Genomic DNA, 115,343 nt, shown 5'->3' with positions numbered 1-115,343 from the left:
CTATGGCTGACCGACGCGATGGACTCCTGCGGCACCGAGCTGACCCGGGCCTGCGTCGGGCGGTTCATGAACCGCCGCGAGCCGTACGACGCCCACGGCCTGCTGATCCCCGCCGACTTCACGCCGCAGCCCCGGCCCAGCGGACCCACCCTCGCCTGCCTGAACGCCGCCCGCTGGCAGGACACCGCGTTCGACGGACGGGGCGGCTGGGTGGGCCAGGTCGACTTCCCGGCCACCGCCTGTTACGACGTACCGCAGCTCCCCTACCGACCGTGACCGTCCGATCACGTTTCTTCAACGGCTTGGCGACATATGGGAGTTACGTGCTCGAAAGGTGAACAGCGCGGCCGCGCTCTGGTTGACTCACCGGCCTGCCCACCCCCGCCGGAACGGAGCCTTCCACCGCCATGCCCTCGTCCACCCGCAGCCGCCACCGGCAGCTCGCCGGCCTCGCCGCCCTGGCCCTGGCCGCCGCCTTCGCCCTGACCGGCTGCGACCCCTCGGACACCGGCGGCGCCCCCGCGCCCGCCGTCTCCACCAGCGCCGCCGCCCCGGCCGCGGCCGTCACCAGCGCCACCCCGGACCCGACGCCGACGCCGAGCCCGACTCCGAGCCCCACGCCGAGCCCGACACCGACCGTCACCGAGGCCGCCGCGGCGAACGTCCCGGCGCCCGCGCCCCCGGCCGCCGTCACCACCACCAAGCCCGCGGCACCGAAGACCACCGCCCCCGCGCCGAAGACCACCACCAGGACCGCCGAACCGCCCCGCACCAGTGAACCCGCCCCGGCCGGCTGCGAGATCGTCTCCAACGCGGGCAACTGCTACCAGGCCGGCCAGTTCTGCCGCGACGCCGACCTCGGCCGCTCCACCCACGACGCCGGCGGCCGGATGATCTACTGCCGGATGGTCAGCGGCAAGCCGCACTGGCAGGCCTGAGCGGCGGACGGCCACCGGGTCGGTCCACCGGCGGGCAGGGCTCTAGCATGTCGCCGGAGATGATCGGCGGCGGGCCGGACCCGGCCGCGCGGGGAACGGGGGACACGGGATGCGGTTCGGCCTGCTCGGGGCGCTCACGGTGCACGACCCGGCCGGGCGCGAACTCCCGCTCGGCGCACCGAAGAACCGCGCCCTGCTGGCCGTACTGCTGCTGCGGGCCAACCACGCGGTGTCGCTGGACACCGTGAAGTCCGCGCTCTGGGGCGATCACCCGCCCGCGAGCGCGACCGCCTCGGTCCACAACCACGTGACCCGGCTGCGCCGCGCCCTCGGCGACGAGGGCGCGGCCCGGCTGCGCGCCGACCAGCGGGGCTACCGGATCGAGGCCGACGAGCAGGAGGTCGACGCGCTGGTCTTCACCGGCCTGGTCCGGGCGGCGGACGCCGCCCGCCGCCGGGGCGACTGGGCCGCCGTCGGCAGACGCTCCCGCGCCGCCCTCGCACTGTGGCGCGGCGATCCGCTGACCGGCGTCCAGCTCGCCGAGCACGCGGCGGCGCAGGTGGAACCGGAGCTGGAACAGTGGCGGCAGTCACGGCTCCAGGTGCTGGAGTGGCGGCTGGAGGCCGAACTGCGCGACGGCGAGCACGGCGCCCTGGTCGCGGAGCTGACCGCGCTGGCCGCCGAGCACCCGCTGCGGGAGGGCTTCCACCGGCAGCTGATGCTCGCACTGCACCGCTCCGGACGGCAGGCCGAGGCGCTCGCGGTGTTCCAGCAGCTGCGCAAGCGGCTGGTGACGGAGCTCGGCGTCGAGCCCGGCGTGGACGCCCGGGCCGCCCACCGGGAGATCCTCGCCCCGCCCGAGGACGATCCGGCGCCCGCCCCAGGACCCGGCGCACCTGCCCAACTCCCGAGGGACATCCTCGACTTCACCGGCCGCAGCGACCAGCTGGACCGGCTGTCCGCGCTGCTCGCCCCCACCGAGCCACCGGGCCCCGGCGTGCTGCGGGTGGCGGCCGTCAGCGGACCTGGAGGTGTCGGAAAGACCACGCTCGCCGTCCGCGCCGCGCACCGGATCGCCGACGGCTTCCCGGACGGGCAGCTGTACGTCGACCTCCGCGGCGTCCACCACTCCCCCGCCGACCCCGGCGAGGTGCTGGCCGGCTTCCTGCGGGAGCTGGGCACACCCGAGCACGACATCCCGGCGACCGAGGAGGCCCGCGCCGCCCGCTACCGCAGCCTGCTGGCCGACCTCCGGGTCCTGGTCGTGCTGGACAACGCCCGCGACACCGCCCAGGTCGCCCCGCTGCTGCCGGGCTCCGCGGGCTGTGCGGCCCTGGTGACCGCCCGGCGCAGACTGCCCGGCCTCGCGGGCGCCGTCCACCTGGACCTGTCCACGCTCGGCGACCGGGACGCCCACGAGCTCTTCGCCGCCATCGCCGGTCCCGAGCGGGCAGCAGCCGAACCGGAGGCCACCGCCGAGGTGGTGCGCCACTGTGCGGGCCTCCCGCTCGCCCTGCGGATCGCCGCCGCCCGCCTGGCCGGACGCCCCTCCTGGCAGGTGGCGACGCTCGCCGACCGGCTCGCCGACCACAGCCGCCGGCTGGACGAACTGCGGGTCGAGGACCTCGCCGTCCGGGCCAGCTTCCTGATGAGCTACGCGCAACTGCGGGCCCCCGACGGCCCGGACGGTCCCGGGCCCGCCCGGGCGTTCCGGCTGCTCGGGCTGGCGCCGGGCGTGGACATCGGCCTGCGCGCCGCCGCGGCCCTGCTGGGCCAACCGCTCGACCGCACCGAGCAGGTGCTGGAGCACCTGGTCGACGTCAGCCTGCTCGACAGCACCGGCCCGGACCGCTACCGCCTGCACGACCTGCTCCGGGACTTCGCCGCCGAGCGGGCCGAGGCCGAGGAGGGCGCGGACGCCGGCCGGGACGCCGTCGGCCGGATCGTGCGCTGGTACCTCGACAGCCTCGTCGAGGCCGACGCCGTCATCTTCCCCACCCTCAGACGGCCGGAGCGCCTGCCCGAGGACCCCGGGTACCGGCCGCACGGCTTCGCCGGGGTACCGGACGCGCTGCACTGGTGCGACGCCGAAAGGGTCAACCTGGTCGGCGCCACCGAGGCCGCCGCACGGCACGGGTTCCACCACATCGCCTGGCGGATCCCCGGCCACGGCTGGTCCTACCTCACCCACCGCAGCCATCTGCAGGACTGGCTGACCACCAGCACGGCCGGCCTGGCCGCCGCCCGCAGCGCGGGCGACAGCGCCGCCGAGTCGCTGATGCTCACCATCAGGGGCGCGGCCTACGTCCAGGTCGGGGAGTGGCCCCCGGCGCAGGAGAACTTCAGGGCGGCGCTGGCGATCCGGCGGGCCGACGGCGACGTGGCCGGCCAGATGGCCACCACCAACAACCTCGGCATCCTGATGCGGATCCAGAAACGGAACGCGGAGGCCAGGGAGTACTTCCTGCAGGCGCTGGAACTCGCCGGCTCCCCGGACACCCGGAACCACGAGAAGATGGTGCTCACCAACCTCGGCGGCGCCGAACTGGAACTCGGCCACTACCCCGAGGCGCTGCGCTGCCTCGGCGAATCGGTGCGGCTCAGCGAGGAACTCGGCGAGCCCGCGGCCAACTCCGAGACCTACACCTCCCTCGGCGTAACCCACCTGCGGATGGGCAACCCCGGGCTGGCGGTGCCCGCGCTCAGGTCCGCCATCGACAGCGGCGCCACCATCGGCGTCCCGTTCACCGAGGCCGTCGGCCACGCCTACCTGACCATCGCCCTGCTCGGGCTCGGGCAGCCGGACGAGGCCTCGGCCGCCTTCGACGTGGCCCGCGCCGCGGCCGCCCGGCTCACCGGATCCCAGGTCGCCACGGCGGGCGACGTCCTGGCCGAGGCCGAAGCGGCCCTGCAGTCGGCACGGCCCCCTGCCACCGGCCGGCCCTGACCACCGGCCGGGCCTGACCGCCTGACCACCGACCGGGCCTGGCCGCCGGCCGGGCCCGGGTCGCGGCTACCATGGCCCGGATCGGGAGCCGGGGTGCGGGAGGGACGTGGGATGCGGTTCGGTCTGCTCGGCCCGGTGACCGCGCACGACGACACCGGCCGAGCGCTGGCGCTCGGCGCACCGAAGAACCTCGCCCTGCTGACGGTCCTGCTGCTCGACGCCAACCGCACCGTGTCGCTGGACCGGATCAAGGCCGCCCTGTGGGGCGAACGGCCCCCCGCCAGCGCCACCTCCTCGGTGCACAACCACGTGACCCGGCTGCGCCGCGCCCTCGGACCCGCAGGAGGCCTCCGGCTGCGCGCCGCCCCACCGGGCTACCTGATCGAGGTCGGCGCCGAGGAACTGGACGGCACCCGCTTCACCGACCTGCTGCGGGCGGCCGACGCGGCCCGGCGCGGCGACGACTGGCCCGCCGTCGGCGAACGGGCCAGGGCGGCGCTCGCGCTGTGGCGCGGCGAGCCGCTGACCGGGGTGGTGCTGGCCGAGCAGGCCGACACCGCCGCCCGCCCCACGGTGGAACGCTGGCGGCAGGGCCGGCTGCAGGCACTGGAGTGGCGGTTCGAGGCCGAGCTGCGGGCCGGCGGGCACGCCGCCCTGCTCCCCGAACTGGCCGGGCCGGCCGCCGAGCACCCCCTGCTGGAGAGCTTCCAGCGGCAGCTGATGCTCGCCCTGCACCGCTGCGGGCGGCAGAGCGAGGCACTGGCCGTCTACCACCGGCTGCGCCGCCGGCTGGTGGAGGAGCTGGGCGTCGAGCCCGGCGCCGAGGCGCAGGCCGCGTACCACGAGATCCTGACCCACCCCGCCGCGGCCCCGACCCCTGCGCCGGGCCCCACACCCTACCGGCCACCTTCCCAACTCCCCCGCGACATAGCCGACTTCACCGGCCGACAGGGCCAGGTACGGCAACTCCTCGACCTGCTGACCCCGGCACCTGGCGGCGGCCCGCTCGGGGTGGTCGCCGTCAGCGGCGCCGGCGGGCTCGGCAAGACCACCCTGGCCGTGCACAGCGCCCACCGGGCCGCCGCCTGCTTCCCCGACGGCCAGCTGTACATGGACCTGCGCGGGGTGCAGGCCACCCCCGCCACGCCGAGCGACATCCTCGCCTGCCTGCTGCGCGACCTCGGCGAACCCGAGGACCGGATCCCCGCCTCCGAGGACTCCAGGGCCGCCCGCTACCGCAGCCTGCTCGCCGACCGCCGGGTGCTGGTCGTCCTCGACAACGCCCGCGACGCCGCCCAGGTCAGACCACTGCTGCCGGGCTCCGCGGGCTGCGCGGTGCTGGTCACCTCGCGGCGCCGGCTCGGCGGGCTGGCCGGTGCCGTCCACCTCGGGCTGTCCACCTTGGCCGACACGGAGGCGCACGAACTGTTCGCCGCCCTCGCGGGCCACGACCGGACCGCCGCCGAACCCGCCGCCACCGCCCGGGTGGTGGCCCACTGCGCCGGGCTGCCGCTGGCCCTGCGGATCGCCGCCGCCCGCCTCGCCGGCCGGACCTCGTGGAACGTGTCCACCCTCGCCGACCGGCTCGCCGACCACACCCGCCGGCTGGACGAGCTGCGGGTCGAGGACCTCGCCGTCCGCGCCACCTTCCAGATGAGCTACGCCCAACTCGCCTCCCCGCAAGGCCCGGAGGAGATCCACCCGGCGCTGGCCTTCCGGCTGCTCGGACTGGCGCCCGGCCCGGAGATCAGCCTGCGCGCGGCCGCCGCCCTGCTGGACCACCCCGCGGAGCGGGTCGAGGACGCGCTGGAGCAACTCGTCGACGCCTGCCTGCTGGAGAGCGTCGCACCGGAGCGCTACCGGCTGCACGACCTGCTCCGGGACTTCGCCGCGGAGCGCGCCGCCGCCGAGGAGCCCACCGGGCGCCGCCGGGCCGCCGTCGGCCGGGTCACCGGCTGGTACCTGGACAGCCTGGTCGAGGCGGACGCCGTCCTGTTCCCCGGCGCCGCCCGGCCCGAGCTACCGGTCCCGCAACCCGGCCACCGCCCGCACGGCTTCCGGCACTTCCAGGACGCCGTGCACTGGTGCGAGACCGAACGCACCAACCTGGTCCGCGCCACCGCCGCCGCCACCGAGCACGGCTTCCACCGGACCTGCTGGCTGCTGCCCGGCTTCGCCTGGGCGTACCTCAACCTGATGGGCCGCTGGCAGGACTGGCTGGACATCACCGAGGCAGGACTGGCCGGCGCCCGCGCCGCCGGGGATCCGGCCGGCGAGTCCACCGTACTGACCGCCCGGGGCGCGGCGTTCATGCAACTGGAACGCTGGTCGGAGGCGCTGCACCTGCTCCGGGCCGCCCTGCGGATCCGCCAGGAGACCGGTGACGTCCCGGGCCAGATGTCCAGCACCTGCACCATCGGCCTGGTGTACCGCCGCACCGGACAGCGCGAGGAGGCCCGTGCGGCCTTCCTCCAGGCACTGGCCTTCGTCGGGCCGCCGGAGCTGCGCAAGCGCGAGGTCACGGTGCTGGCCAACCTGGCCCTGATCGAGTTGGAACTGGGCCGCTACGCCGACGCGCTGGCCTACAGCGAGCGGGCCCTGCGGGCCGGCCGGGAGTTCAACGAACTCCCCGGCGACGCCAACACCCTGGTCACCAAGGGCGCCGCGCTGAGCGGACTCGGCCGCGACGCCGAAGCCGTCGCCCCGTTCCAGGAGTCCGTGATGCTCGCCCGCTACATCGGTGACCGGTTCTGCGAAGGCATGGCCCTCGCGCGGCTCGCCCTGGCACTCACCCGGCTGGCCCGCACGGCGGAGGCCGAGGCGGCGGTCCTGGAGGCCCGCGCCGTGGTCGAGGTGCTCGCCGAGCGGGCCGCCGCCTGGCAGGCGGACGCCGTCCGGGCGCAGCTCGACGGGGTGGCCGCCGCCGCGCTCACCGCCCGCGGACACGCCGCCGTCGGGCAGACCGCCGTCGGGCAGACCGCTCCGGCCGCCCGTTCCGGGCTGCCGGCCTGACCATCGGACGGCGCGACCGTCGGCCGGCCCCACCGTCGGGCAGACCCCGCCGGGCGCCGCGCCGAGACCCCCGTCCCCTGCGCGGCGCCGAGGCACGGTCAGGTCCAGATCGAGTCCCTCGACACCCCGCCGCCTGCCCGCGCCACCCGCCCGGACATCCCCGTCGGCTTCGTCATCGTCCGCTCCTCTCACGATCCGCACCGACCGGACGACAGCCCGCCGGCGATCCGGCCGCCCTGTTCGGCGGCCTGGTCGAAGCTTCCTGCGGGCCACCAACGGATCACCAACGGAACACCGTTCGCCGCGACGGCGAGGCCGCCGCGGGGCCGGCCCACCGGCCCGCCCGGCCCCGGCGGCCGCCCGCCCCGTCCACCGCGAGAGCAGCGTCACGCCGTACCCGGGCCCGCCGGTCCGCGGGCCCCGGTAGGCTGCCTGCCAGCCCGTCCGACCTGCGAGGAGTCCCCCTTGGCCAGCGCTTCGACCAGCGCTTCCGTTCCGGTCCCGGCGATCACCGTGGTCGGGATCGGGGCCGACGGCTGGCCGGGCCTGGCCGAAGGGTCACGGCGGGCGCTCGAGGACGCCGAGGTGGTGATCGGCGGCCCGCGCCAACTCGACCTGCTGCCCGCCGGGATCACCGCCGAACGGCTCCCCTGGCCGTCGCCGCTGCGCCCCGCCGTCCCCGGGCTGCTGGCCGCCCACCGCGGCCGCCGCCTGGCCGTCCTCGCCAGCGGCGACCCGATGTTCTACGGCATCGGCCGCACCCTGGCCGAACTCGCCGGACCGGACGCGCTGCGGGTGCTGCCGCACCCCTCCTCCGTCAGCCACGCCTGCGCCCGCCTCGGCCTGCCCGTCGAGGACACCGACGTGGTCACCCTGGTCGGCCGCCCACTGGACTCGCTCACCGCCGCCCTCTACCCCGGCCGCACCGTCCTGGTGCTCAGCGCCGGGGCCCGGACCCCCGCCCAGGTCGCCGCGCTGCTCACCGAACGCGGCTACGGGCCGAGCCGGCTGCGCGTCCTGGAGCAGCTGGGCTCCCCCGCCGAACGGCAGCTGGAGGGCACCGCCGCGCACTGGCCGCACCCGCCCGGCGACCCCCTCAACGTCATCGCCGTCGACTGCACGGCCGAACCCGGCACGCTCCGCGCCCAGCTGGTGCCCGGGCGGCCGGACGCCGCGTACGAGAGCGACGGCCAGCTGACCAAGCGGCACGTCCGCGCGGCCACCCTCGCCTCGCTCGCCCCCGCGCCCGGCGAACTGCTCTGGGACATCGGCGGCGGCTCCGGCTCGATCGGCATCGAGTGGCTGCGCGCCCACCGCAGCTGCCGCGCCGTCAGCGTGGAACGCGACCCGGCACGGGCGGAACGGATCACCCGTAACGCCGCCGCCCTCGGCGTGCCCCGCCTCCAGGTGGTGACCGGGCCCGCGCCCGCCGCGCTGGCCGGCCTGCCCGCCCCGGACGCCGTGTTCATCGGCGGCGGCCTGACCGCACCCGGGCTGCTGGAGGCCTGCTGGGCCGCGCTCCCGGCGGGCGGACGGCTGGTCGCCAACACCGTGACTCTGGAGTCGGAGGCACTGCTCACCCAGTGGTACCGGCGGCACGGCGGTGAGCTGCTGCGGCTCGCGGTGGCACACGCGGTGCCGGTGGGCGGCTTCACCGGCTGGCGGCAGGCGATGCCGGTCACCCAGTGGTCGGTGGTCAAGCCGCCGGCCGGGGACGAGAACGCTTCGGAGCAGGGAGAGCAGCAGTGACCGTCTACTTCATCGGGGCCGGCCCCGGCGCCGCCGACCTGATCACCGTGCGCGGCCAGCGCACCCTGGCGGCCTGCGGGGTGTGCCTGTACGCGGGCAGCCTGGTGCCGCGCGAGCTGCTGGCCGAGTGCCCGCCGGACGCCCGGCTGGTAGACACCGCGCAGCTCAACCTGGACCAGATCGTCGCCGAGATGACCGCGGCCCACGGACGCGGCCAGGACGTGGCCCGGCTGCACTCCGGCGACCCCTCGGTGTTCAGCGCGGTGGCCGAGCAGATGCGCCGCCTGGACGCGGCCGGCATCCCGTACGAGGTGGTGCCCGGGGTACCCGCCTTCGCGGCCGCGGCGGCTGCGCTGAAGCGGGAGTTGACGGTCCCGACGGTCGGCCAGACCGTGATCCTCACCAGGGTCGCCCGGCAGGCCACCCCGATGCCCGAGGGCGAGGACCTGGCCACCCTCGGCCGCAGCGGCGCCCTGCTGGTGCTGCACCTGGCGACCCGGTACGTGGAGAGCGTGGTCGAGGAGCTGCTGCCGCACTACGGCGCCGACTGCCCGGCCGCCGTGGTGGCGATGGCCAGCCGCCCCGACGAGCTGGTGCTGCGCGGCACCCTCGGCGACATCGCCGGCCAGGTGAAGGAGGCCGGGGTGCTGCGGACCGCCGTCATCCTGGTCGGGCGCACGCTGGGCGCCGAGCAGTTCCGGGACAGCCACCTCTACTCGGCCGAGCGGGAACGTCAGCACGAGCCCTGCGCCTGATGCCCCGCCACCTCCTGATCCTCGGCGGGACCACCGAGGCCCGGCAGCTCGCGGCCGAGCTGGTGGCCGGGTCGGCGACCGAGTCGGCGGCCGGGTCAGCGGCCCGAGGGACAGCCGACCCGGGTCTGCGGGTGACGAGTTCGCTGGCGGGCCGGGTGGCGCAGCCGCGGCTGCCCGCCGGGGAGGTACGGATCGGCGGCTTCGGCGGCCCGGCCGGGCTGGCCGCCTGGCTGCGGGAGCACCGGGTGGACGCGGTGGTCGACGCCACCCACCCGTTCGCCGAAGGGATCAGCCGCAACGCGGCCGAGGCCGCCGCCCGGACCGGGGTGCCACTGCTGGCGCTGCGCCGGCCGGGCTTCGAACCGGTGGCCGGGGACCACTGGCACCCGGTCGGGTCACCGGCCGAGGCCGCCGACGCGCTGCCCGGGCTCGGGCGCCGGATCATGCTGACCACCGGCCGGCAGAGCCTGGCGGCCTTCGCCCATCTGACCGGTCTCTTCTTCCTGGCCCGCTCGGTGGACGCCCCCGAGCCGCCGCTGCCGCCGCACACCGAGATCCTGCTCGACCGCGGCCCGTTCACCCTGGACGGCGAACGGGCCGTCCTGCGCGCCCACCGGATCGACGTCCTGGTCACCAAGGACAGCGGTGGCGCCGCCACCGCGCCCAAGCTGACCGCAGCCCGTGAACTGGGCCTGCCCGTGGTGGTGGTCCGCCGCCCCGAGCCGCCGGCCGGCGTCCCGACGGTCGCGGACGTCCCGTCCGCCGTCGCCTGGCTCGCCGCCGACCGCTGAGCCCGGCCGGGCCGCTGGGCCGGGCCGGACCGCGAGCCGCCGCGGCGGCCACGCTGGTCCGCCGGGATCGGCCGCACAGGCCATAGCCTCTGGACCATGTCAGTCGGGGTGATCTGGGCGCTGGTCGCCGCACTCCTCGCCGGTCTGGCGACGGTGCTGGAGGCACTCGGCACCCGCCGGGCCGCCCGTGGGCGGGATGCGGCCGCCTCCGGCGCCGGGGCCGCGGCGCTGGTGGGCGCGGTCCGGCAGTGGCCGTTCCTCGCGGGTGTGGTGCTTGACGTGCTCAGCTTCGTCGCGGAACTGGTCGCCTTGGAGCGGCTCCCGCTGTACGTCGTCGAGGCGATGCTCTCCTCCGCGCTGGCCGTGACGGCCGTCGGCGCGGCAGCTCTCCTCCAGGTCCGGCTGCGGCGGATCGAGTGGACGGCGGTGCTCGCGGTCTGCGCCGGACTGGCCGTGCTCGCCGTCACCGCCGGGCGCGAGGGCAGCGGGAAGGGCGACCTGACGCTGCGGGTCGTCACGCTGGTGGCGACGGTCGGCCTGCTGGGCGCGGCCTGGGCGGCGAGCCGCCTCCCGGCGGGCTCCCGGGCCACCGTGCTCGGGCTGGTGGCCGGGCTGGAGTTCGGACTGGTGGGGGTCGCGGTGCGGGTGCTGCCCTCGCTCGACGTCGGGAGCCTGTTCACCGAGCCGTCGGCGTACGCGGTCGCGATCGGCGGGATCGGCGGGTTCGTGGCCCTGACGGCGGCCGTCGAGAAGGGCTCGGTGACCGCGGCGACGGCGGCCATGGTGATCACCGAGACCGTCGGGCCGGCCGCCGTCGGGGTGCTGGTGCTCGGGGACCGCACCCGGACGGGAGCCGTCCCGGCGGCGGTGGCGGGATTCGTGGTCGCCGTGGCGGGCGTGCTGATGCTGGCCCGCTTCGGCGACGCCGAACGGGTGTCCGCCGGGCCGGCATCAGACGTCGGACACCAAGAGCCGGATGTCGGATGACAGATAGCAGATTACAGATGACAGATGACAGATTTCAATGTCTGTCATCCACTGAACGTCAGGCCAACTCCCCCGCCAGCCCCTCCAGCGCCGTCTCCAGTGCCAGCTCCGCCGGGACGGCCACGTCCGGAACGACACCGACGCCCTCCCAGTTGGTGCCGGTGACCGGGTTGATCGAACGGGAGGTCGGCACGGTCACGGTGACGTGCGGGGTGAGCGGGTACCACTCGGTGGGGTGTGCGCCGCCCCTGGTGGTCTCGCCGATCAGGGTGGCCCGCTGCTGCACCTTCAGGTTGTAGGCGAGCTCCTCGCCGCCGGAGAAGGTGCTCGCACTGGTCAGCACCCGCACCGGCCGGTCCAGGTAGCGCGGCGCCGGAAGGTGGCCGGAGGTCCAGAACTGCCGGGTGCGCCCGGAGGTCCGCTCGTAGACGTCGTTCAGGTGCACCTCGCCGTCGGCGAAGAAGTAGCTGCACCACAGGGCGACGCCCTCCGGCGAGCCGCCGCGGTTGTGGCGCAGGTCGATGACGAGCGCCTCGGTGCCGGCCACCAGCCGCATCGCGGCCGCGAACATCTCGGCGCCGTCGGCCGGGGTGGCGATCAGCCGCAGGTCCAGGTAGCCGATGTTGCCGTCCAGCCGCTCGACCCGGCGCACGCCCTGGTTCTCGGAGCGGCAGAGTGCCGAGAAGGCGGCGTCCGCGTCCTCGTCCTCCTCCAGCGGCTGCGGCTCCTCGCGCCACACCAGCCGGAGGTGTTTGTCGGGGCAGACCTGCTGCAGGTGGCCGGTGACGGCGGTGCACAGGTCGGGGACGGCGAGTCCCTCGTACTCGCCGGCGGCGAGGCGGCGGCGGATCTCGGCGTCGGCCTCGGCGGCGCGGTCGGGGAACACGTAGCCCGCGGTGATCCGGGTGAGCGCGTCCTCGAGTATGGCGTGATGGGTGGTCATGGAACCGGATGGTAGTGCGAGGACCCGGCCCCGGCGGTAGCCGTTTTCGGGGCCGGGTCCAGCAGGACGACCGGTCAGCCGGCCGCGACGGCCGCCGTCAGGCCGTTCACCCAGAGCGAGTTGACCCGGTTCTTCTCCGCGGAGTTCGGGTACGCGTTGGTGCACGAGGTGCCCGGGCCGCCACCGGACATCAGCTCGCTGCACGGGCCGGAGTAGTGGTCCGGCAGGCCGAGCACGTGGCCGGTCTCGTGCGCGACCACGCGGACCGAGTAGTACTGCCGGTTCTGCGCGTAGTCGAGGAAGACGTACCCGCGGCCGTGGCCGTCGGTGCTGGCGTACGAGCCGCGCGAGTCGTTGCCCTCGTAGTAGCGGAAGTCGGCGTTGGAGCCGCTGCGCAGCTGCACGTTGCGCACCGAGCCGTTCCAGATCGAGGCGCTGCTGGCTATCTGGCTGCGGAAGGTCGGCGCGCTGCTGGCGTCGTAGGTCACGGTGACGGTCTGGAGGAAGGGGTTGGCGGCCTTCTTGGCCAGCGCCGACTTCATCACCGCCTGGTAGAACGCCTGGTTGTTGGCCGCCTCCTCGGCCGAGCCGGTGTACGAGGATGCGACGTAGCCCTGCTGGGGAGCCGTGTCGGAGGTCGCGGCGGTGGCGGGCGTGGCGGCCAGGCCGGCGGCGAGCGCGAGGCCGACGGCAGCGGTCAGCGACAGGACGGAACGCTTCATGTGGGGGAACTCCGTTCGCGAGTTCCACGGCGGTTGGGGGCGCCGCGGAGCACCGGTGAAGTGGTGATAGCAGAGAGCTTCGTTCAGCCCTGCGAGCCGACGCACGATGTCAGTCCGGTGATAACGCGCGGGAATATCCCCGCATGTCACGAGCTGTCACCGGGCATCACCCGGGATTCCACTCCATGACATGGCCCTGGCAAAGAGTTGGCCATCTGGTTATGCTCCGGCTGTGGAGCTCGACGTGAGACACCTGCGCGTGCTGTGCGCCATCGCGGACACCGGCAGCGTGCGCAAGGCGGCACTGCAGCTCGGCATGACCCAACCCGCCCTCTCCACCCAGCTGCACCGCATCGAACGCACCATCGGCGGCGCCCTGTTCACCCGTCAGCAGACCGGCAGTCACCCCACGGCGCTCGGTCACTCGGTGCTCTCCCGGGCCCGGCCCATCATCGGCGAGATGGCCACCCTGGTCGCCGCCGCCCGCCAGGAGGCGGTCGGCGCCGAGCAGCTCAAGCTGCGGATCGGCAGCGTCGGCAGCCGCGCCGTACCGGCCTGGCTGCGCAAGGTCCACGACCGGTTACCCGACACCGACACCACCATCCACGTCGACATCTCCGCCATCGCCCTGCTGCGCATGATCGCCACCGAGCAGCTGGACACCGCCTTCGTGCACGAGAGCGAGGGCTTCCCGCTCAGGATCCCGGCCGGTACCGAACACCGCGTCCTGCTCGACCGCGAGCCGCAGTTCCTCGCGATGTCGGTCCGTCACCCGGCCGCCACCCAGCCTGTGGTACGGCTGGCCGACCTGGCCGAGGACACCTGGATGGTCGATCCGACGGCCGACCACGAGTACGCCGCCATGCGGCGGGCCTTCTCCGCCGCCGGGCTCGACCCCCGCGTCCTCCAGGTCCGCGACAACGCCACCGCCGCCGAACTGGTCGCCTCCGGCGAGGCCGTCCGCCCCTGCCAGCCCACCTCCGTCCCCGTCCCCGGCACCGTGGTCCGCCCCCTGCACGGCGACCCGCTCGGCGTCCGCCTCCTGCTCACCTGGCGTACCGACACCCTCACCACCCCCACCCTGGACGCCCTCTACACCGACCTGCGCACCGCCTACCTCGACCTCGCCCGGGCCAACCCCACCTACCTGGCCTGGCTGCTACGGCACAACCGCTCCCTCCCGCACCTGCTCGGCGCGGCGGGGAGCCCGCCCGACCGGGGCCACCTGCCTGCACGGACGGGTGGCGCCGAACGGCTACGCACAAACAGCGATTGACGCTCCGTCAGATCTCGGCGAGCCTCGTTACCGGGGGTGCCGACGCGTGGTGCGCCCGTACCCGTCGACCGCAGAGATGAGCTGGTGCAGATGACGACTGCCGTCCCGCAGTGGCCCGGTGAGTGGCAGGCCGAGATCCCGTCCATCCGCAAGGACAACGGCGCCCTCGGGCCGTCGAACTCCCTGTTCAAGAAGGCCCTGACGATCCACCCGCCGCTGGCCGGCCTGGCCGACACCTTCGTGACCTGCCTGCTGGACCCGCACGACACGCCGCGCGACGCCAAGACCCTGCTGATCGGGATGAACGACGCGCTGGTCGACCCGGCGAAGATCGCCAATGTGCCGCCCGCGACGGCGCAGAACGGCGGCTTCCGGCTGCCGAGCGCCTTCCCGCTGCCGAGCTACACCGCCGCGCTGGAGTACATCGCCGCCAAGGCGCTCTGGGAGCACGGCCACACCGAGTTCCTGCCCTGGCCGTTCGACGACATCGCGCTCAAGCCCGACTTCGCGGTCCGCGGCAAGTGTCCGGCCAACCCGGGCGTGGACGCCGCGGAGTTCTACGACCTGTGCACCGAGGTCGCCGACACCCTCAAGGTCGGTGGCACCAAGACCACCACGGACCTGGTGAACAGCCTCTACGCCGGCGTCACCGGCAAGCTGGCCGCCTACCCCACCAAGCAGGTCGCGGTCTTCCTGGACGCCTGCGACAACCCGTGCCTCTACAACGGCGCGGCGCTCAACTTCAACCGTGCCGCGCTCTGCAGCAGCCTCACCGCCAAGATCGTGCAGGACCTCAACCCCGAGCTCAAGCCGCGCCTGGTCTCGGTGTTCGTACTCTTCCCGGACTGGCACCTGGAGCAGCTGCACGCCGCCGACTGGCACTGAGCCCCCGGCCGCGCCCGCGACCCGGGCCCGCAACCCAGACCCGCAACCCGACCCGCGCCCGCCCGCCCGCGCGCCCCGGGTTGCGGGCGCGGCCCGGTAGCCCCTAGACCGGTGGCATGACTCTGGACTGGAAACTGGTCATCGACACCGCCGACGCCCCCGCGCTCGCGGACTTCTGGGCCGCCGCCCTCGGGTACCGGGTCGAGGACCCGAGCGCGCTGATCGAACGCCTGCTGGCCGCCGGGCAGCTGCCCGAGGACGCGGTCACCGAGCACAACGGCCACCGGATCTTCCGCGGCTACGCCGCGATCCGCCACCCCGACGACCCGTACGACGAGGTGAGCGGCATCGGCAGGGGCCGCCGGCTGCTGTTCCAGGACGTGCCCGAGCCCAAGACCGTCAAGAACCGGCTGCACATCGACATCCACGGCGAGCGCGGCCGGCTCGACGAGCTGGTGACCCGGCTGGAGGCGCTGGGCGCGACCCGGGTCCGCGAGCACGACCAGGGGCCGGCCGGACACTGGTGGATCATGCAGGACCCCGAGGGCAACGAGTTCTGCGCCGCCTGAGACGGACCGCACCGGACCGCGCGGAGCCCCGGGTCACCGATCGCAGGATCGGCGGCCCGGGGCTCCGGCACGGCTGCGCCCGGCCGGTCGGGCCGGTCAGGCCGGTCGGGCCGGTCAGGCCGGTCGGGCCGGTCAGGCCGGTCAGGCCGGTCAGGCCGGCGGGTAGCGGCGCGGGGTCCAGACCACCTCGGTGCCGTTGTCGCGCGCGACGGCCCGGGTCTGCGAGGAGCCGATCAGCAGGAGGGTCCGCATGTCGACCTCCGCCGGGTCGAGGTCCGCCAGCCGCACCGTCCGCACCCGCTCGGTCGGACCGCCCACGTCACGGGCCAGCACCACCGGGGTGTCCGGCGCGCGGTGCTCCAGCAGCAGGTCACGGGCCAGGCCGACCTGCGTCGTACGGCTCTTCGAACCCGGGTTGTACAGGGCGAGCACCAGGTCGGCGGCGGCTGCCGCGGCCAGCCGCCGGGCGACCACTTCCCAGGGCTTGAGCCGGTCGGAGAGCGACACCACCGCGTAGTCGTGGCCGAGCGGCGCGCCCGCCCGGGAGGCGGCGGCGTGCGCTGCCGTCATCCCGGGGACGATCCGCACCGGCACCGAGCGGTACGGCTCGGCGCACGCGGCCTCCAGGACGGCGGTGGCCATCGCGAACACCCCCGGATCGCCGGAGGAGACCACGGCCACCGTCCGGCCGCGCCGCGCCAGGTCGAGCGCGAACTCGGCCCGCTCGGCCTCCACCTTGTTGTCGGAGCCGTGCCGCTGCTGGCCGGGCCGCACCGGCACCCGGTCCAGGTACGTGGTGTAGCCGACCAGGTCGGTGGCGCCCGCCAGCACACCGCGCGCCTCGGGGGTGAGCCAGAGCGGCCCGGCCGGTCCGGTGCCGACCACCACCACCTCGCCCTGGCCGGCGGGCCGTTCGGCCGCCGCCCGGTCGATCCGGCTGGGCAGCACGGCGACCGAGAAGTACGGCACCGACTCCGGGTCCACCTCGGCCAGCGGCCCGGTGCGCTCACCGGGCATGGTGGCCCGCTCGACGTACTGCGCGTCGTCGAGCCGCCCGGCCCGCTCCAGGGCCCGGCGCACCGCCGGGAAGGTGCGGCCGAGCTTCATCACCACGGCGGAGTCGGCGGCGGCCAGCCGGGCCGTCAGCTCCTCCTCGGGCAGGGTGCCCGGGATGATCGTCAGTGTCTCCTCGGCCTCCACCAGCGGCCGGCCCAGCCGGGCCGCGGCGGCGCTCACCGAGGTCACGCCGGGCACCACCTCGGTCGGGTAGCGGTCGGCGAGGCGCTTGTGCATGTGCTGGTACGAGCCGTAGAACAGCGGATCGCCCTCGGCGAGCACCACCACGTCGCGGCCGGCGTCCAGGTGGGCGGCCAGCCGGGCGGCGGCCTGCTCGTAGAACTCGTCCAGCGCACCGCGGTAGCCGCCGGGGTGGTCGGTGCTCTCCACGGTCAGCGGGTAGACCAGCTTCTCCTCGATCTGCCCGGCCGTCAGGTAGGGCTCGGCGATCGAGCGGGCGATCGAGCGGCCGTGCCGGGCGCTGTGGTACGCCACCACGTCGGCCTTCCCGATCAGCGCGGCGGCCTTGACGGTGACCAGCTCCGGGTCGCCGGGGCCGAGCCCGACACCGTACAGGCGGCCTGTCTGACGCTCCGTCATTCCACTTCGCTCGCAATCGCGTTGATGGCGGCGGCGGCCATCGCGCTGCCGCCGCGACGGCCGCGCACCACCAGGTGCTCCAGGCCCACCGGGTGCTCGGCCAGGGCCTGCTTGGACTCGGCGGCGCCGATGAAACCGACCGGGACACCGATCACCGCGGCCGGCCGCGGGGCACCGGCGGCCACCATCTCCAGCAGCCGGAACAGCGACGTCGGCGCGTTGCCGACGGCGACCACCGCGCCCTCCAGGTGCGGCAGCCACAGCTCCATCGCGGCGGCGCTGCGGGTGTTGCCCAGCTTCGCGGCCAGCTCCGGCACCGCGGGGTCGGCCAGTGTGCAGATCACCTCGTTGCCGGCCGGCAGCCGCTTGCGGGTGACCCCGCTGGCCACCATGTTCACGTCGCACAGGATCGGCGCCCCGGCGCGCAGCGCCTCGCGGGCGCGGGCCACCACGCCCGGCGAGTACGCCAGGTCCTCGACCAGGTCGGTCATGCCGCAGGCGTGGATCATCCGCACCGCGACCTGGGCCACGTCGGCGGGCAGGCCGGCCAGGTCGGCCTCGGCCCGGATGGTGGCAAAGGACTGCCGGTAGATCTCGGCGCCGTCCTTCTCGTACTCGATCACGTCATCCTCCGGGCCTCGGCGACCGCCTCGGCCATCTCTTGCGTCGTCACTTCCACCGAGGCCTCGCCCCGGGTCACCCGGTAGCCCTGCCCCGTGGCGAGCACGTCCACCCAGGTTCCGCCCGGGTGTCCGCAGCGCCGCCCGCAGCCGGACCAGTGCACCGGCACCCCCGGCTGCTCCGCCGCGTCCAGGGCCGCCGCCGCGTCGGCGCGCACGTCGGCCAGCGACTTCGCGCAGCCGGGCGTTCCGGTGCACGCGCTGGCCCGCTCCCAGGGCGAGCCCGGTTCGGTGCGCAGTCCGGCCGCGGCCAGCCGGGGCAGCCAGCCGGCCGCCGCCCCGGGCAGCACCACGCCGCGCCAGGGCGTCACCCGCAGGCCGTCCGCGGCCGCCTCGGCCAGCAGCCGCCACTGCCCGGCGTCGGCCCGGCCGAACCGCAGGCCGACCGACAGACCGCCGGGCAGCACGCCGGCCGGCGGGTGCGGCCCGGCCGGCGCGGGCAGCTCCAGCGGGCCGGGGTCGAGCAGACCGGGTACCTCGCGCAGGTGCCAGGCGGTACGGCCGGCGGCCTCCAGCGCGGCCAGGAAGTCGCGGGCGGCGCCGAGGGCCGCGTCCACCGCGCCGCCGGCGGGTACCGGCCGGGCGGTGGCGGCCCGGCCCAGGCGCAGCAGGGCCGCGCCGCCGGGCCTTGCGATCAATGTCACATCGGCGTCCAGGGCGGCCACGTCGCCGCGTCCGTCGTCCAGCGCGAACAGGAACTTGCCGCTCAGCGCGGCCGCCCAGTCGCTCGCGCACAGCCGGCGGTCGAGCTCGCGCACCCAGGCCTGGACGTCGGCGTGGCCGCGGCCGTCGAGGCCGGCCAGCGGGGAGGCGACGATGTTGCGGACCCGCTCGTGCGTGTCGGAGGGCAGCAGGCCGGCCGCGCGCAGCCGCCCGCCCAGCTCGGCGCCGGCGTCCGAACCGAGGCCGCGCAGTTGGACGTTGCCGCGCGAGGTGGTCTCCAGCTGCCCGTCACCGAGCTGCTCGGCGGCCTCGGCCAGGACCAGTGCCTGAGCGGCCGTCAGCAGTCCGCCGGGTACCCGGACCCGGGCGAGCGCGCCGTCGTCGGCCCGGTGCAGGCGCAGCGCGCCGGGGCAGGCGTCGGCCCGGCCCCGGTCGGGCAGGGCGGGGCCCGGCGCGGAGGCGTCGGGTGTGGGTGGCATGGCGGCGAGCATACAGATGGTCCGATCGGATGCCCCGGTCTCGTAGATCACAGCCGCGGACCAGCTCCGCAGCCGGTCGGCACCCCGTACGATGCTGCCCGGGTGGCCCGCGGGCCACCCGTGCCAGCGACGGCGCAAGGGGAGGAAACCGGTGCAAACCCGGTGCGGTCCCGCCACTGTGACCACGGTTCACCGCCGTGGGAGCCAGGAACTCCTGCCGTCCCTCAGACCAGCCCTCCGGCGCGTGGCCGGGGGGAACCGCCACGGGGCGCGGACCCCGAGGAAGGCTTGACCTGTGCGCTGCCGCATGTCCTGCGCCGCCCGCCCGTTCGCCGACGAGGCCGGGAGGCCCCTCGCATGATCCTGCTGCTGTCGACCTCCGACACCGACCTGCTCAGCGCCCGCGCCTCGAACGGCCCGGTGCCGTACCGCCTGGGCAACCCGGCCCGGCTGGCCGTCGAGGACCTGCCCGCGCTGACCGAGGGCACCGACCTGGTGATCGTCCGGCTGCTCGGCGGCCGCCGGGCCTGGCAGGAGGGCCTGGACGCGCTGCTGGCCGGCCCCCGCCCGGTCGTGGTGCTGACCGGCGAGCAGGCCCCGGACGCCCAGCTGATGGAGCTGTCCACCGTCCCGGCCGGGCTCGCCGCCGAGGCGCACGCCTACCTCGCGCACGGCGGCCCGGCCAACCTGGCCGAACTGGGCGCCTTCCTGTCCGACACCGTGCTGCTGACCGGCCACGGCTTCGCGCCGCCCGTGTCCGCGCCGGAGTGGGGCCCGCTGGAGCGCACCGCCCGCACCACGGAGGGCCCGGTGATCGCGGTGCTGTACTACCGCGCCCACCACATGAGCGGCAACACCGGCTTCGTCGAGACGCTCTGCCGGGCGATCGAGGACCGGGGGGCGCGGGCGCTGCCGCTGTACTGCTCCTCGCTGCGCGGCGCCGAGCCGGAGCTGCTGGCGCGCCTGGGCACCGCCGACGCGATCGTCACCACCGTGCTGGCGGCCGGCGGCACCCGCCCGGCCGACGCGCAGGCCGGCGGCGACGAGGAGGCCTGGGACGCGGGCGCGCTGGCCGCGCTGGACCGCCCGATCCTGCAGGCGCTCTGCCTGACCTGGTCGCGGGCGGCCTGGGAGGCCAGCGACGACGGCCTGTCCCCGCTGGACACCGCCACCCAGATCGCCGTCCCGGAGTTCGACGGCCGTCTGATCACCGTGCCGTTCTCGTTCAAGGAGCTGGACGAGGACGGGCTGACCGTCTACGCGGCCGACCCCGAGCGGGCCGCCCGGGTGGCGGGGATCGCGGTCCGGCACGCCCGGCTGCGGCACATCCCGGCCGCCGAGCGGCGGCTCGCGCTGGTGCTCTCGGCGTACCCGACCAAGCACGCCCGGGTCGGCAACGCGGTCGGCCTGGACACCCCGGCCTCCGCGATGCGGCTGCTGGAGCGGCTCCGTGCGGAGGGCATGGACCTGGGCACCGGTCTGCCCGGTCTGGACGACGACGCGTCCGAGGACCGCCCCAACCCGCCCCGAGCGGGCGACCAGGCGAGCGGGCGAGGACACGAGGGTGACGCGCTGATCCATGCGCTGATCGCGGCGGGCGGGTACGACCAGGACTGGCTGACCGAGGACCAGCTGGCCCGCAACCCGGTCCGGATCCCGGCCGCGGACTACCGCCGCTGGTACGCCACCCTCCCGGAGGGCCTGCGCGGCCGGGTCGAGGAGCACTGGGGCCCGCCGCCCGGCGAGCTGTACGTGGACCGCTCGCAGAACCCGGACGGCGACATCGTGCTGGCCGCGATCCGCTCGGGGAACCTGCTGGTGCTGATCCAGCCGCCGCGCGGTTTCGGCGCCAACCCGGTGGCGATCTACCACGACCCGGACCTGCCGCCCAGCCACCACTACCTGGCCGCCTACCGCTGGATCGCGGCCGAGCGGTCGGACGGCGGCTTCGGCGCCGACGCCGTGATCCACCTCGGCAAGCACGGGAACCTCGAGTGGCTGCCCGGCAAGACGGCCGCGCTGTCCGCCGACTGCGGCCCGGACGCGGTGATCGGCGACCTGCCGCTGATCTACCCGTTCCTGGTCAACGACCCGGGCGAGGGCACCCAGGCCAAGCGCCGCGCCCACGCCACCCTGGTCGACCACCTGGTGCCGCCGATGGCCCGCGCCGACTCGTACGGGGACATCGCCCGGCTGGAGCAGCTGCTGGACGAGCACTCCAACATCGCGGCGATGGACCCGGCCAAGCTGCCGGCGGTCCGGGCCCAGATCTGGACCCTGATCCAGGCCGCCCGCCTCGACCACGACCTGGGCCTGGACGAGCGGCCCGAGGACGACGGCTTCGACGACTTCCTGCTGCACGTCGACGGCTGGCTGTGCGAGGTCAAGGACGCCCAGATCCGGGACGGGCTGCACGTGCTGGGCCAGGCGCCGGCCGGTACCGACCGGGTCAACATCGTGCTGGCGATCCTGCGGGCGCGGCAGATCTGGGGCGGGGTGGCCGCGCTGCCCGGCCTGCGCGAGGCGCTCGGCCTGGACGAGGCCGCGCTGACCCTGGGCGCCACCGACGCGGCCGAGGCGCAGGCCCGCGCCCTGGTCGAGGCGATGGAGGCCGAGGACTGGGCGCCGGAGGCGGTGGAGAAGGTCGCCGCCGGGCACCCGGAGGCGGTCCGTGACGTGCTGGACTTCGCCGCCCGCCAGGTGGTGCCCCGGCTCGCCGCCACCACCGACGAGCTGGACGCGGTGCTGCACGCGCTGAACGGCGGCTTCGTGCCGGCCGGCCCGTCCGGCTCGCCGCTGCGCGGCCTGGTCAACGTGCTGCCGACCGGCCGCAACTTCTACTCGGTCGACCCGAAGGCCGTCCCGAGCCGGCTGGCCTGGGAGACCGGGCAGGCGCTGGCCGCCTCGCTGGTCGAGCGCTACCTAGCGGACAACGACGGCGCCTACCCGCCGTCGGTCGGCCTGTCGCTGTGGGGCACCAGCGCGATGCGCACGGCCGGCGACGACATCGCGGAGGCCTTCGCCCTGCTGGGTGTGCGCCCGGTCTGGGACGACGCCTCGCGCCGGGTCACCGGCCTGGAGGTGATCCCGCTCGACGAACTGGGCCGTCCCCGGATCGACGTGACGCTGCGGATCTCCGGCTTCTTCCGGGACGCCTTCCCGCACGTGGTGGCACTGCTGGACGACGCGGTGCGGCTCGCCGCCCGTCAGGAGGAGGACGGGGCGGACAACTTCGTGCGCGCCCACGTCCAGGCCGACCTGGCGGTGCACGGCGACGAGCGCAAGGCCACCGTCCGGGTGTTCGGCTCCCGTCCGGGCACCTACGGCGCCGGTCTGCTGCAGCTGATCGACAGCCGGGACTGGCGCACCGACGCCGACCTGGCCGAGGTCTACACGGTCTGGGGCGGCTACGCCTACGGCCGCGAGCTGAACGGCCGCCCGGCCCGCGAGGAGATGGAGACCGCGTACAAGCGGATCACCGTCGCGGCCAAGAACACCGACACCCGTGAGCACGACATCGCGGACTCCGACGACTACTTCCAGTACCACGGCGGCATGGTCGCCACCGTGCGCGCGCTGACCGGGATGAACCCGGCCGCGTACATCGGTGACTCCACCCGGCCCGAGACGGTCCGCACCCGCACCCTGACCGAGGAGGCGGCCCGGGTGTTCCGCGCCCGGGTGGTCAACCCGCGCTGGCTGGAGGCGATGCGCCGGCACGGCTACAAGGGCGCCTTCGAGATGGCCGCGACGGTGGACTACCTGTTCGGGTACGACGCCACCACCGGCGTGGTCGCGGACTGGATGTACGAGAAGCTGACCGAGGAGTACGTGCTCGACCCGGTGAACCGGGAGTTCCTCACCGGCGCCAACCCGTGGGCGCTGCACGGGATCAGCGAGCGCCTGCTGGAGGCCGCCGAGCGCGGTCTGTGGGCCGAGCCGGACCCGGCGCTGATCGACGCCCTGCGGACCGCCTTCCTGGAGACCGAGGGCGATCTGGAGGGCGAGGGCTGAGCCTTCCGCCGCGCGGACCGGGGGTACACCAGATCTTCACCTCCGGTCCGCCACGCGGGTGACCCGGGAATGAGGTGACCGGGGCTCGAGAAGCGGACAATCACGGCATGACCCTTCGTGCCGGCCTCACCCAGCCCGCCCGTTACGCCGCCCTCGGTTCGGGGGCCCTGCCCGTGCTGGCCTTCCCGGGGCTGGGGCTGGCGATGCTGGCGTGGGTCGCCCTGGTCCCAGGCATGCTGGCGATGCAGCGGGCGCCCAGCGGCCGGGAGGCGGCGGTCCGCGGCTGGTGGTTCGGCGCGGGCTTCATCCTGGTCGCGATGTACTGGCTGGTCCCGTCGATCGGTCCGGGGCTGGTCCTGCTGGCGCTGCTGTTCGGCGCGCTCCAGGCGGCGCTGGGCCTCGCGGTCTGGCGGACCCTGAACCCGCCGCTGACCCCGCGGCGTGCGCTGACCGCCCTGGTGGTGGTCCCGGCGGTCTGGGTGACCTGCGAGTTCGCCCGTTCCTGGGCCGCGCTCGGCGGTCCGTGGGCACTGCTGGGCGCCAGCCAGTGGGAGCACCCGGCGATCCTGGGGCTGGCCTCGGTCGGCGGGGTGTGGCTGGTCAGCTCGGCGGTGGCGGCGGCCAACACGGCGGTGCTGATCGTGCTCACCGCGCACCGGCTGCCGGTGCGCGCGCTGGCGGCGGCGGTGCTGGTGGCGGCGCTGGTGTCGGGGCCGCTGCTGTTCGCGGTGCAGCGGCAGAGCGCCCCGCAGGGGCTGGCCACGGTGGCGCTGGTGCAGCCCGGCCAGACCGCGGACGCGGACGCCAGGCTGGCCGCGAACGTCCGGATCAGCCAGAAGCTGGTGGGGCAGCCGGTCGACCTGGTGGTGTGGGGCGAGAGCAGCACCACCGCCGACCTGGACCGTGATCCGGCGGCTCTGGGCGACGTCCGGGCGCTGGCCGCGCTCAGCGGCGCCCAGCTGCTGGTCGGCGAGGACGCCAGGAAGGCCGACGGGCGGATCTCCAAGGACGCCGTGCTGGTCACCCCGGACGGGGTGGCGGCCCGCTACCGCAAGATCCGGCTGGTGCCGTTCGGCGAGTACATCCCGCTGCGTCCGTTGCTGGGCTGGATCGCCGGGGTGAGCGAGGCGGCGGGCGAGAACCGCGCCCCCGGCACCTCGTTCCACCTGCTGCCCACCACCGACCGCGCGGGCGAGGCGATGCCGGTCGGCGCGCTGATCTGCTTCGAGTCGGCGTTCCCCGACATGTCCAGGGCGGCGGCCCGGGACGGTGCCAGGATGATCGTCTACCAGTCGGCGACCTCGACCTTCCAGAACACCTGGGCCCCGGCGCAGCACGCCTCGCTGGGGGCGATCCGGGCCGCCGAGACCGGCCGTCCGGTGGTCCAGGCGGCGCTCACCGGCGAGTCCGTCGCGTACGACCGGCAGGGCCGGCGGCTGGCCCGGATGGACACCGGCGCCACCGGGTCCGTCACGGTGCGGCTGCCGCTGGCCGCCCCCACCGCGCTGACCTGGTACGACCGGTTGGGTGACTGGGTGCCGGTGACGTGCGTGCTGATCACGCTGGCCGCCGCCGGCACCGCGCTGCGTCCCGCGGTCGGCCGGCCGGGCCGCCCGCAGGCGGCGCCGGCACCGGCCGAGGACGAGGAGCAGCCCGCCGACGCGTGAGGCCGCCGCTACCCGGCGGCGCCCGCGACGTGCACCCCGAACACCGCGCCCTGCTGGTCCTTGAGCACCGCCAGCCGGGGCCCGTCCGGGACGTCGGTGGGCGGCAGCAGCACGGACGCGCCGAGCGCCGCGGCCCGCTCGGCGGTGCGGTCCACGTCGGCGACCGCGAAGTACGGCATCCAGTAGGGCGGGGTGTCGGCGGGGAACTGGTCGCTCATGTCGGCCATCCCGCCGAAGTCGTGCCCGCGCAGGCCCCACTGGGTGTACATCTCGCCGACCGTGACGCTCCAGGCGAACACCCTCGGGTAGAACTCCTTGGCCTGCTGGACGGCGCGGGTGGTCAGCTCGACCCAGCCCAGCGAGCCCGGTTCGTCGATCACGGCGACGCCGTTGAAGGCCCGGGCCTGCCAGAGCGAGAAGGCGGCGCCGGCCGGGTCGGCGGCGACCGCGAACCGTCCCAGGTCGAAGACCTCGGACGGTTCCAGCAGGATCCGGCCGCCGGCCGCGGTGACCGCGGCGGCGCTCGCGTCCGCGTCGGCGACCGCGAAGGAGACCGTCCAGGCGGTCGGCTGCTCGGGCTGGTGCAGCGGTGTCAGCCCGGCCACCGGGGCGTCGCCCAGCAGGAGGCTGGTGTACCCGCCGGCCTCGGCCCGGGGGTCCTCCTCGACCCGCCAGCCGAACAGCTCCGCGTAGAAGGACTTGGCGGCCCCCGGGTCGACGGTGCCCAGCTCGACCCAGCAGGGCGCGCCGGGGGTCGTGGTGGTGATCTTCACGGGTCAGCTCACTTCCAGGATCAGCTTGCCGCGGGCGTGGCCGGACTCGACCTCGGCCAGTGCGTCGGCGGCCTGCTCGAGCGGGTAGGTGGCGGTGATCTGCGGGTCGAGGCGGCCGGCCGCGACCAGTTCGGCGAGCGCGGTCAGGGTGGGGGCGGCCGGGCTGCGGCGGATGAAGGAGCCGCCCAGTTCGGCGGCGGTGCCGGGGTCGGAGGTGGCGATCAGCCGGCTGCGGTCGGCGAGCGTCTCGGCCGCCGCCCTGGCGTCCGCGCCGCCGACCAGGTCGAGGATGCCGTCGACGCCCTGCGGTGCCTCGGCCAGGATGCGCTGCTGCACGCCGTCGCCGTAGCGGACCTGGGTGGCGCCGAGCGATTCGACGAAGGCGCGGCGGGCGTCGCTGGCGGTGCCCAGCACCCGCAGGCCGCGGGCCCGGGCGAGCTGGGCGGCCACGCTCCCGACGCCGCCGGCGATGCCGAGGATCAGCAGGGTCTGCCCGGCCGTGAGCCCGACGTTGTCCACCCCGTCGTACGCGGTGGCGGCGGCCACCGGCAGCGCGGCGGCCTGGGCGAAGGTGACGCCGGCCGGCTTGCGGGCGGTGGCGTCGGCCGCCAGCAGGGTCTGCCGGGCGTAGCCGCCGACCGCGGCCACCCCGAACACCTCGTCCCCCACGGCGAAACCGGTCACCCCTTCGCCGACCGCCTCGACCACGCCCGCCGCCTCCACCCCCAGCACGCCCGGCAGCGCCACGTGCTTGCCGGTCAGGCCCCGGCGGATCTTCCAGTCGATCGGGTTGACCCCGGCGGCCCGGACGGCGATCCGCAGCTGGCCCGGGCCCGGCGCGGGGGCCGGCCGGTCGAGGAACGCCTGGTGCTGCGGGCCGCCGTAGTCGGTGAATCCGAATGCCTTGGACATGGAGCTTCCCTCGTCGTGTCGGCTGCTCCCCCTGCCCACTGTGCGTGGTGCCCGCCGGTGGCGGCTGGGGATGGTGGGCCGAAAGTGGCTCCCGAAAACTCGTGTTGTTCAAATTGGAACTAAGGTGTACGGTCTCAGCCCGAGACACCGTTCAAATCTGAACCACGCCGGAGGCCGGGCATGACGCAGACCGAGACCGACCAGCACCAGCCCGCAGCCGCGCCCTCCCCCGCCACCGTGCGCTCGCGGGTCCGCATCCCGCTGACCTTCCCGGACGGCTACCACGTCGAGGCGGAGGTCTTCACCTTCCACGGCCTCGCCGACGGCGCCGAGCACCTCGCGCTCGCCCTCGGCGACCCCACCGCCGGCGCCGCTCCCCTGGTCCGGCTGCACTCCGAGTGCCTCACCGGCGACGTCTTCGGCTCCGACCGCTGCGACTGCGGCCCCCAGCTGCGCGAGTCCGCCGAGCGGATCGCCGAGACCGGCGGCTACCTGCTCTACCTGCGCCAGGAGGGCCGCGGCATCGGCCTCTACAACAAGCTGGACGCCTACGCGCTGCAGGACACCGGGCTCGACACCTACCAGGCCAACACCGCGCTCGGCCTGCCCGAGGACGGCCGCGACTACACCGCCGCCGCCCAGATGCTCACCACCCTCGGCGCCACCGCGGTCCGCCTGCTCAGCAACAACCCCGACAAGGCGCGCCAGCTCGCCGCCCTCGGCATCGAGGTCACCGAGCACGTCCCGACCGGCGTGCACGTCTCCGCCAGCAACATCCGCTACCTGCGGGCCAAGGTGGAGCACACCGGGCACGCCATCCCGCTGGCCCGCCTGGTCGGCTGAGCCCCCGGGCCGCCGCGGGCCGCGCCGCCGGACGTGCCGGGCCCGTGGCCACGGTGCACCCTGGGAAGCGGGGACTCCCCCGCCCCGAGGAGGTGGCTCGATGACGCCGCACCGCCCGTCCCGCCCCGCCGACCGGCGCCCGTCGCCGCGGAGGCGACCGTGAAAGCCGACACCGCCGTCCCCGTGACGGTCATCGGAGCCGGACCCTACGGCCTCGCCGTCGCCGCCCACCTCAAGGGCCGCGGGATCCCGATGCGGATCCTCGGCGAGCCGATGGACAGCTGGCGCTCCCGGATGCCGGTCGGGATGTACCTGAAGTCCACCCCCCGCGCCTCCTCCATCTCCGACCCCTGGGGCCGGTTCCGGCTGGAGGACTACCGGATCCAGGCCGGCCGCCCGCTCGGCGGCGACCAGCACCCCATCCCGATCGAGGAGTTCATCAGCTACGGCGAGTGGTTCGAACGCACCTGCGTGCCCGAGGTCGAACGCACCAAGGTGCTCCGCCTGCGGTACGAGGACGGACGGTTCACCCTGCTGCTCGACACCGGCGAGACCTTCACCAGCGCCGCCGTGGTGCTCGCCACCGGGCTCCAGCCGTACGCCTGGGTCCCCCCGGTGCTGCAGCCGCTGGTCGACGCGGGCCTGGCCTCCCACCCCAACGCCCACGTGGACCTCGCGAAGTTCGCCGGGCAGCGGGTCGCGATCGTCGGCGCCGGGCAGTCGGCGCTGGAGAGCGCCGCCCTGCTGCACGAGGCGGACGCCCGGCCGACCGTGGTGGCCCGCACCCACGAGCTGCTGTTCGGCGTCCCGCCCGAGACCGACCAGGACCACGACCGGCCCCTGACCTCCCGGCTGGCCGGCCCCGGATCGCCGCTCGGCCCCGGCTGGGGGCTGCTGGCGTTCAGCCGGCTCCCCGCCGCCTTCCGCTACCTGCCCGACCGGCGGCGGGCCAGGTCGGTGCGCACCGTGCTCGGCCCGGCCGGCGCCTGGTGGCTGCGCGACCGGGTGGACGGCCGGGTACCGGTATTGACCGGCCACACCCTGGAGTCCTCCGAGGCCGACGACAGCACCGCCGTACTCCGGCTGCTGGGACCGACGCGCACGGTGGAGGCCGACCACGTGCTGGCGGCCACCGGCTACCGGGTCGACGTCGAGCGGATCGGCCTGCTCGACGAGCCGGTGCTGCGTGCACTGCGCCTCACCCCGCAGGGGGCGCCGCGGCTGTCGGCCGGGTTCGAGTCCTCGGTGCCGGGGCTGTACTTCTCCGGGCTGTCCGCCGCGGACAGCTTCGGCCCGCTGCTGCGCTTCGTCGCCGGCACCGGCTTCGCGGCGCGCCGGATCAGCGCGGCCGTGGCCTCGAAGCCGCGCTGAGCGCCCGCCGGGCGACCCGCAGCACCGGCGTTCCGCCGAACCGCACGGCTTCGGCGAGCGCCGGAGCCGGGTCGTCCCGGCACAGCCAGGCCCGCTCGGTGCCCCGGTGCGGGCGCAGCCCGCGCGGCGGGCGCCGCTCGTGCCAGCCGGTCACCGCGGCCGACATCAGGTCCACCTGCCCGACCCCGAACTGCCGGGCCAGCTGCCCACCGCGGGGGACCTCGCGGCCGGTGAGGGACAGGTGCAGGGCCCTTACCACGTCCACCCCGGCCGCCGTCTCGAAGAGCCGGAACTGGGCGCCGGTGCGCGGGTTGAAGTCGACCAGCTTGTACCGGCCGTCGCGCCGGTCCAGCCGCCAGTCCAGGTCGGCCACCCCGCTGTAGCCGATCTGCCGGCACAGCCGGGCGGCCAGCTCGGCCAGCTCCGGGTTGGGCACCGCGCGGGCCCGGGTGGTGATCCCGGCGCCGGGCGGCCAGGACCGTAGCTTTACCCCCGTGAACACCACCAGCGGCTCGCCGCCGGGGCCGCAGCACAGGTGGGTGAACCAGTCCTCGGCGTGCTCCGCCGGCAGGTACTCCTGGACCAGCACGGAGGCCACCACCGCCTGCGGGCAGGCCGCCAGCAGCTCGCGCTCGTCGTGCACCACCGTGGTGGCGGCGACCGCCGGGCGGCTCAGCCGGCTGAACGAGCCGACGTTCTTCAGCACCACCGGGTAACCCCAGTCGCGGGCGGCCGCCAGCAGCTCGCCCCGGTCGCGCGGGGCGAGGGCGCGGGGGGTCGGGACGTCGTTGGCCAGGCAGATCCCGCTCAGCTCGCCCTTGTCCGCGAGCATCCGCGGCAACTTGGGCGGCACCGGGGGCAGCAGCAGCTCGGCGGCGAGCTCCTCGGCGTGCTCGGCGAGCAGCACCGCCGCCTCGTCGTCGGTCGCCACCGCGACACTGCGGCGGCCGACCGAACGGGCCGCCGCCCGGATCAGCGCGACCAGCCGCTCGGGCGGCTCGCGGCCGTCGGTGGGGGCCACCAGCGGCCGGGTCAGGTACCGGGAGAGCGCGGTCGGGGTGAAGCGGTCCTCCACCATCGCGTGGACCGGGACACCGAGCCGCCCGAACGACCTGGCCACGCCGACGGGGCTGTGCGCCTGCGGGTACCGCCCGACCTTGACCAGCAGGACGGGGACCGTGGGGTCCAGGGCCGGCCCGGCTCGTTCCATGTCGACACCCAGCTTCCTCGGCGGGATCAGTGCTGCCAGACCGCGACCCAGTCGACGTGCAACTGGGCGGAGCCGACGTCTGACGGAGGTGACTGCGGGTACCCCACCGCGAGGTTGAGGATCAGCTCCATCGCCACGCTCGGGATGACGGCCGGGTCGGTCACCCGGAACTGCTGCACACCGTCGACGTACCAGGTCACCGAGTCGGGCTCCCAGTCCATCGCGAACACCGTGGAACCGGCGGAGACTCTCTGCGGCGTGTAGCGGTGGCCGACGCTGCCGTCACCGCCGTCCGCGGTCCTCCAGTGCAGGTTCATCGCGACGAACCGGTCCGTGCCGGGGAACTCGGCCACGTCGAGTTCGGGCGGGGCGCCGCGGGTCTCGGCGGGGATCAGCCAGAAGGCCGGGAACATGCCCCGGGGGTCCTGCGGGGTCCGGATGGCGGCCGCGAAGTAGCCGTAGGTGAAGGTGTGCAGCGGCGTCCCGTCCCAGGACTGCCGTCCGGTGCTGACCATGCCCGAGGTCCAGGGGTAGCTCTTGCCGTCGCTGCCCGCGGTCGGCGTGCGCTCGGCCGACAGGACCAGGGCACCGCCGTTCACCGCGACCTGGCCGGGCAGGTACCACTGCTCCTCGTGGTTGCCCGCGTTGGTGCAGCCGGCGTCGTTCCAGTCGTAGCAGGTCACCCAGTTGGCGGGGTCCAGGCCGAGGCCGTTGAAGTCGTCCCGGAACACCTGGTGCCAGGCCCCGGGCGCGGCGGGCGTCGCGGAGGCGGCGGCGCCCGTCGCGGTGGCCTCGGCCGCCTGCGGGACGACGGTGAGGCCGTGGGACGCGGCCGGGCCGGCGCAGGCCGCGGTGAGCAGCAGCACGCAGGAGCCCGCGACCACGGCACTGCGCCGGCCGAGGCGGCCGCGGCGGCGCGGGTCGGCCACGGTCACCGGTGGTTCGTCCGTCGCGGGCAGCGGCGGGCCGCCGCCGTCCTGCCTGCCGCGGCGGCCGGGCAGCAGCGCGAGCAGCGAGGTGAGCAGCGCCAGCACGGCCATCGCCCGGCCCAGGGTGAACAGGTGGGCGAGGAAGAACGCCACGGCCACCAGCGTGACGATGGCCGCGCTGAGCGCCAGCGCCAGCGCCACGGTGGCCAGCCGGTCGGGCCAGTTGGCGGACCGGGCCCGGGCGGGGGCGGCCAGCAGCGCCGCGGTGCCCGGGCCGAGCAGCAGGAACGCCGCGGTGACGGTGGTGCGCACCGGGTCGGCGGCCGGCAGCAGGGTGGTGAGCAGGGCGAGCCAGCCGGACAGCGCCAGCAGCAGCCGGGCCGGGTGCGGGCGCACGGTGCCGGTCATGGCTGCGGTGCTCCGCCGGGGGCGGGGGCGGCGTCGTGGACGGTCGGCAGGTAGCGGTAGACGGCGGCGTCGGGGCCGCTGTAGAGCGGGAGGAAGTCCGGGGAGGCCGCGACGACGTCGTTCAGCCGCTCGACGGTGCCCGCCGGGAACAGGCCGGTCAGGTCGGTGTCCGCCGCCTGCGCCCGGGTCAGGATCAGGTACGCCGGGCCGGTCAGCCGTGGGTCGCTCATGGTGTCCTCCAGCGCCGTCAGCGGCTCCTGGAGCAGCCGCTGCCGGTCGGGGAGGCTGCCCTGGGACAACACGATCCGCTGAAGCTGGTCGTAGCGCATCTCCCCGCCCGGCAGGTCGCCGGTGGCCGAGACGACCAGCGACCCGGGCGGCGCCAGCCGGGTGAGGTACCGGGTGGCGGCGGCCTCCTGCGGGGTGAAGTAGTTCATCGTCTCCTTGGCGTAGTAGCCGACGAACAGCCCGGCCAGCAGCGCCAGCATCACCACGGTCGAGATCCAGGTCCGCACCCGGCGGCGCGGCGGGGGCTGCACCAGCAGGGTGGCCAGCAGGAACGCGGCGGCCGGGAGCGCGAAGAGGTAGGCGCGGAACACCATCTCGCCGCCGTAGTTGTTGCTGAGCAGCAGCGGCAGCGGGGCCACCAGCAGCCAGGGCAGCGGGCTGTGCCGGGCCCAGCGGTGGCACAGCAGGGCGACCACGGCGAGCAGCAGGACGGAGGCGGTCAGCCCGCGGTCCACCCAGGAGGCCATCACCTGCTGCGGGGCGGCGGTGCCGAGCCGGGACAGGTTGGGCAGGGCGTTCTGGTCCGGCGAACTGAGCGCGGAGACCAGGCTGTTCAGGTTGGCGGAGATGTAGGGGCGGGCGACCGTGGCGTCCCACAGGAAGGTCAGCGCGACCGCGCCGGCCAGCACCGGCGCCACCACCCGCCGGTTGCGGCGCGGCAGCGAGAGCAGCGCCAGGAAGCTGATCATCATCAGCGGGGTCAGCGGGTGCGAGCAGACGATCGCCGCCACCAGCACCATCACCAGGGCGAACGGCACCGGGCGCCAGCCGCCGCGGCCGGGGGTGTCTGAGCGCCGGGACAGGGCCCGGGCCCCGGCCGGTTCGGCCCGGCCCGCCGGGTCCGGGCCCGGCCCGCTCGCCCGGGTGTCCGCGAGCCGCCGCAGCACCAGCGCGAGCACGCTGAGGAACAGGAAGTAGGCGAACGCCTGCGGGGAGAAGTAGTCCTGCCCGATCCAGGCGGTGGAGTAGTAGAGCCACAGGCCGCCCCAGACCAGCCTGCGGTCCTGGGTGAGCGTCCGGTAGATCATCATCAGCGGGCCGAGCAGCAGCAGGTTGGCCAGCACGGGGTACCAGGAGGCGTAACCGAGCGCCGAGTGGAGGCCGGTGGCGCGCAGGAACACCACGTTGAGCTGGAAGAAGCCGGGCCACTGGTCGTAGACGTCCATGTCGTGCGCGCCCGGCACCGAGCCGTTGTGACGCATCATCGCGTCGATGATCGCGACGTGCTTCCAGGCCCAGGCATACCGCAGTTCGGGGTAGAGCAGGCTGGGGGTGGCGTGGATCAGGGCGATCAGTCCCACCACGTACCCGGCCGCCCAGCGCTGCGGCAGCCGCGGTGCGCGCAGGGTGGCGACGAAGCCGAGGGTGAGCAGGACGACGGCGGCCCAGTACAGCGGCGGCAGGGCCTGGAGCAGCCCGAGGGTGCCCATCCGTTCCAGCCGGACGCCGGACAGCGACACCAGCCACAGGCCGAGCGCGAGCGGCAGCGGGGCCCGGACCAGCCAGGCGGACCAGCCGCCGCGGCCGGGGACCAGGGCGCGCAGGCCCCGGCGCGCCGGGACGGCGGGGGCCCGGTCGGCGAGCGGGCGCGCGGCGGGGTCCGGGGTGCCGGTGGTCTGCTGGTCGGCCATCGCGGTCTCTCCCGGGTCGGGGCCGCTGAGCGGCTCGATCATGGTCAGGACTCCTGCGGCGGGCCGCCGACGGGGCTGCCGATCGCGGCCCGCAGCCGCCGGTAGGCACGCCACCCCCGGGTGTACAGGCTCTCCGGCACCGGCCCGGTCACGGGCCCGCGGCCCATGGTCCAATCCTCGAACACAGCGGGCGGGGTGTCGTCGCGAACCATCAGCCGGCAGATCCGCATCGGGTCGTCGGCGGCCGAGCTGAACTTGTTCTCGACCGCGGTCGCGGAGGTCCAGCCGGCCTGCCGGACCCGGCAGCGCACCGCCGGGCTGGAGTACCCGTGCGGGTAGGCGAAGGCCGTGACCTCGTGCCCGAGCACGTCCTCCAGCACCCGCTTGGAGCCGACCACCTCGTCGGCGCACTTCTGGGCCGGAACGGTGTCCAGCTGGGCGTGGGTCTGCGAGTGGCCGCCGATCTCGACGCCGAGCGCGTCGAGGGTGTTGACCTGGCGCCAGTTGAGCATCTGCGCGGGCGGCAGCAGGCTGCCGGTGCCGCGGCCGCCGGGCGGGTGGATGGCGCCGACCGTGACGTAGAGGGTGGCCGACAGTCCGAGATCGGAGAGGATCGGCGCGACCGTCCAGTAGAAGTCGGCGAAGCCGTCGTCGAAGGTCAGCACGGCGACCCTGGGCGGCAGCGGCGGCCCGCCGTGCATCGCGGCGACCAGCCGCCGCAGCGGCATCACGGACAGCCCGCTGTCGATGATCCGCTCGATCTGCTCGCGGAACACCCTCGGCGTCACCGTGTACGGGGCGATCCAGCCGGGCGGGTCGTCCGAGACGGAGTGCCACAGGAAGACGGGGACCGGGATCATGACGGGCTCCTCACCGATCGCCTTGCGGAACCGGTGGATCCGGCAAGGAAGCTGTGTGCCCGGCCCGAGGTGTAGCCGAGCACCGTGATGCCGACGCCCGCGCAGAGCGTGCCGGCGGTACGGAACTCGGCGCGCAGCAGGCTGCGCAGGACGGCCGCGGGGACGGTGCGCCGCAGGTAGCGGCGTTCGTCCGCGAGCGCGGGCCGGGTGCCCGCGTGCTGCGCGACCAGGGCCTTGGAGCGGCCCTCGGCGTAGCAGCGGGCCCGGAAGTAGGACCAGGTGGTGCGGGTCGGCGGTACGTGGTGGCGGACCCTGGCGGCGGGCTCGAAGCGCAGTTCGGCGCGCGGGTCGCGGGCGGCGAGCCGCAGGCACAGTTCAGTCTCCTCGCAGCCGAGCGGCTTGGTGCCGACCCGGCCGAGGTCCTGCCGGAAGCCGCCCGCGGCGAGCATGTCGGACCGCCGGAAGGACATGTTGGCGCCGGTGAAGTTGCGGACCGGGGCCGGGACGCCGGGCGAACCGTGGTACGTGCAGCCGACCACCCAGTCGAACTCCGGCGGGAACCAGCCGGGCCGGCCGGTCTCCCACCAGGGGTCGACCAGGCCGCCGACCCCGACCACCGCGGGGTCCCGGTAGCCGGCCAGCAGCCGCCGGGTCCACTGCGGGTCGGCCACCGCGTCGTCGTCGAGGAAGGCCACCACCTCGCCGGCGGCCGCGGCGACACCGGTGTTCCGGGCGCCGGACAGGCCCTTGCGGTGGGCGTTGGGGACCACCCTGGCCTGCGGGAGTTCCCGTTCGGCGCGCCGGGCCAGCTCCGGGCAGTGGTCGGTGACCAGCAGGAGCTCGGCCGGCGGCAGTTGCTGGGCCTGCACCGAGGCGACGGCCGCGCGGATGTCGGCCCACCGGTCGAGGGTGTAGGCGCAGATCACCACCGACAGGGTCGGGGCGTCGTTGCGTCGGGTGCTCATGTCGGCCTCCGGTCGGGTGCGGGCAGCCAGCGCGGGAGGGCGACCAGCAGCGGCAGGGCGATCGCGGTCCCGGCGATCAGCCAGGCGAGGCCGACCCCGGTCAGCCCGTACGCGGGCAGCAGGACGGCGACCAGGGTGATCACCAGGACGGCGAAGGTGAACTGCAGGGCGATCAGCCAGCGCAGCGCGCGGCGCACCCGGCAGACGTCGATGGCGACGCTCAGCAGCACGTTCGGCAGCGCCGAGAGCACCATCAGGCGCAGCACGGTGGTGCCGTTCTCCGAGTAGCCGGGGCCGAACAGTTTCAGGATCCAGGGGGCGGCGGCGATGACCAGGCTCACCGCGCCCAGCAGCAGCAGGCCGGTGTGGCGCAGCATCCGCCGGGCGTGCTCGGCGAGGCGTTCGGGGGACCGGGCGGCCTCGACGATCAGCGAGCTGCCCATGCTGAACGCGGCGACGTACAGGGTGTCGGCGATGATCCAGGCCAGCGAGTAGAAGGCGTTCTGCTCGGCGCCGAGCTGGTTGAGCACCATCAGCGGCACGATGCTGTACGCGGCGATGCTGGAGAGGTTGCCCAGGTAGTCGGCCATCGCGTAGCGGAACACCCGCCGGGGCGCGGGCGCGCCGGTGCGGTCGGCGCGGTGCTGTTCGGGCACGGCCCGGCGGAACAGCACCACGTTGGTCACCACGATCGCGACGACCAGGGCCACGGACCAGGACACCAGGATGCCGGTGCCGATCGCGAGGACCGCGCACAGCGCCAGCATCCCGGTCTTGGCGACCGCGAACAGCGCGTTCTCGCCGAGCACCCAGCCGGTGCGGCGCAGGCCGGTGAGCGCGCCGTCCTGGAGGACGAAGACCGAGTACCCGGCCGTCGCGGCGACGAACGCCGCCGCCAGGACGGGCTCGCGCAGGTAGCCAAGGCCCGGCGCGGCCCAGGGGATCACCAGCAGGAACAGCACGGCGGCCAGCGCGCTGGCGCCGGCGCTGACGGCGTAGCACCGCAGCACCAGGCGCCGGGTGTGCCGGCCGGCCCGGGGGACGAACCGCACCAGGACGTTGCCGAGGTTGAAGCTGCCGAGCGCGGAGAGCAGGGTGGCCGCCGAGAGGGCGGCGTAGCTGCGGCCGACCGCCTCGGCCGAGTACCAGCGGGTGGCGAAGATCCAGAACAGCGATCCCAGCGCCGCCGCCAGCACCGTGCTGGCCACCAGCATGTGCCCGTTGCGCAGCAGCGGCTCACCCGAGTGGACCTTGCGCGCGGACCGGACCCGGGCCCGGACCAGGGTGAGGTACGAGCACTCGCAGGGCAGCGGTTCGGGGCAGGAGCACGGACGGGCGGCCCGGGAGCCGGCGCGGGCGCTGAGACCGGCGGTCACGACGGTTCGCCACCCCGGATGCCGCGCTGCTGCCAGCGGCTCAGCAGGTAGTTGGGGGGTCCGCAGACCAGGCCGCGGATCTCGGTCCGGCCGAGCGGCGCGGGGCTGCGCCCGCCGGCGCGGGCGGACCGCTCCCGGCTGCGGCGCACCATCTCGGCGGCGCACCGCGGGGAGTACCGGAACAGGGTGGCCAGCAGCCGGGGGCGCCGGGCGAGCACGGCGGTCACGTAGGCGCCGAAGCCGACGCCGAAGCCGAAGATCTGGGAGTGCAAGCCGTCCATGGTCCGCCGGTGGCGGTGCCAGACGATGGCGTCCGGCTGGTAGGCGACGGTGTGACCGCCCTCAAGGACGTGGAAGAAGGCCAGCAGGTCCTCGCCGCCGCGGGTGCGGGTGCCGGCGCCGGTCGCGGTGTCGAATCCGCCGAGGCGGCGCAGCAGGTCGGTGCGGAACGCCATGTTGGCGCCGGTGCCGAAGCCGCCGACGCGCAGCGCCAGCAGCGGGTCGGTGCTCTGCGCGCGCGACCAGCTGCGGGCGGTGAAGCCCTTGGTGTAGCCGCCGAAGCGTTCGAACGCGGCCTGGGCCTCGGTGTCCAGCTCGGCCGGCAGGACCAGTCCGGTGACGCAGCCGATCCGCTCGTCGGAGCGGAAGGCCGCCACCATCGCGGACACCCAGCCGGGGTCGGCCAGCGCGTCGTCGTCGGTGAAGGCGACCAGCTCGCCGCGGGCGGCGGCGAGGCCCCGGTTGCGGGCCCGGGCGAGGCCCGGGACCGGCTCGCGCAGGTAGCGGATCCGGTCCCGGTAGCGGGTGCGGATCAGCAGCTCGGTGGTGTCGTCGGCCGGCGCGTTGTCGACCACGATCACCTCGACCCGCGGGTGGACGGTGCGCAGCAGGGTGTCCAGGCACGGCTCCAGCAGGTCCTCGCGGTTGCGGGTGCAGACGATCACGCTGACGGCCACCTGGCCGGTACGGACGGCGGACGGCACCCGCGGCTCCTGCGCGGCCCGCAGCTGGCGGTGGGCGGCCCGGGCGACGGCCCGGGGCAGGGCCGCCGGGTCGCCGGCCGTGCCGGTGACGGTGACCAGCCCGAGCGGGTGCCCGTGCCGGCGGACCAGGGCCAGCACCCGCCCGGACGGCACCGGGCGCAGCCCGCCCGGGGTGCGGAGCTCGTCCGGCCTCTCGAGGTCCAGCTCGACCATCTGGGTCGGGGCGGCGACCGGCTGGAAGGTGGGTGTAGTCATCACGGGCTACTCTCCGGTCCGGACACCGCGCTGGTGCCAGACGCTCAACAGGTAGCAGAAGGGGCCGTACAGCAGGCCGCGGAACTCCAGCCGGCCCAGGCCCGCCATCGCGCCGGCGGCGGGCGCGCCCTGGGTGCGGGTGCGGCGGGCGGCCTGCCAGCGCCAGACGCCCCGGGGCAGGTGGCGGACGATTCCGGCGAGGACCTCGGGCTGGTGCGAGATGGCGGCCGCCAGGTAGGCGCCGAAGCCGACGCCGAAGTTGAAGACCTGCCTGGTCAGCGCGTCCATGGTGCGCGGGTGGGGGTGCCAGACGATGGCGTCGGGCTGGTAGGCGACGGTGTGGCCGCCGCCCAGGACCCGGAAGAAGGCCAGCAGTTCCTCGCCGCCGCGGGCGGCGGTGCCGGCGCCGGTCGCGGTGTCGAATCCGCCGAGGCGGCGCAGCAGGTCGGTGCGGAAGGCCATGTTGGCCCCCGATCCGAACCGGCCGACCGAGAACCGGACCAGCGGGTCCTCGGGCCGCTCGCGCAGCGACCAGCTGCGGGCGGTGAAGCCCCGGGCGTAGCCGCCGTACTCCTCCAGGGCGACCTGGGCCTCGGTGTCCAGCTCGGCGGGCATCACCAGTCCGGTGACGCAGCCGATCCGGTCGTCCGAGCGGAACGCCTCGGCCAGCGCGGACACCCACCCGGCGTCGACCACCAGGTCGTCGTCGGCGAAGGCGACCAGCTCGCCGTGGGCGGCGGCCAGGCCCCGGTTGCGGGCCCGGGCCAGGCCCGCCACCGGCTCGCGCAGGTAGCGGACCCGGCCCGGGTAGCGGGAGCGGACCAGTTGCTCGGTCGCGTCGTCGTCCGGCGCGTTGTCGACCACGATCACCTCGACCCGCGGGTGGGCGGTGCGCAGCAGCGAGTCCAGCGCCCGCGGGAGCAGGTGCGGACGGTTGCGGGTGCAGACCACCACGCTGACCGTCACCGGCTCGGTGGCCGGGCGGACGCGGCGGGTGCGGTCGGGCAGGGTTCCCCGGGTCGCCGTGGAGAGCGAGGGGACGTGCAGTTCGCGATGTGCGGCATCGACCAGCGCCCGGCACAGTGCGGCGGGGGCGCCGGCTGTTCCGGTGGCGGTGACCAGGCCGAGCGGGTGTCCGTGCAGTCGCACCAACGCCAACACGCGGCCGTCCGGGTCGGCCGGTCCGAGACCGCCGGGTGAGCGCAGCTCACCGGGCTCGTCCAGGTCCAGTTCGACTACCCGGACGGGGGTGTAGAGCGAGTCGCGGGCGGCAAGGCAGGGGCAGGCAGCTGCGGTGCGCCGGTCGGAGCCATTCATCATCGCTCCCCTGCGGAGGCGGGCGTCGCCGCCCTGGCGCCGGGACGTTCGGCGATCAGGGTGCGCAGCACCCGCTTGCCGTCGGAGACGGCGTGCAGGTGCGAGCGCCCGTTTCGGCGGGGGAGTTCGAGGCTCGGGACCTCGGCGAGGCGGAGGCCCGAGCGGAGGGCGTGCGCGACCATCTCGGCCTCGATCTCGAAGCCGGAGGAGCGCAGGTCGAGTTCGTCCAGGAAGCTGCGCCGGAAGGCGCAGAAGCCGTAGCAGAGGTCGGTCAGGTGGGCGCCGTAGAGCCGGTTGACCACGGCGAGCAGCGCCCGGTTGCCGAGCGACCTGACCCGGGTGAAGTCCAGCGAGCCGCCGCCGGCGATGCAGCGCGAGCCCTTGACGAAGTCGTAGCCGTTGGCGAGGAAGTGCAGGTAGTGCGGGATCTCACCGGGCCACATCGAGCCGTCGGCGTCCATCATCACGATGAACTCGCCCTCGGCGGCCGCGAAGCCGGTGCGCAGCGCGTTGCCCTTGCCGGGGCCGCTCTGGTCCACGTGGCGGACGGTCGGCAGGCAGTGCTTGGCCATCGAGACGGTGGCGTCGCTGGAGTCGCCGTCGACCAGGATCACCTCGTCGACGCAGCGCGGGATCTGCTCGAACACCCAGGGGATGTTGCGGGCCTCGTTGTGCGCGGGGACGACCAGGCTGACGCTGTGCGCGGTGGAGAAGTCGGTCGCCCGGCGCATGGGTGGCCGTACCGTGGCGCGGTCGCCGGCGCGGCGCATCGGACGACCGTCGCGGTCGGGGTACGGAAGAACGTTGTCAGGAGGCAGCGTGGTGCTCATCGAGGGCAGTCCCTAAGAAGGCCACCGGGCACACAGAGGCCCGGCACGCGGGTACCTGGCGGGGCGTCGAGAAGCCCCGAACGGGGAACGGAGACGGGTCGCGGCGCTGCGGGCTGCTTCGTACGAACTCCCCCGAAGCCCCTCACAGACGTGCCGGCCGATCTCGGGCGCCGAAGCGCCGACACGAACAGCAACTGGCGAAATGTACGTCCGCCGTGAGGCGGTGCCAGAGCCCCATCACATCAGCACGGATGCGGCGCGTCAAGGGGATATGTCCGTATTTCATAAGATTGCCGGGTATCGACCACTCTCGGTCACCACTCCCCGGGCCACCGCACGGCCGCCCTACGGGCTCCCCCGCGGACCCGCCCGGACCGGCGGCCGGCCCTCAGTTCTCGCGCGCGAAGTCCGCCGCGGGGAGGTTGACCTCGGCGATCCGGCGGGCGATCTCACCCGGCCGCACCGGGCGGCCGAAGTGCCAGCCCTGCGCCCAGTCGCAGCCCATCAGCCGCAGCCGCTCCGCGTCCGCCCGGCTCTCCACGCCCTCGGCGGTGACGGTCAGGCCGAGCGTGTGGGCCAGCGAGACCAGGCCGCTGACGATCCGCCAGCCCAGGTGGGTGTCCTTGGCCGGGTCGTGCAGGTCGCCGACGAAGGACCCGGCGATCTTCAGCCCGGAGACCGGCAGATCGCGCAGGTACGCCAAGTTGGACCAGCCGGTACCGAAGTCGTCGACGGCGAGCGAGACGCCCATGTCGACCACCGCGTGCAGCGCCTTGAGCGCCTCGTCCTCGGGCCCGACCACGGTCGACTCGGTGATCTCCAGCTGCAGCATCGCCGGGTCGAGCCCGGTGCTGCGCAGGATCCGGTCGATGTCCCCGACCAGACCGGCGTTGCGGGCCTGACGGACCGCCAGGTTGACGCTCAGCTTGGGCGCCCGCTCGCCGAACCTGGCCACCCAGTCCGCGGCCTGACCGCAGGACTGCTCCATCACCCAGCGCCCGAGCGGCATGATCAGGCCGGTCTCCTCGGCCACCCCGACGAACTCCTCCGGGCCCAGTACGCCGAGCTGCGGGTGGCGCCAGCGCACCAGCGCCTCGACCGCCACCAGCGAACCGGAGGCCAGGTCGACCATCGGCTGGTAGTCGATGAAGAACTCGCCCCGGTCCAGCGCCGAGGGCATCCGCACCGACACCGCGTAGCGGCTGACCGCCCGGGCGTTCTCCTTCGGGTCGAACAGCGTCCACCGGCCGCGGCCGGCCTCCTTGGCCCGGTACAGCGTGAGATCGGCGGCGCGCACCGCCGCTCCCGGCGTGGTGGTGGCGATCCGCCGCTCCAGCACGCCGACGCTGGCGCCGACGGCCAGCTTGTGGTCGCCGATCAGCACCGGCTTGGCCAGCGCGGCGAGCACCGTCTTGGCGGCGGCGACCGCCTCCTGCTCACCCCGGCAGTTCTCCAGCAGCACCACGAACTCGTCGCCGCCGAGCCGGGCGACCATGTGCCCGAGCGGGGTGAGGGCGGCGTCCAGCCGGGCCGCGACAGCGGTCAGCAGCTGATCGCCCATGTCGTGGCCCAGGCTGTCGTTGACCACCTTGAACCCGTCCAGGTCGACGTAGCACAGCCCGAACCGGGCACCTGGCTCCGGATCCTCGAACAGGTCGTCCAGGCGTTCGAAGAAGGCCGCCCGGTTGGGCAGCCCGGTCAGCGGGTCGTGGGTGGCCTGGTGGCGCAGCCGCTCCTGCAGCCGGTAGCGGTCGGTGATGTCCTCCAGCATCGCCACCTGGTACTGCGGCACGCCGTCGTCGTCGCGGATCAGCGACACCGTCAGGTGGGTCCACACCACCTCGCCGTCGTGCCGGTAGTACGGCTTGTCGAACTGGAAGTAGTCCCGCTTGCCGCTGATCAGCTCCTCGTACGCCTCCCAGACGCCCGGGGTGTCCTCGGGGTGCACCAGGTCGTTCACCCGGCGGCCGCGCATGTCCTCGGGGCCGGCGCCGAAGATCTCCTGCAGCGCCCGGTTGACGGCCAGGATGTTGCCCTCGGTGTCGCCGAGGCCGATCCCGATCGCGGCGCTCTCGAACAGCGCCCGGAACCGGGCCTCGGAGGAGCGCAGCGCCCGCTCGACCTCCTGCCGGGCGGTGTCCGCCGCCAGCCGGATGGCCTCCTGCTCGCGCAGCGTCCGCTCGCGCAGCGCCGCCGCCCAGCCGGCCGCGAAGGCGCCGCACAGCGCCGGGCCGCGCCCGTCGCGGACCGGGTACCGCTGGAGCAGGACCACCGCGTCGGCGAGCACCGCCGGGTCGGTGAAGTGCGAGTCGACCAGCATCGCGCCGGCCTGCTCGGCGAGCCGGGCGTCGAACTCCTCGTCCTGCCGGGCGCGGTGCAGCAGGTCGGCGCTGCGGCCGGCCAGCCGGCTCAGGGTGCCGGGGTGGACGGCACTGCCGTGGCCCGCCCGCAGCAGCCCGGCCCAGGCGTCGTGGAACTCCGCCGCGCGGCCGTCGGGGTCGTCCTGCGACAGCCCCTCGCTCACGGCAGGCGTCCGACGCCGGCCGCGCCGGTCATCCGCTCGGGGTGGGCGCCGACCGCCTCGGGCCGGTCCGGCCGCCACTCGGGGAGGAAGACGACCCCCGGCTCCAGCAGCTCGAACCCCTCGAAGAACCCGGTGATCCGTTCCAGTGACCGCATGGTCAGCGGCGTCGGGGTGCGCTTGTACAGGTCCTGGTGGGAGCCGGCCTGGTCGGGGCGGCCCTCCAGCGAGGCGTGGCAGATCACCAGGGCGCTGCCGGGCGGGAGGGCGTCCCGCAGCCGGGCGACCAGCTTCTCCGGCTCGTCCTCGTCCTTGACGAAGTGCAGGACCGCCACCAGCAGCAGCACCACCGGCTCGCCCGGGGCGAGCAGCTCGGCCACCTCGGGCCGGGAGAGCAGGTCGGGGACGTCCCGCAGGTCGGCCTCGACCACCGAGCAGAGCTCGTCGTCCTTGAGGATCAGCCGGCTGTGCGCGACCGCCACCGGGTCGTGGTCGACGTACACCACCCGGGCCTCGGGCCGGATCGCCCGGGCGATCTCGTGCACCGGGCCGAAGGTGGGGATGCCCGAGCCGATGTCCAGGAACCGGGTGTGGCCCTGCTCGGCGAGGTACTCCACCGAACGGCGCAGGAAGGCCCGGTTGGCGCGCATGATCTGCGGAAGGTCGGGCCAGAGCTCCATGGCCTTGCGGGCCATCTCACGGTCGGCCTCGAAGTTGTGCGAGCCGCCCAGGTAGTAGTCGTAGACCCGGGCCGCGTTGGGCTTGTCGAGATCCGTTCCGGCGGGCACCCAGTTCGGTCGCCGCATCACGGCACCCCTTCCGCAAGGGAAAAAGACAACAGGCCATAAAGATCTTCCTATCATCCGATCTTCTTTGCAAGTGGAGTCTTCCGCTTCGGCGCGTCGCACCCGCACCACCCGGCACCGCCAAGGGGCCGCACCCGGCACGGCGCGCGACCGGGCCCCGGCGCGTACCCGGCGCGCGGCGCCCACCGGACGGACAATGGGGTGCAATGGCCGGACGCATCGAGGACTACGCCCTCATCGGTGACCTCCAGACCGCCGCCCTGGTGGGCAGGGACGGTTCGGTCGACTGGCTCTGCCTGCCCCGGTTCGACTCCCCCGCCTGCTTCGCCGGACTCCTCGGCGACGCCCGGCACGGCGCCTGGCGGCTCGCCCCGACGGCCGGCGGCACCTGCACCGCCCGCCGCTACCGCCCGGACAGCCTGGTCCTGGAGACCGACTGGGAGACACCCCAAGGAGCGGTACGGGTCACCGACTTCATGCCGCACCGGGACCGCGTCCCCCAGCTGATCCGGATCGTCGAGGGCCTGCGCGGCAGCGTCCCGGTCCGCGCCGAACTGCGGCTGCGCTTCAACCACGGCCGGGTCGCCCCCTGGGTCCGGCGCACCGAACGCCACCGGGTCGCCGTCGCCGGCCCCGACTCCGCCTGGCTCCGGGTCCCGCCCGGGGTGCACACCTTCGGCCAGGACGGCGCCACCCTCTCGGAGTTCACCGTACGGGCCGGCGAACAGGTGCCGTTCGTCCTCACCTGGCAACCCTCCCACCAGCACATCCCACCCCGCACCGACCCCGCACAGTTACTGGAGCGGACCGTCGCCGGCTGGCACGACTGGGCGGCCAGCTGCCGCTACACCGGCGAGTGGCGGGACGCCGTCCTGCGCTCCCTGATCACCCTCAAGGCCCTCGCCTACGAACCCACCGGCGGCATCGTCGCCGCCCCCACCGCGTCCCTGCCCGAACAGATCGGCGGCGAACGCAACTGGGACTACCGCTTCTGCTGGCTGCGGGACTCCAGCATGACCCTGGCCGCCCTGCTGCGCAGCGGGTTCCGCGAGGAGGCCGCCGCCTGGCGCAAGTGGCTGCTGCGGGCCATCGCCGGCGACCCCGGCGACCTGCAGACGGTGTACGGCGTGGCCGGCGAGCGCGGCCTGCCCGAGACGGTCGCCGGCTGGCTCCCCGGCTACCGGGGCTCCACCCCGGTCCGGTTCGGCAACGCCGCCGTGCACCAGCTCCAACTCGACGTCTACGGCGAGGTGGTGGACACCCTGCACCTCGCCCTGCTGGCCGGGATCCCGATGGAACGGCAGGTCTGGAGCCTGCTGAGGAGCCTGATGAGCTACCTGGAACAGCACTGGAGCGAACCGGACGAGGGACTCTGGGAGGTCCGGCGCGGCCGGCGCCACTTCGTCCACTCCAAGGTGATGTCCTGGGTCGCCGCCGACCGCGCCGTCCGGATGGCCGAGAGCACCGGACTGCCCGCCCCCGTCGACCGCTGGCGCGCCATGCGCGACAAGATCCACGCCGACGTCTGCGCCAACGGCTACCACCGGGGCCGCGGCGTCTTCGTCCAGCACTACGGCGGCACCGACCTGGACGCCGCCACCCTGTTCATCGTCAAGACCGGCTTCCTCCCGCCGGACGACCGCCGGGTGATCCGCACCGTGGAAGCCGTCCGCAGCGAACTGGACCACGGCGGCTTCGTCCGCCGCTACTCCACCGGCCCCGACGCCGACGGCATGCCCGGCACCGAAGGCGCATTCCTGGCCTGCTCGTTCTGGCTCGCCGACGCCCTGGCCGCGATCGGCCGCCGGGACGAGGCCCGCGAACTGTTCGCCCGGGTGGTCGCCCTCGGCAACGACCTCGGGCTGCTCTCCGAACAGTGGGACCCGCTGGAGAAGCTCCAACTCGGCAACACCCCCCAGGCGTTCACCCATGTCGCGCTCGTCAACTCGGCCTTCGTGCTGTCCGGCGCCTGACCGGGCACACTGGACCTCCGCCACCGGCCCGACGGCCCGGCCCGCACCCCCAGCCCGGAGGCCCGGATGACCACCCGCCCCCGCATCGACGACCACCAGCGCCGCACCCGGCTCGCCGTACGCCAACTCCTGGCACCCGCGCACCGCGCCGCCACCCCGGAACAGGTCGCGGACGCCGTGGTCGCCCTGCACGCCACCGACCCGGCCACCGTCTTCCTCTCGACCGCCGCCCGCCTCGGCCCGGCGCAGGGCCCCGGCCGGACCGCACCCGACCCCGTCCCACCACTCGAACGCGCACTGTACGAGGACGGCACGCTGGTGCGGATGCACGGCATGCGGCACACCCTGTTCGTGGTCCCGGCCGCCCTCGCCCCCGTCGTGCAGGCGTCCACCACCAGCAAGGTCGCCGAGCGCGAACGGCGCGGCTTCACCGCCTTCGCCGCCGAGGGCGGCTTCGACCAGGACTGGCTCACCGACGTCGAACACGAGGCCCTGGCCGCACTGGACCGCGCCGGCGAGGCGACCGGCGCCCAACTCGGCTCCCTGGTACCGAGGATGCGCGAGGAGATCGCGGTCGCCGTCGGCAAGCCGTACCAGGCCGTCCAGACCATCGGCACCCGGATGCTGCGGGTGCTCGGCATGGAGGGATCGATCATCCGCCGCCGCCCGGTCGGGAGTTGGACCAGCGGCCAGCACCGGTGGGCGACCCACCGGCCCTACCCGCAGCAGCCGGCCGCCGCCGCCCAGCGCGACCTCACCGCCCGCTGGCTCGCCGCCTACGGCCCCGCCACCGCGGAGGACCTGCGCTGGTGGACCGGCTGGGGACTACGGGAGGTCCGCACGGCACTCACCGGCTGCGGAGCCGTCCCCGTCGACCTCTCGGACGGCGAAGGCTTCGCCCTGCCCGACGACCTCGAGCCGGTCCCCGACCCCGAACCCTGGGTGGCGCTGCTCCCCGCGCTCGACCCCGCGCCGATGGGCACCCGGTACCGCCACTGGTTCCTGCCCGACGAGCACCGGGCCGAACTCTTCGACCGCTCCGGCAACATCGGCCCCACGGTGTGGTGGAACGGCCGCATCGTCGGCGGCTGGGCCCAGCGCGCGGACGGCGAGATCGCCTGGCAACTGCTCGGCCCCGTCGACCGGGCGGCCCGCGACGCCCTGGAGGCGGAGGCGGAACGGCTGCGCGGCTGGATCGGCGACACCCGGGTCACCCCGCGCTTCCGGACCCCGTTGGAGCGGCGGCTGTCCGCGTAGGGGGCTGTCCTGTAGGCGCTGCGCCGGGCGGACGGCCCGGGCCCGGCCCCGCGCGGTGCGGGGCCGGGCCCGGGTCAGGAGGCTGTCGGTCGAGTCAGCCGGCGGTGCAGGTGAGGGTCGGGGACGGGTTGGCCCCGGAGTATCCGGCGCCGAAGCCGAAGCCGGCCGAGGCGCCCGGGGCGAGGCCGCCGTTGTACGGGGCGTTGACCACGGTGACCGCCGTACCGGACTGGGCCAGGCCGCCGTTCCACAGATTGGTGATCTGCTGGTTGCCGCCCCAGGTCCAGCTCACCTTCCAGGAAGTGGTGGGCGCAGTACCGGTGTTGGTGACCGTGACCGCCCCGTTGAAGCCGCTCCCCCAGTCGCTGCTGACGCTGTACGCGGCGGTGCAGCCCGCGCCTCCCCCGCCGTCTCCCGCGGTGGTCACCGTCAGCGCGGCCGAGACCGCCGACGCGTTGCCCGCCGCGTCCCGGGCCCGGACGGTGTAGCTGTAGGCCGTCGAGGCGCTCAGCCCGCTGTCGGCGTAGGCCGGGGCGGACGTCGAACCGACCAGCACGCCGCCGCGGTAGACGTCGTAGCCGGTCACCGCCGTGTTGTCGGTGGACGCCGTCCACGCCAGCGAGACCGCGGAGGCACTGACCGAGGTCGAGCGCAGCCCGGTCGGCACGCTCGGCGCGCTGGTGTCCCCGCCGCCACCGCCGAGGGGCGGGTACGCGTTCCGCAGCAGTTCCTGGAACTGGGCGGAGAACCAGTGCCCCGCCAGCGGGGCGTTCGGCAGCGCGCCCGACATGTGGTTCCCGTTGCGGGCGTTGCCGGTGTAGGTCGGGTCGCACATCCGGTCGAAGCCCTTGCCCTCGTCGTTGGCGACCGCGGAGCTGGCGCCGTCGGACTCGCCCGGCGGTTTCACCCACACGTACGCGTCGACGCCGGGCTGCGGCGCTGCCGTGGGACGCTCTCCGAGGCCCGCACCGGACTGGTTGCACCAGTTGCCGGTCTGCAGCCGCCGGTCGATCCGCCCGCCGTCCACGTAGGCGTCCACGCCGGTCGTCGGCCCGGGCCCGGCCGGGCGGGCGGCGCCGCCCCAGCCGTTGCGGGAGGTGTCGATCAGCATGCCGACACCCGGGTCGAACCCGGCCGCGACCGCCCGCTGCCGGAACGCCTGGGCGTAGGAGAGCTCGTCGACGTAGCGGTTCCAGTCCACCCACTTGCTCTGCCGCACCGAGGTGCCGTTCACGGCGTCGTCCACGGTGAAGTTCGGCTCCTTGAGCGCCGAGTAGTTGGCCGTGTTGACCACGAAGCCCTGCACGTCCGCGACCGTGCTGCCGGCCGCCGTGGCCGCCTGGTGCAGTATCTGAACGGCCGGGTCGAGGTTGGAGTCCCAGCCCAGCCAGCCGTGGTGGCCGGCGTCGATGTAGTTGTAGACGTTGGGCACGGCGCCGAGTTTGGCGAGCGCGTAGCCGACGCCGTTGACGTAGTTCCCGTTCGCCTTCATCGTGTCGCACTGCGGCGTCGCGGTCGCCGTGCCACCGGCGTTGGTGACCAGGTTGGGCAGAGAGTCGATCTCGATGGTGTTGACGATCCGCAGCCCGGCGTAGGCGGGATCGGCCAGGATGGCGGCGATCGGATCGATGAACTCGCTCTTGTAGCGCGGCAGTTCCGTCGGACCGAGCTCCCCGTTCGAGGCCAGCGCCGCGCAGTCCCGGCCGGGCAGGTCGTAGATCACCAACTGGACCACGAACGGCCGGCCCGCGGCCTGCGTCACCGCCGCGTCCAGGTGGGCCCGCAGGCCCATCGCACCGGAGGCGCCCTGGACGGCGGCGATCCGGTCCAGCCAGACCGCGGTCGGCTGGCCGGCCACGGCACTGCCACCGGGCTCGGCCGCCGCACGGGCGGACCACTCCGGGTTCACATAGACACCCGCCCCGGCGTACGGGTTGTCGACCCGGGCGGCGGACAGGGACTGGGCTCGGGCGGGCTGGGGGGAGGACGCGGCCGCAGCCGGGGCGGCGCTCGGCGCGACACCGGCGACCGTCAGCGCCGCGACGGCGGCCACGGCCCGGATTCCGGGCAGGAGACGAGGTTGCACTTGCGGATCCTTTCGGGTGGGGGTGGATCCCGACGTGCTGGTGTTGGTGGTGGGGGGGGGTGCCCGAGACGGGTACACGATTGTGGGAGCGCTCCCATATGGCCGAGATCTGCAGCCTCGCGCACTCGGGCGCTACGGGGGAAAGGGGTGCACCAGGGGCCGGGAGGGGCCAACTCCCACTGCCGGGCTGGTCCTGAGCTCATGGATTATCAAGCCATGCACGCTGTCAATCGTCAAGCGGTGCAGCAGAGTTCAGAAGATGAAGTCAGCGGACGCGACCCGTGGCGGAGTGGGAGCGCTCCCTCAGGGAGGGCCGGCGCATGACGGGCGCCGATCAGGGCTCGCCGATCAGGGCGCGCCGGGCTCCGGCCTGATGCCGTACTCCGCGATCCAGCGGGAGCCGAGCAGGACGATGTCCGCCGTCTCCACCGGACGGCCCGTGGAACGGTCGTAGTGGGTGCGCTCGACGGCCAGCACCACGGCACCCGGCTGGACGGCGAGCCGCTGCGCCTCCTGCCGGGTCGCCTGACGGGCACTCACCCGCTCGACCGGCAGGCCGACCTCGATGCCGATGACGGCCATCCGGTCGGCGACACCGATACCGCCGTGCGGCCCGGCCTCGGGGAGGACGATCAGGCTGTTGCCGGTCACGGCCATCGGCTCCCAGGAGTCCGTCAGCTGGACCGGCACCCCGTCGGCCAGGTGCACGTACGCGGTGTGCACCACCGGCTCACCGGCCGCGATGCCGAGCCGCTCGGCGACCACCGCGTCCGCCCTCGCCGTCGCGGACTCGGAACGGCGGGAGGCGTCCATCCCCTGCTCCACCAGCATCACTCGAACGGGTGATCCCTGACCGGGACGTACGCGCTGATGCCGCACCAGAACCTGCGGCGCCTCCTGCGACTGGACGAAGTAGCCCGCACCGGGCCGCGCGACGACCAGGTTCTCCTCGATCAGAATCCCGTAGGCGCGCTGCGCAACGCCTCCCGAGTAGCCGAACTCCTCGGCCAGTTCGCTGATCGAGGGCAGGCGCTCGCCCGCGACGACGCCGCCGTCCAGGATCCGGGCGCGCAGCTCGTCCGCGATGCGGAGGTACGGCGGGGTGTCCGTCACGGCGTCCTCTCTACTGCATCGGTGTGGCCTGGATGACACGGTAGCGCGAGTCGGGATACTCTATCGATACGGTTCAACCGTACCTATAGGGGAGATCGGTGCAGATCAGTGTGCGCGCGGCCGCTCTTCGGAGCGCCATCGAGCAGGCCACCGGCGAGCTGGCCCACGCGCACCCGACCGCCACCGGCCTGCGGATAACCGCATCGGTCCCCACCGACTGCGGCCCGGAACGCTGGGCCGACATCCTCAAGGCCATCACGGTGGCCGAACGCTGGGGCGCGACCGACGCCGCAGGACTGACCCAGATCTGGGCCGAGATCCAGGAGGATCCGTGAGCAGCACCCAACTCCGCCCGCCCCCGACGGCCGTGCGACCGGGCATCCGACCGGACCTCACACCGTGACGGCACCGCGCTGGGAGCCCGACCGCTACCTGGTGGACCGCCTGCCGCCCGACGCCGCCGGCCGGCTGATGTGGGGCATCCGCGACCTTCACGACGGCGGTGCCTGGGTGGAGACCGGCGGCGAACTCGAGCGGTACCCGCTGCGGAGCAGCGCCCAGCAGTGGATCCGCGCCCGCCGTTACGTGGACGAGGGGCGGCCCCGCGGCTCAGGAGAATGCCGCGGCCAGGGAGGCCGCCGCGATGGAAGGGAGTGACATGCCCGAGGAGACGACCAGCACAGCCGGTGCGACGGGCCCGGCAGCCGCCGCCCGTACGGCCGCAGCGACCACCGCTGCCGTGGGGGAGGCCCCCGTCCTGCTGACCATGGGGTACTGCGTGGACTGCGGGGACTACGTTCTGGGGCGGCCCGTCCGTCCCATCAACGACCGGGCCGAGGCCGTCGACCAGCATCGCGACTGTCCGAGGCCCATCCCGCCGAACCGCCGCCCACCGACCGGTCCGCGGCCGGTCAGCCGCCCGCCGGGGCGCCGCGCACGGAAGCGGGCCGAGCCGGCCACGGCCTCGGACCGGCGCGCCACGGGCCACTGCACCCAGGGGTCAACTCCCCAGGACCGGGAGCCCGTTCAGGACGGGAACAGCCAGCGGCGCAGCAGACGGGTGACCGCCGGCAACGCGAGGTAGGTCATCAGCGCACTGATCACCGGCGCCATCAGCAGGGTACGGGCGACCACCGGCAGGCCCGAAAGGTGCGGTGTCAGCACCAGGTTGGCCGTGACGGTGAGCGGGGCGATGGCCACGGTGGAGGCCACCATCATCTTCCAGCGGGCGGGCGGCTTGCGCCGCGCGCCCACCGAGGTGGTGGCGAACCAGCCCTCCATGCCGTGAAGTTCACGACGCGCGACCTCCACATGGTGACCGTCCGCCCGGGCGAAGCATGCCGCCCGGGCCGGGGAGGCCTGCCAGTCGGCGAACGCCGCGGCGTCGCGGAAGTGCAGCAACAGATGCCAGGGGTCCTCGGACCCGGCCGGACGGAGCAGTCCGGTCCCCAGGTTGCCCGGATGGTCGGCCGCAGCCGCGAGAATGCCCCGCGCCCACCCCTCGAAGGCCTCCTCGAACCCGGGATCGACCCGCCGGGCCACGAACAGCGTGACCTCCTCACCGGCGGCCGCCCGCCCGCCGCCCGCGCCCGCTCCGATGCCGTTCAGGCCCTCCGTCGTGGTCATTCGTGCCTCGTTCCTCTCCGGCGGCGGGCGGTCCACTGCCCCGTTCCAGGTGGGCCCGCCCTGGCGCGCAGGGTACGCGGGCGGGCCGGGCCCGTGTCGCGGCCGTCCACGGATCGGAGAGGCCGGGTACGCACGGGTTCGCACGGGGGCGCGGCGCGGTACACAGGTGCGGCACGCGGGCGCGGCGGGCGCGTACGGTCCGGGCCGAGTGTGCCCCGGTACCGTGGGCGCGGGCCGGCGTGCCCAGGCGAGACCGGGAGGAGCAGCCGTGTTCGAGGCGTTCGACCGCACCGGGACGGGCAGCAGCAAGTGGGCCCGGGCCGGAGCCGGGCGGATCGCGCTGGGCCTGGCGGACATGGACCTGCCCGGCCCGCCCGCGATCGGTGCGGCGCTGGCCGCCAGAGCCGGGCACCGCGCGTTCGGGTACACGGTGTGCGATCCGGATGGCCGGCAGCTGGTGGCCGAGTGGTACCGCCGCCGTCACGGGGTCGTGGTCGATCCGGACTGGGTGATGCTGCTGCCCTTCGGGCCCCGGACGGCTGTACGGCTGCTGCTGGAGGCCGCGGAGCCGCGGGGGCCGGTGGTGTTCGGCACCCCGGAGTGGGGCGGGTTCGGTCCGGTCTGCCGGGCGGCCGGACTGCCGTACCGCGAGGTGCCGTTGGCCCGGGACGAGGACGGCTACCGCCTGCCGGTGGAGGAGTTCGCCGATCTGCGGCCGGGCGTGGTGATGGTGAGCAGCCCGCACAATCCGTCGGGTCGGCCGTGGCGGGCCCGGGAGATCCGCGCTCTCGCCGAACTCGCCGAGGAGTCCGGCGGGTTGCTGCTGTCGGACGAGGTCCACGGCGATCTGGTGCACCCCGACGCGGACGCCCGGCACCCGGTCGCGGTGGCCCTCCCGGGTACGGGAAGCGACGGCGGCGCGGTGCGGCACACCGTCACCCTCAACTCGGTCGGCAAGACGTTCAACACCTCCGGCATCCCGAGCTGCTTCGCGCTGGTGCCGGCCGCCGCGCTGCGCGAGCGGCTGACGGCGGTGATGGCCGGGCACGGGTTCTGGGAGGGCGGCCTGTTGGAACAACTGGTCCAGCGAGCCGCGTTCAGCGAGGGCGGGCCGTGGCTGGACGGGCTGCTCGCCCACCTCGCCGTGGCCCGCGATCTGGCGGTGGAGGCCCTCGGCGACGCGGTGGCGGCCCGGCCGCAGGCCTCGTACCTGCTGTGGCTGGACGCCGCCGCCGTGGCCCGGAAGGCCGGGCTGCCCGGTCTTCCGGGAGAACACGCCAGGGCAGCGATCCTCACCGAACGTGACGTCGAACTGGCGGACGGATCCGGCTTCGGCCCGGGCGGCCACGGCTTCCTCCGGCTCAACTATGCGCTCCCGCTGGCCCGTCTACGTGCCGCACTCACCCATCTGACCTGCGAAAACGGACTCTGAGCGGCGGCGAGGTTTGCCCCGTTGCAGACTGAGCAGGAACAACCGGGCCGCATACCGCGAACCGAGGATGGTGAGTCCGGTGATACCTGTACGCCCCTACCCGGCAACAGCACAGCAAGAAACGCCACCCAGCGTGACCCCGCTGACCGAAGCCTCGGCCGAGGAACACCTCGCCGGGATCTGCTTCAAAATCGGGCCGCCCCGGCTGATCGGGGTCGAGACCGAGTGGTTCGTCCATGACTCCCGATGTCCGGACATCCCGGTCGACCCGGCCCGCGCGGCCGCCGCAGTGGCGGCGCTGCCCGACCACCCCGACGGCCCGCTGCTTCCCGCGGGCGCCACCCTCACGCACGAACCCGGCGGCCAGGTCGAGCTCAGCTCCCTCCCCGCCGAGGACCCCGGCAGATGCGCCGTCGATCTGCGCCGCGACCAGGCGGCCCTGCGGGCGGCGTACGCCACCCAGGGGCTGTGCCTCACCGGCAGCGGTACCGACCCGCTGGCCCGCGAGCGCCGGATGCAGCTCACCCACCCCCGGTACGTGGCGATGGAGAAGTACTTCGACCGGGCCGGGCCGTGGGGCCGGATCATGATGTGCGGCACTGCATCCGTGCAGGTAAGCGTCGACGCGGGCACCGAGCGCGGGGCGCAGTCGCTGGCGGAGCGCTGGCGGCTGGTGCACCTGCTGGGGCCGGTGCTGGTCGCGGCGTTCGCCAACTCGCCGCTGCTGGACGGCCGGCCGACCGGCTACCGCTCCACCCGGCAGATGGTGTGGTCGCGGATGGACCCGAGCCGCACCTTGGCCCCGCCGCCCGGCGGCGACCCGCGGGAGGCGTGGGCCCGGTACGTGCTGGATGCCAAGGTGCTGTGCGTCCAGCGCCCGGACGGCCAGCCGTGGACGGCGCCCACCGGGCTGACCTTCCGGGACTGGCTGCGTGGCGCGGGCGACCGACCCGCCACCCTGGCCGACCTGGACTACCACCGCACGACGCTCTTCCCGCCGGTCCGGCCACGCGGCCACCTGGAGCTGCGGATGCTCGACGCGCAGCCCGGCGACGGCTGGCTGACGCCGCTGGCGCTGGTGAGTGCGCTGCTGGACGACCCGGTGGCGGCCGACGCGGCGTTCGCGGCGTTGGAGCGGCTGTACTCGGTGGACGGCGCGAGCGTTCACGCGAACGTGAGTGGTGGCGCGAGCGTGAGCGGTCACGCAAGCGTGAACGGCAGCGCGAGCGCGAACGGTGGCGTGGGTGCGAACGGCAGCGCGCGCGTGAACGGTAGCGGCGGCGTGAATGGTGGCGGCGGCGCAAATGGCGGCGCGGGTGCGAACGGTCGCGCTGACGTGAACGATCGCATGACCGAAAACGTGAACGGTGGCCGGAGCGCGAACGCTCACCACACCGTGAACGGCCGCAGCCCCGCGAACGCTCACGCTTACGTGAACGGTCGCACCCGCGCGAATGTGGACTTCACCGTGAACGCCCCGCGCAACGCCCTGTGGCAGCGCGCGGCGGTGCTGGGGATGTCCGACCCCGAGCTGCGGCGCGCCGCTCTCGCCTGCTTCGGCGCCGCCGAACAGGCGCTCGGCCGCGCTGACCGCCCCGCGGGCGCACAGGCCGCAGAGGGCGCCGACCTGCTGCGCGAGAGGCTCACCGCCTTCGCCGAGCGTTACCCGGCGCGCGGCCGCTGCCCCGCCGACGACCAGCTGGACACCCTGCGAGCGGGCGCCCGCCCCGTACCCGAGGAGGCCGCACCGTGCTGAACACCGACCGGCCCGAGCCGACCCCCGGCACCGCCGCACACCCCGGCACCGCCACACCACCCGCTACACCGGGCCCTGCTGCACCGGGCCCCGCCGCATCCGGACCCCCCGCACCCGGAACCCCCGCCCCCGGAACCGCCGCGCTGCGGGAGCTGATCGCCGGTGAGCTGATCGCCGCGCGCGAGCGCACCGCGCGGCTGACGGACTGCGTCGAGGACCACGACCTGACCGCCCAGCACTCGCCGCTCATGTCGCCGCTGGTCTGGGACCTGGCCCACATCGGGAACCAGGAGGAGTTGTGGCTGCTGCGGAACGTCGCCGGCCGCGACCCGATGCATCCGGAGATCGACCCGCTGTACGACGCGTTCGAGCACCCGCGCTCCGAACGCCCCACCCTGCCGCTGCTTCCGCCCGCCGAGGCCCGCGCCTACGCGCACGAGGTCCGCGGCCGGGTGCTCGACCTGCTGGAGGCCAGCCCGTTGGAGGGCACCCGGTTGCTCACGGACGGGTTCGCGTTCGGGCTGATCGCGCAGCACGAGCAGCAGCACGACGAGACGATGTTGATCACCCACCAGCTGCGGCGCGGCCCCGTCGCGCTGACCTCTCCCCCGCCGCCCGCCCCCGTGGGTGCCGACCGGTTGCCGCCCGAGGTCCTGGTGCCGGCCGGGCCGTTCACCATGGGGACCGACACCGAGCCGTGGGCGCTGGACAACGAACGCCCGGCGCACCAGGTGGAGTTGCCCGCCTTCCGGCTGGACACCACGCCGGTGAGCAACGCCGCCTACCAGCGGTTCATCGCGGACGGCGGCTACGACGAGCCCCGCTGGTGGACCCCCGAGGGCTGGAAGCACCGCCTGCAGGCCGGGCTGGTGGCGCCGCTGTTCTGGACCGAGGAGGGCGGCCAGTGGCTGCGCCGCCGGTTCGGCGCGGTGGAGCCGGTGCCGCCGCAGGAGCCGGTGCTGCACGTCAGCTGGTACGAGGCGGACGCGTACGCGCGGTGGGCCGGGCGCAGGCTGCCGACCGAGGCGGAGTGGGAGAAGGCGGCCAGGTTCGACCCGGTGAGCGGCCGCTCCCGGCGCTTCCCCTGGGGTGACGCCTCCCCCGGTCCCGAGCACGCCAACCTCGGCCAGCGGCACCTCCAGCCCGCCCCGGTGGGCAGCTACCCCGACGGCGGTTCCGCCCACGGCGCCCGGCAGTTGATCGGTGACGTGTGGGAGTGGACGGCCAGTGACTTCCTGCCGTACCCGGGCTTCCGGGCCTGGCCGTACCGGGAGTACTCGGAGGTGTTCTTCGGGCCGGAGTACAAGGTGCTGCGCGGCGGTTCGTTCGCGGTGGCGCCGGTCGCCTGCCGTGGCACCTTCCGCAACTGGGACTATCCGATCCGCCGCCAGATCTTCTCCGGTTTCCGTACCGCCTGTTCGGTGGAGGGCGACTGATGTGCCGCCATCTCGCCTATCTGGGGCCGGCGGTGCCGATCCGGGAGCTGGTGGTGGCGCCGCCGTTCGGGCTGTACCACCAGTCCTGGGCGCCCCGGTCGCAGCGGTACGGCACGGTGAACGTGGACGGCTTCGGGGTCGGCTGGTACGCGGACGGCGACGAGGTCCCCGCCCGGTACCGGCGGACCGGGCCGATCTGGGCCGACCGGTCCTTCGAGGACCTGGCCCGGGTGGTCCGCACCCGGGCGCTGCTGGCCGCCGTCCGCTCGGCCACGCCGGGGTGCGCGGCCGGGGAGGAGGCGGCGGCGCCGTTCGCGGCGGGGCGCTGGCTGTTCAGCCACAACGGCGCGCTGCCCGGCTGGCCCGAGCGGTACGACAAGGCCGCCGCCGCGCTGCCGCCCGCGGAGCTGCTGGCTCTGGAGGCCCGCAGCGACTCGGCGCTGGTGTGGGCGCTGGTGCTGCACCGGCTGCGGGCCGGGGCACCGCCAGGTGAGGCGCTGGCCGGGACGGTACGGGCGCTGGCCGGGTACGGACCCGATGCCCGGCTCAATCTGCTGCTGACGGACGGGACTTCGATCGCCGCCACGGCCTGGGGGGACACGCTGTTCCACCGCACCGGGCGGCCCGGGGAGGGCGTGCTGGTCGCCTCCGAGCCGGGCGACGACGGTCCGGGCTGGACGGCGGTACCCGACCACTCCCTGCTGACGGCCGACTCCTCGGGGGTCAACGTGCTGCCGATCCAGCCGGGTTGACGGCGCGCCCGCCTCACGGACCAGGTGACCACGACGCGACGGGACGGCCCCCGCGGCCGTCCCGGTACGAAGCGGATGACGAGTGTTGAGACGAGTGTTGAGACGACTTTCGAGAGGACGAACAGCCGTGAGCTCCTACCACCTGACCCGGCTCCTGCCCGCCGATCACTTCAGCCACGCGCTACGCCACGACGTGCAGCACGGTCTGACCGCGAGCCCCAAGACCCTGCCGCCGAAGTGGTTCTACGACGCCCGGGGCAGCGACCTGTTCGAGGAGATCACCCGGCTGCCGGAGTACTACCCGACCCGGGCGGAGCGGGAGATCCTGACCAGCCGGGCCCGTGAGATCGCCGCGATCACCCGGGCCAGGACGCTGGTGGAGCTGGGGTCCGGCTCGTCGGAGAAGACCCGGCTGCTGCTGGACGCCTTGCAGGAGCTCGGCACGCTGGAGACGTACGTGCCGGTGGACGTCAGCGAGAGCGCGCTGGACGCCGCCGGGCGCGGGCTGACCCGCGAGTACCCGGGGCTGGCGGTGCGGGCCGTGCTGTCGGACTTCACGCACGGGCTGGGCATGCCGGCCGGTGAGGGGCCGAAGCTGCTGGCGTTCCTCGGCGGGACGCTGGGGAACCTGCTGCCGCAGGAGCGGGCCGAGTTCCTGGCCGGGCTGCGCCGGCTGCTCAAGCCGGGTGACGCGCTGCTGCTGGGTACCGACCTGGTGAAGGATCCCGGGGTGCTGGTCGCGGCGTACGACGACGCCGCGGGCGTGACGGCGGAGTTCAACAAGAACGTGCTGTCCGTGCTGGACCGGGAGCTGGACGCGGACTTCGACCCGGACCTGTTCGAGCACGTGGCGGTCTGGGACCCGAAGCAGGAGTGGATCGAGATGCGGCTGCGGTCGACCCGGGCCCAGACGGTCAAGATCCGGGCGCTCGATCTGCCGGTGCACTTCGAGGAGGGCGAGGAACTGAGGACCGAGGTGTCCGCGAAGTTCCGCCGCACCAGGATCGCGGACGAGCTGACGGCGGCCGGGCTGCGGCTGGCCGAGTGGTGGACCGATGAGCAGGGCCGGTTCGGGCTGTCGCTGGCGGTGCCGAGCTGACGCGAGTAGCTCGACCCCGATGGCATCCGTTCATTATTTGAACGGATGCCATCGGTCATTGACCGGACAAATCGGGATCCTGAGTGCATGACTTGAATGATTGCGGCTACGCTCTCGGGCGGAAAGCTCAATGTTGAGTACTCGGGAGTCGAATCGTGAGCGCCCTACCCACGGCTGTGCAGCCGGAGACCCGGTCGGCCGACCGGCTCGGCTTCGTCGTCTTCATCACGGCGGCCGCCGCCCTCGGCGGCTTCCTGTTCGGCTATGACAGCTCGGTGATCAACGGTGCCGTCTCCGGCATCCAGGGCCGGTTCGCCGTCGGGGACGGCGTGACCGGGCTGATCGTCTCCTCGGCCCTGCTCGGGTCGGCGGTGGGCGCGGCGCTGGCCGGGCGGTTCGCCGACCGGTACGGCCGGATCCGGGTGATGAAGGTGTCGGCCGTGTTGTTCGGGGTGAGCGCGGTCGGCTCGATGCTGCCCTTCGCCGCCTGGGACCTGGCCTGCTGGCGGGTGCTGGGCGGCGCGGCGATCGGTATCGCCTCGGTGATCGCGCCGACCTACATCGCCGAGGTCGCACCGACCCGCTACCGCGGCCGGCTGGCCTCGTTCCAGCAGGCGGCGATCGTCCTCGGCATCGCCGTCTCCCAGCTGGTCAACTGGCTGCTCGCCCGGGCCGCCGACGGCGACACCCGCGGGCAGCTGCTGGGCCTGGAGGCCTGGCAGTGGATGCTCGGCATCTGCGTGGTGCCGGCCGTCGTCTACTTCGTGATGGCCGCGCTGATCCCGGAGTCCCCGCGGTTCCTGATCGCAGCCGGGCGCACCGAGCAGGCCCGTTCGGTGCTCCGCGAGATCGAGGGCGACGCGGCCGACACCGACGCCCGGATCGAGGAGATCCGCACGCTGATCGCCTCCGACCACCAGCCGCGCATGCGGGACCTGCTCGGCGGGCGGTTCGGCCTGCTGCCGGTCGTCTGGGCCGGTATCGGCCTGTCGGTGTTCCAGCAGCTGGTGGGCATCAACGTGATCTTCTACTACTCGTCGATCCTCTGGCAGTCGGTCGGCGTGGACCAGAGCAGCTCGCTGCTGATCAGCTTCTCCAGCTCGGTCATCAACATCGTCGGCACCGTGGTCGCGATCCTGCTGGTCGACCGGATCGGCCGCAAGCCGCTGGCGCTGATCGGTTCGGCCGGCATGGCGCTCTCGCTGGCGACCGCCGCCTGGGCGTTCAGCTACGCCACCGGCAGCGGGGACGAGGTCTCGGTCCCCGATCTGCAGGGCACGGTGGCGCTGGTGGCGGCCAACGCGTTCGTGCTGTTCTTCGCGATGTCCTGGGGTGTGGTGGTCTGGGTGATGCTGGGCGAGATGTTCCCGAACCGGATCCGGGCGGCCGCCCTGTCGCTCGCCGCCTCCGTCCAGTGGGTCGCCAACTGGGCGATCACGGTGAGCTTCCCGTCGCTGTCCCGGTGGAACCTGTCGGCCACGTACGCGATCTATGCGGCGTTCGCGCTGGGTTCGGCCTTCTTCGTGGCCCGGTACGTGAAGGAGACCAAGGGCGTCCGGCTGGAGGACATGGGCTGACCCGGGCCGACTGCCTGGCCGGCCCACGGCGCAAGGCCGCGGGGGCGTCCACCGGACAGCTGTCCGGGCGGGCGCCCCTCGGCGTCGCACCATAGCGCCGTCACGATCGGCGCGGGGCCCGAATCGTCCTCTCGCTGCGGGCGGGAACGCGCATCCGGTAGCCATGGGGGCAGGAGGGATGTGCTCTTGATCTTCAGTCGGTTTCGTCCTCGCAAGCCCGGCCAGGCGGGCGTCTGCCCCTACGCCCACCCCGGGCACGGCGCACCGGCCGGGTACGGCAGCCACCTCGGCCAGGAGCCGCGTCCCGTACCGGACTCCGAGGGCCCGGGCCCGTCCGGACCGGCCGTGCGGCGTCCCGGGACCGCGTCGGGCGCGTACGACCCGCAGGCCGTACGGGCCGAGCCGGCCGCACAGGCCGAGGCGTTCATCCGGCAGTTCCACCACGAGCGGCCCGGCGCCGTCGGCCCCGGCCCGAGGATCCGTCAGGTGCTGGACGAGATCGACCGCACCGGGAGCTACACCCACACCGCCGAGGAGCTGGCGTTCGGGGCCCGGGTCGCCTGGCGGAACTCGGCCCGCTGCATCGGGCGGCTCTACTGGCGCAGCCTGGTGGTCCGCGACCTGCGGCACGTCACCGCGCCGGACGAGATGGCCGAGCAGTGCTTCGAGCACCTGCGGGCGGCCGCCAACGGCGGGCGGATCCGTCCGGTGATCTCCGTCTTCGCGCCCGACCGGCCGGACCGCCCGGCGCCGCGGATCCTCAACCAGCAGCTGGTGCGCTACGCGGGCCACCGGCTCCCCGACGGCGGACTGCTCGGCGATCCGGCCGGCACCGAACCGGCCGACCTGGCCCTGCGGTTGGGGTGGAAGGGCGGCGAGGGCCGGTTCGACGTGCTGCCGTTGCTGATCCAGCAGGGTCCGGCCGACGCACCGCACTGGTACGAGCTGCCCGACGACGCCGTGTCGGAGGTGCGGCTGAGCCACCCCGAGCACGGCTGGTTCGCCGAACTCGGCCTGCGGTGGTACACGGTGCCGGCGATCAGCGACATGGCACTCGAGATCGGCGGGGTCAGCTACCCGGCCGCCCCCTTCAACGGCTGGTACATGGGCACGGAGATCGGCGCCCGCAACCTCGCCGACGCCGACCGGTACGACATGCTGGCGACGGTCGCCGAGCGGCTCGGCCTCGACACCACCAACGAGCGGACGCTCTGGCGGGACCGGGCGCTGGTCGAACTCAACCTGGCGGTGCTGCACTCCTTCCAGGAGGCCGGCGTGACCATCGCCGACCACCACACCGAGTCGGTGCGCTTCCTCAAGCACATCGCCCAGGAGCAGCGGCTCGGCCGTCCGACCCCGGCGGACTGGAGCTGGATCGTGCCACCCGTCTCTGGCGGCCTCACGCCGGTGTACCACCGCTACTACGACCCGGTGGACCCGGACCAGCGGCCGGCCTTCGTCACCCGGTCCCCCTGGTAGGTCCGGCGGGCACGGCGGCGGGCGGAGCCACGGGCACGGCTGCCGGCACGGCCGGTAATGCGCTGGACCGGTGACCGGCGGGCCCGGACAATGCCCGGGTGGCTGAGACGGCGGGGCGCACCGTGAAGGTGCTGGTGACCTGGCGGGGCGAGCGGCTGGGGACGGTCGGGCCGTTCCCGGTGGAGTCCCCGTGGTGGGCCGAGGTCGGCCCGGTGGCGGAGCGGCTGGAGAGCGTGCTCGGGGTGCCGGCGCTGGTGCTGCGGCTGCACTCGGTGGTCGGCGGGGAGGACGCCAGGGGCGGGCTGGTCACCTACCACGCGGAGGCGCTGCGGCGTCCCGGGGAGGTGCTGGGCGCGGACGACGGGGAGCGGTTGGACGGGGACCCGCTGCGGGCCGAGTGGGCCACCCCGGACGGGCTGCGCTCGGCGCTGGACTGGGCGGGGCGGGAGCTGACGCGGCTGGGCCGGCCGGTGGCGGGGCCGGTGCGGCAGGTGAAGAGCTGGAACCTGTCCGGGCTGATCCGGCTCCCGACAGCGGCCGGGCCGGTGTGGCTGAAGACGACGCCGCGGTTCGCGGTGGCGGAGGCCGAGGTGATCGCTGCCTTCGCCGTGGTCGATCCCGGGCTGGTACCGGCGGTGCTGGCGGCCGACGGGCGGCGGATGCTGCTGGACCACGTCCCCGGCGAGGACTGCTGGGGCGTTCCCGACGACGCGATGCTCGCCGTGGTCGGACGGTGGGCGGCCGCCCAGGCGAGGCTGGCCGGCGGCCCCGCCGTACCGGGGCTGCCCGACCGCTCGCCCGGGGTGCTGGCGGGACGGTTCCGGGCGCTGCTCGCCTCCGGGGCGGTGAACGAGCTGGGCGCCGGGGAGCTGGCGGCGGCGTACCGCCTGGCGGACGCGCTGCCCGCGCTGACGGCCCGGCTGGCGGCCTGCGGGCTGCCGGTGACGGTGGTGCACGGGGACTTCCACCCCGGCAACTGGCGCTTCGACGGGCGGCGCACGGTGGCCGTCGACTTCTCCGACGCGCACCTCGGCCACCCGGCCGTGGACGGGCTGCGGCCCCGGGCGTTCCTGCCGCCCGCGCGGTGGGCCGAGGTCCGGCGCGCCTGGGTGCGAGCCTGGTCGGAGCTGCTGCCGGGCAGCGACCCGGCGGGGGCGCTGGTGGTGGCCGAGCCGCTGATGCACCTCTCGTACGCGGTGCGGTACCAGGAGTTCCTCGACGGGATCGAGCCCAGCGAGCGGATCTACCACGCGGGCGATCCGGCCTCGGAGGTGCGGGCGGCGCTGGCGTCAGTCGGCGGCGGCAGCGTCAACGGCACCAGGACCACCAGCACCGGTGCCGGTGGTCGCGCCGGTGCCGGTGCGGGCTTCGGCGGCGAGCCGCTCGAAGCGTAGCCCGAGGCCGTCCAGCAGGGCCTGCAGGCCGGTCTCGAAGGCACCCTCGTCAATCCGCCGCTGGTGTTCCGCCAGCAGGTGGGCCTCGCCCAGGTGCGGGTAGTCCGCGGCGTACAACTGGGCGTCCTCGGGGAAGCCGGCGGCGAACGAGCCGAGCGCGGAGCCGGTGATGAAGTAGCGCATCAGTGCGCCGATCCTGGTCGCCTGGCCGCGCGGCCAGCCGGCCCGGACCAGGCAGCCGAAGACGGCGTCGGCCAGCCGGAGCGCATTGGGCCGGCGGCCGGGGCCCTGGGCGAGGACGGGGACGATGTGCGGGTGGGCGGCGAGCGCCGCGCGGTAGGAGCGGGCCCAGTCGCGCAGCGCGGTGCGCCAGTCGGCGGCGGCCGAGAACATCGACAGGTCGACTTCGCCCATCACGCTGTCGACCACCGCGTCGAGCAGGTCGTCCTTGGTCGCGAAGTGGTTGTAGAGGGACGGGCCGCTGACCGAGAGCTCGGTGGCGAGCCGGCGGGTGGAGAGCGCGTCCAGGCCCTCGGCGTCGACCAGGGTGAGTGCGGCGGTGACGATGCGCTCGCGGCTGAGCAGGGGTGTGCGGGGTCGGGCCATGGTCGCCTCCTCCGGTCGGGTGGGTCTGGTGGGTCGCGCGGGCCCGGTGGTGCTCGCGGTCGACATTCTGGCAGGGCCCCTTGGCGGCGGGGGCCCGGCGGGTTAGAGTCCGGATAAAACTTGCAGCGCTAGTTTATCGAGGTGTCCCCCGCCGTGAACCTGGAACTCTCCGATGAACAGACCGCCGTCCGGGAGCTGGCCGCCGCCTTCACCGACCGGGAGGTCGCCCCGTACGCGGCCGAGTGGGACCGCGCCGAATCGGTCGACCGGGCGGTGGTCGGCAAGCTGGCGAAGCTCGGCTTCCTCGGCCTGACCATCCCCGAGGAGTACGGCGGCAGCGGCGGCGACCACCTCTCGTACTGCCTGGTGCTGGAGGAGCTCGGGCGCGGCGACTCGGCGGTGCGCGGGATCGTCTCGGTCAGCCTCGGCCTGGTGGCCAAGTCGGTGAACGCGTACGGCACCGAGGAGCAGAAACGGCACTGGCTGCCCCGGCTGACCTCCGGCGAGGCGCTCGGCTGCTTCGCCCTCACCGAGCCGGGCACCGGCTCGGACGCCGCCAACCTGACCACCCGGGCGGTCCGCGACGGCGACCACTGGCTGATCAGCGGCGCCAAGATGTTCATCACCAACGGCACCTGGGCCGAGGTGGCGCTGGTCTTCGCCCGCACCGGCGAACCGGGCCACCGGGGCGTCACGGCGTTCCTGGTCCCGACCGACCTGCCCGGCTTCGGACGCACCCTGATCCACGGCAAGCTCGGCCTGCGCGGGCAGGCCACCGCAGAACTGTCCTTCGACGCCGTACGGGTGCCCGACAGCGCCAGGCTCGGCGCCGAGGGCAAGGGCTTCTCGGTCGCGATGGCCGCACTGGCCAAGGGCCGGATGTCGGTCGCCGCCGGCTGCGTCGGCATCGCCCGGGCGTGCCTGGACGCGGCGGTCGGCTACGCGAAGGAGCGCGAGCAGTTCGGCCGCCCGATCGCCGGGCACCAGCTGGTCCAGGAGCTGATCTCCGACATCGCGGTGGACGTCGACGCCGCCCGCCTGCTGACCTGGCGGGTCGCCGACCACATCGAACGCGGCCTGCCGTTCGCCACCGAGTCCTCCGTCGCCAAGCTGTTCGCGAGCGAGGCCGCCGTGCGGGCCGCCAACAACGCCCTCCAGGTCTTCGGCGGCTACGGCTTCATCGACGAGTACCCGGTCGGCAAGCTGCTGCGCGACGCCCGGGTGATGACCCTGTACGAGGGCACCAGCCAGATCCACAAGCTGCTGATCGGCCGGGCCCTCACCGGCGTCAGCGCGTTCTGAGCCCGGCGGGCCGATCCCTCCCGCCACCGCCGGTCCAGTCCCGATAAGGAGCCCGAAGAAGTGCGCCCTGTCTACTTCGCCGCCGCCCGCCGCACCCCGATCGGGCGGCTGCGCGGTGCGCTGTCCACCGTCCGCCCCGACGACCTGTCGGCCGCCGTGCTGCGCGGCCTGCTCGCCGACGTGCCGCGGCTCGACCCGGCCCGGATCGACGACGTCTACTGGGGCGCCGCCAACCAAGCCGGCGAGGACAACCGCAACCTGGCCCGGATGGCCGTCCTGCTGGCCGGCCTGCCCGACTCGGTGCCCGGAGCCACCCTCAACCGGCTCTGCGCCTCCGGGATGGAGGCCGTCACCACGGCCGCCCGGGCGATCGGCTCCGGCGAGGCCGAGATCGTCGTGGCCGGCGGCTGCGAGTCGATGAGCCGGGCCCCGTTCGTACTGCCCCGCCCCGACGAGGCACTGCCGCACCGGATCGAGACCTTCGACACCCGGCTCGGCTGGCGGCTCACCAACCCCAGGATGAAGGACCTGCACGGCATCCTGTCGATGGGCGAGACCGCCGAGGAGGTCGCCGCCCGGTACGGCGTCAGCCGCGAGGACCAGGACGCGTTCGCGCTGCGCAGCCACCAGCGGGCCGCCGCGGCCCGCAAGGACGGCCACTTCGACGCCGAGATCCTGCCGGTCGAGCGGCCCGACGGGGTGACCGTGGGCCAGGACGAGTCGATCCGCGAGGACACCACCCTGGCCAAGCTCGCCGCCCTCAGGCCCGCGTTCCGGCCGGGCGGCACCGTCACCGCCGGCAACGCCTCGCCGATGAACGACGGCGCCGCCGCCCTGCTGCTGGTCGGCGAGCAGGCCCTGAACGAGCTGGAGCTGGAACCGCTCGGCCGGTACGCCGCGGGCGCCTCGATGGGCGTCCACCCCGACGTGATGGGCATCGGCCCGGTCCCGGCCACCCGCAAGGTGCTGGACCGCCTCGGCTGGTCGGTCGCCGACGTCGAGGAGGCGGAGTTCAACGAGGCCTTCGCCGCGCAGGCGCTCGCCAGCGTCCGGGAGCTCGGCTTCGACCCGGAGCTGGTCAACCCCTCCGGCGGGGCGATCGCGCTCGGCCACCCGCTGGGCGGCTCCGGCGCCCGGATCCTCACCACCCTGCTGCACCGGATGCGCCGGACCGGCGCCCGCCGCGGCCTCGCCACCATGTGCGTGGGCGTCGGCCAGGGCAGCGCCGTCCTGGTCGAGAACGCCTGACCCCGCCCACACCGCCCGAACCCCCCTCACCCAGCAAGGAGAATGCAGTGACACGTTTCGCAGGCAAGGTCGCCGTGGTCACCGGCGCCGCCCAGGGCATCGGAGCGGCCACCGCCCGGCGCCTCGCGGAGGAGGGCGCGGCCGTGGCCGTGGTCGACCTCGGCGCCGAGCGGGCCCAGGAGACCGTGGACGCGATCACCGCCAAGGGCGGCACGGCGAAGGCGTACGGCTGCGACGTGGCCGACTACGACGCGGTGGAAGCCGTCTTCGCCCGGGTCGCCGAGGAGCTCGGCGGGCTGCACATCCTGGTCAACAACGCCGGCATCACCCGCGACAACCTGTTCTTCAAGATGGCCAAGGCCGACTGGGACGCCGTCCTGACGGTCAACCTGACCAGCGCCTACAACTGCAGCCACGTGGCACAGAAGTACATGGTGCAGCAGAAGTACGGCAAGATCGTCTCGCTCAGCTCGCGCTCCGCCCTCGGCAACCGCGGCCAGGCCAACTACGCCGCCGCCAAGGCCGGCATCCAGGGCCTGACCGCCACCCTCGCGATCGAGCTCGGCCCGTTCAACATCAACGTCAACGCGGTCGCCCCCGGCTACATCGCCACCTCGATGACCGCCGCCACCGCCGAGCGGGTCGGCGCCTCCCCCGAGGACCACCAGGCGCAGGTCGCCGAGCGCACCCCGCTGCGCCGGGTCGGGCAGCCCGAGGAGATCGCCTCGGTGGTCGCCTTCCTGGTCTCCGAGGACTCCTCGTACGTCAGCGGCCAGACCCTCTACGTGAACGGCGGCGCCCGCTGACCGACCGTCAGCCGTCCGGCTGAGCAGGGACCTTACCAAGAGCAGGGCCGCTCTTTACCTGATCCGGTGGCCTGCACAGACCACCCGGACGGCCCCGCTCTGACTATGGAAGGCCCGCTCGACTGCCGATGGGATATGGGGGCCGGTCGCCAAGGCCGGCTCCCATCCTCCCGAGGAGTCCCATGGGCATCACCCCCGCCACCGCGGGTCCCCGACGCTCCGTCACCGCGCGCACCCTGGCGCTGTTCGCCGTCGGGGCCACCGCCCTCACCGGCGCGACGGTCACCGCGCAGACCGCGACCGCCGTGGCCGGCCACGCGGCCGGGCAGGCCACCGTCCACGTCCGGCCCGCCTCCAGCGGCCACATCAGCCGGGCCGCGCTGGCCGCGCCGATACCGACCTCCGACTGCGTGGCGAAGCTCGCGATCCACTGCTACTCGCCGCTGCAGTACCGGACCGCGTACAACCTCGGGCCGCTCTACCACGACGGCGTCACCGGCAAGGGCCGGACGATCGTCATCGTCGACTCCTTCGGTTCCCCGACCATCCAGCACGACCTTGAGGTCTTCGACAAGCAGTGGGGCATCCCCGACACCCAGGTCGAGGTGGTCAAGTGGGGCAACGTCCCGCCCTTCGACCCGACCAACGGGGACCACACCGGCTGGGCCGGCGAGACCACCCTGGACGTCGAGTACGCGCACGCCATCGCGCCCGACGCGCACATCGTGCTGGTGGAGACCGGGGTCGCCGAGACCGAGGGCGTGGTCGGCCTGCCCGAGATGATGGACGCCGAGAAGGCACTGATCAAGTCCGGCCGCGCGGACGTGATCTCGCAGAGCTTCGGCGCCACCGAGAACACCTTCCCCGGCTTCGACAAGGGCGACTTCAAGTCGCTGACCGACCTGCGCTACGCCTTCCAGGCGGCCGCCGCCAAGGACGTCACCGTGCTCGCCGCCTCCGGCGACGCCGGCGCGACCGACGCGATGGAGAACGGCAGCGACCTGTACCCGTACAAGGTCAACTCCTGGCCGTCCTCCGACCCGCTGGTCACCTCGATCGGCGGCACCCAGCTGACCCTGGACAACGACGGCAAGCGGACCGCCCCCGACAAGGTCTGGCACGACGACTACGGGGCGGCCGGCGGCGGCGTGTCCGGTGTCTTCGACCGCCCGTGGTACCAGCTCGGCGTCGCCAAGGTCACCGGCAACCACCGCGGCACCCCCGACATCAGCATGAGCGCGGCCGTCGACGGCGCCGCCTGGACGTACGAGTCCTACGACCCGACCCGGGTCGGCTGGCACCTGACCGGCGGCACCAGCGAGGCCACCCCGATCTTCTCGGGCATCGTCGCGCTGGCCGACCAGCTCGCCGGCCACCGGCTCGGCCAGCTGAACTGGCGGCTCTACGCACTCGCCGGCCTGCCCGCCCAGTGGAGCGGCATCACCGACGTCACCGCCGGTGACAACTCCTGGGACACCGTGACCGGCTACCAGGCCGCCAAGGGCTACGACCTGGCCTCCGGCCTCGGCACCATCGACGCCAACCGCTTCGTGCGCGCGCTCGCGGGCCGCTGACCCACGACCGTCCCGCCCGGCCCAGCGCCCTCCGTACGGCTCCGCGCACCCCAGCGCGGGCCGGACGGGGGGCGCAGCCGTCGGTGGCGCCGAGGGCACCTCCCCGGCCGGAGGCCGGGGGACGTCGCGCGCCCGGCGGGAACGGTCGGACGGACCCCGGGAGCGGCCGGGCGGCCTGCGTCAGTCCGCCGCCGGCACCGGCTGCGGCTCGGCCGCCGCCTTGGCGTCGACCAGCTGCCGCAGATAGCGCTCGGCGGCCCGCAGCTTGCGGCCCTCCGGGCCGGGCAGGTGCGCCCGCAGCTCGATGATGTCCGGCGCGACCCCGATCGCCTCCGCCGGGCTCTCGATCGCCCGCCAGCACGCCTCCGCGTTGGCGGCCGCCTGCTGGGCCTCGGGGTGCTCGGGGCCCTCGGTACGCAGCAGGGTCAGCGCGACCTCCCGGTACAGGTCCGCGGCGACGGCCGGACGGCCCGCCAGCCGGGAGACGTGCGCCCGGACCTGACGCACCTGCAGCACCACCGGGGCGACCGGTCCGAACGCGGCGACCGCCCGCTCCTCCAGTGTCCGGGCCAGACCGGTGGCGGTGTCGTGGTCGCCGTTGTCCGCGCTGCGGACGATCACGCCGATCTCCTCGCGGTAGGCCGCGAAGGGGTCGGCCGCTGCCTCGTGCCCGGTGCCCGGCCGGTCGGTGCCCGGCTGCTCGGCGGCCTGCTGGTCCGCGGGCGGCCCGGACGGCTCCGCCGGCCGTTGCTGCCCGGCGGTTGCGGCCGGTGTCTTGGCGAGCCGCACCGGCGGCTCCGCGGCCGGGGCCGGAACGCCCTTCGCCAGCGTCACCGCGGGCTCGGCCGGGCCCGGGGCGGCGCCGCCCTTCAGCAGCGACACCGGGTTGATCCGGCGGGGGGTCAGCGGCACGTCCGGCTTGAAGAACGACACCGGCACCCGCGGCCGCCTGCGCTGATCGGCCGTCGGCCGGTCCGCTCCCGGCTCCGGCTGGCGGACCGTCGGCCGCGCCGCCGGCCGCGCCGCCTTCGGCATCACGGCGGCGGGCCGCGGTCCCTGGTACGGCTGGGTCCCCGCGCCACCGCCGATCTGCCGGGCGGTGTTGCGGAAGACCGGCCGGTCGGGGGCGTGCGCGGTGATCGTGACGACGTCCGGGCGCAGCACCGAGTGCACCTGCTGGCGCACCTGCTCGGGCGTCAGGACGGCTTCCAGCCCGGGCCGGCCGCCGTGCAGCGCCTCGATCAGGGCACGGGTGAAGGTGCCGATCTGGTCGGGGTCCGCGCTGACTGCGGCCCACAGCGGGACACCGTCCACCAGCGGGGTGATCGCGCTCTGCACCTGCGGCATCGCGGCCTGGTCGGCGCTCAGGTCGGCGATCACCAGCGTGTCCCACTCCGCCGGCCGGTGCCGCAGCTCGGCCGCCAGCGCCTGCCAGGGCAGGCTCTCGCCCGCCTTGCCGTCCCGCAGTGTCAGGTGCAGCTGGCCGCTGCGGCGGTCCGCCACCAGGTGGCCGCCGAGGTGCACCAGCAGCGGGCCCTGGTGCCGGGCCGCCGCCCGCAGGTGGGCCAGCACGCTCTGCGGGTCGCAGGCGCCCGGCAGGTGGACGGCGTCGACGGCGTCGGCGACCAGCAGCATCTGCGGGGGGACGGCCGCGAGCATCGCGGACAGCACCGGGGCCTGCCCGGAGCCGCCACGGCCCCACGGCCGGCGGCCCGAGCCGCCGTAACCGCCCTCGATCACCAGGATCCGGCCGCGCGCACCGCGGGTGGTCTGCGGCTCCCCGCCAGGTCCTGGCACCGATGCGGGAGCCGTCGCCGGGGCCGGGCCCGCGGCGGGCGGCGGCACCGGCGGCTGGATGACGGGCATGGTCATGGTCCAGCCGGTGGAGGGCACCGGTGCGGGCGCCGTCTGCGGCGGCGGCGGGATCCGGCCGGACGGCAGCCGCACGGTCCGCTCCGCCGACGGGTCATCAGGGGCGGATCCGTTCGGCAGCGCCACGGTCTCCTCGATACCGAAGGACCGCCACTCGTCGCCGCCAGGCGTCGTCGTCACGTCCGCCACTACCGGTCACCGCCCCGCCCGCCGCCGCGCGACGTCCCGCTGTCCACTGTGGCACCCACACCACGCCCGATTTCGCCACCATAAGGGGTCGTCCGGGCGGCGGGCCAGGCCGGGTGCCGAACGCCGGAGGATCGCGGAGCCGCCGGAACCCCGGGGATCCCCCGGATTACCGGCACAGTGTCCGGACTTGACCATGACGTGGCCGATCACGACCGTCACCGGGCGGACGACGACCGTCGCGGCACCGTACGGGACCGGTCCCGGGCCCGGCCGGCACATCCCTCCCGGTGACCGCCGTTCAGTTCCCGGCCACCGCCGCAGGGCCGACCCGCACCTCCAGCAGCGTCTTGCCGATGGTCGCCCTCGACCCGATGGCGGCGTGCGCCTCGGCCGCCCGCGCCAGCGGCAGCCGCCGCCCGATGACCGGGCGCAGCCGGCCCGCGGCCGCCTCGGCGAGCGCGTGGGCGGTGGCCTGCCGCAGCTGGACGGGCGTCGGCTGCGGCCGGAGCAGGGTGACCTGCCGGGCGGCGGCCTCCGCGTCCGGGATCGAACTCCATTCACCGCTCGCCAGACCGAAGCTGACCATCCGTCCGCCGGGCCGAAGCAGCGCGAAGGCGGCCCGGGCGATCTCGCCACCGACCCCGTCGAGGACCACGTCGACGCCTTCGAGCTGCTCCGACCAGCCGGGACGGCGGTAGTCGACGGTCTCGTGCGCGCCGAGTCCGCGGGCGAGCCGCAGCTTGTCCTCGCCGCCGGCCGCCGCCACCACGGTGGCCCCGGCGGCGAGCGCCAACTGGACCAGCAGGGTGCCGACGCCCCCGGCGGCCGCCTCCACCAGGACCCGTTCGCCGGGCCGCGGCGCGGCGGCGCCGATCTGCAGCACGGCCGTGCGGCCGTCGGCGAGCAGCGCCAGCGCCTCGTCCGGCGCGAGCTCCGCGGGTACCTCGTACAGGCCGTCGGCCGGCACGGCCGCGTACTCGGCGTAGCCGCCGGAGCCGCCCGTGGAGGTGACCACCCGCCGGCCGAGCAGGGCGCGGTCGACGCCCGGGCCGGCGGCGGTGACCACCCCCGCGACGCCGTTGCCCGGGATCATCGGCAGCCCGGCCGAGAACGGTCCCCGGCCGGTGGCCCGGAACTGCGTCTCCACGAAGGTGATGCCCGCGTACGCGACCTCCACCAGCACCTGGCCGGGCCCCGGCACCGGGGTCGGCGCCTCCCCCTCGGCCAGCACCTCGGGCCCGCCGAACTCCTTCAACCACACCGCACGCATGACGCCTCCGCCCGCTCGTAACCGCTCGACCCCGTCATCCTCGGAAATGAAGTGCGGTTGAGGTCAAGAGCGGGCGGCGGACCGGACGGCGGACGGCCCCGGGCCGCCGGCGGACGTCAGTGCGCGATGGCCTCGATCAGCTCCTGCGCGCCCTGCCGCTTCAGGGCAAGCGCGGTGGCCGTCCCGAGGTCCTCGGGGGAGAGCGCCCCGGCCCACTCGTGGGCGTCCAGGATCCGCTTGCCGTCGGGCGAGAACACCCGCCCGCGCAGCGACAGCCGGCCGTCCGGCTCGGCCTTGGCGTACCCGGCGATCGGCGAGTTGCAGTGCCCCTGCAGCACGTGCAGGAACATCCGTTCCGCGGTGGCCTCGCGCCAGGTGTCCCGGTCACCGAGGCCGGCCACGGTGTCGATGGTGGCGGTGTCGTCCTGGCGGCACTGCAGGGCGAGGATGCCCGCGCCGATCGGCGGGCACATGGTGTCCACCGGCAGGATCTCGCTCATCCGCCCGGGCAGGCCGATCCGCTCCAGACCGGAGACCGCCAGCAGCAGCGCGTCGGCCTCACCCGCGTCCAGCTTGGCCAGCCGGCTGTTGGCGTTGCCGCGCATCGGCACGCAATCCAGGTGCGGGTGGGAGGCGGCCAGCTGGGCGATCCGGCGCACCGAGGAGGTGCCGATCCGGGCGCCGGCCGGCAGCTCGTCCAGGGTCAGCCCGCCCGGGTGGACGACGGCGTCCCGGATGTCGTCGCGGCGCAGGTACGCCGCGAACACGGTCCCGGCGGGCAGCGGGCGGTCGGCCGGCACGTCCTTGAGGCAGTGCACCGCGAGGTCGGCCTCTCCGGCCAGCAGCGCCGCGTCCACCTCCTTGGTGAACGCGCCCTTGCCGCCGAGCGCCGCCAGGTCGCCCAGCCAGCGGTCGCCCGAGGTGGTGACCGGCACCACCTCGGTGGTGATCCCCGGGTGCAGCACGGCGAGTTCGGCCCGTACCCGCTCCACCTGGGCCAGCGCCATCGGGGAGGAACGGGACACGATGCGGATCAGCTCAGCGGAGGCCATGGCGCGATGATAGACCGTCAGATCCGCCGCCGAGGAATCGACTCGGCCGCGGGGACCGGCGGCGGCGCCCGGTCCGGCGCGGGCCCCGGGGGCGCGGACCCGGCCGATGCCGACCCGACCGATGCGGGCACCGATCGTCGGGTCGGGCACAGTGGCACCTTCCTAGAGTCGGTGATCGCAAGGGAAGGAGAGACCGGGTGCTGGAACGGCTGAACGAAGCCATGGACCACATCGAGCGCCACCTCGACCGGGAGATCGACGTGGCGGTGCTCGCACGGACGGCGATGACCTCGGAGTACCACTTCCGCCGGCTGTTCTCCGCGCTGGCGGGGATGCCGCTGTCGGAGTACGTACGGCGGCGGCGGATGACCGTCGCGGGCGCCGAGGTCCTGGCCGGCGGGCGGACGCTGCTGGACATCGCGGTGAGCTACGGCTACACCTCGGGCGAGGCGTTCGCACGGGCGTTCCGGGCGGTCCACGGCGTGGGTCCGGGCGAGGCCCGGCGCACCGGCGCGGCCCTGCGGTCCCAGCCCCGGATGTCCTTCCGTCTCATCGTCGAAGGGAGTAGCAGCATGCGGTACCGGATCGTGGAGAAGGCCGGGTTCACGGTGGTCGGCAGGTGCGCACGGGTCCCGCTCGTGCACGAGGGCGTCAACCCCGCCATCGCCGAACACATCAGGAGCATCGACCCGGAGACCGTCCGGCGCATCGCGGAGCTGTCCGACCAGCAGCCCGAAGGGATCGTCTCGGTGGTCGACCACCTCACCGACAGCCGCGAGGAGGGCGTCGAACTGGACTACCACCACGCCGTGGTGACCAGCGCCGAGCCGCCCGACGACCTGGACGCGCTGGCCGTCCCGGCGGGCACCTGGGCGGTGTTCGAGAACTCCGGGCCGTACCCGCAGGCGCTGCAGTACCTGTGGCGCGACGTGTACACCCAGTGGTTCCCGTCCAACCCGTACCGGAGCCGGCCCGGCCCGGAGATGCTGCGCACCCGCCCGTCCCAGGACGGCACACACGCCGACTCCGAACTGTGGATCCCCGTGGAGCGGGCCGTCCCCTCGGGCGACGGCGCGTCCGCGGGCCCGGCTACCGTGGGGTGATGACCGGCACCGCGCGGCCCCCGCTGCTCTTCCTCGACGTCGACGGCCCGCTCATCCCCTTCGGCGCCACGCGGGAGCAACTCCCGGACGGGTACCCGGTCTTCCGCACCCCCGCCGGGTCCGGGCCCGGCGCGAACCCGCTGCTGGCCAGGATCGACCCCGCCCACGGGCCGCGGCTGGCGGCGCTGGGGTGCGAGCTGGTGTGGGCCACCACCTGGGGCGAGGAGGCGAACGAGTGCGTCGCCCCGCTGCTCGGCCTGCCCGCCCTGCCGGTGGCGGCCTGGCCGGAGCCCACCGAGGACGACGGGGCCGGGCACGGCGGCGGCCTGCACTGGAAGACCCGGCCGCTGGTCGAGCAGGCCGCGGGCCGCCGGTTCCTCTGGGTCGACGACGAGATCACCGAGGCCGACCGGGCCTGGGTGTCGGCCCACCACCCCGGCCCGGCGCTGCTGCACCGGGTGGACCCCCGGCGCGGGCTCACCGACGCCGACTACACGGCCCTCGGCCGGTGGCCGACGCTGCTCCGGTCCTGCTGACCACCCGATGGGGGGCCGGCCGGACCGGAGCACCGGCCCACGCGGACGACGACGGCCGCCGGTCAGCCGCCCGAGAGCAGGTCGCGGAGCAACGCGACGGTGTCCGGGTCGAGTTGACGGCCGGTGCGGCGGCTGAGCGCGTCCAGCCGGTTGACCGCGCGGGCGAGCTGGTCGCGGGCCCCGGCCGAGGCGTACGCGTAGAAGAGGTCCCGGTGCAGGAGTTCGACCTCGGGGGCGACGGCCAGGGCCCGGAAGATCGCCGCCTCCGCGGTCCGGTGGTCGCCGTACTGCAGACGGCGGGCGGCGAGCTCGTGCGCGGTGTCGACGATCGCCGCGAGCATGTCCTGCCGCTCGGCCTCCGCCCAGCCGTACGCGCCGGGGGCGGACTCCGCGAACGGCGCCCCCCGCACCAGCGCCAGCGCGTGCGCCAGGGCGGCGTCCGCGGTGCTGCTGGTGCTGCGCATACCGCGCCGGTACAGGCTGCGGAACTCGTCCCAGTCGCAGCTGACGGTGGGCGCCAGGCTGTAGCCCTCGGACTGCTCGGCGGGCAGGTACGCGCGGCCCTCCGGTGAGACGCCGAGCCAGGCCGCCAGCGCGGTGAGCTTGCCGGGCAGCGGGTTGACCGCGAGCCCGGCCGCGGTCGGATGCGGGTCCAGGTGGGCGGCGCCGGGATGCAGGCTGCGGTCGAGTTCGGTGTGGTCGGTGCCCGGACGCAGCGCCAGGAAGGCCGCCAGCTCGGTGAGGTGCGGGAGCGCGCCCGGTTCGGCGGTGCCGGCCGCGCCGAGCACGTCGACCGGGCCGAGCAGGCGCAGCCTGGGCGCGGTGCGCAGCGAGTGCGCCTCCGGCGACCGCAGGATCGCCAGCAGGTCGTCGCTGTCGGTCCGGCCGCCGCCCGGCCGCTCCACGGCGGTGGAGGGCGCGACCGGGGACGCGGCGGGTTCGACGGGCGCGGCGGCGGGCCCGGTAACGGACCGATCCGGGTCGGGCGCCGGGGCAGGGACGGCCTGCGGCCCCGGGGCAGCGTCGTGGACGGGCGCGGCGTCGTGGACCGGAGTGGGCTCCCCCACCGGCGTGGACGGCCGGGCACCCGCCGGGCCCGGACCCGACCCCGGTCCCGACCCCGGAGCCGGCGCACCGGCCGCGTGCAGGCCGAGGCCGTTGATGCTGTGCCGGGCCGGTGCCTGCGGCGCGGGAGCCGGGAGGGGGACGGAAGAGCCGGGCGCCGACGGGCCGGGCGCGGGTGCCACCGGTGCGACCGGGACCACCGCCGAGGCGCTCGGGGTGGTCGGGGCGAGCCCCGCGAACGGGCTCGACCCGGTCCCCACCACCCGGGTGATGACCCGCGGGCCGGCCTCCCCCGCCGTCGACGCGCCGACGGCGCCGAGCGCGCCGACGCTCGCCCCGACCCCGGCCAGCACCGGTACCGGCAGCGGGAGTTCGGCGGGCTCGAGGTCCGGTCCCGGACCGTCCAGGGTCCAGTCCGGCGCCGGGTGCTGGGTGGTGTCGCCGGAGCTGCGGACCAGCTCGTCCAGGTGGCCGAACTCCTCGCCGCTCAGCCGCTGCAGCTCCACCGACAGGTGCAGGCCGGGGAGGGCCGCCTGGCCGGAGCACGGCAGTGTCCAGCGGGCCACCGGCCCGGCGCCGCGCTCGGGCGCCCGGGTGATGACCGCGAGGCAGGTCCGCGGGCGGCCGTCCAGCAGCCGTCCCAGCTCCGCGGGGACGCTCCCGGCTGGCGGCTGCGCCGACAGGACGATCTCGGGCACCCAGCTCTCGTCCGCGTGGCCCCGGCTGCGGGCGTCCCGCGGACTGGTCGCGTCGGCGGCGACCAGGGTGGCCCGCGCCTTGGCCGTACGGGGGCCGAGCACCGCGAGCGCCGCCTCGATGGTCTCGTGGTGGTGCACCCGCTCCACGGCGGGCCCGGCGATCGGCAGGTCCGGGCCGAAGCCGACCAGGTGCAGGTGGAGCCGGTCGGCGAGCGGGCTGTGCGCCAGTTCCACGGCCAGTGTCCGCAGCACGTCCGAGGCGTCGTCCGGGTGCCCGGACAGGTGCACCAGGCGGACGGTCTCCAGGTCGGCGAGGACCACCGAGCCGTCCGGCGAGCTGCCGAGGGTCACCAGCGCCGGGTACGGCGAGGCGGCCTTGGCGGCCTGGTGGGCGGAGAGCAGCTCGGAGGAGTCCTCCGGGCACCACCAGACGTTCGGGGCGTGCGCGGCCCGGAACGGCGCGATCGGCACGGCGGGCGCGGCGAGGTGCAGCTCGACCGTCCGGCCGGGCGTGACCCGGGCCGCGACCAGGGCGGGCAGCCGCTTGTCGCCGCGCACGGTGTTGCGGGACAGCGTGCGCAGGGCGCGGTCGAGCAGGTCGAGGGCGGGGGTGTTCTGGCGTGCCTTCAGTTCCGCCTCGAAGGCGGCGGCGGGCGCCGCGGGCATCGCGATCCGGTGCCGGGGGCGGCGGGCCCGCTGCTGGTCGACCCGGCGGCGGGCCACCGAACCGATCAGCACGGCGGCCAGCAGCACGCTGATCCCGGACGCGGCGAGCGCCACCGAGTAGTCGTCGCTGGGCTTGGCCCGGTGCGCCTCGGCGACCGGGACGGGAGCGGTGTCGGCGGGGGTCTGCGCGCCGGTCGGCTGCCCGGCCGGCGGCTGCGACGCGGAGGGCTGCGCGGCAGAGGGCTGAGCGGCGGACGGCTCGGCGCTCGGCACGGTGCTCGGGGCCGGGGCCGGGGCCGGGTCGGCGGCCGGCGGGGTGGCGGGGGTCTCCGGGGCCGGGGCGGGCGCAGGTGCCGGGGCGGGCGCAGGGGCGGCCGGGGTGCCCGGGATCGCCAGGACCATCCCGGGTTCCAGGACGTCCGGGTCGGTCAGCCGTGCGCCGTCGGGGGCCTGGACGCCCTTGTTGGCCTCGAACAGCTGCGGCCACTCCTCCGCCGAGCCGAGCTCCCGCTGGGCGATGGCGGACAGCGTGTCACCGGAGTGCACGGTGACCGAGCCCCCCGCGTGCGGTGCGGCGGGAGCGGCCGATCCGGCCGCCGGGGCGGCGCCCGCCGCGTCGTCGGCCCTGGCGTCGGCGGGCATCAGCAGCTGCCAGCCGGGCTGGATCGGCCGGTCCGCGTCGAACCGGATGCCGGAACCGTCCATCACCCGGCCGTTGTTGAGCTTGGCGATCTCCTGCCAGCGGTCACCCGAGCCGAGTTGGCGCTCGGCGATCGACCAGAGGCTGTCGGCCGGGCGCGAGTCCCGCACCGTGTAGCCGGGCTGCGGGTCGGCCGCGGGTGCCGCGGCCGGGGCGGCGGTCAGCTGGGCGTACTGCGGGGCGGCGGCGAGCTGCGCCGGGGCGGCCCGGACGTGGACCGGCGCGGCGGCGAACGCCGAACCCGCCACCGGGAGCAGCGCCAGCACCGATCCGACCAGCCCGGCGGCCAGCCGCTGGCTCCAGCCCAGCGCGGGGATCCGCCGGGCGACCCGGCCGCGCAGCTGCGCGGGGATCTCCAGCAGCACCGACCCGGCGAAGCAGAGCCAGGCCACCCAGCCGACCACGACCAGCGCCCACAGGAACAGCCGGCCGTCGTCCGGGGTGGTGAGCGCGGTACCGACACCGCCCTGGACCGGATCCCCCATGCCGGCCACCGCGAGGGTGCCGTACAGCAGGACGGCGGGCAGGACGCCCAGCAGGCCGAGCAGGGCGATCAGCGCGCCGAACGCGCCGAGCACCGAGCCCGCGGTGCGGCGGCGGGCCGGCCGGATCCGGACCGGCTGCCGGCCACCGGGGCCGGCCGGGGCGGAACCGGGCCGCCGGGCGTGGTGGTTGGCTCGTCGCGCGGCCATCAGCCGTTCTCCGCTTCCGTGACGCCGTGCACCAGGACGGCCTTGCCGGTCCCGTGCACCGCGAGCGTGTCGATGTTGATCAGACTGAGCAGCTTGGTGTCGTACTGCGACTCGATGCGCACCGTGACGGTCCTGGCGTCGGGGAACTCCACGTGCGCCGTCAGGTGCAGGTCCGGCAGGTCCTTCGGCCGGTACGTCTGCAGGTAGGAGTCGGCGGCGGCCTCGGCCTCCGCCTGGAGCACCCGGTAGCCGCGCCCCTCCAGCAGGGCCCGCTGGTCGAGTTGCTGGCCCGCCGCCCGGGCGGCTTCCTGGGCGAGCGCGTCGGTCTGCTCCATGGCGCGCAGCCGGCCGCCGAGGTCGAGCACGATGCCGAGCAGGATGACCAGGGCCGCGGCCGTGATCGCCACGAAGACGGAGACCGCCCCCCGGTCGTCCCCCCGCCGCCGGAGCCGGCCGACCGCCCGGCGGACGGTGCGCCGTACGGCGGTGCCCTCGGCCCCCGGACGGATCGTCCGAGTGGTCCGCAAACTCATCCGTATCCCCCCTACCCCGCTCAGTTGCCGCGGTACCGGTCGATCACCGAGGTGAACTCTCCGGTGATGGTCGTCTTCCCCGGCGCGCCGTGGAAATTCATCAGGTCCCCCAGCGGGACGGCGCAACTGACCTTCGCCGTCACGGTCCTGACGTCCCCGGTGCCGGTGTGGAGCGTGCCGTACCCGAGCAGGTGGTCGCGGTCCACGGTGCACCTCACCTGCTGCTGGTCCAGCACCGCGGCCGCCGCCTCGGCGGCGGCCGTCCTCGCCCCCTCGTCGTCGCGGGAGAGCGAGGCCGCCCGGGCGGCGGCCCGCGCGGCCGCGTCCACCACCCCACCCGTGGTCTGCACCCGGCCGGCCGCGACCACGAACACCACGAAGGCCACCAGGACCGGGGCGAGCAGCGCGACCTCGACGGCCACGCTGCCCCGGTCACCACCCCGGCGGCGGAGGTGCCCCCGCCACCGGCCGTACCGTCGGTCGCTACCCGTCCGGGGCGGTGCGATCACGGAGTGCCTCCCGGCGCAGTGAAGCGTTCCCGGGGCGCACGGGCGGTGCGGACGATGGTGCGGCCGTCGACGAACGGCAGCACCGACTGGGTGCGGACCTCCACCACGTACTCCACCGAGTCGGCGTCGGAGCCGTCGTGGGAGACCCGCACCGGCCGGGCCAGGTTGTCGAAACGACCGAGGAACTCGCCGACCCGCGCGTCCCCGTCCGCCAGCGTGGCCCCACGGACCCGGCCCGCCTCCACCCCTTCGCGCGCGGCGGCGACGGCGGCCTGGCTGGCGTACCACCAGAGCGAGGCCTGCACCACCATCAGCACGATGAACAGCACGGTGGGGAAGAGGATGGCCAGGGAGATGGTGACCGCGCCCCGGTCGGACGGACGGAGCACGCGCGGGCCGAGGATCACTGTGCGGCGCTCGGGATGTCCGTCGGGATGGTGTTCTTGGCCTTGGTCGCCAGGGTCTTGACGGCCAGCAGCACGCCGCCCGCGATGGCGACCATCACGATGACGGCGAGCGCGAGTTCGATGCTGATCGCGCCGCGGTCGCCGGCCGCCCGGGCGGCGCGCAGCCGGCCGAGACGGTGGTGCAGCACGGGCGCGCCGAGCCGGACGGGGAGCAGGACCTGCAGCAGCAGGAAGGCGAGGAGGAGTCTGATCCGGGTCATGGTGTGGTCTCCAGGACGGGGCGGGGGCGGGGGACGGGCGTCAACTCGCTTGGAGCATCTGGTACAGCGCGGGGAAGACGATCAGCACCGTCATGAGCAGGGTGAGCGCCGTGCCGGGCGCCACCATCCGCTCGCTGTCGGTGTTGGCCTGGGCCAGTTCGGCGGCCAGCAGTTCGCTGCGCAGGCCCTCGGCCCGGGCCCGCAGGGTGTCGTACACGGCGGCGCCGTCGGTGCCGGAGATCCGCATGATGTCGGCGACGTCCTGCAGTGCGGTCAGGCCGAGTTCGGTGGAGAGCGCGTCCAGGCCGTCCCAGGGCGGCAGCCGGTCGGTGGCGGCGCGCTCCAGGGCGTCCCGGATCCGCCGGAAGACCGCGCCCCGGCCGACCGCGGCGGCCCGCCGCAGCGCCTCCGCCGGGCCGCTGTCGGCGGCGCGTTCCAGGGCGACCAGTTCCAGGAAGGCCGCGATGCCGTGCAGGTACTCGGTCCTGGCCTCCTTGGCCTCGCCGCTGACCACGCCGTCGGGGACGAACCAGAGCAGCGCGGCCAGCAGCGGACCGGCCACCAGCGGTACGGTGACCGGCAGTTCGAGGTCGGCCAGGGCGGCCATCGCCGAGAGGTAGCCCGGCAGGACCAGCCCGAGCAGGGCGAACAGCAGCTTGTGCGCCATGAACCGGGCCGGGGTGCGGCCGATCAGCGACAGCTGCTGGTGCGGGATCCGGACCCCGCTGCGGCCGAGCGAGCTCTCCCCGATCCGGTCGTACCAGACGGCGCGGGCGGGCGCGTTCTGCGGGCGCGGGTCGGGCCGGCGGTGCAGCCGGTCGAGGGCCTGGCCGAGGTCGGGCGGGGCGGGGCGCAGCTCCGCCGCGAGCAGGGCGACGCCGCCCGCGGCGGCGGCGCCGGCCACGATGGCCCAGGGCGAGATCACCGGACCTCCTTGAGCGGGTGGTCGCCGGCCGGTTCCGGTTCGGCGGCGGTCTGCGGGCCGTCGGCCGGGCGGCCGGCCTTGCTGCGGCGGTCGGGCTCCAGGATCCGGGGCAGCGGGGTGTGCGCGGCCAGCGAACGCATCCAGGCGATCACGGCGACGAAGGCGAGGGCGACCACCGCGAGCACGGCCTGGCCGAGCGCGGTGCCGTACGGCCGGGTGTACTCGGCGTTGAGGCTGCCGGCCACCACGACCAGCAGGATGATGCCGACCAGCCAGCGGATGGTGGTGCGGTGCTTGGCCCGGTCGGCCTCGATCGCCCGGCGCTGGCGGACCTCCTCGCGGACCGAGGCGGCCATGTCGGCCAGTGCGCGGGCGAGGCCGGGACCGCTGTCCCCGGCCCGAAGCAGCAGTGCGGCGAGCACCTTGTCGGCGGTGGCGTCGGCCAGTTGGTCGCCGAAGGCGCGCAGCGCGTCCTCGGGACGCCAGCGGGCCTGCAGCCGGGCGGACAGGTCGGAGATCTCGCTCTCCAGGGCGGCCGGGGCGGTCCGCCGGCTGGTCACGATGGCCTGGTTGAGGCCGACGCCGAGCAGCAGGACGTCGGCGAGCCGCTGGGTCCACTCGGCCAGCGCCTCCAGCCGCTCGATCCGGCGGGTGTCGGAGCGGGTCGCGCCGAACAGCCAGGGCAGTCCGAAGACCGCGGCCACCACCAGGACCGCCACCAGCGGGATCCCGGTGTACAGCCAGGCTAGCGGCGCCGCGGCGAGCGCCGCCGCGACCTGGATCCGGCGCAGCCTGGCCACCCGGGGCGCGGCCGCACCGGGGGCGCCGTACCAGAACACGTGGACCCGGCCGGCCAGCGGGTTGGGCTCGGCGGGCTCGCTCGGCGCGCTGCCGCGCAGCCCGGCCACCAGGGCGACCAGGCCGACGGCGACCAGCAGTCCGCACAGGACGTACAGCAGCATCAGCGCAGCCCTCCGATCCGCAGCGCCAGCGGGGCCGGCCAGCTGCCGTACGCGGACTGCAGCAGGCCCGCGTCGAAGCCGACCCGGCGCAGGTCGTCCAGGCAGTTCGGCGGGGTGTGCGGCACGGCCCGGGGCTCGCCGAGGTCGGGGCGCGGGCCGAAGACGGTGTTCATCGCGGGGCGGCCGGACTCGCCGAGGCCGGTGACCTCCAGCACGTGCGAGACGAACCGGTGCCGGCGGCCGCCGACCGCGGTCTCGTCGACCATCGCGACGTGCACGATGAAGTCGACGGCGTTGGCGGTCAGCCGGTAGGCGAGGGTGTCGGTCATGTGCGCGCCGTACTCCAGGCAGAGTTCGGCGATCCGGTCGACGACCATCTGCGGGCCGCGGGCGTGCAGGGTGCACATCGAGCCGCCCTCGCCGTTGGTCATCACCCGCAGCATCGGGACCACCTCGGCGGAGCGGACCTCGCCGACGATGATCCGCGAGAGCGTCATCCGCAGCGCGGCCGGGATCAGTTCACCGATCGTCAGCTCGCCGGCCGCGCGGCCGTCGACCCGCTCGCCGTTGCCCTCCCGGGCCTCCATCGGGACCACCTGGCGCAGGTGGCCGAGGGTGTGCAGCCACAGCTCGAACTCCGACTCCAGGGTGCCGACCCGTTCGTCCGGCGGGATCTCGGCGGCCATCGCGCGCAGCAGGCTGGTCTTGCCGACGCCCTGGGTGCCGGTGATCACCACGTTCTTCCGGGCCCGGATCGCGGAGGCCAGGAACGCCGCCAGGGTCTGGTCCACGGTGCCGAGCGCCACCAGGTCGGCCAGGCTCGCGGAGGCGACCCGGTGCCGGCGGATCGCCACGTACGGCCGGGGGGTGACCTCGGTGAGCGCCTGCAGGCGCATGCCGCCCTCCAGCCGCAGCGCCAGGGTCGGGCTGGCGGTGGAGAGGCTGCGCTCGCCGCCGCCGTGCTGGCGGGCCAGGTCCTGGAGCAGTTCGACCAGTTCCTCGTCGGTGTCGGCGACCGGCGGGACCTGCCGCAGCGGCTGGTGGACCTTGGAGATCCAGACGTCGTCGCAGCCGTTGATCAGGATGTTCTCGATGTCGGGGTCGTCCAGGTACGGCTGCAGCCGGCCGGCCCGGAACAGCAGGTCGAACACGGCCTCGGCGAGCGCCCGGTCCTGCTCCCGGGTGGGCGGGATGCCGTGGGTCTGCGCGTACGCGTCCGACCAGCGGGCCACCGCCTCCTCGATCAGCGCGCGGCCGCGCTGGCGGCGGGTGGCGCGGTCGACCTCCGTGTCCGAGCCGTCGTTCAGCCGGGAGAGCTGCTGGTGCAGCTCGGCCGCGACCTGGCGCTTCAACTCCCGCGCCACCTGCGGGTCGACGGCCGGCCGGGCGCCGGCCGTCGGCGCCCCGGCGGCCGGCACCCCGGCGGGCTGAAGCGCGGCCACGGCGTGCGCCGGGCGCACCAGCCCGGTGGCGGTGTGGACGGCCTGCGGGGGCTGAGCGGCCTGCGGGAGCTGCGGCTTGTCCCACGGCAGGCCCGCCGGGTCGGCCGCGGCGGCCCCCGGGTTGAGCGGACTAGCGCGCACGGAGCACCTCCCCGTACGGGCCGCTCTGCGGCGCCTGCGGCGCGGGGAACGGCGCCGGCGCGGGCGGCTGCGGCACCGCCGGCGGCGCGATGTGCGGGTTCTGCGGCTGGGTGTGCTGCGGCTGGGGGCTGTACGGCTGGGTGTGCTGGGTGTGCTGGGTGTGCTGCGGCTGCGGGTAGGCCAGCGGGTGCGGCTCGGCCGGCGGCGCGTACCGGGGGTCCGGCGGCTGCGGGTCCTGCGGCTGCGCGGGGGGCTGCTGCTGGTGCTGGTAGGGCTGGGGCTGGTAGGGCTGGGGCTGATAGGGCTGCTGGTACGGCTGGGGCTGCTGCGGCCACCCGGTGGCCTGCGGCTGGAGCTGCGGCTGGGCCTGGGCTGGCCCGTGCACGGTGCCGAGCCGTTCGCGCCGGCGGGCCGTCAGGGTCAGGATCTGGTCGACGGCGCTGCGCGCGGTCCGCATCAGCTCCGAGCGGATGAACCGGCGGTCCGCGGTGTCCCCGCCGTCCGACAGCACCCGGGCGGTGCGCGGGGCGTGCGGGAGCAGGCCGAGCGCCGGGATCCCCAGCTCCCGTGCGATGTCGGCCACCGGGTACGGCCCCTCGGCGATCAGCAGCAGGCCGAGCGCGTCGGCGCCGGAACCGGCCGCCTCCAGGTCCTCGCGCAGCGCCGCCAGCCGGGGCCGCGCGGCGCTGAGGCCGCGCAGCGTGGTCCGTGCGGTGACGGCGACCACGTCGGCCCGGCGCGCCAGGACGGCACTGGAGCCGGCCGCACCGGAACGCCCGAGGTCGAGGATGACGTCGTAGCCCTGCGGTTCGAGGCCGTGCAGCGCCTCGACCAGCGGCTCCCAGGTGTACGCCAGCCCGGGGGCCTGGGCGGGATCGGTCAGGCCGGGCAGCAGCAGCCGGTCGCCGCCGCCGTCCGGGGAGAGGTCGATCAGCTGGTCCCAGATGGACTGCGCGAGCAGCCCGCGGCGGTCGGCGACGGCCAGGTTGCGCAGCCCGTACACCGCCTCGACCCGGCCCTCGAGGGCACCCGCCAGCACGGCCCCGCCGTCCGGGTCGCACTCCGCCAGCAGCACCCGGCGGCCCGGCCGCAGCGGCCAGGCCAGCAGCAGGGCGAGGGCCGTGGTGGTGGCACCCGGCGCGCCGGTACCGCCGACGACGGCGATCACGGCCATCAGGCGCCACCCGTCCGGCTGGGCGAGGCACCGGGTGAACCGCCGGAGCCGGGGGACTCCGACGGCGCCGCGCCGCGGGCACCGGCGGCCGCGCCGCGCGGGGCGAGGATCACCTGGAAGTTGCCGCTCGACACCCAGGCGGCCAGCCGCGGGCCGTCGGCCGGCCCGACGGCCACGTCGATCACCTGGCCGCCGTCGGTGTCCACCTTGCCCACCGTGGTCACCACGGCCGTCATGGTCTCCGGGGTACGGACCGGCTGGTCCGACTTGGCGGTCGAGACGATCACCACCTGGAGTCCCGGCTGCAGCTTGGCGGCCGGCAGCTGGGTGCGCTTGGCCGCCAGCCCGACGGTCTGCTGGTCGGGCTGCAGGAGCGGTTCGCCGGTCAGGTCGGCCGACAGCACCAACGCCCCGCGGTGCAGATCGGTGGTGGCCCGCAGACCCACCACCCGGGCGCCGTCCCTGGCGTCCAGCGCCTTGAGCGCCGGGTCGCTCGCTATGTGCGCCACCACCAGGTCCTCGGCCGTGATGGTCTGCCCCGCCGGAACGTCCCGGGCCACCGCCAGCACCGCGATCCGCTGCCCGCTGCTGTTGTAGAGCACCGCACCGCCCAGCCCGCCCGCGGCGATCAGCGCCACCGCCATCGCCAGCACGGCCGGCCGCCGCCGCCGGGCGCCCAGGTTGCGCGACGGCGTGCGGGGCACCGGGCGCGCGAGGTCCGGGGCGAGCGCGGCGGTGCCGGGGCTCGGTGACGGGACGGTGCGGTTCTCCACCGGGCTGGGCCTTTCGTACGGGGCTGGGCTGGGCTGCGGGGACTGCTGGACTGTCCGGTCGCACCGGTCAGTTGAGGACCTGGACCTCGCCGACCCGCAGCGCGAGCGGCACGTCGGTGGTCCGCTGGTAGTCGAAGGAGTTGAAGACCTTCGCGCCGGTGTCGGACCGGATCACGTCCACCCGCCAGACCAGGGTGGCCTTCAGGTAGTAGGCGTCGTTGCGGAGCTTGGCCGACCCGGTCGTGTAGACGTGCGAGCAGGGCGAGGCCTTCGGGTCCATCCCCGCCCGGTAGGGGGTGCCGGCGTCCGTGCAGGTGGTGGCCTGCGCCTTGCCGTCGGTCCCCTTGTCGCCGGTGGTCCAGATGACCCTGGTGAGCTTGGCCGTCGCGGTCACGCTCAGGGCGACCCCGCGGGCGGTGGCGCTCTGGGTGCCGGAGGTGTGGGGCGTCGCGGTGTACCAGAGCCAGACCGGCATCCCCACCACGGCGTTGTCGGCGGGCGCGGCGTGCAGCTCGGGCGCGTCGAACCTGATCTCGTCGAGCGCCTGGCGGCCCAGCACGGCCGGCCGGTCCGGCGGCGGTCCGCCCGGGGGCTGCGCGAAGAAGGCCGGCGGCTTCGGCGACAGCTGTCCGTCGACTCCGCGGCAGTTCACCTCGTACAGCGCACCGTCCGCCGCGGTGTGCCCGGCCCAGGCCGGGTCGGTGGCCGGCGGCTGGGGCGAGGAACGCTGGTAGTAGCAGCCGTCCGAGGTGCTGAACCAGCCGAGGTCGTCGTCCCAGCACGGCCAGGTCTGCCCGTTCCAGCTGCAGGTCGGCACACCGCCACCGCCACCGCCCGAGCCGCCCCCGGTGGGCTGTCCCGGGCCGGGCGTGGAACCGGGCTCGGTGACGCCGACGCAGATGTACCAGTTCTTGCACGGCGTCACATCGCCGGACGGGGGCGGATCCGCGGCCGCCACGGGACTCGCCAGTAACACCAGCACGCAGGCGATCAACCAACGTGCGACCGATTTCAGCATGTCCGCCCCACTTCGCGAGAGACTTCGACAATCAGCCAGCCGGCGCTGCTCTTCCGGAGTTTCGTGGTGGACAGATATCGCGAGAGACGCTGTGCGGGATCCTTCACGGCGTGGGTGACCGGATCGGCCTGGTGCCATTCGGACACGTCCAGGCAGTCCTCGACCACCGCGGTCTGCGGGTCCGATTGCAGATCGAGTTTCTGCACCACCGGCGAAGTGCGGGCGGTGCCGATCATGACCAGATTCGCCTCGTGCAGTTGGTGCAGGCTGGCCAGGGAGTCACTGAGGGCCTGTCCGCCGGAGTAGACGCCCAGCTGGGCCCCGTCCGAATCGGAGCGGCCGAATGCGTCGAGCTTGGCGTCCCACCAGTTCTGATAGGCGCTCAGGACGGTGTCGCCGATGGCCCCTTCCGGGCCGTCCGTCGGTACCGTCGGCTCCGCACCCGAACCACTCGAAGGAGTGACCCCATTCCCATGGGGAACAGTCGCCACAGGAGTACCCAGGCGTTCCGCGGAACCGGCCGAACCGCTGCTGCCGCAAGCACTCAGCACCAGCAGCAGAGCCACCCCACCAACCCCGACCACCCCAGGGCGCAACACATTTCCGCGCTGCCGCATCGCCCCACCTCGCCGCAGCCGCCACATCCGTGACCATGGCCGCAGAACTTGTCCGCCGTCCCGCTGTGTTGCTTCGGGGCCATCGATTCTTCGCCAACCCACCCTGGCACGGCAACACCCCGGGCGCTCTGACCTTACGCGGAAGGCGGATCCGTTGGGGCACTTTCCCGCCACAGAACTGCCAACAGTTCTTCAGAAAGCGACAATCCGGCCAAGGCGCCCCGCACCGCGGCCCGATTGCGCATCAGCAGCCGTCCGCCGTCGCCCGGCAGCAGCAGCCGGGCCGACGCCCCGCCCGCCGCCAGGTCGCCCCACGCCAACTGCGCCTCCAGAGCGGCCTGCAGCTCCTCCGGACCGACCGCGGCGGCGGCCCCGGGGACCCCGTGGTCCAGTACCCGCCCGAGCGCCCAGCTGAACGACCCCTCGCCGCCCGGCAGTACGGCGTCCCGGCCGCGCCGCCCGGCCGTGTAGCGGCCGACCCGGCCCCACAGCGGGACCCGGGAGTGGGTGAGCAGCTCGCCGGCGCCGTCCTCGCGGGCCAGCGCCGCCCAGGTGTCCTTGTCGGCGACCGCGTCGACCAGCAGCAGGGTCTCCTCCTGGTCGCCGTGGACCATGGCGCTGGTCACCCAGTCCCAGGCGAGCCCGCGCCGGTAGGCGTTGTCCGGGGTGGACCCGGCGGTGACCAGGGCGATCCGGCGGCCGCGCGGGTCGGCGACCAGCTGGCCGAGCAGGCAGACCACCAGCCAGCGGGCGGGGCGTTGGGAGGCCTGGCGCAGGGCCGTGAGCATGGCGTTGGCGTCGGCGCCGGCCGGCAGGTGGCTGACCCGGCAGCCGCGGGTGCCGGCGTCGAAGGCGCGGTCGGGCAGGGTGCGGGCGAGTTCCGCCGCGCCTTCGGCCGCCCGGGCCGAGCCGGCGTACCCGCGCTCGGGCCCGCCGTCCGCGCCGATCACCACCAGTTCGATGCCGCCGCCGGTCATCCGTACCGCCCCCATCCGTGCCCGTGCCCTCGGCCTGCGCCGCTCCGTGGCCTCCGGGCCGCGCCCGGGCTGGCCCCGGCCCTGGCCGCCGCGCCGGTGCCGTCCGCCGCTCAAGCTACCGTCGCGGCGCCGCCGCCGGGTCCGCAACCAGCGCATCCGGGACCTCCGGGGGCGCGAGGACGGGACCATGGGCCCTGTCGCCGCTCCGCCGGGCGCTGCACGATCGGGTCATGGACCGTGACGAGCGCGTGGAGGAGCTGGCCGAGGCCGAGTGCCGCCGCCTGCTGGGCACCGTGCCCGTGGGGCGGGTGGTGTACACCGCGCACGCCCTGCCGGCCGCGCTGCCGGTGGTGTTCGAGGTCGCCGCGGACGGACGGCTGATGCTGGCCCTGTGCGAGGGCAGCCCCGCCTCCCGGGCCCTGGACGGCACGGTGGCCGCGTTCCAGGCGGACGCCCTGGACCCGGCGGCCCGGACCGGCTGGAGCGTGCTGGTGCGCGGCCGGGCCGAGGTGGTCCGCGACCCGGTCCGGCACGGCGCCCTGCGCGCGGGCGGCCTGGCCCCGTGGGCCGACGGCGGCGCCCCGGTGTACGTCGCGCTCGCCCCCGAACTGGTCTCCGGCCACCGGCTGCGCCCGGCCGCGCGCGCCGTCCGGGACCACGGCCGCCGTGCAGCGGCACCCTCCTGACAGGTGACCGGCGAGTAGGCATACTCTCCGACAGTCACGGCGGCGGCCCGGGCGGGCCGCGCCGCCGTAGCCCGGAGCCCCTACCCCCATGGAGCGCACCTTGACCACCTTCGCCTCCCTCGCCGACCTGGCCGCCGCGGTCGGCACCGAGCTCGGCACCAGCGAGTGGCACACCCTGGACCAGCAGCGGGTGGACCTGTTCGCCGAGGCGACCGGCGACCACCAGTGGATCCACGTGGACCCGGCGCGCGCCAAGGAGAGCCCGTTCGGCGGCACCATCGCCCACGGCTACCTGACGCTGTCGCTGATCCCCGTGCTGGCCAAGGAGTGCTACCAGGTCGACGGGGTGCGGATGGCGCTCAACTACGGCTCGGAGAAGGTCCGCTTCCCGGCGCCGGTGCCGGTCGGTACGGCGGTGCGGGCGACCGCGCTGCTGGTGTCGGCCGAGGAGGTGGCCGGCGGGGTGCAGGTGGTGGTCCGGTTCACCATCACCAGCGCGGACTCCGCAAAGCCGCACTGCGTCGCGGACACCATCACGCGCTTCTACGCGGCCTGACCGCCCGGCGGGCCCGGCCGGGGTGGCCGGGCCCGCCGGGCGCGGCCTAGGCCGAACGGTGCGCCTGCGCCGTTTCCACCGCGTGAGCAGGGCATTCGCCCGGTAATGTCCCATTCGACGGCCGTCGTGCGGCGCCGGGCTCCTCCGGTCTCCGTACGCGCCTCGGCATGCCGACCGCCGCCCAGCACGGCCGGCGGTGCCGCCGAACGGATGTCGCTCCCGTGGAGGTGCCGTGCCCCGCCCCGCCCCCTGGATCTCCCGTGCCGCAGGCCGGGCCGCCGGCCGCGCCGTCGACCTGACGCTGCAGCTCGGCGCCGAACTCGCCGACACCAAGCGGCTGAAGGCCCTGCCCAGGACCACCTGGCACCGGATGCGCACCGAGGCCTTCGGCGCCGATCCGAGCGGCTACCGGCTCTGGCGGGTGCAGAACTCCCCCAACTTCGCCGAGGGCGCCTTCCGCAACCCCGTCCCCACCCGGCGGCTGGTGTACGAGCGGTCGCCGCTGGAGGCGACCCGGGCCCAGCTGGCCGGCGACAAGACCCGCCGGGCGCCGGCCGCCGCCGTCCCGGTGCACCGGCTGCTGCCCACCGAGCTGGCCACCCGGCCGGCCTCGGGCCTGCGGCTGACCTGGCTGGGCCACGCCTCGGTGCTCGCGGAGCTGGACGGCCGGCGGGTGCTGTTCGACCCGGTCTGGGACGAGCGGTGCTCGCCGTTCTCCTGGATCGGCCCGAAGCGGCTGCACCCGGTGCCGATCCCGCTGCGCGAACTGGGCCCGGTGGACGTGGTGGTGATCTCGCACGACCACTACGACCACCTGGACATGCCGACCGTCAAGGTCCTGGCCAGGACCGGGACGGTGTTCGCCGTCCCGCTCGGGGTCGGCGCGCACCTGGAGCACTGGGGGGTGCCGACCCGGCGGATCGTCGAACTGGACTGGTGGCAGTCGGCCGAGGTGGCCGGGCTGACGCTGACCGCCACCCCGGCCCGGCACTACTGCAGCCGCGGCCCGCGGACCAGCGCCCACTACCTGTGGTCGTCCTGGGTGGTGGCCGGTCCCCGGCACCGGGTCTTCCACAGCGGTGACTCCGGCTACTTCCCGGGCTTCACCGAGATCGGTTCCCGGCTCGGCCCGTTCGACGCCACGATGATGCAGGTCGGGGCGTACAGCGACTACTGGCCCGAGGTCCACATGACCCCCGAGGAGGGCGTTCAGGCGCACCGGGACCTCGGCGGGGCCGTGCTGCTGCCGATCCACTGGGGCACCTTCAACCTGGCGCCGCACCCGTGGGAGGAGCCCGCCGAGCGGGCCGTCGCGGCGGCCAGGGCGCTCGGGGTGACGCTGGTCGCGCCGCGTCCCGGCAAACCGTTCGAGCCGGCCGACCCGCCGGCCGTGAAGCTGTGGTGGCGTCCGGTCGCGGCGATGCCCGAGGAGCCGGCCGCCCTGCGGGTGCCGGAGGACTTCACGGTCGCCGCCCCCGAGAAGCCGGCCAGCGTGGAGGACGACGGCGTCACGGTCTGACCCCGGCCGCGCGGCCCGTACCGGAGTGCCGGTGCGGGCCGCGCGCCGTACGGGCGTCAGCCGCGGCGGGCGCGGTCGCCCAGCACCAGCCGCCAGGCCCCCTGCTGGACCAGCAGGGTGAGCACGCCGGCCAGCATGATGCCGGCCAGGTTGAGCGCGAGCTGGACGGCCGAGCCCCAGGCCTGTGCGTAGTCGCCGTACGCGAGCGCCACGGCGGCGTTGGCGGCAGCGGGGACGGTGGTCACCGAGATCGCCACCCCGACCAGGGCGCCGGCCTTGGCGGAGGTCAGCGAGAGCAGGCCGACGATGCCTGCCAGGAAGGCGACCACGAAGGACATCGCGTCCGGCTGCCAGATGAACGAGGTGTTGGGCCGGGCCGAGTCGAACCCGGCCCGGGTGAACAGGCCCAGGGCGTCCATCAGCAGGGTGAAGCCGACGGTCAGCACCATCGCCACCGCGAACCCGGCCACCAGCGCCGTCAGTGAGCGGAGCGCCGGCCGGGCCCTCCACTGGACCAGCGCCACGCAGAGTCCGGCGATCGGTCCGAACTCCGGGCCGACCGCCATCGCGCCGACCACCAGGATCGCGCTGTCCAGCACCGCGCCGCAGGCCGCGAGCATCGTCGCGACGGTCAGGAAGGCGAGGTAGACGACGGTGAGGGTGGACTCCTCACGCGTGATGTCGGAGACCGCCTCCCAGACCAGCGCGTCGGCGCCCTCGCCGGGCGCTGCGCGCTCGGCCTCGTCGGCGGCGGCGGAGATGGTCAACCCGACCTCGCTGACGTCGATCGCGCCGCGTTCGCGAAGCCCCAGCGCGCGCAGGTCCCCGAGCACCTCGTCGGCGGCCTCCCGGGCCACGTCGCACAGCACCAGGTCGCCGGCGGGCCGCACGGCGCTGCCCGGCAGCAGGACCACGTGGGTCACCCCCACCACCGAGTCCAGGCGGGCCAGCACGGCGTCGCGGAGGTCAGCGGGGACGATCAGGCGTAGGTGCAGCACGGCGGCTCCGGGCGGGTAGGGACGGCGGCCTGGTCCACCGTAGGCCCACCCGGGCGGCGCCACCGGAGCGGCCTGCTGGAACACGTTGCAGGTTCTGCCCCGCCGTCGGCGCCGCCCGGGCCGGCGTACCGGCGCGGCCGGTCTGCCAGGATGATCCCGTGACGGATGCCATGAGCAAGGAGACGGCGGACCAGGACGCGGGCCGGTCGTTCGCCGATCTGCTGCGGATCGAGGAGCTGGACGAGAACCTGTTCCGCGGCCGGTGCCATGCCGGGGCGCCGATGCGGGCGTTCGGCGGCCAGGTCGCGGCGCAGGCGTTGACGGCGGCCGGGCGGACCATCGAGCCGCGCCGCCGGGTGCACTCCCTGCACGGGTACTTCCTGCGCCCGGGCGATCCGCAACGGCCGATCATCTACCAGGTGGACCAGGTGCGCGACGGCATGTCGTACGCCACCCGCCGGGTGACGGCCGTTCAGCGCGGCGAGGCGATCTTCACCCTCTCCGCCTCGTTCAAGGTCCCGGAGGCGTCCGGCGAACGCCAGCGCACCATGCCGCCGGTGCCCGGACCGGACGAGCTGCCGGACCCGTTCGTCGCCTGGGAGCGCGCCGACCCGGAGGACTTCGCCCGGGCCACCGACTTCCGCGCCCTCGACATGCGGTTCATCCCCGCCGACACCCCGGGGCTGCCCCCGGAACTCCCGGGCGTGCCGCAGCAGTTCGTCTGGCTGCGGACCGGCACCCCGCTGCCGGCCGAGGACCCGCTGCTCCAGGTCTGCGCCCTGACCTACCTGTCCGACCTCACCCTGGCCTCCACCACCGCGCTGCACCTGCAGCCGCACCGGTTCCAGCGCACCGGGCCGCCGCTGATCACGCTCGCCTCGCTCGACCACGCGATGTGGTTCCACCGCCCGTTCCGGGCCGACGAGTGGCTGCTGTTCGCCCAGCGCAGCCCCTCGGTCTCGGACGGGCGGGGTCTGGCGCTCGGCGAGTTCTACGACCGCGACGGGCTGCTGGTGGCCTCCGCGGTGCAGGAGACCCTCGTGCGCGAGCGGAGGCCCGGCGCCAGGTAGGCCGTGCCGGTGACCCCGGCCAGGGCCCGGAGGCGCTGCTCGGCGCGGCGGCGGCGAACCGCGAACGCCCTGGCCGGACCGGACGCCGACGGCGGCCGGCGGGCCCCGGGCCGCCCGGCCTGATCAGGCCTCATACCGACCCGGGCACCCGCCCCGTATCATGGGCGGGTGACCAAGGTTGACCTGTCACCACGGCCGGTGGAGGCGATGTCGCCCCGTCAGCTCGAACGGCGCCGGAGTCTGCTCCGGGCCGCCCTCGCCCTGGTGACCGAGATCGGCGTCGAGCGGCTCCAGATGAAACAGGTGTCGGAGCGCTCCGGGGTGGCGCTCGGCACGGCCTACCGCTACTTCTCCTCCAAGGACCATCTGCTGGCGGCGGCGATCGCCGACTGGCACCGGCTGCTGCTGGCCGACCTGGTGGCCGAACAGCGCGGCGCGCGCTCCGGGCCGTCCGACACCGACCGGACGATCCGCTTCGTGCGGCACGGCATGCGGGCCTACCAGCGCCAGCCCGAACTGGCCAGGCTGCGGGTGGCGGTCGCCACCTCGACCGACCCGTTCGCCAGCGAGGCGCTGCAGGGCATGGCCCGGGCCGACCGGGCGGCGCTGGACGCGGTGATGTCGGAGGTCCCGGACGCGGCCGGCGACCTGGTCCGGCACATCGTCGGCCATGCCTGGCAGGGCGAGCTGACCGCCTGGGTGACCGGCCGCGCCACCCTCGACGACGCCCGGCGGCGCCTGGAGGACGTGGTCCGGCTGGTGCTCACCCCGTACGAACCGGCCTGACCGGCCTGCCCGAACCGGCCCGGGCCGGACCTTGATAGCCCGAACGGGTGAACCCGGGCGGCCCCTGCCACCTGCACGGAGGTCTTGACTTCCAGGCCCTGCCCAGACTTAACCCGGACGTATCGACCGTTAACGCCGCCCTGTGATGCTCACTGCCATGAACGCCCAGCCGTCCGCGGCCGCGCCCGCCGCGCAGGCCCGACCCGACACCTTCCCGCTGCCCAAGCGGCACCGGCGCCTGATCGCCTGCACCGCCGTCGCCGCCTCCGTCGCGCTCGGCGCCCTCGGGGTCGGCGCCACCGTGGAGACCGTGCGCCACGGCGTGCCCGCCGCCAGCGCCGCCGCGCTGAAGTGGTGAGGCCCGTGCGGCGAGCGGATACTGCAGGTGACCATAGGTCTTCGGCCCGAGGAGGCACCATGGCTACCGGCACCGTGCGGTCGTACCACCAGGACCACGGCTACGGCTACATCGTCCCCGACGACGGCGGCCCCGAGCTGACCGTCTACTACGACTCGATCATGGGGATCGAGGACCACCGGCTGGAGACCGGACAGCCGGTCGAGTACGACGCCACCATGCAGGAGCTCCGCCCGGTCGCGGAGCGCGTCCGCCCGAAGTAGCCGCGCCCGGCAGGCGCCCCGCACCCACCCGCACCCGCTCTCGGATCGGCCCCGGCCCCGGAATCACTCCGGTCGGCCGGGGCCGCAGTCCTGCGGGCGGGAGTGACGGCCCGAGCGCGGCTCCGGCTCGGGGTCGGCGGCCGGGGCGTAACGGGCTGCGGGCGCCCGCAGCAGCCAGGCCCGGCCGGCCGGGACGATCAGCCGCATCCGCGCCAGCAGGTCGAGGACGTCCCGGCGGAAGGCCGGGCGGTCCGCCAGGTACTCGGGGCTCCAGCCGGCCCGCAGGCCGTGGTCGTCGGTGACGTCGCCGAGGGCGCCGTCTATCAGGGCGTCGGGGATCAGGACGGCCGGCGGCGCGGTGTCCTCGGGCAGCGGCCGCAACTCCTCGACCAGTGCCTGCACCAGGAGCAGCGCGGCCTGGGCGAGGGTCCCGGTCCCGGGCAGCGCGAGGTCGGTGAGCTCGCCCGCCGGGTCGATCAGGGCCACGCCCTCGGCCCGCGCCTCGGTCTGCAGGCCGAGGAAGTCGGCGAACAGCACCGCCTCCGCGCCCCGGCGACGCAGCAGCCACTCGCGCTCGGCCGGCCGGAGCTCGTCCAGCAGCACCACGGGCGTCTCCACCAGCAGCCGGCGGACCGCCAGTTCGGGTCCGGCCGCGGCCAGCGGCGCGGCCGGGGCCAGCGCCGCCGCCAGCTCCCGGTCGACCACCAGGCCGTGCGGGTCGTGGCCGACCACCTGCCAGTCCTTGAGCACGTCCAGCGCCCGCGGGTGCTCGAGGTCGGGGGCCCGGCCGTCGGCCAACGCGCCGAGCGCCAGCACCAGACAGGCGTAGGTGGCGGGTTCGAAGCCCGGCAGGGCCCGGCCCGGCAGCGGCGCCTTCTGCAGCCGGGCGTACCGGCCGGCCACCGTCAGCCGGTAGCCGAGGACCTGCTCGAAGCGCTCGGCCAGCCAGTCGGCGTGACGGCGGATCAGCGGGAAACCGGCGGCGTGCGGCCCGCCGCCGGTGACCAGCGGCTGTGCCAGCAGCAGCCGGGCCGCGGTCCGCCGCTCCACGGCCACGGCCGGCTCGTCCGGGCCGCGCGGCCGCTCCGGCTTGCGGTGCCTGCCCGAGCTGCCGCCGGCCCCGGGAACGCCCTGGTCGGCGGCGTCGCGCCGGCCCCGGCGGTAGCGCTGCGGCCGGGTGCGCAGCACGGCCGAGTGGTGGGCGGTCGGTCCGTGCCACCAGCTGGTGGTGGCCGCGGCGGGGTCGGCCGGGTCGGGGGCGCCGCCGAGGTGGCGGGCGCCGTAGAGGCCGAACGTCGCGGTGAACAGGTCGTGCGCGGCCTGCGGTGCGGCTTCGGCGAGCCGGGCGGCGAGCTCCTGGGCGGCCGGGTACAGGTCGGCCGACGGCTGGGCCGTGAGCTGCCCCGCCCCGCCCGCGCGCCCGCTCCCCGTGCGACCGCGCGCCTTCCCGGCGCCGGTCGCGTACTCGTGCTGCTCCATGTCGCCCACCAGAGTAGACGGTGGCCCCCGCCCGCCGCAGGCTCGCCCGCCCTCCCGGGGCCCCGCCGCGCCGGGCGCCCCCCGGCCGCGGGACCCCGGCGCCGCCGACCCGCTACGCACGGGTAACAACCTCTTCCCCAGCTCGGGGACGGTCCCCTATCGTCTCGGACATGCCGAACCTGCCCGACGTCGTGCTGTGGTCGATACCGGCCTTCGCCCTGCTCGCCGTCCTGGAGATGGTCTCCTACCGGTTCCATCCGGACGAGGACGAGCTTGGGTACGCGGCCAAGGACACCGGCACCAGCCTCGGCATGGGCCTCGGCAGCCTGCTGTTCGACGCCGGCTGGAAGATCCCGATCGTGGCCGTCCACTCCGCGCTGTACGAGCTGACCCCGCTGCGGGTGCCGGTGCTCTGGTGGACCGTCCCGCTGATGCTGCTGGCGCAGGACTTCTGCTACTACTGGCAGCACCGCGGCCACCACGTGATCCGCATCCTGTGGGCCTCGCACGTGGTGCACCACTCCAGCCGGCACTACAACCTGTCGACGGCGCTGCGCCAGCCCTGGACCGGCGCCACCGGCTGGGTCTTCTACGTCCCGATGATCCTGGCCGGGGTGCACCCGGCCGCGCTGGCGTTCTGCTCCTCGGTCAACCTGGTCTACCAGTTCTGGATCCACACCGAGCGGATCGGCCGGCTGCCCCGGCCGTTCGAGTACGTCCTCAACACGCCCTCGCACCACCGGGTGCACCACGCCTCGCAGGGCGGCTACCTGGACCGCAACTTCGGCGGCATCCTGATCCTCTTCGACCGGCTGTTCGGCAGCTTCACCGCGGAGACCGCGCGGCCGGTGTACGGCCTGACCAAGAACCTGAGCACCTACAATCCCCTGCGGGTGGCTACCCACGAGTACGTTTCGATCGGCCGGGACCTGGCCGCGGCCGGCAGCTGGGGCGACCGGGTCCGCCACCTCATCAAGGGCCCGGGCTGGCAGCCCGGCGCCACCGACCGCCCGGAGGGCACCCCCGCATGAGCATCACCCGACGCCTTCGCACCGCCCGCGGCCTGCTGGCCGGATACGCCGCCACCTCGGCCGTCCACCTCGGGGCGATCGCGACCGGCGCCTCCGTCCTGCGGCACGCCACCAAGCCGGCCCTGATGCCGCTGCTGGCGGCCCAGACGCTGGCGGCCCGCGGCACCAGGACTCCGAAGCTGCTGGCGCCCGCGCTGCTGCTCAGCGCGGGCGGCGACGTGGCGCTCCAACTCGACGACGAGACCGCCTTCCTGGCCGGGATGGGCTCCTTCGCCGCCGCCCACGTCTGCTACGTGACGATGTTCGTCCAGCAGGGCGCCCTCACCGACCGGCGGCGCACCATCCTGGTCTCGGCGGCCTACGCCACCGCCTGGGCCACGCTGATCAGCCGGCTGTGGCCGGGGCTCGGCGAGTTGAGGATCCCGGTGGCGGCGTACAGCCTGCTGCTCGCCTCGACCGCCGTCACCTCGGCCGGGCGCGGCTGGCGGACGGGGCTGGGCGGGGCGCTGTTCCTGCTCTCGGACACCCTGATCGCCACCCGGATCGCGGGCTGGAAGGAGCTGCCCGGCCACGAGCTGCTGATCATGTCGACATACATCGTGGCGCAGTTCCTGCTGGCCTCCGGCACCCTGGCGGCGCTGGAGGCGGAGGACGCCGACCGGGAGCCGGAGCCCGGCGCGTTCGCCGGACTCGCCGGGGAACGGCTCAGCGCCCCGGCGTGACCACGGGGCGCTGAACGGCGGCCGGCCCGGGCGGCCGGCCTTGTCGCGGCGTCAGGACTGCGGGCCGTCCGCGGGGCGGCGGCGCAGCAGCCAGAAGCCGGCGATCCCGGCCGCGACCAGGACTCCCCCGGCGGCGAGCTGCCGCCCGTCGGTGTCGATCGAACCGCCGAGACCGGTCCCGACCGCACCGTGCGGGGCGGCCGGCCCGTCCGGCTGGACGGCCGGGTGGCTGCCCTCCTGCGCGGTGGCGGGGTGGCTGCTCTCCTGGCCGGCGCCGGTGCCCCAGGTGGCGGAGCCGGTGACGGAGACCGCACCGGTGAAGGTGTCGCCGTTGGGGCACTTGCCGTCGATGCCCCAGGAGTTGCCCTGGAGCGCCTTCTTGACGGTGCCGACCAGGTCCTGCTGCGCGACCAGCTTCGCCGGGCCGCTGTACTTGCCGTCGGGGCCGACGGTGAGGGTGGCCGAGCCCCCGGTGAAGGCCTGGGAGTTCGCGGTCACGGTCTTCACCGAGCTGGTGTCGCAGGTGACGCTGACGGTCACGGTCTGGCCGGGGGCACCCTCGGCCGGACTCACCCAGGCGGGAGCGACGTCCTTGGCATGGGCCGTCGGCCCGGCGAGGACGACCATGGCGGTCGCGCCGAGCAGGGCTGCGGCGGCCGTACACGTGCGGCGCATGCCGTACCTCCAGGGGTTCTCGGGTGCAGCGGCGGACGCCCATCGTCCACGTGGTCGAACAGCTACACCCGGTCACCCGCGACGCTAGGCAGCGCCACGCCGGGCGGCCACCCGGCGTGGGCCGTTCGGGTCCGTCCGGTCACTCCCGGTGACCGTGCGGGGCGGCGCGGCACGGCGGAACGCCGCTCAGACGTCGAGGTCGACCACCACGGGCGCGTGGTCCGAGGTGCCCTTGCCCTTGCGGGCCTCCCGGTCGACAAAGCTGTCGGTGACGGCGTCGGCGAAGGGCTTGTTGGCGAAGGTGAGGTCGATCCGCATGCCGCGGTTCTTCGGGAACGCCAGCTGTCGGTAGTCCCAGTAGGTGTACGGGCGGTCGTACTTCAGCGGGCGCGGCACCACGTCCTGCAGACCGGCGGCGGCCAGGGCGGCGAGCGCGGCCCGCTCCGGCTCGGTGACGTGGGTCTGGCCCTCGAAGGCGGCGACGTCGAAGACGTCCTCGTCGGCCGGGGCGACGTTGTAGTCGCCGAGGACGGCGAACGGGCGGGGACCGGCCGCGTCCGCCAGGACAGTCTCGCGCAGGGCGGCCAGCCAGTCCAGCTTGTACTGGTAGTGCGGGTGGCCCACCTCGCGCCCGTTGGGCACGTAGACCGACCAGACCCGCACCGGGCCGCAGGTGGCGGCGACGGCCCGCGGCTCGACCTCCGGCAGCAGCGCCCCGTCGGCGAGGTACCCGGGCTGCCCGGGCAGGTCGCGCACCACGTCCTCGAGGCCGATCCGGGACAGCACGGCCACGCCGTTCCACCGCCCGGTGCCGTGCGCGGCGCTCTCGTAGCCGAGCTCCTTGACCGCGTCGGCCGGGAAGGCGTCGGTGGAGCACTTGAGCTCCTGCAGGCAGAGCACGTCGGGCCCGGCGCTCTCCAGCCACTCCAGGAGCTTGGGCAGCCGGGCGGTGACGGAGTTGATGTTCCAGGTGGCGATGCGGACTGTCACGGCTGGCGGCCTTCCCGGGTGCTGCGGACGTGCTGCGGACGAGGGTGGGCGCCACGGCGGACGCCCACCCCGAACATACCGTCCGGCACCGACAGTCCCGGCAGGCTCAGCGGCCGGGGTGCACCACGGCGGCCGAGCCGCCGCCCCGCCGGACGGGCTCCGCCGCCGCCCGCCAGCGGCCGTCCGGCAGCCGCTCCACACCGGTGGCGGCGCCGATCTCACCGCCGTCCACGAAGACCTGGCCGAGCGCCTCCAGCCGGGCCCGCTCGGGCAGCGCGAGGAAGGCGGGCTCGGCGCTGGTCGCGGCGGTGTTGCGCTGGCTGGCCCGGGGCGCGGCGATCGCCTGCTCCAGGGTCAGGCCGCGGTCGATCCGGCCGAGCACCACCTGCAGCGCGGTGGTGATGATGGTCGAACCGCCGGGCGAACCGGTGGCGAACAGCGGCCGGCCGTCCTTGAGCACGATGGTCGGCGAGATCGAGGACCGCGGCCGCTTGCCGGGGCCGGGCAGGTTCGGGTCCGGCACCCCCGGGGTGGCCGGTGCGAAGGAGAAGTCGGTCAGCTCGTTGTTGAGCAGGAATCCCCGCCCCGGCACGGTGATCCCGCTGCCGCCGGTCTGTTCGATCGTCAGGGTGTAGGAGACCACGCTGCCCCAGCGGTCGGCGACCGTCAGATGGGTGGTGCTCGGGCCCTCGTAGGTCTCGGTGACCGCCGGACCGCTGCTCGCGCAGGCCGCCGGGTGGTACGGGTCGCCGGGGGCGAGCGGGCTGGTCAGGGCGTGGTCGGGGCTGATCAGGCAGGCCCGGGCGGCGGCGAACGCCGGGGAGAGCAGCTGCGCCGTGGGGACGTCGCTGAAGCGCGGGTCGCCGACCCAGCGGCCGCGGTCCGCGAAGGCGATCCGGCTGGCCTCCAGGAAGCGGTGGTAGTACTGGGTGTCGTCGAGCCTGGAGAGGTCGCTGCGGGCGAGGATGCCGAGCGCCTCGCCGCCGGTGGTGCCGCCGGAGGACGACGGGGCGATGCCGTCGACCTCCAGACCGCGGTAGGGGACCTTGGTCGGCTGCTGGACCAGCGCCCGGTAGGCGGCCAGATCGGCGGTGGTGACCTGGCCGGGGCGGGCGTTGCGCCCGGACGCGGGGTCGACCGGCGGGTGCTGGAGGGTACGGACGATGTCCGCCCCGATCGGACCGCGGTAGAGCGCGTCGACGCCCTCGCGGCCCAGCTCCCGGTAGGTGGCGGCGAGGTCCGGGTTGCGGAACCGCGAACCGACCACCGGGAGCGCGCCGTTCGGCAGGAACAGCTGCCGGGTGGCCGGGAAGTCCTGGAAGCGCGCCTGGTTGAGCGCGGTCTGGTCCTGGAACGTCCGGTCGACCGTGAACCCGCGGTCGGCGATCCGCTCGGCCGGGCGCAGCACCTCGCCGAGCGAGCGGGTGCCCCACAGGTCGAGCGCCTTCTGCCAGGTCGCGGGCGTGCCGGGGACACCCACTGACAGGCCGCTGGTGACCGCGTCGGCGAAGGCCAACGGCTTGCCGTTCTCCAGGAACAGGGTCTCGTCGGAGCGGTGGGAGGCGGTCTCCCGACCGTCCAGCGTGGAGACCCGGCCGGTACGGGCGTCGTAGAAGACGAAGTAGCCCCCGCCGCCGATGCCGGCCGAGTACGGCTCGGTCACCCCCAGCGCGGCCGCCACCGCGACGGCCGCATCCACCGCGTTGCCGCCGCCCCGCAGCACCTCGATCCCGGCCGCCGTGGCGTCGGCGTCGACGCTGGCGACCGCACCCCCGGACCCGGTCGCCTCGGGACTCTTGGGCGGGGACCCGGCGGCCCGGGCGGGCATCCCTGCCGCACAGACCAGGGCGGCGGCGAGCGCCAGAGCGGGGACGGAGCGGGCCAGGACTCTCATACGGACCTCCTGAGTCGGCGTCAGCTCTCCGTTCTTTCACACGTGTGGTGCACAGGACAACGGCGCATCGAGGCACGGCCCGCCGGTGGACGCCCACCCGTTCGCCGCCGGAAACGACGAAGCGGTGCCTCCCGCAGCGACTTCCGTCACTGTGGGAGGCACCGCTTCGTCGGTACTTCCTGGTGCGCGAGGGGGGAGTTGAACCCCCACGCCCTTTCGGGCACTGGAACCTGAATCCAGCGCGTCTGCCTATTCCGCCACCCGCGCCCGAGTGCTGAGCACAACCCTACCCGATCCCCGGCACCGCTCTGACCACCCGGGATGTCCCGGGCCGGGCTCCTAGTGGAGCGTGGCGCGCTCGGCTCGGCGGCGCTTGACGGTGCGGAACCGGCGGGCCACCTGGCGGGCCAGGTCCGCCGCGCCGACCAGGCCGGCCTCGTTTCCCAGTGCCGCGGGCACGATCCCGGCCTCGGGCCGGAAGCCGCGGCCGGTGAGGGTCCGGCGGAAGGCGTCCTGGGCCGGGCCGAGCAGCAGGTCGCCGGCCTCGGAGACGCCGCCGCCCACCACGAAGCGGCCCGGGTCGAGGGCGGCGGCCAGGTTGGCGATGCCGACGCCGAGCCAGCGGCCGACCTCGTACAGCAGCTCGACCGCGACCGGGTCGCCGTCCCGGGCCGCCTCGGTGACCAGCGGTCCGGTGATCCCGCCCACCACGCCGCCGGCCCTGGCCAGCAGCGGTTCGACCACCGGGGACTCCTCCTCCACCAGGCCGCGGGCCTCGCGCACCAGCGCGTTGCCGGAGGAGTACTGCTCCCAGCAGCCGCGGTTGCCGCACGGGCAGCGGTGCCCGCCCGGCACCACCTGCATGTGCCCGAACTCGCCGGCCAGCCCGTACTTGCCCCGGTCGACGTAGCCGTCGCGGACCACCGCGCCGCCGATGCCGGTGCCCAGGGTGATCATCACCATGTGGTCCTCGCCGCGTCCGGCCCCGAACCGCCACTCCGCCCAGGCGGCGGCGTTGGCGTCGTTCTCCACCACCACCGGGAACCGCAGCCGCTCGCTGAGCGCGTCCCGCAGCGGCTCGCCGCGCCAGTTCAGGTGGGGGGCGAACAGCACCCGGGAGCGGTCCGCGTCCACCCAGCCGGCCGCGCCGATGCCCACCGCGTGCACGTCGTGCTTGTCGGCCAGCTCCAGCACCAGCTCGACGATGACGTCCTCGACCACCCGGGCGCTCTTGTTCTTGTCGGGCGTCTCGGTCCGGATCCGGTCCAGCACCCGGCCCTCGCCGTCGACCACGCCGGCCACCACCTTGGTACCGCCGATGTCGACACCGATGGTCGGCAGCCGGAGCACTCCGGCGGGCAGGGTGCGCCGGCGGCGGTCGGCGCCGCGCGGGCCGAGGCCGAACAGGGTGGGCAGGACCGGCGGCCGTGCGGCGTCGTTCGGGGTGCTCACTGGGGTGGACGCTCCTTCGGGTCGGATCGGGAAGGGGTACGGGACGGGGTACGGGACGGGGTACGGGAAGGGGAGGGACGGGCTGCCTGCCATCCTCCCCCTTGTCACCGCCGCGCAGGGGTCAGGGACGGGACGGGGCCGGTGTGGATTTCCGGGCCGTCCGGCACCGGTCGCGGTCCGGGGGTCCCGCTCCTGAGTGATCCCTGTACGGCCGGCCGGGTGACCGGTCTGACGATCCGGCAGGTTCCGCGCCGGGGCTGCGGCCGATCGGCCCGGGCGTACGAGATGATCTGTGCACCCGGAAGAATCGTCCGGTCGGGTGGCAGACTTGGGGGGTTGCCCACCGGAGCCTCACAGAAATGTGATCTTCGTCTCAGGTTCCACTCAGATTCACCGGCAACTGACCACCCGTCCCACCCCGTCTGATCCTTTGGAGCACGTCCTGGGCGCCCCGAGCCCCGGGCGACCGCAACCCGGATACGAGAAATCCTTCATGCAACTGACTGGCACACCCTTCCTCGTCGTCACGATCATCCTCGTGCCGATCTCCATCGCAGCCGCACTGCTGCTCTGGGGGCGGGTGCGTGGGCCCCGGCCCGTGAAGCTGCTGAGCAGAACGGCCATGATCCTGTTCTGCCAGCTGACGGCGGTGACGACGGTCTTCGTCATGGTCAACAACGCCAACCTGATCTACGGCAGCTGGGACGACCTGCTCGGTACCGGCGACCACGTCCGGGCGGTGCCGAAGGTCCCGGCCGACACCGGCAGCGGCAGCGGCTCGGACAGCAAGACCCGGGCCAAGGTGATCCAGTCGTTCACCGGCGTCGGCGACCCGAAGGTGCCCGGCGACGTCCAGAACACCGAGCTGAAGGGCGAGGTGTCCGGTGTGGACGGCGAGGTGCTGGTCTGGCTGCCGCCGCAGTACAACGACCCGGCGTACAAGGACAAGAACTTCCCGGTGGTCGAGCTGCTGCCGGGCTGGCCGGGCTCGTCCAAGACCTGGTTCGGCACGCTGAAGGTGTCCGACCAGCTCAAGCCGATGATGGAGAAGGGCGAGGTGGCGCCGTTCATCCTGGTGTCGCCCCGGACCAACCTGCTGGGCGACGACGTGGACACCGGCTGCGCCGACGTCCCCGGCAAGGTCAACGCGGACACCTGGCTGTCGCGTGACGTGCCGCAGATGGTGCTGGACAACTTCCGGGCCGACCCGTCGCCCGAGCGCTGGGCGGTGGCCGGCTACTCGGCCGGCGGCCACTGCGCCGGCAAGCTCGCGCTGGAGCACCCCAACCGGTACCGGGCCGGGGTCAGCCTCTCCGGCTACAGCGACCCGGGCCAGGAGCCGCACTCGCTGACCGCGAAGGACCCGGTGCTCAAGGAGAAGTCCAACCTCCTGAACATCCTCAAGAACTCCCAGACCCCGCCCAAGGTCGCCCTGTTCGTCAGCGGCAACAAGGGTGACGGGTTCGAGGCCGCGGCCGCCCTCAAGGCGGCCGCCAAGGCCCCGACCACCGTCACCACGGTGGAGACCACCGGCCCGCACGCCAGCGATGTGTGGCGCCCGATGGTCCCCGACGTGTTCAAGTGGCTGACCGGCGTGATCCCGGTCCAGCACTGAGCCTCCCGGCCGTCCACGGCCGACGCGAAGGGCCCCCGGCAGTGCGCCGGGGGCCCTTCGCGTCGGTCCGGCCGGCTCAGCGGCGGCGGGCCGAGCGCGGCGCGCGCGGGTAGGGGAACAGCCGCGGGCTGCGCTTGGCGGCCACGTCCTCGATCCAGCCGAAGGCCACGATGCACAGGCCGATCAGCGGCCAGGCCAGCAGCATCGGCACCCAGTCGCTGTCCAGCAGCCAGGGCACGTTCTCGGCCAGCACCGGCACGTACCAGGTCAGGCCGAACAGGCTGATCGCGGCCGTGATGGCCAGGTTGTGCCAGAGGTAGACGGTGACCGCCCGGGAGTTCAGCAGGCTGATCCAGCCCGCCCAGCGCTTGAGCCGCGGCGGCCACTCGTCCCAGGACGGGCTGGCCGCCAGCAGCAGCAGGACGAAGCCGAACGACCAGACCGCCTGGCCGAGGCTGCTGTCCTCCAGGTTCTGCGGGCCGCCCTCGTCGTTGGTGCCGTTCAGGGTCCACCAGAGCGAGACCGCCATCACGAACGGCACGATCGACGGCAGCACGTACCGCGGGAAGCGGCTGAGCAGCCCCTCCTGGTACGCCATGCCCAGCATCCAGCAGGAGCCGTAGGTGGCGAAGCCGTCGACCACGCTGTAGATCTCCGGGCGGAAGTCGACGTAGCCGAGCTGCATGACCACGCAGAACAGCATGGGGGCCGGCAGCACCAGCCACGGGATCCGCCGCAGCAGCGCCAGCATCAGCGGGGACAGCAGCACGAACCACAGGTAGGCCCGCAGGTACCAGAGCGGACCGGCCGCGTGCTCGCCCCACGCATGGTCCAGCAGGCCGTGGACGCCGGGCAGCGGGTCGCCGTACGGCGGGTCCATCAGCGGCAGGACCCACAGCGCCAGCCGGCCCCAGAAGCCCGCCACGCTGTGCCCGGAGCCGTGCGCGGACCAGCCCTGCAGCAGCATGCCGGGCACCGCGATCAGGCCGAGCAGCCACAGCGGCGGCAGCAGGCGGCGCAGCCGGCCGCGGATCACCGACCAGGTCGGCCGGGACAGCGAGCGGGCCATCAGCGACCCGGCCAGCGCGAACATCACGCCCATCGACGGGAAGACGATCGGCAGCCAGGTCCAGGCGAACATGTGCAGGAACACCACCCGGACCAGGGCGAGCGCCCGCAGGAAGTCCAGGTAGCGGTCACGGCCCGGCTTGGCCCGGGCGGCGGGCGTCGCGGTCACCGGCCCGGTGGCGGGAACCGCCGCCGGGGGCCGGACGGCGCCGGGCGGCAGGTACCCGGGGTGGGCGGGCGCGGTCATGCGGGACCTTTCGGGTGGTTGGGGTGGGGCCGGTCAGACCGCGACCGGGACGTCGACCTCGCCGGTGCGCTTGAGCTTCTGCCAGCGCAGCCGGCCGCCGGTCAGCGCGGTGATCCAGGACTGGAGCAGCACCAGGTACATCAGCTGGCGGTAGACCAGCTGCTGGAGCGGCAGCGAGATCAGGTGCCAGGGTTTCTCCTTGTCCAGCCAGAACGCGTACCCGGCGCAGACCAGCTGGACAACCAGCACGGTCAGCCAGGCGGTGAAGGTCTTGGGCGCGTCCACGAAGAGCACCCCGTAGACCAGGAAGACGTCGAAGAGCGGGGCGAGCAGCGGGGCCAGCACCATGAACAGCGCCACCAGCGGCAGGCCGACCCGGCCGAAGCGGCCCGCCGGTCCCGAGGCGAGGACCGCGCCGCGGTGCTTCCACATCGCCTGCATGGTGCCGTAGCACCAGCGGTAGCGCTGCGACCAGAGCTGGCCGATGCTGCCGGGCGCCTCGGTCCAGGCGCGGGCGTTCTCGGTGTAGACCACCTTCCAGCCGTTGACGTGCAGCGCCATGGTGAGGTCGGTGTCCTCGGCGAGGGTGTCCTCGCTCATGCCGCCGGCCTGCTCCAGGGCGACCCGGCGGTAGGCGCCGACGGCACCCGGGACGGTGGGCATGCAGCCCAGCTCGTCGTACATCCGGCGGTCGAGGTTGAAGCCCATCACGTACTCGATGTGCTGCCAGGCGCCGATCAGGCTGTCGCGGTTGCCGACCTTGGCGTTGCCCGCGGTGGCGCCCACCCGGGGGTCGGCGAAGGGCTGGACCAGCTCGCGGACGGTGGAGGGCTCGAAGACGGTGTCGCCGTCCATCATCACGATCAGGTCGTGGGTGGCGTGCGCGATGCCGGTGTTGAGGGCGGTGGCCTTGCCGGAGTTCGGCTGGCTGATCACCCGGACGCCGGGCAGGGCCAGCTCCTCGACGATCGCGACCGTGTCGTCGGTCGAGCCGTCGTCGATCACGATCACCTCGATCGGGTGCTCGCTGTCGGTGAGCGAGTGCAGGGTGTTGGCGATGCACTCCTGCTCGTTGTAGGCCGGCACCAGGACGGTTACCTTCTCGGTGACCGGCGGCCCCCAGCTGAAGGTCCGGCGGCGGGTGCGCCGGGCGTGCTTGACGGAGAGGAACAGCATCAGCGCGAACCGGCCGAACACCAGCGTGCCGACCACCGCCAGCAGCACGATCAGGGCCGGCATGACGAACACGGCGGCGTGCGCGAGGCCGAGGAAGAGCTTGCCCTCCCACAGCTGGAAGCCGTCGACCTTGGACATCGAGGTGCCGGCGCCGACCGACTCGCTGACGGTGGTGAAGCGGTAGCCCTCGGACTGCAGCCGGGGCATCACGATCTTCAGCGCGGCGACGGTCTGCGCGCGGTCGCCACCGGCGTCGTGCATCAGCACGATGTGGCCGCTGCCGGGCTGCTTGGGGGTGGCGGCCGCGACGATGGCGTCCACGCCAGGGCGCTTCCAGTCGTCGGTGTCCTCGTCGATGAACGCGGTGACGTAGCCGCGGTCGGCGAGCTTCTTGACCACCGGCCAGGTCAGGTCGTCCAGCGCGGAGGCGTCGGAGGAGTACGGCGGGCGGAACAGCGCGCTGTGCACCCCGGCGACCCCGGCCAGGGCCAGCTGGGTCTGGGCCATCTCCCAGGTGATCCGGCGGTCCGACTGGAGGGTGAGGTCGGGATGGGTGAAGGTGTGCAGGCCGATCTCGTGGCCGTCGGCGAGGATCCGCCGGATCAGGTCGGGGTGGCGGGTGACCATCGAGCCGGTCACGAAGAAGGTGGCCTTGGCGTGGTACTGGGCGAGCACGTCGAGGATCTGCGGGGTCCACACCTCGTCCGGGCCGTCGTCGAAGGTGAGGGCCATGGTGTGGTCCTCGGCCCGGTAGCTCTTGGGGTCCCCGGGCCCGCGGGCGTCGATCACCGGGCCGCCGGTCAGCAGGGCCGGCGGGACGGTGTCCTTGTCGACCGAGACGTTGATCCGGGCGTCGTGGAAGACCTCGTTGGTGACCAGGCCGCGCAGCAGCAGGGTGGCCAGCAGGGTCAGCAGCAGCACCGTCGGCAGGGTGAAGCGCAGGGGTGGTACGGCACGGCGGCGCGGGCGGCTGGCCGCTCGCCTGCCTCGGGATCGCGACATGGCTCGGGTGTCCTTGGAACTGGTGCTCAGCGAGGCTTGGCTGCGGAGGTGGCCGCGTGCGGGCTGGCGGCGCGGGCGCCCGGGGCGGGCGTGGTCTGGCCGGGCTTGGCCGAGGTGGTCGTGGTGTCGGCGGCCCCGGCGCCGGAGGGAGTGGCCTTGGGCGTACCGGTCGGCTTGGCGGTGCCGGTGGCGGCGGCGCCCGTGCCGGTGGCGGACGGTCTGCCGGTCGGCTTGCCGGTGGCGCTCGGCCGGCCGGTGGCGCCGGCCGCGGCCGGGGACGGCGACGGCGAGGCGGTGCCGGACTCGCCCAGCACCGCCGAGTTGGCCGTGGGCGAGGGCACCGGCATGGCGGGGGCCTGCGCGTTGGAGCCGGCGACGGTGGTCAGCGCGGTGGCCGCGAACCCGGCGCAGGCCACCCCGGCGATCCAGCCGAACCCGCGCAGCGCACGGCCGCGCCGGCCGCTCTGGTCCACGAAGACGGCCTTGGCGGCGGCCTCGGGATGGATCACGACGCGTTCGACGATGGGGGCCGGCGGCTGCTCCTGGACCACGGGCCTGGTCACCCAGGGTGACCGGAGCTGGAGGGTCTCCTCATGCCGTGGCATCGTCTGGAACCAGTCGGACGAGGTACGAGAGCTCGGGTCGGTCACAGTACGCAGTCAACTTTCGCAGCCGCGCGCCGGGCCGAATACGTCGCCCGCGAGCGGAGAGGGACGGGTGCGCACGGAGGCCCCCGCACCCCGGGCGGCATCGCGGGGCGAACCGCCGGGATCGAACGGCCCTTCTCCGCACTGCGGTCGAAAGCTACCCCAGAAACCTGATAGAACCCTGATAGGAAAGTAGGCGAATTGACCCTATTTGCGCAGATCTGGGGCTGATCGTCATGAAGTCGTGACCGGATTCCCGGAACTCTTTACCCGCTCCTGTCAAGTACTACGCGAGCTCCAGTGCGAGGTAGAAATCCACCCGGTCCTCCAGCCGGGAGAGGTCACGCCCCGTCAACTCCTCGATCCGGCCGATCCGGTAACGGAGGGTGTTGACATGCACGTGCAGCTGGGCCGCGCAGCGCGTCCAGGACCCGTCCGAGCGCAGGAACGCCTCCAGCGTCCTGACCAGATCCGCCTGGTGCTCGATGTCGTACCCGATGACCCGGTCCAGCAGCCGGCTGCGGAACGCCCGGCGCACCTCGTCCGGGACGGCCGCCAGCAGCAGCACGTGCGAGGCCAGCTCCTCGGGGCCGGCCACGCAGACCCGGCCGACCCGGGCGGCCGCGATCCGGCGGGCGTGCCGGGCCTCCTCCAGGGCGCCGCGCAGACCGCCGGCCTCGGCGGCCGGGGCGCAGACACCGACGGTGATCCGGCCCTCGGAGCCGAGCCCGGCCTCCAGCGGGGCCAGCAGTTCGCGCAGCGCCTCGGCGGGCACCGGAGCCTCCAGGGCCGGCAGCACGGCGACCGCGGAGCTGCCGGAGCCGGCCACCAGGGCCCGGTCGGAGGCGTCGGCCAGCGCCTCCTCCATGATCGTGCGCAGGACGCCGTCCGGCAGCCCGGTGCTCTCGGCGCTGAGCACCAGCCAGGTGCCCTCGCCCGCCACCGGCATCGGGGCGGCGCCCTCGTAGCGGACCGCCATCGCGGACGAGGCGTGCAGCGCGCGGCTGATCTCGGCCGGGTCGGCGTCCCGCTGGAGCAGCGTCAGCACCTCGTCGGCGAGCCGGCGGCGCAGCCGGCGGCCCTCGTCCCGGCGGATCCGCTCGGCGGCCACCAGCCGGGACAGGTTCTCGGCCAGCTGCTGGCGCTTGCCGGTCCACTCGGTGACGTCACCGGCGACCGCCAGCACCCAGTCGGCCAGCGGGCTCGGCTCGGCCGGGTCGGCGGCGGCCGGCAGCAGCGAGTACGAGCCGGAGACCAGCCGGGCCCGGTGCGGCGGGCGGCGGCGCTGGCGCTGGGCGGCCAGATGGGTACGGGCCAGCTGGTCGCGGTCCTCGGCGGAGAGCCGGTCGGCGGGCCCGGCGATCACCCGGCCGGTCGGGGTGAGCACCCAGCAGTCCAGGTCGAGGTCGCCGCCGAGCAGGTCCAGCACGGCGTCCAGGCCGCCGCCGCCGGCCGCCGAGACCAGCATCCGGTGGCGGTCCACCAGGGCGGCGAGGTCCGCGGCCCGGTCGGCCGACACCTGGCGGCCGACGAACTCGGTGACCGCCCCGAACGCGGTCTGGTCGGGCACCGCCAGCAGCGGCATCCGGTGCCGCCGGCAGGCGTCGATCAGGTCCTCGGGCACCGGGCCGACCTCCGCCTCGCCCGCCGCCAGGGCGACCGCCCCGCCGGCCGCGATGGTGCGCACGAAACGCTCGGAGTCCTCCGGCGCGGTGCGCCAGAGCATCCCGGTGAGCACCAGCTCCCCACCGTGCAGGTAGCGGCCCGGGTCGTGCAGGTCGGTGGTCATGACACCGCTGACCTGCCGGTCGAGCTCGTCCTCGGCCGCGAGCAGCCGCAGCCCCAACGCACTGGGGGCGAGCAGGTCACGGACGCGCATCCGCAGACTCCTTCGTCTGGAGGGTGGGGGTCGGGCGGGTGTGGGGGTCACAGTGTGCCCCAGCGGACGGCCTCGGCGTTACGTCCGACCGGCGCCACGGGTCACGGGGTCGTAGCGCGGCAATCACGGCCGGATTACGGTCGTAGTGAGCGGCCGGTGACCGCTTGGACTGGGCGATTGCCCACGTTAGAGGAACGTACAGGATGCCGGGCGGCACCACCGCCGGGGCTTCATGCCATCGGTGACTGCCTCCGGGTGGGCCGTCGGCGGTTCACTGGCCACACGCCGCCGGACACACCCCGGTGACCAGGACTCAACGCCTCGGCAACGGAGCGGTAGCAGAGTCCGAAATCCGAGGGTAAGAACTCCATGCGGCCCGCCCCCGAACGGGCGACCGGATGGGTTCCGGGCACTGTGCCCAACCGTTCCGGCAGGCGACGACTTGAGGAGACACCCGCATGGAGTTCCTTCGGCCCGCTACGTGGGACGAGGCGCTCGCGGCGAAGGCTGAGTACCCGACCGCGCTGCCGATCTCGGGTGGCACGGACGTCATGGTCGAGATGAATTTCGACGTGCACCGGCCATCCGCGATTCTCGACCTCAACCGCATCACCGAGCTCACCGAGTGGTCGAACGACGGTGGTGTGGTGAGACTCGGTGCCGCCGTGCCGTACACCCGGATCATCAACGAGCTGTCCGGCCCGCTCCCCGGCCTCGCGCTCGCCTCCCACACCGTCGGATCCCCCCAGATCCGTAACCGCGGCGGTGTCGGCGGCAACCTCGGCGGGGCCTCGCCGGCCGGCGACGCGCACCCCGCGCTGCTGGCGGCCGGCCGGGACGTGTTCGTCGAGGCCTGCTCGGTCCGCGGCACCCGGATGATCGCGATCGACGACTTCTACGTCGGCGTGAAGCGCAACTCGCTGGAGCAGGACGAGCTGATCCGCGCCGTGCACATCCCGGTCGCGGACGGCCCCCAGCAGTTCTCGAAGATCGGCACCCGCAACGCGATGGTCATCGCGGTCTGTGCGTTCGGCTTCGCGCTGCACCCCAAGAACGGCACCGTCGGCACCGGGATCGGCTCGGCCGCGCCGACGCCGCGCCGGGCCGTGGAGGCCGAGGAGTACCTCCAGGGCGTGCTCGCCGAACGCGGCCTGTGGGAGTCCGGCGACCTGCTGGGCACCGAGGTGATCCAGCGGTTCGGCGAGCTGGTGAAGGCCGCCGCCTCGCCGATCGACGACGTCCGCGGCACCGCCGATTACCGCCGGCACTCGCTGGCCGTGATGGCCCGCCGCACGCTCACCTGGACGTGGAACGACTACAGCAAGCAGATCAGGAGCGCGGCATGAGGGTGACGTTCACCGCCAACGGCAAGCCGGTCGAGGCCGACGACGTGTGGGAGGGCGAGAGCCTGCTGTACGTGCTGCGCGAGCGGGTCGGCCTGCCGGGCTCCAAGAACGCCTGCGAGCAGGGCGAGTGCGGTTCCTGCACGGTCTACCTGGACGGCACCCCGGTCTGCTCCTGTCTGGTCGCGGCCGGCCAGGTGCAGGACCGCGAGGTCCGCACCGTCGAGGGCCTGGCCGAGGACGACGGCGAGCTGGGCCTGGTCCAGCAGGCGTTCATCGACGCCGGCGCCGTCCAGTGCGGCTTCTGCACCCCCGGGCTGCTGGTGCAGACCGACGCGCTGCTCGCCAACGACGCCCAGCCCAGCGACAACGACATCCGCGAGGCTCTGTCGGGCAACCTGTGCCGCTGCACCGGGTACGAGAAGATCATGGACGCGGTGCGGCTCGCCTCCGCCCGCACCTGCGCTAAGGCGGTCTCGGAATGAGCACCCGTACCATCCAGGGTCAGAAGAACCTGCAGGACATCCGGCAGGCCAGCAAGGACGGCATCGGCGGCTCGCCGCTGCGGCCCGACGGCAACCTCAAGGTCAAGGGCGAGTTCGCGTACTCCTCCGACATGTGGCACGAGGACATGCTCTGGGGCATGGCGCTGCGCTCGCCGCACCCGCGCGCCAACATCCTGAGCGTCGACATCTCCGAGGCGCTCAAGCTGCCGGGCGTCTACGCGGTGCTCACCCACGAGGACATCCCCGGCTCGAAGTTCTACGGCCTGGAGATCCAGGACCAGCCCGCGCTCGCCATCGACAAGGTGCGCTACCACGGTGAGGCCATCGCGCTGGTCGCGGCCGACCACCCGGAGACGGCCCGCCGCGCGGTGAAGAAGATCAAGGTCGAGTACGAGGTGCTCACCCCGATCGTCACCGAGGAGCAGTGCCTGGCCCCCGAGGTGCACGGCTACGTCCACGAGCCGCACGAGTTCAAGTCGCACGGCTACGGCAACATCTGCCACGAGCAGAAGCTGGTCTCCGGCCTCGGCGTGACCGACGAGGTCCGGGCGCTGGCCGACGTGATCGTCAGCGGCACCTACGAGGTCGGCATGCAGGACCAGGCCTTCCTCGGCCCCGAGTCCGGCCTCGCGGTGCCCGCCGAGGACGGCGGCATCGACCTCTACATCGCCACCCAGTGGCTGCACGTGGACCGCCAGCAGATGGCCCCCGTGCTGGGCCTGCCGGAGGAGAAGGTCCGGCTCACCCTGGCGGGTGTCGGCGGCGCCTTCGGCGGCCGCGAGGACCTCTCGATGCAGATCCACGCCTCGCTGCTGGCCCAGCGCACCGGCAAGCCGGTCAAGATCGTCTACGCCCGGGACGAGTCCTTCTTCGGCCACGTGCACCGCCACCCGGCCCGGATGTTCTACGAGCACGGCGCCACCCGCGACGGCAAGCTGGTCTTCGCCGACTGCCGGATCGTGCTGGACGGCGGCGCCTACGCCTCCGCCTCGCCCGCCGTGGTCGGCAACGCGGCCTCGCTCGGCCACGGCCCGTACGTGATCCCGAACGTCAAGATGCACGCCATCGCGCTCTACAGCAACAACCCGAGCTGCGGCGCGATGCGCGGCTTCGGCGCGGTGCAGGCGGCCTTCGGCTACGAGAGCCAGATGGACAAGCTCGCCGCCGAACTCGGCATGGACCCGGTCGAGCTGCGCCAGCTCAACGCGATGTCCGAGGGCGACCTGATGCCCACCGGCCAGCAGATCGACTCGCCGGCCCCGGTCGCCGAGCTGCTCCAGCGGGTCAAGGACATGCCGCTGCCGCCGCCGCTGGACCTCGACGACCTCGACGTCCGCGCCCTGCCCGGGGCGCTGTCCAACACCTCGCACGGCGAGGGCATCGTCCGCGGTGTCGGCTACTCGGTCGGCATCAAGAACGTCGGCTTCTCCGAGGGCTTCGACGACTACTCCACCGCCCGGGTCCGGCTGGAGGTGATCGGCGGCGAGCCGGTCGCGATGGTGCACACCGCGATGGCCGAGGTCGGCCAGGGCGGCGTCACCGTGCACGCCCAGATCGCCCGCACCGAGCTCGGCGTCGAGCAGGTCACCATCCACCCGGCCAACACCGAGGTCGGCTCGGCCGGCTCCACCTCGGCCTCCCGGCAGACGTACATGACCGGCGGCGCGGTGAAGCTCGCCGCCGAGGCGGTCAAGTACGCGCTGATCGACAAGGGCCGCCGGCGCTACGGCTGGACCCACCAGGACATCACGCTGGCCGGCGGCAAGGTGGTCTCCGAGTCCGCCGGGGTGCTGGTGCCGATGGTCGACCTGCTGGGCGACGAGGCGATCGACCTCACCCGCGAGCACCACCACCGGCCGACCGTGCCGTTCGACAAGGAGACCGGGCAGGGCTTCGGCCACGTCCAGTACACCTTCTGCGCCAACCGCGCGGTGGTCGACGTGGACGTGGAGCTCGGCCTGGTCAAGGTGGTCGAGCTGACCGCCGCCCAGGACGTCGGCAAGGCGCTCAACCCGCTGTCGGTGGTCGGCCAGATCCAGGGCGGCTGCACCCAGGCGCTCGGCCTGGCCGTGATGGAGGAGATCATCGTCAAGGACGGGAAGGTGCGCAACGCGTCCTTCACCGACTACCTGATCCCCACCATCCTGGACACCCCGCCGATCCCGGTGGACATCCTGGAGCTCCCCGACCCCAACGCCCCCTACGGGCTGCGCGGCGTCGGCGAGGCCCCCACCGTCTCCGCGACGCCCTCCATCGTCGCCGCGATCCGCCAGGCGACGGGCATCGCCCTGAACCGGATCCCGGTCCGGCCCGAGCACCTCACCGGAACGCTCTAGAGCCTGACCGGCGGATCTTGTCGCGCGCCCGGCAGGATCCGCCGGACAGGCCCTGGCCCCCAGACGTCCCCGGGGCGGTGACCGTCTTCCCCGCCGCCCCGGGGCAGCTCCACAAGAGCGCACGCCACCCGTACGCGACCAACGTGCACCATCCCGCTGCCTCCCACGCCGGGGCTCTGCAGCGGTGCGAAGCCCCACCCGAGCGCCGCACGCACCACAGCACGTGCACATCGTGAGTCGAACAGTCCCCCTGCGCCCTGCTCCTATGCCTGGCACACAGGTCGGCTCGCCCACCCCAACCCCCTTTGAACCTTGGGAGTGGACATGACCCGGATCCCGACGGAGCCCGGCACCACTGAAGAAGCACCCGCCGCTGACGAGTCCCTCACCTCGCCACCGGCAGCAGCCCCGCCGAGACACGTCCTGGACGCCTACTTCAAGATCTCCGCACGGGGCTCCAGCCTCGGCAACGAGCTCCGCGGCGGCCTGACCACGTTCATGGCGATGGCGTACATCGTCCTGCTCAACCCGATCATCCTGAGCGGCGCCGACGTCAACGGCCTCAAGCTGGACCACGCGCAGCTGACCACCGCGACCGCGCTGGCGGCGGCGGTCACCACGATCCTGATGGGCGTGGTGGGCAACGTCCCGCTGGCGGTGGCCGCCGGCCTCTCGGTCTCCGGCGCGATATCGGCGCTGGTGGTCCCGCACACCACCTGGCCGCAGGCGATGGGCCTGTGCGTGATCTACGGCCTGCTGATCGTCCTGCTGGTGGTCTCCGGCCTGCGCGAGAAGATCATGAACGGCATCCCGCTGCCGCTCAAGCACGCCATCACCATCGGCATCGGCCTGTTCGTCGCACTGATCGGCCTGGTCAAGGCCGGCTTCGTGCACACCGGCGGCCCGACCCCGGTCTCGCTCGGCCCGTTCGGCGAGCTGGCCGGCTGGCCCGTCCTGGTCTTCTGCCTGACGCTGCTGACGATCTTCGTCCTGCTGGCCCGCAACGTCCGCGGCGCGATCCTGATCGGCATCGCCGGCGGCACCGTGGTGGCGTTCGTCGTCAACGCGGTCGCCGACCTGCCCGCCAAGACCTGGAGCAGCTCCGCGCCGGTGTGGCCGGGCAGCCCGGTCTCCGCGCCCGACTTCGGGCTGTTCGGCAACGTGGACCTGTTCGGCGCCTTCGGCAGCCACGGACTCGGCGCGATCAGCGCCACGGTCGCGGTCTTCACGCTGGTGCTGGCCGGCTTCTTCGACGCGATGGCGACCATCATCGGCGTCGGCACCGAGGCCGGGCTCGCCGACAAGCAGGGCCGGATGCCGGGCCTGTCCAAGGCGCTGTTCATCGACGGCGCCGGCGGCGCGATCGGCGGGGTCGCCGGTGCCTCCGGCCAGACCGTTTTCGTCGAGTCGGCCACCGGGGTCGGCGACGGCGCCCGGACCGGCCTCGCCTCCACCGTCACCGGCGCGCTGTTCGCGGCGATGCTGTTCTTCTCGCCGCTCGCCGCGATCGTCCCGGTCGAGGTCGCCTCCGCCGCCCTCGTGGTCATCGGCTCGATGATGATGAGCCAGGCCCGCCACATCGACTGGTCCGACCGTGAGATCGCCATCCCGGCCTTCCTGACCTGCGTCCTGATGCCGTTCACCTACAGCATCACCGCCGGTGTCGCCGCGGGTGTCATCTCCTACACGGTGATCAAGGCCGGTACCGGCAAGTGGCGCGAGCCCGGCCCGCTGATGTGGATCCTCAGCGTGGTCTTCGTGGTCTACTTCGCGCTCGTCCCGATCAAGGACTGGCTGGGCGTGCACTAGCACCCGCCCACCCCGCCCCGCCGCGGTACGGGGGCTCCGGCCCGCCTTCGAGGTCGAGCAGAGCAGCGGGCCGTGGCCGGGCCAGATCCTGGAGATCAGGGTCTGACGGCCGGGAGACGGCCGGGCCC

95 protein-coding genes, 1 tRNA gene and 1 riboswitch (1 of these 97 running past the window's edge) are annotated in these 115,343 nt (G+C 74.5%); of the genes, 47 read left to right on the top strand and 49 right to left on the bottom strand.

The genetic code is table 11. The annotated features are described in order from the left end of the window. The 8 genes from AB0D08_RS03885 to AB0D08_RS03850 all read left to right on the top strand — a co-directional run. On the top strand, positions 1-276 hold the final stretch of the coding sequence (locus AB0D08_RS03885; RefSeq protein WP_359886147.1) for an ABC transporter substrate-binding protein. The gene continues 1,083 nt to the left of window position 1, outside the view; 276 of the gene's 1,359 nt are visible here — the last part of the coding sequence; its start codon lies beyond the left edge, outside the window; the stop codon is at positions 274-276. 131 nt (positions 277-407) lie between these two features. Next, positions 408-938, top strand: a complete 531-nt coding sequence (locus AB0D08_RS03880; RefSeq protein WP_359886124.1) for a hypothetical protein — start codon at positions 408-410, stop codon at positions 936-938. Between the two features lie 109 nt (positions 939-1,047). Beyond that, positions 1,048-3,885, top strand: a complete 2,838-nt coding sequence (locus AB0D08_RS03875; protein ID WP_359886123.1) for a BTAD domain-containing putative transcriptional regulator — start codon at positions 1,048-1,050, stop codon at positions 3,883-3,885. A 111-nt stretch (positions 3,886-3,996) separates the two neighbouring features. Then, a complete protein-coding gene (locus AB0D08_RS03870) occupies positions 3,997-6,897 on the top strand; it encodes a BTAD domain-containing putative transcriptional regulator (RefSeq protein ID WP_359886122.1) in 2,901 nt (966 codons plus the stop codon). Between the two features lie 465 nt (positions 6,898-7,362). Continuing rightward, positions 7,363-8,646, top strand: a complete 1,284-nt coding sequence (cbiE, locus tag AB0D08_RS03865; protein ID WP_359886121.1) for a precorrin-6y C5,15-methyltransferase (decarboxylating) subunit CbiE — start codon at positions 7,363-7,365, stop codon at positions 8,644-8,646. Then, entirely contained in the window at positions 8,643-9,401 is a 759-nt protein-coding gene (cobM, locus tag AB0D08_RS03860; RefSeq protein ID WP_359886120.1) for a precorrin-4 C(11)-methyltransferase, read from the top strand. Before cbiE ends, cobM begins: the two co-directional genes overlap by 4 nt. Next, the gene (locus tag AB0D08_RS03855; protein WP_033822636.1) at positions 9,401-10,192 is read left to right on the top strand and encodes a cobalt-precorrin-6A reductase; all 792 of its coding nucleotides are present in this window, start codon (positions 9,401-9,403) and stop codon (positions 10,190-10,192) included. Before cobM ends, AB0D08_RS03855 begins: the two co-directional genes overlap by 1 nt. A gap of 96 nt (positions 10,193-10,288) precedes the next feature. After that, a complete protein-coding gene (locus tag AB0D08_RS03850) occupies positions 10,289-11,179 on the top strand; it encodes a hypothetical protein (RefSeq protein WP_033822635.1) in 891 nt (296 codons plus the stop codon). 58 nt (positions 11,180-11,237) lie between these two features. On the opposite strand, the gene AB0D08_RS03845 is transcribed toward AB0D08_RS03850, so the two are convergent. Both AB0D08_RS03845 and snpA read right to left on the bottom strand, forming a co-directional pair. Next, positions 11,238-12,122, bottom strand: a complete 885-nt coding sequence (locus AB0D08_RS03845) for a S41 family peptidase (protein ID WP_033822634.1) — start codon at positions 12,120-12,122, stop codon at positions 11,238-11,240. A 74-nt stretch (positions 12,123-12,196) separates the two neighbouring features. Then, complete coding sequence (gene snpA, locus AB0D08_RS03840; RefSeq protein WP_199520413.1) at positions 12,197-12,844, bottom strand: snapalysin; 648 nt, start codon at positions 12,842-12,844, stop codon at positions 12,197-12,199. A gap of 232 nt (positions 12,845-13,076) precedes the next feature. Between snpA and AB0D08_RS03835 the strand changes: the two genes are divergently transcribed. From AB0D08_RS03835 to AB0D08_RS03825, 3 genes are all read left to right on the top strand, one after another. Beyond that, positions 13,077-14,120 carry a LysR family transcriptional regulator gene (locus tag AB0D08_RS03835; RefSeq protein ID WP_233289193.1) on the top strand — a complete coding sequence of 348 codons (1,044 nt, stop codon included), beginning with the start codon at positions 13,077-13,079 and terminating at the stop codon, positions 14,118-14,120. Between the two features lie 90 nt (positions 14,121-14,210). Then, positions 14,211-15,005 (top strand): hypothetical protein, encoded by a 795-nt coding sequence (locus AB0D08_RS03830; protein ID WP_033822633.1) that lies wholly within the window; start codon positions 14,211-14,213, stop codon positions 15,003-15,005. A gap of 116 nt (positions 15,006-15,121) precedes the next feature. After that, positions 15,122-15,574 carry a VOC family protein gene (locus AB0D08_RS03825; protein ID WP_033822632.1) on the top strand — a complete coding sequence of 151 codons (453 nt, stop codon included), beginning with the start codon at positions 15,122-15,124 and terminating at the stop codon, positions 15,572-15,574. Between the two features lie 150 nt (positions 15,575-15,724). Here the strand turns inward: AB0D08_RS03825 and AB0D08_RS03820 are convergent, their stop codons facing one another. The 3 genes from AB0D08_RS03820 to AB0D08_RS03810 are packed head-to-tail and all read right to left on the bottom strand — an operon-like array spanning position 15,725 to position 19,052. Beyond that, a complete protein-coding gene (locus tag AB0D08_RS03820) occupies positions 15,725-17,230 on the bottom strand; it encodes a precorrin-2 C(20)-methyltransferase (protein ID WP_033822631.1) in 1,506 nt (501 codons plus the stop codon). Next, positions 17,227-17,853 (bottom strand): precorrin-8X methylmutase, encoded by a 627-nt coding sequence (locus tag AB0D08_RS03815; RefSeq protein WP_359886119.1) that lies wholly within the window; start codon positions 17,851-17,853, stop codon positions 17,227-17,229. The genes AB0D08_RS03820 and AB0D08_RS03815 overlap by 4 nt, the downstream gene beginning before the upstream one ends. After that, positions 17,850-19,052, bottom strand: a complete 1,203-nt coding sequence (locus tag AB0D08_RS03810; protein WP_359886118.1) for a hypothetical protein — start codon at positions 19,050-19,052, stop codon at positions 17,850-17,852. Before AB0D08_RS03810 ends, AB0D08_RS03815 begins: the two co-directional genes overlap by 4 nt. A gap of 113 nt (positions 19,053-19,165) precedes the next feature. After that, positions 19,166-19,289: riboswitch (cobalamin riboswitch) on the top strand. Positions 19,290-19,409: 120 nt separating this feature from the next. On the opposite strand from AB0D08_RS03810, the gene cobN reads away from it, so the two are divergent. Next, the gene (gene cobN / locus AB0D08_RS03805; protein WP_359886117.1) at positions 19,410-23,066 is read left to right on the top strand and encodes a cobaltochelatase subunit CobN; all 3,657 of its coding nucleotides are present in this window, start codon (positions 19,410-19,412) and stop codon (positions 23,064-23,066) included. Between the two features lie 107 nt (positions 23,067-23,173). Further along, on the top strand, positions 23,174-24,733 hold the full coding sequence (lnt, locus tag AB0D08_RS03800) for an apolipoprotein N-acyltransferase (protein ID WP_033822373.1): 1,560 nt from the start codon (positions 23,174-23,176) through the stop codon (positions 24,731-24,733). An 8-nt stretch (positions 24,734-24,741) separates the two neighbouring features. Here the strand turns inward: lnt and AB0D08_RS03795 are convergent, their stop codons facing one another. Both AB0D08_RS03795 and AB0D08_RS03790 read right to left on the bottom strand, forming a co-directional pair. Beyond that, a complete protein-coding gene (locus AB0D08_RS03795; protein ID WP_033822374.1) occupies positions 24,742-25,506 on the bottom strand; it encodes a VOC family protein in 765 nt (254 codons plus the stop codon). A gap of 3 nt (positions 25,507-25,509) precedes the next feature. Continuing rightward, complete coding sequence (locus AB0D08_RS03790; RefSeq protein WP_033822375.1) at positions 25,510-26,418, bottom strand: NADP-dependent oxidoreductase; 909 nt, start codon at positions 26,416-26,418, stop codon at positions 25,510-25,512. 180 nt (positions 26,419-26,598) lie between these two features. Here AB0D08_RS03790 and ribA point away from each other — a divergent pair, with 180 nt between their 5' ends. Both ribA and AB0D08_RS03780 read left to right on the top strand, forming a co-directional pair. Then, a complete protein-coding gene (gene ribA, locus AB0D08_RS03785; protein ID WP_051813221.1) occupies positions 26,599-27,261 on the top strand; it encodes a GTP cyclohydrolase II in 663 nt (220 codons plus the stop codon). 159 nt (positions 27,262-27,420) lie between these two features. Then, the gene (locus AB0D08_RS03780) at positions 27,421-28,632 is read left to right on the top strand and encodes an FAD-dependent oxidoreductase (RefSeq protein ID WP_033822376.1); all 1,212 of its coding nucleotides are present in this window, start codon (positions 27,421-27,423) and stop codon (positions 28,630-28,632) included. Here the strand turns inward: AB0D08_RS03780 and AB0D08_RS03775 are convergent. The 11 genes from AB0D08_RS03775 to AB0D08_RS03725 form a co-directional block, all read right to left on the bottom strand. Continuing rightward, positions 28,601-29,842 (bottom strand): ATP-grasp domain-containing protein, encoded by a 1,242-nt coding sequence (locus tag AB0D08_RS03775; RefSeq protein ID WP_359886116.1) that lies wholly within the window; start codon positions 29,840-29,842, stop codon positions 28,601-28,603. The two genes, AB0D08_RS03780 and AB0D08_RS03775, sit on opposite strands and share 32 nt — an antisense overlap. Positions 29,843-29,868: 26 nt before the next feature. Continuing rightward, positions 29,869-31,179: a glycoside hydrolase family 16 protein gene (locus tag AB0D08_RS03770; protein ID WP_359886115.1), complete on the bottom strand. Its 1,311-nt coding sequence runs from the start codon at positions 31,177-31,179 to the stop codon at positions 29,869-29,871. Next, the gene (locus AB0D08_RS03765) at positions 31,176-33,140 is read right to left on the bottom strand and encodes a glycosyltransferase (protein WP_359886114.1); all 1,965 of its coding nucleotides are present in this window, start codon (positions 33,138-33,140) and stop codon (positions 31,176-31,178) included. Before AB0D08_RS03765 ends, AB0D08_RS03770 begins: the two co-directional genes overlap by 4 nt. 2 nt (positions 33,141-33,142) lie before the next feature. After that, positions 33,143-33,958, bottom strand: a complete 816-nt coding sequence (locus AB0D08_RS03760; protein WP_033822378.1) for a polysaccharide deacetylase family protein — start codon at positions 33,956-33,958, stop codon at positions 33,143-33,145. After that, positions 33,955-34,923: a glycosyltransferase family 2 protein gene (locus tag AB0D08_RS03755; RefSeq protein ID WP_051813226.1), complete on the bottom strand. Its 969-nt coding sequence runs from the start codon at positions 34,921-34,923 to the stop codon at positions 33,955-33,957. Before AB0D08_RS03755 ends, AB0D08_RS03760 begins: the two co-directional genes overlap by 4 nt. Further along, entirely contained in the window at positions 34,920-36,299 is a 1,380-nt protein-coding gene (locus AB0D08_RS03750) for a lipopolysaccharide biosynthesis protein (protein ID WP_359886113.1), read from the bottom strand. Before AB0D08_RS03750 ends, AB0D08_RS03755 begins: the two co-directional genes overlap by 4 nt. Continuing rightward, a complete protein-coding gene (locus AB0D08_RS03745; RefSeq protein WP_359886112.1) occupies positions 36,296-37,537 on the bottom strand; it encodes a glycosyltransferase in 1,242 nt (413 codons plus the stop codon). Before AB0D08_RS03745 ends, AB0D08_RS03750 begins: the two co-directional genes overlap by 4 nt. 6 nt (positions 37,538-37,543) lie before the next feature. Next, positions 37,544-38,857 (bottom strand): glycosyltransferase, encoded by a 1,314-nt coding sequence (locus AB0D08_RS03740; RefSeq protein ID WP_082526788.1) that lies wholly within the window; start codon positions 38,855-38,857, stop codon positions 37,544-37,546. Further along, complete coding sequence (locus AB0D08_RS03735) at positions 38,854-39,684, bottom strand: glycosyltransferase family 2 protein (RefSeq protein WP_033822380.1); 831 nt, start codon at positions 39,682-39,684, stop codon at positions 38,854-38,856. The genes AB0D08_RS03740 and AB0D08_RS03735 overlap by 4 nt, the downstream gene beginning before the upstream one ends. Positions 39,685-40,072: 388 nt before the next feature. Continuing rightward, positions 40,073-42,208 (bottom strand): EAL domain-containing protein, encoded by a 2,136-nt coding sequence (locus AB0D08_RS03730; protein ID WP_233289172.1) that lies wholly within the window; start codon positions 42,206-42,208, stop codon positions 40,073-40,075. Beyond that, positions 42,205-43,011, bottom strand: a complete 807-nt coding sequence (locus tag AB0D08_RS03725; protein ID WP_033822381.1) for an SAM-dependent methyltransferase — start codon at positions 43,009-43,011, stop codon at positions 42,205-42,207. Before AB0D08_RS03725 ends, AB0D08_RS03730 begins: the two co-directional genes overlap by 4 nt. Positions 43,012-43,217: 206 nt before the next feature. Between AB0D08_RS03725 and AB0D08_RS03720 the strand changes: the two genes are divergently transcribed. Both AB0D08_RS03720 and AB0D08_RS03715 read left to right on the top strand, forming a co-directional pair. Further along, on the top strand, positions 43,218-44,984 hold the full coding sequence (locus AB0D08_RS03720; protein WP_359886111.1) for a glycoside hydrolase family 15 protein: 1,767 nt from the start codon (positions 43,218-43,220) through the stop codon (positions 44,982-44,984). 66 nt (positions 44,985-45,050) lie between these two features. Further along, on the top strand, positions 45,051-46,241 hold the full coding sequence (locus AB0D08_RS03715) for a winged helix DNA-binding domain-containing protein (protein ID WP_359886110.1): 1,191 nt from the start codon (positions 45,051-45,053) through the stop codon (positions 46,239-46,241). Between the two features lie 94 nt (positions 46,242-46,335). On the opposite strand, the gene AB0D08_RS03710 is transcribed toward AB0D08_RS03715, so the two are convergent. Together AB0D08_RS03710 and AB0D08_RS03705 are read right to left on the bottom strand one after the other, a co-directional pair. Continuing rightward, entirely contained in the window at positions 46,336-48,198 is a 1,863-nt protein-coding gene (locus tag AB0D08_RS03710) for a glycoside hydrolase family 6 protein (protein ID WP_359886146.1), read from the bottom strand. A gap of 477 nt (positions 48,199-48,675) precedes the next feature. Next, a complete protein-coding gene (locus tag AB0D08_RS03705; protein ID WP_033822384.1) occupies positions 48,676-49,440 on the bottom strand; it encodes a GntR family transcriptional regulator in 765 nt (254 codons plus the stop codon). Positions 49,441-49,538: 98 nt separating this feature from the next. Between AB0D08_RS03705 and AB0D08_RS03700 the strand changes: the two genes are divergently transcribed. After that, entirely contained in the window at positions 49,539-49,775 is a 237-nt protein-coding gene (locus AB0D08_RS03700) for a hypothetical protein (protein ID WP_033822385.1), read from the top strand. 64 nt (positions 49,776-49,839) lie between these two features. Then, a complete protein-coding gene (locus AB0D08_RS03695) occupies positions 49,840-50,097 on the top strand; it encodes a hypothetical protein (protein WP_033822386.1) in 258 nt (85 codons plus the stop codon). Between the two features lie 369 nt (positions 50,098-50,466). Here AB0D08_RS03695 and AB0D08_RS03690 read toward each other — a convergent pair whose 3' ends face one another. Then, positions 50,467-51,066 carry an antibiotic biosynthesis monooxygenase gene (locus AB0D08_RS03690; RefSeq protein ID WP_359886109.1) on the bottom strand — a complete coding sequence of 200 codons (600 nt, stop codon included), beginning with the start codon at positions 51,064-51,066 and terminating at the stop codon, positions 50,467-50,469. Between the two features lie 268 nt (positions 51,067-51,334). Here AB0D08_RS03690 and AB0D08_RS03685 point away from each other — a divergent pair, with 268 nt between their 5' ends. The 8 genes from AB0D08_RS03685 (at position 51,335) to AB0D08_RS03650 (ending at position 61,991) form a co-directional block, all read left to right on the top strand. Continuing rightward, positions 51,335-52,498 (top strand): aminotransferase class I/II-fold pyridoxal phosphate-dependent enzyme, encoded by a 1,164-nt coding sequence (locus tag AB0D08_RS03685; protein ID WP_359886108.1) that lies wholly within the window; start codon positions 51,335-51,337, stop codon positions 52,496-52,498. 133 nt (positions 52,499-52,631) lie between these two features. Continuing rightward, entirely contained in the window at positions 52,632-54,254 is a 1,623-nt protein-coding gene (gene egtA, locus AB0D08_RS03680; RefSeq protein WP_359886107.1) for an ergothioneine biosynthesis glutamate--cysteine ligase EgtA, read from the top strand. A gap of 143 nt (positions 54,255-54,397) precedes the next feature. Beyond that, a complete protein-coding gene (gene egtB / locus AB0D08_RS03675; RefSeq protein ID WP_359886145.1) occupies positions 54,398-55,690 on the top strand; it encodes an ergothioneine biosynthesis protein EgtB in 1,293 nt (430 codons plus the stop codon). Beyond that, positions 55,690-56,442: an ergothioneine biosynthesis protein EgtC gene (gene egtC, locus AB0D08_RS03670; protein ID WP_033822388.1), complete on the top strand. Its 753-nt coding sequence runs from the start codon at positions 55,690-55,692 to the stop codon at positions 56,440-56,442. Before egtB ends, egtC begins: the two co-directional genes overlap by 1 nt. Positions 56,443-56,569: 127 nt before the next feature. Beyond that, complete coding sequence (gene egtD, locus AB0D08_RS03665) at positions 56,570-57,541, top strand: L-histidine N(alpha)-methyltransferase (RefSeq protein ID WP_033822389.1); 972 nt, start codon at positions 56,570-56,572, stop codon at positions 57,539-57,541. 155 nt (positions 57,542-57,696) lie between these two features. Continuing rightward, a complete protein-coding gene (locus AB0D08_RS03660; protein ID WP_051813231.1) occupies positions 57,697-59,118 on the top strand; it encodes a sugar porter family MFS transporter in 1,422 nt (473 codons plus the stop codon). Between the two features lie 186 nt (positions 59,119-59,304). Next, positions 59,305-60,597 (top strand): nitric oxide synthase oxygenase, encoded by a 1,293-nt coding sequence (locus AB0D08_RS03655; RefSeq protein ID WP_359886106.1) that lies wholly within the window; start codon positions 59,305-59,307, stop codon positions 60,595-60,597. Between the two features lie 98 nt (positions 60,598-60,695). Beyond that, the gene (locus tag AB0D08_RS03650) at positions 60,696-61,991 is read left to right on the top strand and encodes an aminoglycoside phosphotransferase family protein (protein ID WP_359886105.1); all 1,296 of its coding nucleotides are present in this window, start codon (positions 60,696-60,698) and stop codon (positions 61,989-61,991) included. Here the strand turns inward: AB0D08_RS03650 and AB0D08_RS03645 are convergent. Beyond that, a complete protein-coding gene (locus AB0D08_RS03645) occupies positions 61,887-62,597 on the bottom strand; it encodes a TetR/AcrR family transcriptional regulator C-terminal domain-containing protein (protein WP_082526793.1) in 711 nt (236 codons plus the stop codon). The genes AB0D08_RS03650 and AB0D08_RS03645 overlap by 105 nt on opposite strands. A 153-nt stretch (positions 62,598-62,750) precedes the next feature. Here AB0D08_RS03645 and AB0D08_RS03640 point away from each other — a divergent pair, with 153 nt between their 5' ends. From AB0D08_RS03640 to AB0D08_RS03625, 4 genes are all read left to right on the top strand, one after another. Then, positions 62,751-63,899: an acyl-CoA dehydrogenase family protein gene (locus tag AB0D08_RS03640; RefSeq protein ID WP_033822391.1), complete on the top strand. Its 1,149-nt coding sequence runs from the start codon at positions 62,751-62,753 to the stop codon at positions 63,897-63,899. A gap of 60 nt (positions 63,900-63,959) precedes the next feature. Continuing rightward, a complete protein-coding gene (locus AB0D08_RS03635) occupies positions 63,960-65,147 on the top strand; it encodes an acetyl-CoA C-acyltransferase (protein WP_033822392.1) in 1,188 nt (395 codons plus the stop codon). A 47-nt stretch (positions 65,148-65,194) separates the two neighbouring features. Continuing rightward, positions 65,195-65,953, top strand: coding sequence for a 3-oxoacyl-ACP reductase FabG (gene fabG, locus AB0D08_RS03630; protein WP_033822393.1), 759 nt, complete (start codon positions 65,195-65,197; stop codon positions 65,951-65,953). Positions 65,954-66,135: 182 nt separating this feature from the next. Further along, a complete protein-coding gene (locus AB0D08_RS03625; protein ID WP_033822394.1) occupies positions 66,136-67,527 on the top strand; it encodes a S53 family peptidase in 1,392 nt (463 codons plus the stop codon). A gap of 180 nt (positions 67,528-67,707) precedes the next feature. On the opposite strand, the gene AB0D08_RS03620 is transcribed toward AB0D08_RS03625, so the two are convergent. The 3 genes from AB0D08_RS03620 to hemC all read right to left on the bottom strand — a co-directional run bounded on the left by AB0D08_RS03620 (position 67,708) and on the right by hemC (position 71,910). Next, the gene (locus AB0D08_RS03620) at positions 67,708-69,579 is read right to left on the bottom strand and encodes a hypothetical protein (protein WP_359886104.1); all 1,872 of its coding nucleotides are present in this window, start codon (positions 69,577-69,579) and stop codon (positions 67,708-67,710) included. Positions 69,580-69,886: 307 nt separating this feature from the next. Then, complete coding sequence (locus tag AB0D08_RS03615; protein WP_359886103.1) at positions 69,887-70,858, bottom strand: zinc-binding dehydrogenase; 972 nt, start codon at positions 70,856-70,858, stop codon at positions 69,887-69,889. A gap of 116 nt (positions 70,859-70,974) precedes the next feature. Then, the gene (hemC, locus tag AB0D08_RS03610; protein ID WP_359886102.1) at positions 70,975-71,910 is read right to left on the bottom strand and encodes a hydroxymethylbilane synthase; all 936 of its coding nucleotides are present in this window, start codon (positions 71,908-71,910) and stop codon (positions 70,975-70,977) included. A 197-nt stretch (positions 71,911-72,107) separates the two neighbouring features. Between hemC and AB0D08_RS03605 the strand changes: the two genes are divergently transcribed. After that, positions 72,108-73,013, top strand: a complete 906-nt coding sequence (locus AB0D08_RS03605) for an AraC family transcriptional regulator (RefSeq protein WP_359886101.1) — start codon at positions 72,108-72,110, stop codon at positions 73,011-73,013. Continuing rightward, a complete protein-coding gene (locus AB0D08_RS03600) occupies positions 73,013-73,549 on the top strand; it encodes an HAD domain-containing protein (RefSeq protein WP_033822397.1) in 537 nt (178 codons plus the stop codon). The genes AB0D08_RS03605 and AB0D08_RS03600 overlap by 1 nt, the downstream gene beginning before the upstream one ends. Before the next feature lie 62 nt (positions 73,550-73,611). Here AB0D08_RS03600 and AB0D08_RS03595 read toward each other — a convergent pair whose 3' ends face one another. The 13 genes from AB0D08_RS03595 to AB0D08_RS03535 form a co-directional block, all read right to left on the bottom strand. Beyond that, positions 73,612-77,370, bottom strand: a complete 3,759-nt coding sequence (locus tag AB0D08_RS03595) for a LysM peptidoglycan-binding domain-containing protein (protein ID WP_359886100.1) — start codon at positions 77,368-77,370, stop codon at positions 73,612-73,614. Next, on the bottom strand, positions 77,370-77,903 hold the full coding sequence (locus AB0D08_RS03590) for a hypothetical protein (protein ID WP_149038614.1): 534 nt from the start codon (positions 77,901-77,903) through the stop codon (positions 77,370-77,372). Before AB0D08_RS03590 ends, AB0D08_RS03595 begins: the two co-directional genes overlap by 1 nt. A 20-nt stretch (positions 77,904-77,923) precedes the next feature. Then, positions 77,924-78,325, bottom strand: a complete 402-nt coding sequence (locus tag AB0D08_RS03585) for a TadE/TadG family type IV pilus assembly protein (protein WP_033824945.1) — start codon at positions 78,323-78,325, stop codon at positions 77,924-77,926. A gap of 83 nt (positions 78,326-78,408) precedes the next feature. After that, positions 78,409-78,801 carry a TadE/TadG family type IV pilus assembly protein gene (locus AB0D08_RS03580; RefSeq protein ID WP_158515636.1) on the bottom strand — a complete coding sequence of 131 codons (393 nt, stop codon included), beginning with the start codon at positions 78,799-78,801 and terminating at the stop codon, positions 78,409-78,411. A 14-nt stretch (positions 78,802-78,815) separates the two neighbouring features. Beyond that, positions 78,816-79,079 (bottom strand): hypothetical protein, encoded by a 264-nt coding sequence (locus AB0D08_RS03575; RefSeq protein ID WP_033824946.1) that lies wholly within the window; start codon positions 79,077-79,079, stop codon positions 78,816-78,818. Positions 79,080-79,119: 40 nt separating this feature from the next. Next, positions 79,120-80,004: a hypothetical protein gene (locus tag AB0D08_RS03570; RefSeq protein ID WP_359886099.1), complete on the bottom strand. Its 885-nt coding sequence runs from the start codon at positions 80,002-80,004 to the stop codon at positions 79,120-79,122. Continuing rightward, the gene (locus tag AB0D08_RS03565; RefSeq protein ID WP_359886098.1) at positions 80,001-80,966 is read right to left on the bottom strand and encodes a type II secretion system F family protein; all 966 of its coding nucleotides are present in this window, start codon (positions 80,964-80,966) and stop codon (positions 80,001-80,003) included. The genes AB0D08_RS03570 and AB0D08_RS03565 overlap by 4 nt, the downstream gene beginning before the upstream one ends. Beyond that, on the bottom strand, positions 80,966-82,549 hold the full coding sequence (locus AB0D08_RS03560) for a CpaF/VirB11 family protein (RefSeq protein ID WP_359886097.1): 1,584 nt from the start codon (positions 82,547-82,549) through the stop codon (positions 80,966-80,968). Before AB0D08_RS03560 ends, AB0D08_RS03565 begins: the two co-directional genes overlap by 1 nt. Beyond that, complete coding sequence (locus AB0D08_RS03555; RefSeq protein ID WP_359886096.1) at positions 82,539-83,723, bottom strand: hypothetical protein; 1,185 nt, start codon at positions 83,721-83,723, stop codon at positions 82,539-82,541. Before AB0D08_RS03555 ends, AB0D08_RS03560 begins: the two co-directional genes overlap by 11 nt. Next, complete coding sequence (locus AB0D08_RS03550) at positions 83,723-84,496, bottom strand: SAF domain-containing protein (RefSeq protein ID WP_051812245.1); 774 nt, start codon at positions 84,494-84,496, stop codon at positions 83,723-83,725. Before AB0D08_RS03550 ends, AB0D08_RS03555 begins: the two co-directional genes overlap by 1 nt. 67 nt (positions 84,497-84,563) lie before the next feature. Next, complete coding sequence (locus AB0D08_RS03545; RefSeq protein WP_359886095.1) at positions 84,564-85,478, bottom strand: hypothetical protein; 915 nt, start codon at positions 85,476-85,478, stop codon at positions 84,564-84,566. A gap of 29 nt (positions 85,479-85,507) precedes the next feature. Next, positions 85,508-86,080 (bottom strand): hypothetical protein, encoded by a 573-nt coding sequence (locus AB0D08_RS03540; protein WP_359886094.1) that lies wholly within the window; start codon positions 86,078-86,080, stop codon positions 85,508-85,510. 185 nt (positions 86,081-86,265) lie between these two features. Continuing rightward, positions 86,266-87,123: a hypothetical protein gene (locus tag AB0D08_RS03535; RefSeq protein WP_158515491.1), complete on the bottom strand. Its 858-nt coding sequence runs from the start codon at positions 87,121-87,123 to the stop codon at positions 86,266-86,268. Between the two features lie 215 nt (positions 87,124-87,338). Between AB0D08_RS03535 and AB0D08_RS03530 the strand changes: the two genes are divergently transcribed. The 3 genes from AB0D08_RS03530 to AB0D08_RS03520 all read left to right on the top strand — a co-directional run bounded on the left by AB0D08_RS03530 (position 87,339) and on the right by AB0D08_RS03520 (position 89,869). Continuing rightward, positions 87,339-87,794, top strand: a complete 456-nt coding sequence (locus AB0D08_RS03530; RefSeq protein WP_033820116.1) for a pyridoxamine 5'-phosphate oxidase family protein — start codon at positions 87,339-87,341, stop codon at positions 87,792-87,794. Positions 87,795-87,882: 88 nt separating this feature from the next. Continuing rightward, the gene (locus tag AB0D08_RS03525) at positions 87,883-88,350 is read left to right on the top strand and encodes a MaoC family dehydratase (protein WP_033820115.1); all 468 of its coding nucleotides are present in this window, start codon (positions 87,883-87,885) and stop codon (positions 88,348-88,350) included. Positions 88,351-88,720: 370 nt separating this feature from the next. Beyond that, positions 88,721-89,869 (top strand): MBL fold metallo-hydrolase, encoded by a 1,149-nt coding sequence (locus AB0D08_RS03520; protein ID WP_359886144.1) that lies wholly within the window; start codon positions 88,721-88,723, stop codon positions 89,867-89,869. A gap of 56 nt (positions 89,870-89,925) precedes the next feature. Here AB0D08_RS03520 and AB0D08_RS03515 read toward each other — a convergent pair whose 3' ends face one another. Then, positions 89,926-90,867, bottom strand: a complete 942-nt coding sequence (locus AB0D08_RS03515) for a DUF389 domain-containing protein (RefSeq protein WP_033820114.1) — start codon at positions 90,865-90,867, stop codon at positions 89,926-89,928. Between the two features lie 158 nt (positions 90,868-91,025). Between AB0D08_RS03515 and AB0D08_RS03510 the strand changes: the two genes are divergently transcribed. The 4 genes from AB0D08_RS03510 (at position 91,026) to AB0D08_RS03495 (ending at position 93,344) form a co-directional block, all read left to right on the top strand. Beyond that, positions 91,026-91,937 (top strand): acyl-CoA thioesterase II, encoded by a 912-nt coding sequence (locus AB0D08_RS03510; RefSeq protein ID WP_359886093.1) that lies wholly within the window; start codon positions 91,026-91,028, stop codon positions 91,935-91,937. 168 nt (positions 91,938-92,105) lie between these two features. Beyond that, positions 92,106-92,723 carry a TetR/AcrR family transcriptional regulator gene (locus AB0D08_RS03505; RefSeq protein WP_082526470.1) on the top strand — a complete coding sequence of 206 codons (618 nt, stop codon included), beginning with the start codon at positions 92,106-92,108 and terminating at the stop codon, positions 92,721-92,723. Between the two features lie 157 nt (positions 92,724-92,880). Then, entirely contained in the window at positions 92,881-93,081 is a 201-nt protein-coding gene (locus AB0D08_RS03500) for a hypothetical protein (protein WP_055731245.1), read from the top strand. A gap of 59 nt (positions 93,082-93,140) precedes the next feature. Then, entirely contained in the window at positions 93,141-93,344 is a 204-nt protein-coding gene (locus tag AB0D08_RS03495) for a cold shock domain-containing protein (RefSeq protein WP_033820110.1), read from the top strand. A gap of 63 nt (positions 93,345-93,407) precedes the next feature. On the opposite strand, the gene AB0D08_RS03490 is transcribed toward AB0D08_RS03495, so the two are convergent. After that, positions 93,408-94,823, bottom strand: a complete 1,416-nt coding sequence (locus AB0D08_RS03490; protein ID WP_359886092.1) for a DUF2398 family protein — start codon at positions 94,821-94,823, stop codon at positions 93,408-93,410. A 170-nt stretch (positions 94,824-94,993) separates the two neighbouring features. Between AB0D08_RS03490 and AB0D08_RS03485 the strand changes: the two genes are divergently transcribed. Then, positions 94,994-95,854 carry a sterol desaturase family protein gene (locus AB0D08_RS03485; RefSeq protein WP_359886091.1) on the top strand — a complete coding sequence of 287 codons (861 nt, stop codon included), beginning with the start codon at positions 94,994-94,996 and terminating at the stop codon, positions 95,852-95,854. Beyond that, positions 95,851-96,576 (top strand): lysoplasmalogenase, encoded by a 726-nt coding sequence (locus AB0D08_RS03480; protein WP_063794344.1) that lies wholly within the window; start codon positions 95,851-95,853, stop codon positions 96,574-96,576. Before AB0D08_RS03485 ends, AB0D08_RS03480 begins: the two co-directional genes overlap by 4 nt. A 51-nt stretch (positions 96,577-96,627) precedes the next feature. Here AB0D08_RS03480 and AB0D08_RS03475 read toward each other — a convergent pair whose 3' ends face one another. From AB0D08_RS03475 to AB0D08_RS03455, 5 genes are all read right to left on the bottom strand, one after another. Beyond that, on the bottom strand, positions 96,628-97,251 hold the full coding sequence (locus AB0D08_RS03475) for a hypothetical protein (protein WP_359886090.1): 624 nt from the start codon (positions 97,249-97,251) through the stop codon (positions 96,628-96,630). 186 nt (positions 97,252-97,437) lie between these two features. Then, positions 97,438-98,241 (bottom strand): exodeoxyribonuclease III, encoded by an 804-nt coding sequence (locus AB0D08_RS03470; RefSeq protein ID WP_033820108.1) that lies wholly within the window; start codon positions 98,239-98,241, stop codon positions 97,438-97,440. 106 nt (positions 98,242-98,347) lie between these two features. Then, entirely contained in the window at positions 98,348-100,135 is a 1,788-nt protein-coding gene (ggt, locus tag AB0D08_RS03465) for a gamma-glutamyltransferase (protein ID WP_033820107.1), read from the bottom strand. A 180-nt stretch (positions 100,136-100,315) separates the two neighbouring features. Continuing rightward, positions 100,316-100,402: transfer RNA gene (locus AB0D08_RS03460), tRNA-Leu, on the bottom strand. A 72-nt stretch (positions 100,403-100,474) separates the two neighbouring features. Further along, the gene (locus tag AB0D08_RS03455) at positions 100,475-101,587 is read right to left on the bottom strand and encodes an ROK family glucokinase (RefSeq protein ID WP_033820106.1); all 1,113 of its coding nucleotides are present in this window, start codon (positions 101,585-101,587) and stop codon (positions 100,475-100,477) included. Between the two features lie 493 nt (positions 101,588-102,080). Between AB0D08_RS03455 and AB0D08_RS03450 the strand changes: the two genes are divergently transcribed. Next, entirely contained in the window at positions 102,081-103,202 is a 1,122-nt protein-coding gene (locus AB0D08_RS03450) for an alpha/beta hydrolase-fold protein (RefSeq protein ID WP_033820105.1), read from the top strand. 76 nt (positions 103,203-103,278) lie between these two features. Here AB0D08_RS03450 and AB0D08_RS03445 read toward each other — a convergent pair whose 3' ends face one another. The 4 genes from AB0D08_RS03445 to AB0D08_RS03430 form a co-directional block, all read right to left on the bottom strand. Then, complete coding sequence (locus AB0D08_RS03445; protein WP_082526467.1) at positions 103,279-104,517, bottom strand: acyltransferase family protein; 1,239 nt, start codon at positions 104,515-104,517, stop codon at positions 103,279-103,281. Positions 104,518-104,550: 33 nt separating this feature from the next. Next, positions 104,551-106,695, bottom strand: a complete 2,145-nt coding sequence (locus AB0D08_RS03440) for a bifunctional polysaccharide deacetylase/glycosyltransferase family 2 protein (RefSeq protein WP_359886089.1) — start codon at positions 106,693-106,695, stop codon at positions 104,551-104,553. 26 nt (positions 106,696-106,721) lie between these two features. Further along, positions 106,722-107,258, bottom strand: a complete 537-nt coding sequence (locus AB0D08_RS03435; protein ID WP_033820104.1) for a hypothetical protein — start codon at positions 107,256-107,258, stop codon at positions 106,722-106,724. 370 nt (positions 107,259-107,628) lie between these two features. Next, positions 107,629-109,221, bottom strand: coding sequence for a PucR family transcriptional regulator (locus AB0D08_RS03430; protein WP_033820103.1), 1,593 nt, complete (start codon positions 109,219-109,221; stop codon positions 107,629-107,631). A 458-nt stretch (positions 109,222-109,679) separates the two neighbouring features. Here AB0D08_RS03430 and AB0D08_RS03425 point away from each other — a divergent pair, with 458 nt between their 5' ends. From AB0D08_RS03425 to AB0D08_RS03410, 4 genes are all read left to right on the top strand, one after another. Next, a complete protein-coding gene (locus AB0D08_RS03425) occupies positions 109,680-110,567 on the top strand; it encodes an FAD binding domain-containing protein (protein ID WP_033820102.1) in 888 nt (295 codons plus the stop codon). Next, the gene (locus tag AB0D08_RS03420; protein WP_033820101.1) at positions 110,564-111,049 is read left to right on the top strand and encodes a (2Fe-2S)-binding protein; all 486 of its coding nucleotides are present in this window, start codon (positions 110,564-110,566) and stop codon (positions 111,047-111,049) included. Before AB0D08_RS03425 ends, AB0D08_RS03420 begins: the two co-directional genes overlap by 4 nt. Continuing rightward, positions 111,046-113,406, top strand: coding sequence for a xanthine dehydrogenase subunit D (gene pucD / locus AB0D08_RS03415; protein WP_051812233.1), 2,361 nt, complete (start codon positions 111,046-111,048; stop codon positions 113,404-113,406). Before AB0D08_RS03420 ends, pucD begins: the two co-directional genes overlap by 4 nt. A gap of 324 nt (positions 113,407-113,730) precedes the next feature. After that, positions 113,731-115,215 (top strand): NCS2 family permease, encoded by a 1,485-nt coding sequence (locus AB0D08_RS03410; RefSeq protein ID WP_033820100.1) that lies wholly within the window; start codon positions 113,731-113,733, stop codon positions 115,213-115,215. Positions 115,216-115,343: the final 128 nt, after the last annotated feature.

This window comes from Kitasatospora sp. NPDC048540 (genome assembly GCF_040651175.1).
In the GTDB taxonomy this organism is placed as follows: Bacteria; Actinomycetota; Actinomycetes; order Streptomycetales; family Streptomycetaceae; genus Kitasatospora.
Note: the sequence above shows the minus strand (reverse complement) of the source record. Positions and strands in the feature narration are given on the sequence as shown.

What these genes read in the sequence shown, in the direction of transcription:
- AB0D08_RS03765 (WP_359886114.1), bottom strand. Translation starts at nt 33,140, where the DNA reads ATGATCGAGCCGCTCAGCGGCCCCGACCCGGGAGAGACCGCGATGGCC.
- AB0D08_RS03425 (WP_033820102.1), top strand. Translation starts at nt 109,680, where the DNA reads ATGGAGTTCCTTCGGCCCGCTACGTGGGACGAGGCGCTCGCGGCGAAG.
- AB0D08_RS03820 (WP_033822631.1), bottom strand. Translation starts at nt 17,230, where the DNA reads ATGACGGAGCGTCAGACAGGCCGCCTGTACGGTGTCGGGCTCGGCCCC.
- AB0D08_RS03810 (WP_359886118.1), bottom strand. Translation starts at nt 19,052, where the DNA reads ATGCCACCCACACCCGACGCCTCCGCGCCGGGCCCCGCCCTGCCCGAC.
- AB0D08_RS03875 (WP_359886123.1), top strand. Translation starts at nt 1,048, where the DNA reads ATGCGGTTCGGCCTGCTCGGGGCGCTCACGGTGCACGACCCGGCCGGG.
- AB0D08_RS03770 (WP_359886115.1), bottom strand. Translation starts at nt 31,179, where the DNA reads ATGACCGGCACCGTGCGCCCGCACCCGGCCCGGCTGCTGCTGGCGCTG.
- AB0D08_RS03500 (WP_055731245.1), top strand. Translation starts at nt 92,881, where the DNA reads ATGAACGCCCAGCCGTCCGCGGCCGCGCCCGCCGCGCAGGCCCGACCC.
- AB0D08_RS03480 (WP_063794344.1), top strand. Translation starts at nt 95,851, where the DNA reads ATGAGCATCACCCGACGCCTTCGCACCGCCCGCGGCCTGCTGGCCGGA.
- AB0D08_RS03720 (WP_359886111.1), top strand. Translation starts at nt 43,218, where the DNA reads ATGGCCGGACGCATCGAGGACTACGCCCTCATCGGTGACCTCCAGACC.
- AB0D08_RS03760 (WP_033822378.1), bottom strand. Translation starts at nt 33,958, where the DNA reads ATGATCCCGGTCCCCGTCTTCCTGTGGCACTCCGTCTCGGACGACCCG.
- AB0D08_RS03420 (WP_033820101.1), top strand. Translation starts at nt 110,564, where the DNA reads ATGAGGGTGACGTTCACCGCCAACGGCAAGCCGGTCGAGGCCGACGAC.
- snpA (WP_199520413.1), bottom strand. Translation starts at nt 12,844, where the DNA reads ATGAAGCGTTCCGTCCTGTCGCTGACCGCTGCCGTCGGCCTCGCGCTC.
- AB0D08_RS03565 (WP_359886098.1), bottom strand. Translation starts at nt 80,966, where the DNA reads ATGCTGCTGTACGTCCTGTGCGGACTGCTGGTCGCCGTCGGCCTGGTC.
- AB0D08_RS03845 (WP_033822634.1), bottom strand. Translation starts at nt 12,122, where the DNA reads ATGACCACCCATCACGCCATACTCGAGGACGCGCTCACCCGGATCACC.
- hemC (WP_359886102.1), bottom strand. Translation starts at nt 71,910, where the DNA reads ATGGCCTCCGCTGAGCTGATCCGCATCGTGTCCCGTTCCTCCCCGATG.
- AB0D08_RS03855 (WP_033822636.1), top strand. Translation starts at nt 9,401, where the DNA reads ATGCCCCGCCACCTCCTGATCCTCGGCGGGACCACCGAGGCCCGGCAG.
- AB0D08_RS03690 (WP_359886109.1), bottom strand. Translation starts at nt 51,066, where the DNA reads ATGACCACGACGGAGGGCCTGAACGGCATCGGAGCGGGCGCGGGCGGC.
- AB0D08_RS03440 (WP_359886089.1), bottom strand. Translation starts at nt 106,695, where the DNA reads ATGTCGCGATCCCGAGGCAGGCGAGCGGCCAGCCGCCCGCGCCGCCGT.
- AB0D08_RS03555 (WP_359886096.1), bottom strand. Translation starts at nt 83,723, where the DNA reads ATGGCCGTGATCGCCGTCGTCGGCGGTACCGGCGCGCCGGGTGCCACC.
- AB0D08_RS03725 (WP_033822381.1), bottom strand. Translation starts at nt 43,011, where the DNA reads ATGCGGCGACCGAACTGGGTGCCCGCCGGAACGGATCTCGACAAGCCC.
- AB0D08_RS03590 (WP_149038614.1), bottom strand. Translation starts at nt 77,903, where the DNA reads ATGAGTTTGCGGACCACTCGGACGATCCGTCCGGGGGCCGAGGGCACC.
- AB0D08_RS03450 (WP_033820105.1), top strand. Translation starts at nt 102,081, where the DNA reads ATGCAACTGACTGGCACACCCTTCCTCGTCGTCACGATCATCCTCGTG.
- AB0D08_RS03740 (WP_082526788.1), bottom strand. Translation starts at nt 38,857, where the DNA reads ATGATGAATGGCTCCGACCGGCGCACCGCAGCTGCCTGCCCCTGCCTT.
- AB0D08_RS03520 (WP_359886144.1), top strand. Translation starts at nt 88,721, where the DNA reads ATGCGCACCGAGGCCTTCGGCGCCGATCCGAGCGGCTACCGGCTCTGG.
- AB0D08_RS03880 (WP_359886124.1), top strand. Translation starts at nt 408, where the DNA reads ATGCCCTCGTCCACCCGCAGCCGCCACCGGCAGCTCGCCGGCCTCGCC.
- AB0D08_RS03530 (WP_033820116.1), top strand. Translation starts at nt 87,339, where the DNA reads ATGGACCGTGACGAGCGCGTGGAGGAGCTGGCCGAGGCCGAGTGCCGC.
- AB0D08_RS03735 (WP_033822380.1), bottom strand. Translation starts at nt 39,684, where the DNA reads ATGAGCACCACGCTGCCTCCTGACAACGTTCTTCCGTACCCCGACCGC.
- AB0D08_RS03755 (WP_051813226.1), bottom strand. Translation starts at nt 34,923, where the DNA reads ATGAGCACCCGACGCAACGACGCCCCGACCCTGTCGGTGGTGATCTGC.
- egtC (WP_033822388.1), top strand. Translation starts at nt 55,690, where the DNA reads ATGTGCCGCCATCTCGCCTATCTGGGGCCGGCGGTGCCGATCCGGGAG.
- AB0D08_RS03430 (WP_033820103.1), bottom strand. Translation starts at nt 109,221, where the DNA reads ATGCGCGTCCGTGACCTGCTCGCCCCCAGTGCGTTGGGGCTGCGGCTG.
- AB0D08_RS03775 (WP_359886116.1), bottom strand. Translation starts at nt 29,842, where the DNA reads ATGGAACGAGCCGGGCCGGCCCTGGACCCCACGGTCCCCGTCCTGCTG.
- AB0D08_RS03830 (WP_033822633.1), top strand. Translation starts at nt 14,211, where the DNA reads ATGACGACTGCCGTCCCGCAGTGGCCCGGTGAGTGGCAGGCCGAGATC.
- AB0D08_RS03410 (WP_033820100.1), top strand. Translation starts at nt 113,731, where the DNA reads ATGACCCGGATCCCGACGGAGCCCGGCACCACTGAAGAAGCACCCGCC.
- ggt (WP_033820107.1), bottom strand. Translation starts at nt 100,135, where the DNA reads ATGAGAGTCCTGGCCCGCTCCGTCCCCGCTCTGGCGCTCGCCGCCGCC.
- ribA (WP_051813221.1), top strand. Translation starts at nt 26,599, where the DNA reads ATGACGCAGACCGAGACCGACCAGCACCAGCCCGCAGCCGCGCCCTCC.
- AB0D08_RS03600 (WP_033822397.1), top strand. Translation starts at nt 73,013, where the DNA reads ATGACCGGCACCGCGCGGCCCCCGCTGCTCTTCCTCGACGTCGACGGC.
- AB0D08_RS03825 (WP_033822632.1), top strand. Translation starts at nt 15,122, where the DNA reads ATGACTCTGGACTGGAAACTGGTCATCGACACCGCCGACGCCCCCGCG.
- AB0D08_RS03850 (WP_033822635.1), top strand. Translation starts at nt 10,289, where the DNA reads ATGTCAGTCGGGGTGATCTGGGCGCTGGTCGCCGCACTCCTCGCCGGT.
- AB0D08_RS03745 (WP_359886112.1), bottom strand. Translation starts at nt 37,537, where the DNA reads ATGACTACACCCACCTTCCAGCCGGTCGCCGCCCCGACCCAGATGGTC.
- AB0D08_RS03870 (WP_359886122.1), top strand. Translation starts at nt 3,997, where the DNA reads ATGCGGTTCGGTCTGCTCGGCCCGGTGACCGCGCACGACGACACCGGC.
- AB0D08_RS03715 (WP_359886110.1), top strand. Translation starts at nt 45,051, where the DNA reads ATGACCACCCGCCCCCGCATCGACGACCACCAGCGCCGCACCCGGCTC.
- cobN (WP_359886117.1), top strand. Translation starts at nt 19,410, where the DNA reads ATGATCCTGCTGCTGTCGACCTCCGACACCGACCTGCTCAGCGCCCGC.
- AB0D08_RS03625 (WP_033822394.1), top strand. Translation starts at nt 66,136, where the DNA reads ATGGGCATCACCCCCGCCACCGCGGGTCCCCGACGCTCCGTCACCGCG.
- AB0D08_RS03475 (WP_359886090.1), bottom strand. Translation starts at nt 97,251, where the DNA reads ATGCGCCGCACGTGTACGGCCGCCGCAGCCCTGCTCGGCGCGACCGCC.
- AB0D08_RS03645 (WP_082526793.1), bottom strand. Translation starts at nt 62,597, where the DNA reads ATGGCCCGACCCCGCACACCCCTGCTCAGCCGCGAGCGCATCGTCACC.
- AB0D08_RS03595 (WP_359886100.1), bottom strand. Translation starts at nt 77,370, where the DNA reads ATGGCCGCGCGACGAGCCAACCACCACGCCCGGCGGCCCGGTTCCGCC.
- AB0D08_RS03485 (WP_359886091.1), top strand. Translation starts at nt 94,994, where the DNA reads ATGCCGAACCTGCCCGACGTCGTGCTGTGGTCGATACCGGCCTTCGCC.
- AB0D08_RS03490 (WP_359886092.1), bottom strand. Translation starts at nt 94,823, where the DNA reads ATGGAGCAGCACGAGTACGCGACCGGCGCCGGGAAGGCGCGCGGTCGC.
- AB0D08_RS03615 (WP_359886103.1), bottom strand. Translation starts at nt 70,858, where the DNA reads ATGCGTGCGGTGTGGTTGAAGGAGTTCGGCGGGCCCGAGGTGCTGGCC.
- AB0D08_RS03535 (WP_158515491.1), bottom strand. Translation starts at nt 87,123, where the DNA reads ATGGGGGCGGTACGGATGACCGGCGGCGGCATCGAACTGGTGGTGATC.
- lnt (WP_033822373.1), top strand. Translation starts at nt 23,174, where the DNA reads ATGACCCTTCGTGCCGGCCTCACCCAGCCCGCCCGTTACGCCGCCCTC.
- AB0D08_RS03525 (WP_033820115.1), top strand. Translation starts at nt 87,883, where the DNA reads ATGGAGCGCACCTTGACCACCTTCGCCTCCCTCGCCGACCTGGCCGCC.
- AB0D08_RS03445 (WP_082526467.1), bottom strand. Translation starts at nt 104,517, where the DNA reads ATGACCGCGCCCGCCCACCCCGGGTACCTGCCGCCCGGCGCCGTCCGG.
- AB0D08_RS03790 (WP_033822375.1), bottom strand. Translation starts at nt 26,418, where the DNA reads ATGTCCAAGGCATTCGGATTCACCGACTACGGCGGCCCGCAGCACCAG.
- pucD (WP_051812233.1), top strand. Translation starts at nt 111,046, where the DNA reads ATGAGCACCCGTACCATCCAGGGTCAGAAGAACCTGCAGGACATCCGG.
- AB0D08_RS03495 (WP_033820110.1), top strand. Translation starts at nt 93,141, where the DNA reads ATGGCTACCGGCACCGTGCGGTCGTACCACCAGGACCACGGCTACGGC.
- AB0D08_RS03575 (WP_033824946.1), bottom strand. Translation starts at nt 79,079, where the DNA reads ATGACCCGGATCAGACTCCTCCTCGCCTTCCTGCTGCTGCAGGTCCTG.